Below are 110,936 nucleotides of genomic sequence, written 5' to 3'. Positions count from 1 at the left end.
TCGGTCTGGATGCCGCGGTCGAAGGCCTTGTCGATGATGACCGCCGAGACCACCTGGGCGAAGAGCTTCTCGAAGTCGGCGAGGGTGGAGGTGTCGGTGGCCGAGCCGTTGCCCATGATGAACCGGTAGACGTCGGTGTCCGAGTCGACCGTGTGCACGTAGGCCGCCAGCGTGTTGCGGACCAGCTGGTACTCGTCGAGGTCGTCGCTGATGGCCTCGTAGATGCGCGGCATCAGCGTGGTCTCGATGAACCGCTCCATGGTGGCGCGGGTCAGGTCCTGCTTGTCCGAGAAATAGCGGTAGAGCACGGTTTTCGAGACGCCGATCTCGGCGGCGATCTCATCCATCCCGGCATCGCCGCCGCGTTTGCGGATGGCGGCGAGGGTACCGTCCACCAGTTCCTCGCGCCGGTCGATCTTGTGCTGTTGCCAGCGGCGTTTGCGGCCGTCGACTCGACCACCGCGGGGGCCGGTGGCCGCCTCCACGGCGGCACTCACGCTGCCTTTGGTGGTCACGCTGCGTTGGCTCCTTGTTCGCGTCCTGGGCCTGGGCCTATTCAGCTTAAGCCTCCCATGCTGTGGATCGTCGCCGATCGGGAAGGGCCCGGTGGCGGGGAGTACGTCACACCACGCGCCAGAATGGAAGATATGGAGCAACCTGCCGGCAGTGCCGGGGTACTCGAAACGACCGAGCCGAAGCCGATGAAGACACCACCCAACGGCGGCGGAGCGTTCGCCGATCTCCTGGACGAAGAGGGCAAGAAGCGCGAGCTGTGGCGCATGAAGGCCATTGCCACCGGGTTTCTCGCCGTGGCCACGATCATCTACATCGTCTGCGCCTGGATCAGCTCGCGCGGCGGGGGAGGTGAGTGGGTCGGCTATGTGAAGGCCGCCTCCGAGGCCGGCATGGTCGGCGCGCTGGCCGACTGGTTCGCTGTCACCGCGCTGTTCCGGCATCCGCTGGGACTGCCGATCCCGCACACCGCGATCATCCGCAAGAAGAAGGATCAGGTGGGCGCCGGTCTCGGCGAATTCGTGCGCACCAATTTCCTCTCGCCGGATGCCGTTGCCGTCAAGGTGAATTCCGCGCAGGTCCCGCTCCGGCTGGGCCGCTGGATGGCCGAGCCCGCGCACGCGGAACGCATTTCCGACGAGAGCGCGACCATCCTGCGCGCGGTGATCGGCGTGCTGCGCGACGAGGACGTCGAGCAGATCATCGACAACACCATCGTCAAGCGGATCGCCGAGCCGCTGTGGGGTCCGCCCATCGGCAAGGTGCTCAACGAGCTGATCGCCGACAACCGGCAGGCCCCGCTGCTGGACCTGCTGGCCGAGCGCGCGCACCAGTGGGCGCTGGACTCGCAGGAGACCCTGGACCGCATCGTGAACCGGGACGCGCCGTCCTGGGCGCCGAAATTCGTGAATTCGCTGCTGGCCGAACGCATTTATCGGGAGCTGGTGGAATTCACCTGGAAGGTGCGCACGCAGCCCGATCACGAAGTGCGGCTGGCGGCGAATCGCTTCCTCGAGGATTTCGCCCACGATCTGCAATTCGACGACGCGATGATCGAAAAGGCGGAAAAGATCAAGACCGAGCTCATGGGCCGGCGCGAAGTCACCGGGATGGCCCAGGCCACCTGGCGGGCGGCCAAGCGCATGATCCTGGAGTCGGCCGACGATCCGAATTCCACGCTGCGCCGCAAGGTCGCCGACAATGTGCAGCAGCTCGGCGAGCGGCTCTCGCTCGACGTGGTGATGCGCGACAAGGTGGACGGCTGGCTCGAGCGCGGCGTCCGGTATCTGGTCGCCAACTACGGCGCCGAGTTCGCGTCGCTGGTCAGCGACACCGTGGCCCGCTGGGACGCGGAAGAGGCGAGTCGCAAGATCGAATTGGCGGCGGGCAAGGATCTGCAATTCATTCGCATCAACGGCACGGTGATCGGTTCGCTCGCGGGCCTGGTCATCTACGCCGTGTCGCATTTGCTGTTCAATGGCTGAACATTTGACCAATAAAGCGCTGCGGGCGGAGCGCCGGCTGTTTGCCACGTGCCATTCGGTGAACAGCGCTAGCAGAGCGCTTGCAAGAGTTAGCACCCCGTCCTAGAATTGACCGCACAACCGCCGGAAGGTGAGTGATGAAGCACGATCCCGAGGTTCCCGAACCGATCGAGGGCGACAGCGCGGAGACGTCCGCCGCCGGAGATCGGACGGGTCGCGTAGCCAACGCGGCTCACGACATCGGGGGCTTCATCCGGGCGCAACGCGAGGCCGCCCAGGTCTCGCTGCGTCAGCTCGCACAACTGGCGGGGGTGAGCAATCCGTACTTGAGTCAGATCGAGCGCGGGCTGCGCAACCCGTCCGCCGAGGTACTCGCCCAGATCGCGAAAGGTCTGCGGGTCTCCTCGGAGGTCTTGTACATGCGGGCCGGGTACCTCGAGCAGAGGCCGCACGGCCCCGTCCGGGATGCCCTGTTGGCCGATACCGGCCTGACGGAACGTCAGAAGCAGGTCCTCCTGGACATCTATGAATCGTTTTGCCGGGAAAACCAGGCTAACGAGGACAGAGGGGACGCAACGGAGCTAATGGGGGGCGTTCCCGGGGGAAACAGGGACAACGAGGTTCCGCACCGCACAACCGAAGTTCCGCCACGCCAGGAGAGCGAACCATCATGACCGAATCGAATCTGACCGCGACCGTGACCAAACCGATCTACGCCACGGTCGGCGCGGGCGACGCCATCTACGCCGCCGTGCTCGACGCCGTCTCGCAGATCCGCGAGCGTGCCACCTCCGCTGACGTCCAGGGCCGCATCGATGAGGCCCGCGAGCGCGTCGCCAACCTCCCGGCCGACCTGCAGGAGCAGGCCGAGACGCTGCGCCAGCGGGTGCAGGCGCTGCCGTCCGAGCTGCCCGAGGACCTGGCCGAGCTGCGCGAGAAGGCCACCGCCGAGGAGCTGCGCAAGCTGGTCGACCAGTACTACCACCAGCTGCTGGACCTGTACGCCGACCTGGCCGCCCGCGGCGAGGAGACCGTCGAGAAGCTGCGCAGCAACCCGGCCTTCGAGGAGCGCTTCGAGCAGGTCGAGACCCGCTACAACGACCTGCTGTCGCAGACCCAGGACATCATCGGCAAGGTGACCGACCAGGTCGGCCCCTACATCGGGCGCGCCGGCAAGGATGAGGCCGAGGCCGAGGCCGAGCTCGAGGAAGCCGTCGACGCCGAGGTCGTGGACGTGACCACCGAGACCGCCCCGGTCGAGGACGCGCCGGTCAAGAAGGTCGCCGCCAAGAAGGCTCCCGCGAAGAAGGCCGCCCCCGCCAAGAAGGCCGCCCCCGCCAAGAAGTAACCCTCGCCTCGAGCGAAAAAGCTTGTCGCCCTCGCACACTCACGTGTGCGGGGGCGGCTGCGTTCAGGGGGCCGGCGTCGCCCGGAATTCGTGTCGCGATGAGAAGCCCTGGTGGGCAGGGCTTCACCCGTATGATGGGTGGGGTGATGGGAATTCCCGGACTGATTCTGTGGGTGTTGAAACTGTGTGCCCTCGGCATGACGGTGTTCGCCCTCGTGCACGCGATTCGTCAGCGCCCGGACGCCTTCACGGCCGTGGACAAACTGACCAAGCCGGTGTGGATCGCGATTCTGGTGGCATCCATGGCCGTGCTCCTGCTGCCCGTCAGTCCTGTCGGTCTGCTCGGCATCGCCGCCATCGTGGCCACCGGCGTCTATCTCGCCGACGTCCGCCCGAAGGTGGACGAGATTCAGCGCGGGCCGCGCTGGTAGCCCGTTTCCGAGGCCCTCGGCCGCCACTCCGGATGCTCCGGGGTGGCGGTTATTTTTTTCACACCGGGGCGCCGACCGGGGTGAAGTGTGTTCCGACTCGGGAACTTTTCGGCTGCTTGCACTAGCAAGCGCGGGGTAGCGCGGGTTACTGTATCTATCAGTAACACAAAGGAGTGTCCTATGCGGTCAACGCTGCCTCACTCGGCGGACCTCGGCCGGAAGATCCGTGACCTGGTGCGCAAGCACCGGGCCGACCTGCGCACCCGGACCTACGGCAACGCGGATCTGAATCCGCCGGCCGGACCCTGCGAGGTCGTCCCGGTCACCGCCACGGACGGCGCCCGGCTCCGAGTCCACGCCTATGGCCCGGCCGATGGCGATGTCATCGTGCTGGTGCACGGCTGGACCTGCTGCCTCGAGTACTGGAACCCCCAGATCAACGCCTTCGCGGGTGAATACCGCGTCGTCGCCTACGACGTGCGCGGCCACGGTGAGAGCGACGAGGGCACCGCCCCGCTCACCACCGACCAGCTCGCCGACGATCTCGCCGATGTCCTGGACGCCGCGCTGCGGCCCGGTCAGCGCGCGGTGCTGGTGGGACACAGCCTGGGCGGCATGACGATCCAGGCCTGGGCGGGCCGGTATCCGCAGCGCGTGCGGAAGCAGCTGCTGGCGGTGCTGCTCACCAATACCGCGGCCGGCGATCTGATCGCCGAGACCACCGTGGTCCCGTTCTTCAATCGGGGTATTGCCAAGCTGCCCTTCGTGATCGGCCTGCTCGGGCTGAGCCTCCCGATTCTCTTCCCGCCGATCCGGCTCGTGACCTGGGCGTTCCGCCGGCAGGTCATGAGCCTCGCCGCGGTCGGCGACATCGCCGCCTTCGCCCTGAACATCGTGCGCTCGTGCCCGGCCCGGGTGCGCGGCCGGTTCGGAACCCTGCTGTCCCGCCTGGACGTGGGGCGCGGGGCGGCGAATCTGACCGTGCCGACCACCGTCATCGCCGGGGCGGCCGACGATCTGACCCCGCCCGTGCATTCGGAGCGCATCGTCGAGATGCTGTCCGCGACCGGCAGCCTGGACGGCTATCGGGTGCTGCCGACCGGTCATCTCGGCAATGTGGAGGCCCACCGGGAGTTCAATGCCGAACTCGCCCGGATCGCCAAGTCCGCGTTCGGGATTCCCGCGCGGGCGGTGGGCGCCTGAGGGGTGGGCACTTCCACCCCTGGGGTTCCCTAACAGAGACGGCCGTCACCGCGAACATAGTTGTAGAGCAAGAAGATATATCCCTGCTTGCTATTGCAAGCACTTTGGTTAGCGCGATACCGTGGTCTGGAACACAAAGGAGTGCTCATGCTGGTGAAACTGCCGGAGGGCGTCGATGCGCTGACCGCCCCCCTTCGCCCCGGACTGCGGTCCCGCCGCTATAAGACGGCTTCCCTCAACACGCCGCATCCCGCCGAAGTCATCCCCGTAACCACCCGCGACGGCGCGCGCCTGCGCGTGCACGCCTACGGCCCCTCCGACGGCGAGGTCATCGTGCTGGCGCACGGCTGGTCCTGTGCCCTCGAGTACTGGAACCCGCAGATCAACGCCTTCTCCGGTGAGTACCGGGTGATCGCCTTCGATCAGCGCGGCCACGGTGAAAGCGAAAGCGGCACGCGGACTTTCGGCGCCGATCAGCTGGCCGACGACTTCTCCGACCTGCTGGACGCGGTGCTGCGGCCCGGCCAGCGCGCTGTGCTGGTCGGGCACAGTATGGGCGGCATAACCATTCAGGCCTGGGCACAGAGGTACGCGCACCGGGTGCAGCACCAGGCCTCGGCGGTGCTGCTGGCCACCACGGCCGCGCGCCAGATCCCCAACCGCGCCACCGTGATTCCGCTGCTCAACGATGTCATTCCGGGTCCGGACTGGCTGGCCGTGGCGCTGTTCGGCACCCCGATTCCGCTGCCCGGCGGCGCGGCGATCAACCTCATCGCCAAGAACCGGCTGACCAATCCGCTGGCCACCTCCGAGCAGGTCGCCTTCGGTGTCTCGATCGTCCGTTCGTGCCGGCCCTCGGTCCGGGCCGCGGTGGCGCGTGGCCTGGTGAAGCTCGATGTGCACGGCGCCGCCGCCGATTTGACGGTGCCGACCACGGTCGTCGCGGGCTCCTACGACAAGCTGCTGCCCGAGGTGCATTCGCGCGAGATCGCCGATGCCCTCGCCGCGGCGGGCAATCTGGAGCGCTACTCGATCCTGCCGACCGGCCACCTGGTGAACATCGAGGCCGAGCAGGCCTTCAATGGGGAGCTGCACCGGGTCATCCGGAACGCGCGCCGCCATCCGGAGGCCGCCGCGGGCTGACTCTGCTCGACCGAGAAACGCCCGCCCCTGTGAAAACAGGAGCGGGCGTTCGCTTTTCGGGTCCTATTCGAAGACGACGGTGCGGCGGCCGTGCACGAGCACCCGGCCCTCGAGATGCCAGCGCAGACCCCGGGCCAGCACCACGCGCTCGATATCGCGACCCTGGCGGACCATCTCGCGCACGGTGTCCGAGTGGTCGACGCGGGTGACGTCCTGCTCGATGATCGGGCCCGCGTCCAGCTCGGCGGTGACGTAGTGGCAGGTCGCGCCGATCAGCTTGACGCCGCGGGCGAAGGCCTGGTGATACGGCCGCGCGCCGACGAAGGACGGCAGGAAGCTGTGGTGGATATTGATGGCCTTGCCCGCCCAGTGCTCGCACAGCTCGGAGGGCAGCACCTGCATGAAGCGGGCCAGCACCACGGCGTGCGGGTCGTGCGCGTCGACCAGGTCGCGCACCTGCTCGAAGGCCGGGCCGCGCTCGGCCGGGTCCTTGGGGAAGGGCACGTGATGGAACTTGATGCCGTGCGCCTCGGTCATGCCGGCCAGGTCCGGGTGATTGCCGATGACGGCCTCGATGGTGGCGGGCAGCTCGCCGCTGGTGGCCCGGCCGAGCAGGTCGTGCAGGCAGTGGCCGTCCTTGGAGACGAGCAGGACCGCGCGGCGGCGTTCACCGGAGTCGTGCACCTGCCAGTCGGTCTCCGGGCCGAGGTCGGCGGCGACGGCGGTGAAGCGGGTGCGCAGCTCGTCCAGATCGAACGGGACGGTCGTGGCCTCCAGCGCCTGCCGGGTGAAGAACCACCCGGTCTCCAGGTCGGAGTGATAGCCCGCCTCGACGATCGACCCGCCGAAATCGGCGATGAACGAGGTGATGCGGGCGATGATGCCGGGACGATCCGGGCAGCCCAGGGTGAGCACGAATCGGCGGTCGTCCGGGGTGGAACTCATCCGACAATCTTCCCAGCAACCGTCGGAGCCATCGACCGCAGGGGGTTCGGTCCTTCGACTGCCGACGTGCGGACTGATTTCGTAACCGTTGCTCGTCGGGCAATCCCGAAATTGGTTCGGCACGTGACCGCCGGCACTCATGCACGACGGTCGACGTCACTCGAGCCGTGCGCTGAAGTCCCGGGGAGGCGGGGGAGTATAGAAGGCGTCGGCGTAGCGGAATTCGCCCTTGATCTCGAGTTCGTAGGCGGTGAGCGGGCGGACCTGGAAGTGGGTGGTCCACTCCGGCTGGTCCGGAATGATGCCCATGCGGGTGCCCGGCACGAAACCGAAGCGCGGGTAGTACTCGAGGCTGCCGACCAGGCCGACCAGCGTTTCGTCGAGGGCGTCGGCGGCGCCGAGGGCGGCGTGCATGAGGGCCGAGCCGATGCCCTTGCCCTGCCGGTCGGCGCGGACGCCGATCGGGCCGAGCGCGAGGACCGGGAACGGGCCGATGCCGGCGCGGGTGAGGCAGACGTGCCCGACGATCTGATCGTGGAACTCCGCCACCAGTGAGAGGGTCGGGATCCAGGCGGACCCGTCATCGCGAAGGCTGTGGACCAGACCGACCTCCACAGGGTCGCCGATGGGCGGGGAGGCGGGGAGGTCACCGTCGGCATCCGCGGAGCGATCGAAGGCACTGCGGTGCACCTCGTCGATCGCGGCGGCGTCGCCGGTACGTTCACGACGGATCAGCACGCCTACAAGTCTGCGTGACAGCGGCGGCGGCCCGCAACGAAATTCGCCGGGCATGTGCCAAACTCGGTGCTCATGGCACAGATTTCCCGTCGTGACGTGGCGGCGATGATCGATCACACCCTGCTCTCGCCCGAGGCCACGCCCGCCGAGGTGACCGCGCTCGTGGACGAGGCCCGCGAGCTGGGGGTGTTCGCGATCTGCGTGTCGCCGTCCATGCTGCCGGTGCGCGCGCCGGGCCTGGTGGTGGCCACGGTCGCGGGTTTCCCGTCCGGCAAACATCATTCGCTGGTGAAGGGGGCCGAGGCACGGCTGGCGGTGGACCAGGGGGCGGCCGAGGTGGACATGGTCATCGACGTCGGCGCGGCGCGGGCCGGCGATTACAACGCGGTGCTGGCCGACATCGTCACGGTGCGTGAGGCGATCGGAGATCGGGCGCTGCTCAAGGTGATCATCGAATCCGCCGCTCTCACAGACGAAGCCATTGTCGAGGTGTGCCGTACCGCGGAGCGGGCGGGCGCGGATTTCGTGAAGACCTCCACCGGATTCCATCCCGCGGGCGGTGCGAGCGCGCATGCCGTGGGGCTGATGGCGGAGACCGTCGGCGGACGGCTCGGGGTGAAGGCCAGCGGCGGTATCCGGAGCGCGGCGCAGGCGGCGGAGTTGATCGCCGCCGGCGCCACGCGGCTGGGATTATCGCGGTCTCGTGAAGTGCTGGAAGGCTTTCCGATCTAGCAGTTGATCGGTTGCTGCTGCTGGTTCGGATCCGCCTTCAGCTCGGCGTGCCCGCCCTGCAGTGCGACGTGCAGGCCGTTGCTCGTGACCTCGAGCTTGGTGGGCTGCAATCCCATCGGATAGCTCTGCAGGCTCTGGGTCATGAGATCCACGATGCCCGAGACCAGATCGGTGGGCAGGCCGAAGCCGAGCAGTGAGGCCTGCACGGTCTCGACCTCGATCTTGCCGTCGACAATCTTTGGCTTGACCTGCAATTGGGCCAGGCCGCCCAGTACCGCGAAGCTCAGCGTGCCGGAGCCCGGATCGGCGGTGGTGCCGGAAACCAGGCCGCCCAGCGTCTTCGTCATGCCGTCGGTGCTCCAGGTGACGTCGGCGGTGGAGCTGCCGACGGTGGCCTGCTGGCCGCTGTCGGACATTTCGACGTCCTTGAAGTTGGCGTGCACGACCATGCCCTGCGCCGGGCCGAACTTGGAGTCGTCGCTGTCCACGGTCACCGAGCCGACCTTGTGGTCGAACATGGTGAGCAGCACCGGTTTCCAGCCGAACGACACATCGATCTTGGAGCCCATCTGGGCCTGGAACTGTGAACTGATGCAGTTCTCGACCTTGTTGCGGGCGTAGGCCTCGCCGCCGCCCAGGCCGCCCACCACCAGCAGCGCCGCCACCATGCCCACGATGAGCAGGGTCTTCTTGCGATTCCGCGGCTTGCCGGTCGAGCCGCCGTGTCCGCCACCGACATTCATCGGCGGCGGGGGCGTGCCTGGCGGCGGCGCGCCGCCGGGCTGCGGGATCGGGCCCGAGGTGTCGCCGGGGCGGCCGGGCAGCACCTGGGTCGCGGTCGGTCCGGTGGAGCGGCCCGACGCGGCGTTCGCGCTGGCGGCGTAGGCCGCCTCGCCCGGGTGCAGCACCTGGGTGGCCTGTCCGCCGAGATCGGTGGTGGGCGGGTCGCCGTGCGGGGCGGTGGCGTTGTTCCACCAGACGGCGGGGTCGCCCGAGCCGTCGAACGCCTGGGTCGCGGCGTCGGGCCGCGCGCCCAGGACCTCGGTGGGCGTGCTGTCCGGTTTTCCGAAGTCGACCGGCTGCCCGACGGGATCGCCCCGTCGCGCTGCAGGTTCGCTCTGTTGCGCGGCGGTGGCGTCGCGCTTGGTCGCGTCGTCCGAGCTGGGTTCCGAACTCATGGGGCGATTCTTCACGAGGTTTCTGAGTGGGCTCTGTGCTTCCTGTGAGGTGTCGGCTCACAGGCGTGGATTGTGACATAACGCACAGGGGTCGGCTTATTCTGAATGTCATGGCTGGGAACGCGGCACCGGAGCCCGATCCGGAGTACGGATGGCGCGCGTTGCGGGAGCTGGCCGCGCGGCACGCCGGGTATTTCACCACCCGTCAGGTGCTGCGTACCGGATGCGAGGTCCGGATTCGCGACGGGATGCGGGATGGCAGCATTCTGCGCTCGGGGGTGGGGTTGCTGCGGATGGCCGATTGGCCGGACGGGCCGCTCGACGAGTACGCCATGTGGTCGGCCTGGTTCGACGGGGCCGCGGCGGTCTCGCACCACAGCGCCGCGGAACTGCACGGTCTGGGACGGTTGCGGCCGCGCTTCGTGCACCTGTCGGCGCGGGTCGGGCGGTTTCCGCTGTCGCCGCGGCTGGTGGTGCTGCGGCGCAGTTTCGCCCGCAAGGATGTGGAGTCGGCGGGGGCCTTCCTGGTGACCACGCCGCTGCGGACCGTGCTGGATCTGGCCGAGGCCGGCATCGGGCAGGCCGCGCTGGACGAGGTGGTGGCCGACGCCGTCGCCATCCACCGCTGCGCCCGCGCCGAAATTCGTTCCGCCAGTGCCGCTCTGGATCCGGCCACGGCGGCCCGGCTGCATCGCGCCCTCACTCGCGCCCAGGAGGACCCACGTTAGGGGCCGCGAGGTGCGCGCTTCCGAATTTCGACGTGCGCGCCTCGAGTTTTGCGGACGCCCATTTCGTGGCAGGGTGACTGTCCATGGCGACGGGCGGTGCTGGCGTGTGGGATCTGGTGTTTCCGCCGGGCCCGCCCGAGCGTATCGCGGACATGTTCTCGGCGGCCGTGGTCGCCGACGCGATCCGCCCCTACGATGCCGATCTGGCGCAGTCGGTGGAGACCTGCCGGGACTGGCGGCACGGCTACCACCGGGTCTTCCGGGGCATGACGGCGCTGGCCATCGGTGCGCCGGAGGTCTCGATCGGCATGGCCGGGGCGGGGCTGGCCTCGGCGCGTCACATGCTGCGGTTCACGGCCGGGCGCACGGTGGCGGCACTGGACACCGTCGACGTGGATGCAGCGGCCGAAGGGACGGTCCTGGAGACCGCGGCGACGCCGGGCGAGGCCGCGGCGGTGAACCGGCTCGAGGTGCCGTGGCGCGGGCTGCTGCTGGCCGAGGACGCGCTGCGGCTGCGACTGGCCGAATGGCAGACCCGCGGGATTCTGGAAGCCGACTTCGTGGCGGCGATCGAACGGGTCATCGATCATCCGGAGTGGTTGTCGCTGCCCGGTTTCCGGGTGACCGTCACCGGCGCGGACGCAGAGCTCGGGCCGCTGCGGCCGCTGCTGGGATGGGGCGCGGACGTGCTCGCGGTGGATCGGCCGGGCCGGGCGCGCTGGGACCGGTTGCGCGCGGTCGCGAAGGCCGGGGCCGGGGTCATGACGTTCCCGGTCGCGGACGGCGAACCCGGCGTGGACATCTCCCGCGGCTTTCCGGCGCTGGCCCGCTGGATCACCGCGCACAGTGGTGACGTCCGCCCGGTGCTGGGGCTGTACGCCGGGCTGCCCGGGTCGGCCGGTGTCCGGCTGGCGGCGGCGTCCGATGTGCTCGCCGAAACGCTGCTGCGGCATCGCTCCGAGGCCGCGCTCGCGTTGCTCGGCTCGCCGACCGACACCTACGCGGTGCCCGCCTCCGTGGTGGCCGCGGCCCGGGATCGGCTGGCGCAGCGGGGTTTCCGCGGCAATGCTCAGGATCTGCTGCATCGGGTGGCGCCGCACTCGCTGTACCGGCTCAATTACACGCGCCCGATCTTCGACTCCGAGGGCGGCGCGTGGGGGCTGTTCGACAATCTTCCCGCCCTGGCAGGGCCGGATTACGCCCTGGCCCAACGGTTCCCGCGCTGGCGGGCGGTGCTGGCCGGCTCGGCGGGTCACACCGTATCCTTCACGGTCGCCCCGCCGGCCTGGACTCGCAGCGTGGCCCGAGAATACCCGTGGCGCACCGTGGCCTACCGCGCCGCCTCGCATTTCGGCATCGAGGTCTTCGACCCCGCCACCGCCCGCACGCTGCTGGCGGCCAAGCTGGTGGCGGATCTGTTCGCGGAGGGCGAACCCCGGAATTCCAACCCGGAGGCCCTCTTCACCACCGGCGCGGCCCATGGCGGCCTCTGGCGTCAGCCCTTCGCCCCGCGTTCCCTGCTCGCCCCCGCCGCCGTCTCCGGAACCGTGCGAGAGCTGTTCCACAAGCTCTGATGATCCGCGTGCGACCCGCTCAGGGCAGGGGCGCGACGGCCGACCAGGGGACGGTCAGCACGTTGTCGCGAAGGCGGCGGCGGTAGGGGTGGAGCGGAAAACCTTGCGCGCGCAGGAGGTTCGCGGCGTGCCGCCAGCGGACGCGGGGGCCGTAGGGGGCCAGCGGCGCGGCGACGGCCCAGGCGCGGTCGGCGGCGGTGAGCAGGGTGTGGATGGGTTCACCGGGGATATTGCGGTGGATCAGGGCTTTGGGGAGGCGTTCGGCGATGTCGGAGGGGGTGCCGACGGTGAAGGGGTCCCAGGCGAGGGTCAGACACAGCGGTGCGGTGCGGTCGAGGAGGATCCAGGCACAGCGGCGGCCCAGTTCGTCGCAGGTGCCGTCGAGCAGGAGGCCGTCGGGCGCCAGACCGGACTGGATGGTCGACCAGGCTTCGGGCACAGCGGATTCCGGGTACTGACGCAGCACATTGAAGGCGCGCACCAGCGTGGGGCGCAGGCCCGCGAGCTCGAAACCGCCGCGCGCGAACACCACCCCGTCCCGGCCGGGCACCACGCGTTCCGGATCGATTTCCAGGCCGACCACCCGTAGATCGGGCCGCACGGTCCGCAAACGGGCGGCCATCTCCAGGGTGGTGACGGGGCTGGCACCGTAGCCGAGGTCCACCACGAGCGGATCCGCAGCATTCAGCAATCGTCCGGCAACCAGGGGGTCGTGGGTCATCCATCGGTCCCCGCGGCGCAGCCGGTTGATGCCGGTGGTGCCGCGGGTGATGGTGCCGATCGGCTTCGCTACCCGACGGGGTACTGCTGATCCAGCCAAATTTTCGTCACCTCGGCTTCGGCGCGGAACAGGTCCACCAGGTTGACCAGCATGAGCTGTTCGAGCCTGCGCCCGAGGAACGGAAGGTGGACCTGGGCCCGCGAGGAGGTGCGCAGCGTGCAGCCGGTCTCGGTGGGGAACAAGCGCATGGTGCCGCCGAGAGTGCCTGGGCTGTTGGGGATTTCGGCGGTGTACTCGCCGGTCACCTCGGGTCCGTAGGGGCCGTAGGATTCCCGGCGGGTGATCACCATGTCCCGGTGCACGACCATCTGCGCCATGTCGGGGAGGGCGTCGCGGGGGAGCACGTGCCGCAGTTCGACCGTGATGCCGTGGTCGCCGGCGTCGAGGCTGACGATGTCGTTCGGGGAGTGCTTGCGCAGTTCCTCGATGCGGGCATCCCAGTGTTCGCGGCTCATCATCGCGGCATACACCTCGTTCGTGGTGTGCAGCGGATAACGGGCGGAGTAGTCGAGTCGGCGGGCCACGATCGCTCAGGTTACTGCCGGGCGACCCCGGTCAGCGGAAACTTCGGGCGGGTCGTCGCAACCGGGCCGGGCCGATCAATGCGAACTCAGCCAGGTGTGGGTGAACTCGGCCTCACGCTCCAGCAGTTCGGTGAGGTGCTGCTGGATGGCGGCCTCGATCTTCTTTCCGAACAGCGGGATCTTCACGTCGATGCTCCCGTCCACCACGAAGGTGGAGCCGGAGCCGTTGTCGGTGACGGTCAGGGTGCCGTTGACGGTCGCGGGCGCGCCGTCCACGCGGGCCTCGACGGTGCCGCCGGCGCCGTGCCAGGTCTCGGTGCGAGGAATGGTCAGGCCGTCGGGCTTGATCGCGGTGATCTGCGCGGGCAGGTCCGCGGCCGGAATCGTCTGCACCATCTCGACGCACACCTGCTCACCGCTGATGATCAGGTTCTCGATGCGGGCATTGGGCCCGCCGACGGTCTCGATGCGGTCCTTCCAGTACTGCTCGTCGGCGAACGCCGCGCGCACGGCGGCCATGGTATGTGTGGAGTGCGCAGTGAAGGCCAGAGGTGTCGCCATGGTCCGACAGGCTACCGTCTGTGCCTGTGCGTACTTCTCGGGTGGTGTCGTTCGACGACCTGCGGGACCTGCTGACGGCGACCGGTGCGCGGCTGCGTGCCGAGGTGCCGCTGGCGGAGCTGACGACCCTGCGGGTCGGCGGTCCGGCGACGGTCGCCGACTGCGCGACTACCGACGCCCTGGTCGCGACCGTGCGCGCCCTGGACGCCGCGGGAATCCCGGTGCTCCTCATCGCCGGCGGATCCAACCTGCTCATCGGCGACGAGGGTTTCGACGGGGTCGTGGTGCGGATCGCTACCGAGGGCGTCGAGATCAGCGGTGACACCGCGATCGCCGAGGCGGGCGCGAACTGGGACGCGGTGGTGGCGGCGACGGTGGCGGCCGGGTTCGGCGGTCTCGAATGCCTGTCCGGGATTCCCGGTTCGGCCGGTGCGACGCCGGTGCAGAACGTCGGCGCGTACGGCGTCGAGGTGGCGAGTGTGCTGCGGCGGGTGCGGCTGCTGGACCGCGCGAGCGGCGAGATCCGCTGGGCCGCGCCGGCCGAGCTCGGATTCGGTTATCGCACTTCGATTCTCAAGCACAGCGACGCCGCGGTGGTGCTGGCGGTCGAATTCGCGCTGCGTGCGGACGGTTCCAGTGCGCCGTTGCGCTATCGCGAACTGGCGCAGGCGCTCGACGCGGCCGAGGGCGAGTCCCGTCCGGCGGCCGAGGTGCGCGCGGCGGTGCTGCGGCTGCGGGCCGGCAAGGGCATGGTGCTGGATTCGTCGGATCACGACACCTGGAGTGCGGGATCGTTTTTCACCAATCCCGTCATTCCGGATACGCAGGTGGCGGCGGTGCGCGCGGCGATCGCGTCACATCTGGGGGCGGACGTGGCCGTGCCCACCTATCCCGCCGAGGGCGGGGTAAAGTTCTCGGCGGGCTGGCTCATCGAGCGCGCCGGCTTCGCCAAGGGCTTTCCGGGCGACGGGTCTCCAGCGCGGTTGTCGACCAAACACACGCTGGCGCTGACCAATCGGGGCGCGGCCACCGCGACCGATCTGGTGACCCTCGCCCGCACGGTTCGCGAGGGTGTTGCTGAGCGCTTCGGCATTCGCCTGGATCCCGAACCTGTGACCGTGGGAGTGAGCCTGTAGCGAGTGGCTTGTGCCACCAATTCAGCGTCCGGGATACACGGTTTGCGGGGGTAGGGTCGAGCAAGTGAGAAATCGAGGACTGTCCCGCCGGTCGGCCATGCGGGCCGCACTGGTGGCGTCGACGGCCGTGATCGCGGCGGCGTGTTCGTCGTCGAACAAGGGTGGTGGCGGCCCCGCGCAGCCGGCCGCGCCGGTCGCTTCCGTCAAGCTGGAACCGGGTAATGGCACCGACAATGTCAACCCGACGACCGCGGTGTCGGCGACCGTCACCAATGGCCGCATCGATCAGTTGGCGCTGACCAATTCCAACGGCAAGCAGGTAACCGGCACCTTCGATGCCACTCGCAGCAAATTCACAGTGAACGAGCCGCTCGGCTACGGCGCCACCTACACCTGGTCCGGCACCGCCGTCGGCACCGACAACAAGCCGGTCGCCATCGACGGCAAGTTCACCACCATCAGCCCCAAGACCACGGCGCCCGCCACCATCAATATCGGTGACGGCCAGGAGGTCGGCATCGCCGCGCCGATCATGCTCCAGTTCAAGGGGCACGTCGAGAACAAGGAGGCGGTGGAGAAGGCGCTCGTCGTCACCGCCACCCCGGCCACCGAGGGTTCGTGGGCGTGGCTCCAGGACGAGAACGGCGGCTCCCGGGTGCACTGGCGGCCGCGCGAGTACTGGCAGCCCGGCACCACCGTCCACGTGGGCGCCAAGCTCTACGGCCTGGACATGGGCAGCGGTCTGTTCGGCGACTCCGACCTCACCTCCGACTTCCGCATCGGCCGTTCGCAGATCGTGAAGGCATCGGCCCCCACCCACCGCGTCCAGGTGGTGCGGGACGGGCAGACCGTCTTCGACTTCGCCTGCAGCTACGGCGAAGGCAACCAGGACCGCAATGTCACGCGCTCCGGCATCCACGTGGTGACCGAGAAGTACGAGGACTTCATGATGTCCAACCCGCCGTTCTACACGAACGTGCGGGAACGCTGGGCCGTGCGCATCTCCAACAATGGCGAGTTCATCCACGCCAATCCGGAATCGGTGTCCGCCCAGGGCAATTCGAACGTCACCAACGGGTGCATCAACCTCAACCCGACCGACGCTCAGGCGTACTTCCCGACCGCCCTCTACGGCGATCCGGTCGAGGTCACCGGCACCCGCATCCAGCTCTCCGCCGCCGACGGCGACATCTACGACTGGACCATCGACTGGGAGACCTGGAAGGGCCTCTCGGCGCTCCAGGGCGAGCCGAAGAACCAGATCTCGGCCACCCCGCTCCCGCCCCAGCCCGTCGGCGGTCGCTGAAACCTCGTCCGCGGCAGCCGAATCCCGTCTGCCGCGGGCCGGACCGTCCCCCCGATTGCGGTGGGTTGGCGCTGCCGGTGGTCGCGGATAGTGTCGGGGCATGTCCGGGAACCTGACCTTGGCCAATGTCCTCGACGATGCGGCGCTGCTGTCGTTCGAACACCAGATGCATCTGCAGGAGGTGCTCGGCGAGCATTCCTTCGCGGTGGACCTGGCCGAGCGGCGCTTCGAATTCCGCTGCGCGGACCGCACTCTCACGTGTACCGGGATGCACCTGCTCGGCAGCGCGGCGCCGGGACCGCAGTCCTGGCTGTGGTCGTGGGCGAACCCGGCCGGCTATCCGGCCGAGGTGGTGGCGACCGCGGCGGCGGTGCGGGACTTCGGAACTCACCACGGCATTCCCGAATTGGGTTCCGCGGAGGTGCCGTTCGGCGCCTTCGGCGCGGAGATCGAACCGCACCAGGCGTCCTGGGCCATGATGGAGGCGGCCAAGCCGATCTCCGGCCACTGGACCTCCTATCAGGGCAATGCGGGCGGCGGCACCTTCGTGGCCTTCCTGGTGGAACATCCGGAGCTGCAGCTGCCGCCGCCGGCCGGGCCCCGCGTCCTCCGGGTGCTGTCCCAGGGCCTCGCCGAGCTGGCGCTCACCGATCACCGTCGCGCCGTGCACAGCTATCTGACCCGCCGCGGCCTGGCCGTCGAATTCGCGCCGGACGGGAGCTCGCTGCGCTTCGACTGCCCGACCGTGGACGGCACCGTCGATTTCGATGAGTACGGCCGTGTTTCGGGGATCAACGGCGGGATGTCGGCCGGGGAGTAGGGCTCGCGGTGCGTGCGCTGAATCCCTCAGCGCCGCTGCGCCAGGCGGGCGCGTAGCTCGGCCCGGTCGGGCTTGCTGGTGCGCCCGCCGACCGGGATCTCGGAGACCAGCACGATCTCGTCCGGCAGTGCGGAAACATCGATCAGCGCGGGCAATTCGCGGCGCAGGCGATTTTCGATATCGACGGCGTCCGGGTCGGGCACCACGGCGAGCACGATGCGCTCGTCGCCGATCTCGTCGGGAATGCCGATCATGATGGCCTGCCGCACGCCCGCGATGCCCGCGATGGCCGGTTCGTACAGGCCCGGATAGATATTGGTCTTGCCGCGGATCATCATGTCCTTCTTGCGGCCCATGAGCACCAGGGTGTCGCCCTCGAAGCGGGCGAGATCACCGGTGGCGATCTCCTTCAGCGGCGGTTCCCCGAGGAAGCCGCGGCACAGGTTGGGGCCGGAGAGGATGAGTTCACCGTCGTCGGCGAGACGCGCGTCCACGCCCTCGACCGGCGGGCCGAGCGGATCGCCGGAGCCCTCGAAGGCCAGCTTGTCCGCCGCGGTGGTGATGGCCACCGGCAGGATCTCGGTCATGCCGTAGACGGCCAGGAACTCGGTGTCCGGGAGCGCGGCGCGGGCGCGGCGCAGCAGCGCGGTGGTGACCGGCGCGCCACCGAGCGAGATCTCCTCGAGATGGACCGGCGCGACCACGCGCCGGGTCTCGATGGCGTCCAGCACCACCGCCAGGTCGGCGGGTGTGAAGAAGGCGTGCGTCGCGGTGTCGAGGGTGCGCGCGAAGCCGATCGGATCGATGTGGGTGCCGAAGCGCGGATACCGCGGCAGGGACCAGCGGGCGCCCTCCAGCACCGCGGGCAGGCCCATCATCAACTGTTCGGTGTGCAGGTGGGAGCCGGGCATGAGGGTGGTGCAGCCGGCCATGGCCGCCAGGCCCGCGCCCAGCGAACCGCGGGTGTGCACAACGGCTTTCGGTTCGGCGGTGGTGCCGGAGGTGAAGACGATGAGCGCCTCGGCGTCGGGGTCCTCGGCGGTCGGGTCGAAGGTCGAGGTGGTCGCGGGACCCCGCCAGCCGGGTTCGGAACCCACCAGCTGCCGCAGCGGGAGGGCCCCGCGCGGCGTTCCCGGTAGCAGCGGCCCGCAGCGGATGTGCCGGACGGGCAGCCGCCCGAACTCCGGCAGCGACAGCCCGAGCCGGCGCCCGAATCCGCGCAGCGGCCCGCTCAGCAGGTACAGCAGCGATTCGGTCGCCGCCCAACTGGGTCGCACCAATTCCAGGCGGCGGGCGAACAATTCGGGCCCGACGCCCGGATCCACGAACACGATGGTGCCGCCCGCCGCGACGGTCCCGAACACCATGACCACGGCGTCCACGCAGGGCCGGATGGAGAACAGCATGCGGTCGCCGGGCCGGAAACCCTTGCTGTACAGGCGTTTCACCACCAGCCGGATGCGGGCGTCGAGCTCGGCGAAGCTGAGCGGTCGTTCGCCGATCATGCCCAGCGCGGGCGCGTCGGGGGTGCGCAGCACCTGCTCGCGCAGCAGCGCGGTGAAATCCTCACCTGCCGAGGGATATCCAGCGTTCACCGGATGTCCACCAGCTCCGGTTTGTAGCGGTGGTCGGCGTACCAGGCGAGAGTCTTGCGCACACCCCAGGCTCGCACGCGCCGGTTGGAGCCGTACACCCGCACGTCCCGGCGTAGCCCGTACTCGGTGGTGAGGGTGCGGACGGCGTTCACCAGCGCCCGATCCTCGTGCAGTTCCTCGATGGCGGTGCGCGGGAATCCGCCCGCGGCCTCGTACAGTTCGGCGGTGATGGCCATATTGCAGCCGGGGGTCATGACATACGGGCCCAGATAGCGCGGATCGCGGTTGCCGGGCCGGAACTTCCCGAACAGGGAGGCCGCCTCCAACGCGACCAGGATGACGGCGCGGTCGCGTAGTCGCACGCCCTCGTCGGTGCGGGGGATCAGCTGCCCGCTGATCAGCCGCAGCCCGGAGTCGAAGGCGGCCCGGATGCGCGCGGTCCAGTCCGGGGCGGGCAGGCAGTCGGCGTCGGTGCGGGCCAGCCGGGTCGCCCCGGCCGCGATGGCGTGCCGCATGCCGGTGTCGGCGGCCGCGCCGGTGCCCTTGCGCGGCTCGGTGATCACCTCGATGCGCAGGCCCGGATGGGTGTCCGCGAATTCGCGCACCACCTTGACGGTGGCGTCGGTCGAGTTGTTGTCCACCACCAGCAGGGTGAAGTCGCGGTCCCGCTGCCCGGCCAGGGCGGACAACGTGGCGGTGATGCCGTGTTCCTCGTTGTAGGCGGGCACGATCACCCACAGGTCGTTCATGGCCCCTCCTGGCAGATTCCTTGCCCGGCTTACGGTTTCGGCAGGTGGTAGGCGATGGCGGCTGCCGACGGCCCCGCCCCGGCGGCCACGAACAAGGCTACGTCGGCCCGATCGAGCCGGCCGTCGTCCCTGGCTGCTCGATACGCGACCGGCAGTGCCGAGGTGTGCGCGTCGCCCTCGGTGTCGTCGGCGCTGACCGCCTCCGGCGCGATGCCCAGCCGCTCGGCCAGCAGCGCGGGGAAGCCGGCGATCGGCCGTCCGCAGATGAGCACAGTGCGGTCGCGGGGCGCGTCGGCCACGTCGAGCGCCTCGGTCGCCGCCGAAACCGCGTGGTGCAGTAGCTCTTCGACCTTGCCGGCGCGGTGCACGGTGATCGAGGACCGCCCGCTGGTTCCCATCTCCGACAGGCGCACGAAGCCCTCCGGCACGGGCCGGCCGTCGGTGGCGCTGATGTGCAGCGCCCCGAATCCGGCTGTGCCCGGCCGCCTTTCCAGCAGCATGGCCGCGCCCACCGGCTTGATCGGGAAGCCCGGCTGCGGCTCGGGCGACTTGGACGGATGCGCGTCACCGGAGACCAGCAGCACCCGGTGCACGGTCGGGGCGGCCAGCAGCGCCTGGCTGACCTGGATCGCGTTGAGCATGCCGCAGGCGCCGTTCATCAGGTCGAAGGACAGGCACGGCACATCGCCGCTGCGATATTCCAGCCCGATGCCCGCCTGCTGCTGAATCAGCGCGGACATGGCCGGTTCCACCATGTTCGAGTCGCGGTAGACGCCGGTATTGATCAGCGCGTCGATCTGTTCGGGAGTGGCGCCGGCCTCCGCGATGGCCCGGCGCGCGGCGGACGCCGCCTGCTCGATGGAGCTGCCGCCGCCGATCTCGGTGGTTACGGAAGAAATGACGATTCCCATGCTGCATCACACCCGAAGGTCGCCGAGCGTCACCGACAGGAACCCGGCCACGACGCCGGAAGCCGCAGGCACCATCAGTACTTTCGCTCCGGACGCTATCCGCTGTTGTTTGAGCGCGTCGTGCAAAACCACGAAATGTGAGGTGGATGCGGTGTTGCCGTAGCGGTCCAGAACCATGAGCGCGGGCGGCACCGGAGCGTCGAATTCGCGTTCGGCGATCTTCGATACCAATTCCACGGCGGGCGCGCTGAATTGATGGTGGATCACGTGGTCGTAGCCCTCCGCCGCGAAACTGCTGCCGTGCTCGCGCAGGAAATCCCGCTGCCGGGTGGTCCACAGCAGATAGCGGGCCTCATTGTGCATGGCACGGTTGTCGGTGTACAGCGCGATTCCGGAACTGCGGTCGCTGGGCATGCCCAGGCACAGCTGCGCGAATCCGGCGCTGGTATTGAGTTCGATGTAGTCGACGCCCTCGCCGGCGCTGCCCTCGTCGTCGAGAATGACCGCGGCCGCGCCGTCGCCGACGGTGAGCGAGGCGAACTGCGGATCGTATTTCTCGGACATCTCGCGCACCGCGGTATCGGAGATTGGCGTGATGTACTCCCCGGAAACCACCAGCCCGCGTTTCACCATGCCCGCGCGAATCATGCGATCCAGCACCAGAACTCCGCTCATCATGCCCGCGCAGGCATTCGAGACGTCGAAGTGTATGGCCCCGGTAGCGCCGAGTTCATTGCGGATCATCAGTGCGAAGGACGGTTCCACACAGAATTCGCCGTCGCGAATGCGGGTGATGGAGCATGAGATGACGACATCCAGGTCGGCGGCGTCATAGGACGAATTGTCCAGGGCGGTTCGCGCCGCGGCCAGCGCGAGGCTGAGGGAATCCTCGCCCTCGGCGCAGCGGCGGCGGTGCCGCACGCCGCTGATGCGCTCCAGGTCGATGGGGGAGTCGACGGCCAGCTGGGCCAGTAACTCCGCGGTCGATATCTCGGCGTCGGGCAGATAGGACCCGACCGCCTCGATACGTGATCTCACCATGTGCACTCCCAGCGGGCCTCGGTTGCCGGGGAGGCTAGCAGTGTGTGTTTTTCGGTTCTGAAAAATCTGTAATTCAGATCATGTGAGGTGAACTACATTGCGGCACAACAAAATTTGACCTACTCCCGCGGAGCGGCGGCCGATTTCACGCACGGCGAGCGAAACGCCCCGGCTCGGCCTGATCGCGCGGCTTCACGACGATGGTGTCCAGATTGACGTGCGGCGGCCGCGACGCCACGAACCCCACGATCTCCGCGATGTCCTGCGCGACAAGCGGATCGATGCCCTGGTACACACTCGCCGCGCGCTCGGCGTCGCCACCGAAACGCACCAGTGAGAACTCGGTCTCCACCGCGCCCGGCGCGATCTCGGTCAGTCGCACCGGCTGCCCCAGCAGCTCACCGCGCAGCGTCCGGTGCAGCACCGCCTGCGCGTGCTTCGCCGAGGTGTAACCGGAGCCGTTGTCATAGGTGGACAGTGCGGCCACCGAGGTGATGGTGACGATCAGGCCGTCTCCGGAGGCGATCAGCTTGGGCAGCAACGACTTCGTGAGCCGCAGCGTGCCCAGCACGTTCGTCTCCCACATCCAGCGCCAGTCGTCCAGCTCGGCCTCGATCACCGGGGCCAGGCCCTTCGCGCCGCCGGCATTGTTGACCAGCACATCGCAACGCTCGACCGCATCGGTGAAGGCGCGTACCGACTCCTCGTCGGTCACGTCCAGTGGCAGCGCGGTCCCGCCGATCTCGGCGGCCAGTTTCTCCAGCCGGTCGACCCGCCGGGCGCCGACGTACACGTGGTACCCCTGCTCGGCGAGTTCGCGGGCGGTTGCCTCGCCGATACCCGAACTGGCTCCGGTCACCACAGCGGTACGAGTGCTCATGTCCCTGAGCTTAGGCAGGGCGTGTCGCCGGTGCGTCGCGGGTGGTTAGCCTCACTACCTATGGCGATTCGGGAAGTAGTGAGCGCGGACGGCACGACCATCGTTTACCGGGTGACCGGTCCGGAAGGAGCCCGGCCGCTGGTTCTGCTGCACGGCTGGTCCGGCAACCTACGCTGCTGGGGGCAGTCCGCTGACCTGCTCGCCGAACACTTCCGGGTGATCGCGGTCGACCTGCGCGGGCACGGCTACTCCGATGCCCCCGAGACCGGATACGACGACCCCGAGAACTGGGCTGCCGACGTGGCCGCCGTGCTCGCCGCCGAGGACATCTCCTCCGGCGCGATTCTGCTCGGCTGGTCCTACGGCGGCATCGTGCTGTCCGACTACCTGACCGCGTACGGCACAGCCGCCGTCGCGGGCGTCGTCTACACCGGCTCCCAGGCCAATGTCGGCCGCGGCGTGCGGGGTGCCGAGACCGGCCCGGGCATGGGCAAGGCGATCCCCGACGTCTTCGACGAGAGCGCCGGCAACGCCATGCGGGGCTTCGCCGCCTTCGGCAATGCCAATACCGGCCCCGGCCGCGACAAGGGCGTCGACGCCCAGCGCCTGTTCGGCGGCAGCCTCGCCACGCTGCCCCGGGTCCGCAAGGCCCTCTTCTACCGGACCGTCGACAACACCGAGACCCTGCGCGGCCTGAACGTGCCGGTCCTCGTCCTGCACGGGACCGCCGACCCGGTCGTGCCGATCGAGAACGGCCGCTACATCGCGGACACCGTGCCGGGCGCCCGGACCTCCTTCTGGGAGGGCGCGCAGCATGGGCTTTTCATCGAGGACCCGGCCCGTTTCGTGACGGAGATCACCAATTTCGTTGAGGCGCTGGGGTAGTCGCGCGTCCCCGGATGTCCGGTGGCACGGCCGCCGGACACCGCACGCCAGTTGTGATCGACCTCACTCGGGAAGGTAACCCGTGCATGGGGTGTTACTACCCCCGTGCACACTGGAGTGGTGAGTCAGCGCCCGGACCTACGGCCCAATCGGATTGCCGTGCTATCGGTGCATACCTCACCACTGGCCCAGCCCGGGACCGGCGACGCGGGCGGCATGAACGTCTACGTGCTGCAGACCGCCATCGAACTGGCGCGTCGCGGCACCGAGGTCGAGATCTTCACCCGGGCCACCTCCTCCACTGACGAACCGGTCGTCGAGGCCGCACCGGGCGTACTGGTCCGCACGGTGGCCGCCGGGCCCTTCGAGGGGCTCGACAAGCACGATCTGCCCACGCAGCTGTGCCCCTTCGCCGCCGAGGTGCTGCGCACCGAGGCCCGCAATCTGCCCGGTCACTACGACCTCATCCACTCGCACTACTGGCTCTCCGGCCAGGTCGGCTGGCTGGCCCGCGACCGCTGGCGGGTGCCCATGGTGCACACCGCCCATACGCTGGCCGCGGTCAAGAACGCCTACCTCGCCGACGGCGACTGTCCCGAGCCCGCGGTGCGGGAGATCGGCGAGAAGCAGATCGTCGCCGAGTCGGACCGGCTGGTCGCGAACACCGCCGAGGAGGCCCGGCAGCTGGTCGAGCTGTACGGCGCCGACCCCGAACACATCGATGTCGCCCTCCCCGGCGCCGACCTGACCCGCTACCGGCCCGGCGACAAGCTCGCCGCCCGCCGCGAACTCGGCCTCCCCGCGCATGAGCGGATCGTGGCCTTCATCGGGCGGATCCAGCCGCTCAAGGCGCCCGACGTGCTGGTGCGCGCGGCCGCCCAGGTGCTGGCCGAGGAGGCCGCGCTGCCGACCCCGCCGCAGCGCCCGCTGCGCGTGGTGATCGTGGGCGGCCCGTCCGGCAGCGGACTGAAGAAACCCGAGGCGCTGATCGAACTGGCTGCGGCCCTGGGCATTTCGGACCGGGTCACCTTCCTGCCGCCGCAGCCCGCCGAGCGGCTGGTGCAGGTCTACCGGGCCGCGGACCTGGTCGCCGTGCCCAGCTACAACGAATCCTTCGGCCTGGTCGCCATCGAGGCGCAGGCCAGTGGCACCCCGGTGCTCGCGGCCGATGTGGGCGGGCTGAGCACCGCTGTCCACGACGGCGTCTCCGGCCTGCTGGTCCCCGGACATCGGACCGGCGACTGGGCCGCCGCCCTGCACTCGCTGCTCGACGATCCGGCACGGCTGGAAGACATGGGCCGGGCCGCGGTCGACCATGCCGCCAACTTCTCCTGGGCGCACACCGCCGAAGCGCTGCTGGACAGCTATGCGGCGGCGCTCGCCCAGTCGCCGATCATCCGGCCGCGCAGCGGTAACCTGCATACCGACAGCAATCACGCCAGATCGCTGGCGCTATGGCGGCGTCGGATGGGAGCAGTACGCAGATGAGCGAGGCCGACCGCGCCGCGGAGTGGACGCCCCGCCCGCATGCCAGCACCGGCGGCCTCAACGACGAAACCGCGCGTGCCACCGCGCAACTCATCGACGAGACGCTGCGCGAACGCGAGATCGAATACACCCGCGACGCCCCCGACCTGTTCGTGGTGGTGCTCCCCGGTGAGCGGAAACTCAAGACCGTCATCGGCGTCAGCGTCGGCAAGCACGGCGTCCGCATGGAGTCCTTCGTCTGCCGCAAGCCCGACGAGAACTTCGAGGGCGTCTACAAATTCCTGCTCCGCCGCAACCGCCGCCTCTACGGCGTGGCCTACACCATCGACCGCGTCGGCGACATCTACCTCGTCGGCCGGATGTCCAACGACCGCGTCACCCCCGACGAACTCGACCGCTGGCTCGGCCAGATCCTCGAGGCCGTCGACGCCGACTTCAACACCCTGCTCGAACTCGGCTTCGCCGAATCCATTCGCAGGGAATGGAAATGGCGGGTCTCCCGCGGCGAATCCCTCAAGAACCTCCGCGCCTTCGAACACCTCGTGGACGGCGCAGACAAGTTCCCCCGCCTTCCCGGAACCTCACCGCACGACTGAGAGCCGTCGGCGTCGGGTGCGCGTGCCGGTGATCGAGAGCCGAACCAATTCTGGTCGTCCCCGGCGAGTTACCCCGACCGTTGCGAACCCAGCTGTCACGGTGGCATACGGAGGCCGAAGTCCATGCGCGACAATCGTCGGCCGGGCATCGGGACACGGGAGCACGCAGGAGGCGGTCGGCGATGACGGTAATAGCGCTGGATATCGGCGCGACGAAGTTCGCGGCGGCGACCGTGGAATCGAATGGGGTGGCCGGTAATCCGCTGCGGATCGCGGTACCGGAATCCGGGGTGTGGGACGCGTGCCGGGAATTGCTCACGGCGGTTGCCGGCGGTGCGACGGTCACGGCGGTCGGGATCGGGTCGGCGGGGCCGGTGGATGTGCGGACCGGGTACGCGGGGCCGCTCAACATCGGGGAGTGGGCCGGGGGATTCGCGCTGGTCGATGCCGTGCGGGAGTTGTTCCCGGAGGCCGATATCCGATTCGCCATCGATGGTGTGTGCCTGGCGCTGGCCGAACAGCGGTGGGGCGCGGCGCGGGGTGTGGACGACGCGCTCTGTATGACGGTGTCCTCCGGAATCGGGGGCGGTGTCATCAGTGACGGCCGAGTCGTGATGGGCCGCACCGGAAATGCGGGTCATGTCGGGCACATTGTCGTGCCCGGAAACGAAGAGCCCTGCGCCTGTGGGGGATCCGGCTGTGTCGAGGCTGTGGCCAGCGGGATGTCGTCGGTGCGCTGGGCCCGGCGGCAGGGCTGGGGCGGGCGGACCGGTGTCGAACTGTCGGCGGACGCGGCGGCCGGCGACGGCATCGCCCGCGCCGCGCTGGCCCGGGCGGGCACGGCGCTGGGCCGGGCCATCGCCTCGGCGGCAGCCCTCCTGGACACCGATCTGGTCGTGGTCGGCGGCGGGTTCGCGCAGTCCGGGGAGCCGTTGTGGAAGCCGTTGCGCGAGTCCGCGGCGGCACACGCGAAGTTGATCTTCCTGCGGGAACTGCGGATCGTCCCCTCGGAACTGACCGATCAGGCCACCCTGCAGGGCGCGGCGTTACTCGTGGGAGGATGAGCCCATGACGTACACCCTTGTGTTGCTGCGCCACGGCGAGAGCGAATGGAATGCCCTGAACCTGTTCACCGGCTGGGTCGACGTTCGTCTGACCGACAAGGGTGTCGCGGAAGGCAAGCGGGCCGGTGAATTGCTCGCCGAGCACGGGATTCTGCCCGATATCGTCTACACCTCGCTGCTGCGCCGCGCGATCAGCACCGCCAACAATGCCCTCGACGCCTGTGACCGCCACTGGATTCCGGTGGTCCGCGACTGGCGTCTGAACGAGCGCCATTACGGCGCGCTGCAGGGCAAGAACAAGGCGGAGATCAAGGAGCAGTACGGCAACGAGCAGTTCATGCTGTGGCGTCGCAGCTACGACACCCCGCCGCCGCCGATCGAGCTGGACAGCGAGTACAGCCAGGACGGCGACCCGCGCTACGCCGGCATCGAGGTGCCGGCCACCGAGTGCCTCAAGGATGTCGTCGCCCGCATGGTCCCCTACTGGGAGGACACCATCGCGACCGACGTGCGGGCCGGTAAGACCGTTCTCGTTGCCGCGCACGGTAATTCGCTGCGCGCGCTGGTGAAGCACCTGGAGAACATCTCGGACGAGGAGATCTCCGAGCTGAACATCCCCACCGGCATCCCGCTCAAGTACGAGCTGGACGAGAACCTGCGGCCGATCGGCAAGGGTGAATACCTCGATCCCGAGGCCGCCGCGGCCGGTGCCGCCGCCGTCGCCAACCAGGGCGGCAAGTAACCGCCGGGCGGTAGGTTATTCGTAACGAAACTCGCGCTGCGACCGAATTGACCGGTCACAGCGCGTTTTTCATTTCCGGTGAAGTTTTCGTGTCGAAGCCTCGATCGGAATGCCTTATCCGCTACTGTGATCCGCATCTCACTACGTCACCGTAGGGTATTTCCCTGTCTCGCAAAAGAATTTGCCTAACCGTCTCCAGTTTAAATCGGTTGCTGTAACTGGGGTTTGCAACTTACTTCGCAGTAGATATGCTGCTGGGCGTTCGACCATTTGCGAGAGGTAGATCACGTTCGATGAAGCACGCGCTACGGGCCACGGTATTAGCCAGTGCGGCCACTCTGCTCCTGCCTGTTACCGGCATCACCGCCGATGCCACCACGCCCACCGGACCCGACGGCGGCGCCGCCGGAGCCGAATGGACCAGTACCGAGGACGGGCAACAGCAGTACCCCAATGTCTTCATCGACTGGGACGTCCCGATCACCATGAGTGACGGCACCGTCCTCAAGGCCAACGTCTACCACCCGGCCGACGCCGCGGGCCGGCCCGTCGACGCGCCGACGCCGACCGTCGTCAATATGACGCCCTACACCAAGCTGGTGTCGAACGTCGCCGACAGCGTCTTCTCCATTCCCGGCCTGTCCGACGCGCTCCTCGATGTCTTCCGCAACATCCACCTCGACGGCACCCCGATCACCGGCTTCGGTGAACTGCTGAACGCGGCGGGCAACGGCGAACTCCGCAACTTCTCCGTCGACCGCCAGCTCATCAAGTCCGGGTACACGCAGGTCGTCGTGGACGTGCGCGGCACCGGATTCTCGCAGGGCGAGTGGGACATGCTGCGCGGCCGCGAACAGCAGGACACCGTCGAGGTCATCGACTGGGCGTCCAAGCAGGGCTTCAGCAATGGCCGCATCGGCATGAACGGCCTGTCCTACTCGGCCATCAACCAGGTGCAGGCCGCCGAGAAGCAGCCGCCCGCGCTGAAGGCCATCTTCCCCATCGTGCCCGGCAGCGACCTCATCGACGACGTGCTCGCGCCCGGCGGCGGCTTCGGCTTCAACTTCATCCCGCTGTGGCTGAGCGCCATCAACGGCCTCAAGTGGGTGCCCGACCTGGCCTCTATCGCCAACGGCACCTTCGACTTCAAGTGGCTGCAGGACCGCGCCAACGATCCCTTCGGCTACCTCGACGTGCTCATGTCGGCCTACACCAGCACGAACATGGACAGCCTCGACCCGCGCGTCAAGGACATGCTCAACGGCTTCACCCAGGAACGCCAGGAGTGGCTGGGCGACCCCACCAGGATCCAGGTGCCGACCTTCGTGACCGGCGGCTGGCACGACCTGTTCACCTACTCGGAATCCAAGATCTACAACCAGATTCCGCTGCCGCCCGGCCAGAAGCAGCTGCTCATGGGCAACACCTACCACGTCACCTCGGGTGCGGACGTCAACCGCGTCGGGGCGCCGCCGCGCCTGGACGTGCTGCAGCGCGCGTGGTTCGACAAGTGGCTCAAGGGAATCGACAACGGCATCGACTCCTACGGCCCGGTGACCCTGAAGCAGCAGGGCGGCGGCTGGACCACCCAGGGCGGATTCGGGCCCACCGCACCGGCTTCCGAGGCCGCCGACTACCGGCGCATGTATCTGTCCTCGCAGCGCTCCGGCACCGCGAACAGCCTCTACGACGGCTCGCTCACCGCGGACGCCAACGGCGACACCGACCGGCTCACCGTCGCGCCCGGCCTGTCCACCGTCTGCTCCAATGACGCCGCCCAGGCCACCGCGGGCATCCTGAACCTGGTCGACGCCTGCGCCAAGGACTCCCGCATCGCCGAGACCAACGCGCTCACCTTCACCAGTGCGCCGGTGGCCGAGGCCACCACTATCTCGGGCCCTATCGCGGTGCGCCTCAACACCGTTCAGGACGCCGTCGACGGCTACTGGACCGTCACCGTCAACGACGTCGCCCCCGACGGCCAGTCCACCGTGCTCACCTCCGGCGAGCTCATGGCCTCGCTGCGCCAGGTCGACGACGCCAACAGCACCCGCTCCGCCAACGGCGACTACACCGACCCGCGCGCCTTCACCTCCCTCGACAAGCGCGAGGAGACCGTCCCGGGCGAGGCCACCACCCTCGACATCGCCCTCGGCGGCACCCAGGCCGTCCTGCAGCCGGGCCACCGCCTGCGCGTCGACGTCTTCGCCGGCAACTTCCCCAAGGGCCTGCCCATCCTGCCGATGCTCATCGACACCGGCCTGAAGCCCGAGCACCTCCAGCTCGACCCCGACCGCCCGAGCTTCGTGAACATCCCGGTCCGCGGCAACACCGGTTGGTGAATCCGTCCCTCCGGGATTGAAGCCCCGGGTGTGCACAACGGCGTGCACACCCGGGGTTTTGCCCTTTGCCCCATCGGTATCGCGGCTTCAGGACTTCCGCGTCGCCGACAACGACGACGACATCGTTCGATCCCTTCGGGCGTGTGATCGGTCAATCACTCTCGGGTTGCAGAAGACGCCCTCGTCGGAGTGCGTGTGAGGCTCAGTTGGGGTGGCGGATTCCCGCGGTCAGGGCGGCGGCCCAGGGGTCCTCGCCGGCGTCCAGGCCGAGGATGGTGATCAGGTCGCACAGCTGTCTCACTCCCTGGCGTCCGGCAAACCCTCCTGGTCGTCGAGAACGGCGAAGGCGGACTCCAAGGGCGGGAACATGGCTCGGGCGTCATGGCCCGCGAACCACAGACCGACGACGAAAGCCGAAGTGGCTTCGAGATATCGGGCCTGCCGGAGGCCGCCCGCGTGCACGGGTCGCAACGTCAGATCCGCGGCCAGCCCCGCCACCGTGGCGACCGCGTCCGCGTCGTCGCCGCACAGGGGCACGGTCAGGGTGCGGCCTTCGAATGCGCGGTCCGGGCCCGCCCACACCTCTGCCGCCAGCAGATTGAACGCCTTCACCACGTGCGCTCCGGGTGCGGTCGCCGCGATCCGTTCGGCCACAGCCGGTTCGGAGAGGGTGAAGCCGCCCGCGTCGGGAGCGAAGGCATTGGTGCAATCGATGAGGGTCCGGCCCGTGAACGTCCGGCGGTGCTCCTGCACGACGTCGTCGAGAGCCGCGACCGGCAGGGCGAGCAATGTCGCCTGGCCGAACCGGGCCGTGCCGGCGATGGTCATGGCTCGCGCGCCGTGGCCGATGGCCGCGACCGCTTCCTCGGCGCGGGCCGAGGTCCTTGCCCCGACGGCGATTTCATGTCCGGCCGCAGCCCAGCCGCCGCCGAGGGCGCGGGCCATCTGTCCGGCTCCGATGATTCCGATTCGCATGTGAACTCCTTGGTCTGGCTTGCGCGGTCGACGCTAGGAATTCCGATGCGCACTCCCGGGTGCCCAATGGCGGTGGCAGGCTGGATTCATGACGGCCGAGATCATCGAACCGGTGGCCTTCGCGGAATACGGCGGGCTCGAATCCGATTGCCCCGCGCGGCTGGCCGTGGACGTATTCGGCAATTCCTGGCTGACTGTGATCGTCTACACACTTCGTGACGGTCCGATGCGGCCGGTGGAGTTGCGGCGCGCGATCGGGGGCATCAGCCAGAAGATGCTCACCCAGACCCTGCGCCGCATGCAGCGGATGGGGTTGCTGGAACGTCGCCGCTATGCGGAATCGCCACCGCGCGTTGAGTATTCGCTGACCCCGGCCGGGGTCGATCTGCTGCGGCCCATCTTCGCCCTGGGGGAGTGGGCCGACCGCCACGGCGACACTGTCCGCACCGCCCTCTACGGCGATCCCGACGACTGATCCGCCGGCGCGAAAGTGGTTGCCGCAGGGGCGCTCACCGCTCGCGACACGCTGACCGAACTTTGTGTGAACACGCGGCTAACGAGGATGGAAGTACCTATGACCTGCACGAAACTTCCAGCACCCGGGGTTTGACCCCGCGTCGGCGACCGTACGATTCAAAGCGTGAGCGTTCCACAGGCCGTGCTTTTGGCAGTCCTGGCGGCCGTAGTCGGACTGGCCGTCGGGGGACTGCTCATTCCGTATGTGAACGCTCGTCAAGAGCGCCTGCGCGCGGCCACCGACACCGGGCTGACCATGTCCCAGGTCCTCGACCTGATCGTGCTCGCCTCCGAGTCCGGCATCGCCGTGGTCGACCAGTACCGGGACGTGGTGCTGGTGAACCCGCGCGCCGAGGAGCTGGGCGTCGTCCACGACCGCCTGCTCGACGAGCGCGCCTGGGCTGCGGTCGAACAGGTGCTGGCCGGCGGCCAGGACGTGGAATTCGAACTCACCGCCAAGATCCCCATGCCCGGCCGCGCCCGCCTCGCTGTCCGAGGGGTTGCCCGTCCGCTCTCCCAGGAGAATCCGAACTTCGTGGTCCTTTTCGCGGACGACGACTCCGAGCAGGCCCGCATGGAGGCCACCCGCCGCGACTTCGTCGCCAATGTGAGCCACGAACTCAAGACCCCGGTCGGCGCCATGAGCCTGTTGGCCGAAGCGTTGCTGGAATCCGCGGACGATCCCGACTCGGTCCGGCACTTCGGCGAACGCCTGCACGGCGAGGCCCGCCGCATGGGCAAGATGGTGACCGAGCTCATCGCGCTGTCGCGCCTGCAGGGCGCCGAGCGGCTGCCGGAGCTCGAGGCCGTCGAGGTCGACACCATCGTCACCCAGGCCATCGAACGCTCCCGCACCACGGCCGAGGCCGCCGGCATCACCGTCTCCACCGACGCCACCAGCGGCCTCGAGGTGCTCGGCGACCAGACCCTGCTGGTGACCGCCCTGTCCAACCTGGTCGAGAACGCCATCGCCTACTCGCCGCGCGGCTCGCACGTGTCGGTGAGCCGGGCGCTGCGCGGCGGCTACGTCAATATCGCGGTCACCGATCGCGGTATCGGCATCTCCAAGGAGGACCAGGAGCGCGTCTTCGAACGTTTCTTCCGGGCCGACAAGGCGCGCTCGCGTGCCACCGGCGGTACCGGCCTCGGGCTGGCTATCGTCAAGCATGTGGCCGCCAACCACAACGGCGAGATCACGCTGTGGAGCAAACTGGGCACCGGATCGACGTTCACCCTGCGTATCCCGGCCCACCCTGCCGATTCCAACGGGCAGGTCGACAAGAGACTTGCCACCGGTGTTCCGGTGGCCAAGAAGGAAAACGGCTCGCGCCCCCTCGGGCGGGCCAGAACCAACGGTGTGGAGGCAACCCGATGACGAGTGTGTTGATCGTCGAGGACGAGGAGTCGCTGGCCGATCCGCTCGCGTTCCTGCTGCGCAAGGAGGGGTTCGAGGTCACGGTGGTGGGTGACGGCCCGTCCGCCCTGGCCGAGTTCGACCGGTCCGGCGCGGACATCGTCCTGCTCGATCTCATGCTCCCCGGCATGAGCGGCACCGACGTCTGCAAGCAACTGCGCGCTCGCGGCAGTGTCCCGGTCATCATGGTGACCGCGCGTGACAGCGAGATCGACAAGGTGGTCGGCCTGGAACTGGGCGCCGACGACTACGTCACCAAGCCCTATTCCTCGCGCGAGCTGATCGCCCGCATCCGGGCCGTGCTGCGCCGCGGCGCCGGCGAGGAACCCGACAACGGCAGCGAGACCAGCGTGCTGGAGGCCGGCCCGGTGCGCATGGATGTGGACCGCCACACCGTCCAGGTGAACGGCAAAGCGGTGACCCTGCCGCTCAAGGAATTCGACCTGCTCGAATACCTGCTGCGCAATTCGGGCCGCGTGCTCACCCGTGGGCAGCTCATCGACCGCGTCTGGGGCGCCGACTACGTCGGCGACACCAAGACCCTCGACGTGCACGTCAAGCGCCTGCGCTCCAAGATCGAGGCCGACCCGGCCAAGCCCGAGCACCTGGTCACCGTGCGCGGCCTGGGCTACAAGCTCGAGGCGTAGGGCCCAACCAACCAGGAACAGCGCGCCCGCTTCGATGACGAAGCGGGCGCGCGGCGTCCGGGGCGAATCAAACGCGACAACTGATTTCGGGACGGTCGGGGCAACTCACCGGGTACCGCCCTGAATTGTTTCGGCATGCTGCCGCCGGCACGCGTGTACTGCTGTCGACGGCTCTGTGCCGCTGGAGGCGCGGGGAGGCGCTTAAGCGTTGGGGTCGCTCTTCATGGTGTAGACCCAGGCCGGGCCGAGACCCGGCAGGTCCTGCTGGTCCAGGATGAGCCAGCCCAGGCCCGCGTTGTCCTGCTGCATGCAGCCGTACCACGGCACGTCCGCGCCGTTGCCCTTGCAGGCGATGGTGTGGCTGGTGCCGTACGGGCTGACGATGATCTGCTTGCCGGCGTCTTTGGCGCCCAGCACGGCGGGATCGTTGTACGCGATGAAGTCGGCGGTGCGATCGCTGAACGCGTTGGGGTCGGTGTTGTCGGCGAAAGCCTGCGGCGCGATGGAGATCATGGCACCGGCGGCCAGCGCGGCGACGGCGAGGGTTTTCTTGATCATGGCCAGGATGTCTAACACGCTCCGGTGAATTCGCAATAGCGGAACGATGTCACGCATACTTCCGGCTATTCACATGCCGAGGTCAACGGGTCGGTGGGTATGCGAAATATACTTCCGCGCAGCCTGATTCGTTTGCCGCCCGGCGGCACTGGTTGTTCACCTTTCGTACACCGGCGATCACGTCACATAACGACGCCGGGGCCCCGCCGGGCGCCCGCGCCCGCCGCGATGTGACGGCGAGCACGAACCCGGCGCGAGTTACGTGCCGGCGCTGCCGGTCAGCCCGCCGAGCAGGCCACCCAGCGCCGAACCCGCGCTGCCGGTGTCGCCCGTGCCGCCACCGCCGGAACTGGTCGAGCCCGAGCCGAAGGGCGCGTCCGCGACCTGCACGACGATCGACTGGCTGTTGGGGCCCTGGGATGCGGTGAGGATGTGCCGACCGCTGGTGATCGGCCGCCAGCTGATGGAGACGTGGCCCGGCGGTGACGGGATCTTCGGCGGGCCGATCTGCTTGCCGTTGTCGCTGAAGGTCACCAGGAGGCCGATCGAGGCGCCACTGAGCGTGGCCGAGACGGTGTACGCCTGGTCGACCACGAGGTTGCCCGGATCGATGCTGACGGTGTCGACCGCCGCCACGGATGCGGGGGCCGCGAGCACGATGGCGGCGGCGAGGGCGGCAAAACCGGTGATTCCCACGCCGGCTCGGCGCGCGCTGATCCTCGGTGCAGTGTTGCGCATGTGTTGCTCTCCTGTGCTCCCGCGCTGCGGTGTGCGGGCTTTCGCACCCTAAGGGGCCAGGAGTCTGAAGCGGAGGCTTTTCGCAGAACTCAAGAAGCAAGCGTCTGCTTGGTTGAAACGAGCGTGACGGGACTCGGAAAAGAACCCCGCCACGCCCTTCGGTGCGGAACCGTCCTAACTGCTGCCGAACAGGCCGCGCAGCAGGCCACCGACCAGGGTGCCCGCACTGCCGGTGGCGCTACCACTATCCGTGCCGCCGCTGCCCGGCGTGGTCGTGGTCGGCGGCACCGTGGTCGTCGGGGGGACGGTGGTGGGCGGGACGGTGGTGGTCGTCGTCGGCGGGACGGTGGTCGGCGGGACGGTGGTGGTGGTCGGCGGGACCGTGGTGGTGGTCGGGGGGACCGTTGTCGTGGTGGTGGGCGGTGTGGTGGTCGCGCTGCTGACGTTCACGGTCAGGCTCTTGGACGAGCCGCCCTGTTTCAGGGTGATGGTGTGTGTGCCGGGTGTGGTCGGTTTCCAGCTGGCGCTGGAGTGATTGACCGGCCATGGCACCTGGGCGGCCGGGTCGGTGATGGCGACGCCGTTGTCCGTCCAGTAGCAGAGCAGGCCGAATTCCCAGCCGCTCACGGTGGCGCTGACGGTGTAGGTGCCGCCGACCACGGGATTCGGGTCGGAGATGGTGATCGTGTCGACGGTGGCGTGTGCGGCGGGCGCGTCGTGGATCTGCAGGGTCAGGGCCCCGCCGGTGACGACGGCGAGCCCTGCCAAACCGGCGCCGAGGCGGCGGACGGTGGTCGTGCGCATGTGTACTCCTGTGCGTACCAAGGAAATTCGGTGACCTGTCAGAGGCCGAAGGGCAGGCCGTTGGCGCTACCGGTGCCGCCGTTCGGCGCGGGGGTGGTGGTGGTCGGCGGAGCCGTGGTGGTGGTCGGGGGGACCGTCGTCGGCGGTTCGGTAGTGGTGGTCGGCGGGACTGTTGTGGTGGTCGGGGGCACCGTCGTGGTCGTCGGGGGGACCGTCGTCGTCGGGGGAGCCGTTGTGGTCGTGGGCGGCTCGGTGGTGGTGGTCGGCGGGACCGTCGTGGTCGTCGGGGGAGCCGTCGTGGTGGTGGGCGGTTCGGTGGTGGTCGTCGGCGGGACGGTGGTGGTCGTCGTCGGGGGGACGGTGGTCGGCGGTTCGGTGGTGGTCGTCGGCGGGACCGTGGTGGTGGTCGGCGGTTCGGTGGTGGTGGTCGGCGGGACGGTGGTGGTGGTCGGCGGGACCGTGGTGGTGGTCGGGGGGACCGTTGTCGTGGTGGTGGGCGGTGTGGTGGTCGCGCTGCTGACGTTCACGGTCAGGCTCTTGGACGAGCCGCCCTGTTTCAGGGTGATGGTGTGTGTGCCGGGTGTGGTCGGTTTCCAGCTGGCGCTGGAGTGATAGGCCGGCCATGGCACCTGGGCGGCCGGGTCGGTGATGGCGACGCCGTTGTCCGTCCAGTAGCAGAGCAGGCCGAATTCCCAGCCGCTCACGGTGGCGCTGACGGTGTAGGTGCCGCCGACCACGGGATTCGGGTCGGAGATGGTGATCGTGTCGACGGTGGCGTGTGCGGCGGGCGCCTCGTGCGTGGCGAGGACCGAGACGGCGCCGGTCGCGATGGCCAGAGCGGCCAGTCCAGCGCCGATGTGGCGGCCGCCCAAGGGGATGTTGCTCACTTTGCGTTCTCCTGTGCTGCGACCCACTAGGTAGGGGTCCGACGCACAGTAAGCGAGCGACAATCTGAAATAAGTCGTTTTCAGAAAATTACCGGCAAGTATGCCGCTATTTCTTCGCCGGCCTGGCCTTCTTCGTGGGCTTCGCACCGGTCGTGGCTGCGGACGCGGCCTCGGCGGCCTTCTCCTCGGCGATGGCCGTGGCCGGGTGGACCGCCACGATGCCCAGCCCTTGCCGGCGCTTGCAGTGCTGCGCCAATTCGTCGTAGGCGGGCTTTCCGATCAGCTCGATCAGCTCGGGCGCGTAAGCCTCCCATACGGGGCGGGTACCGACGTGCGCATCCGGCGAACCCGTGCAGTACCAGTTCAGGTCCAGGCCGCCGGGGCCCCAGCCGCGGCGGTCGTATTCGGTGATCGCGGTGCGCAGGATCTCCACCCCGTCCGGCCGGTCCACCCACTCCTGGGTGCGGCGGATGGGCAGCTGCCAGCACACTTCCGGCTTGACGGTGAGCGGTTCCAGGCCCTTGCGCAGCGCCATGGTGTGCAGGGCGCAGCCGATGCCCTCGGCGAAACCGGGCCGGTTGAGGAAGATGCACGCGCCGTCCACCCGCCGGGTGCGCAGCGCGGGCTCGTCGTCGAGGTCGTCCTCTTCCAGATACAACTTCTTGCGGACCCTGCCCCTGTCGTCGACGGCCTGGCCCATGAGCTGCCAGTCCTCGGGTGTGAGCATTTTCACAGCCTGGTGCAGCTTCTTGCCGTCCTCCTCGTCGGAGAGGAACGCGCCGTGCGAGCAGCAGCCGTCGTTCTCCCGGCCGTCGATGATGCCCTGGCAAGCCGGAGTGCCGAAAACGCAGGTCCACCGGGAAAGCAGCCAGGTCAGATCGGCCGCGATCAAATGCTCGTCATTTGCTGGATCGACGAATTCGATCCACTCCCGCGGGAAGTCGAGTTCCACCTCGGGCGCCGGGTCGATCTTCGCCGCTGGTCGAAGCCCGGTCGGCCCGCTCGCCGATGCACCTGCCGTCACAACGCGGAACGCTAACAGCTCAGTCGCCTGGCCAGAAGTCCTGACGCACCCAGTACCGTGTTCTTGTGCGGCTCGGTGTACTCGACGTGGGAAGCAATACCGTCCACCTGCTTGTGGTGGACGCGCATCGTGGTGGACACCCGACGCCCATGAGTTCGACGAAGTCGGCCCTGCGGCTGTCCGAGAGCATGGACGACCAGGGCCGGATCACGCCTACGGGCGCGTCCCGGCTCACCGCCACGGTAGCCGAATTCGCAAGCATCGCAAAGACTTCCGGTTGCGTGGAGCTGATGGCCTTCGCCACCTCCGCGGTCCGCGAGGCCACCAACTCCGACGAGGTGCTGGCCCGGGTGCGGCGCGAGACCGGGGTGAACCTGAAGGTGCTCTCCGGTGTCGATGAGGCTCGACACACCTTCCTCGCGGTGCGCCGCTGGTACGGGTGGAGCGCCGGGCGGATTCTGAACCTGGACATCGGCGGCGGCTCGCTCGAGATGAGCAACGGCGCGGACGAGGTGCCGGACGCGGCGCTGTCGCTGCAATTGGGCGCGGGCCGGCTGACGCGGGACTGGCTGCGCCACGATCCGCCGGGCAAGCGCCGGGTGGCGGTGCTGCGCGACTGGCTCGACGCCGAGCTGGTGCTGCCGAGCAAGCAGCTGCTCGAGGTGGGCCGCCCGGATCTGGCGGTCGGCACCTCCAAGACCTTCCGCTCACTGGCCCGGCTGACCGGAGCCGCCCCCTCTGTTGCGGGACCCCGGGTTCGGCGTACTCTCACGAGTTCCGGCCTGCGGCAGCTGATTGCGTTCATATCGAGAATGACAGCCGCCGACCGGGCAGAATTGGAAGGCGTAAGTTCTGATCGGTCACAGCAACTCGTGGCCGGTGCGCTGGTCGCGGAGGCGAGTATGCGGGCTCTGTCCCTGGACACGCTCGAGATCTGTCCCTGGGCACTGCGAGAGGGATTGATCTTGCGCAAACTGGATACCGACCTGGATAGCGAACCGATAACCGGCGGCCCCGACAGCGGCCTGTCGGGCCCGATCGAAACGGTGTCTCGATGACCGAGGATTCAAGCCAGCTGTCCGTCGCCGAGCTGCTGGCCCGGAACGGGCAGCAGAGCGGGGCCCCCGCCGGTGGCGGCGGGCGCCGACGTCGAAGCGGCCGCGGCATTTCCGTCGCGGAACTGACCGGTGATATTCCGGTCGTGACACCGGGATCGTCCTCGCACGCGGCCCCGGATGTGGATCCGGTCGAGTCGGCGCCGGAGCCGGCTCCGATTGAATCGGACTATTCAAACTATTCGAACTTCTCGAATTATTCTGACTACCCGAACTTTTCGGATTACTCGGACTTCTCCTCCACTGCGGCACCGGCGCAGCCGGACTACTCGTCCTATGCGGCTCCCGAACCGGAACCCGCGTATTCCCCGCTCTCCGGGCCGATCTCGTACTACGACCCGCTGGCCCCCACCCCGCAGCCGCCGTCCCTGCCCGAGCCGTCCGCCCAGAACTGGTCCGCCGGACTGGACTGGCCGCCGACCGAGAACCCGCTACCGGAGCCCCGCCCGAGCGGCGGCCGCCGCCGCAAGCCGGACCCGCTCGACTCCGAGGTGTCGCTCGACCACCTGAACGGCGCCGAGCCGCCCGCCCCGGCCGCCCCGCCGCGCGAGGGCGGTCGCCGCCGCCGCTACGACCCGGAGGACGACGCCACTGATCCGGTGCGGCCCTTCCACGGGGACGACGCCACCCGCGACGCCGCCTCCGACGCCATCCGCGACATCACTGCCCGCGCCGGCCGCGACACCGCGGCGCGCTCCCCGCTGGACCTCCCACACCCGCCGCTCGACGAGCCGGCGCGCACCCAGTTCAACCCCGCGGCCCGGCAGCCCTTCGACGACCGGCCCCCGTTCGACGATCGGCCCCCGTTCGACGATCGGCCCCCGTTCGACGATCGGCCGCCGTTCGAGGACCAGCGCACCGAGTTCCACCCGGTCGCGCCCGCGTGGTCGCCCCCACCGGGACCCGAACCGCTACCGCGGAATCAGCGTCTGGACCGTCCCGGTTTCGAACCACCGCAGGCCGCCGCGCCCGCCACACCGCCGATGTCGCGGTCGGCCCGCCGGCACGCGGAGGCCCAGCAGCAGAACGGCATGCCGCCGTTCCCGGGTGACCGGCGCGGTGGCGTCGACCACGGCGCGGCCGGCGGGCTGCCCTCATGGTCGGCGCGAAGGCGACCGGGCCCCGACGCCGATCCGGCCCTGGACCGCAATGATCAAGCAGCGGTGCCGACCGCCGCGTGGTCGGCACTGGCCGAGTCCGATCAGCAGCTGCTCTCGGGTGAATCGGTTGCCGGCGATTTGATGCGCGAGGCTCACGAGCGCGACGATCAACGCGCGGAACAGGATTCGCGTCACTTCGGCAAACGTCGCGGCGGTGGCCGCGGTCGCACGGCGGTGGCGCCCGAGCCGGAGCCCGACGACCACCTCACCGATTTCTACGAGCCGCTCGACGACGACTACGACGACTATGACGACGACGAGCCCGAGACCTCGCTGGGCGGCCGCCTTTCCGCGTTCACGCAGAAGGCCGGTTCCCTCGCCCGCAAGAGCAGGAGCAAACGCGCCGCCCCGGCCGCGCCCGCCCGCTCGCGGGCCGCGGCCCGCTCAGGCGACGACGAGCACCGCCGCCAGTGGCTGATGATCGCGGGCCAGAGCGTGGGCGCCGCGGTCGCGGGCATGTTGCTGTTCAAGGGTTTCGAACGCATGTGGGAAATGCTCCCGTGGGTCGCCCTGGCCCTGGCCATGATCGTGATCCTCGGACTGGTCGCCCTGGTGCGCGTACTGCGCCGCACCGACGACATTTTCAGCACTGTGATTGCTGTCGTCGTGGGCGTCTTCGTGACGCTCGGACCGCTAGCCTTTCTTCTCAGTACGAACTGAGCAGGGAGCAGCAGTGGGGAACATCGTGCGAGCGCAGGGGGCGGGCACCGAAGGCCGGGCGGGTCGAAAGGAAGTCCGGGTCGGGCTCTCGACCGCGTCGGTGTATCCGGAGAACACCGAGGCCGCCTTCCGCTATGCGGCCGAACTCGGCTACGACGGCGTCGAACTCATGGTGTGGGCCGAGCCCGCCAGCCAATCCATTTCGACCGTGCAGCACCTCGCGCACGAATACGACGTCCCCGTGCTGGCCGTGCATGCGCCGTGCCTGCTGATCTCGCAGCGGGTCTGGGGGGCGGACCCGATCGCGAAACTCACCCGCAGCGTGCACACCGCCGAGGCGCTGGGCGCGGCCACCGTGGTGGTGCACCCGCCCTTCCGCTGGCAGCGCCGCTACGCCAGCGGCTTCGCGAAACAGGTTGCCGAACTGGAGAATTCGAGCCCGGTCGCGGTGGCCGTGGAGAACATGTTCCCGATGCGCGCCGACACGCTGTTCCGCGGCAGCTCGATCGAGCGCCTGCAGCGCCGCGGCGGCCACCCGGGTCCGTCCGTCACCACCTTCAGCCCCTCCTTCGACCCCACCGACGTCGGCTTCCGGCACTACACGCTGGACACCTCGCACACCGCCACCGCGGGCGTGGATCCGCTGGCCCTGGCCGGCCGCATGGGTTCCGGCCTGACCCACCTGCACCTGGCCGACGGCCGCGGCGCCGCCACCGACGAGCACCTGATCCCGGGCGAGGGCACCCAGCCGGTGGCCGAACTCTGCGAGATGCTGGTGCACAACGGTTTCGACGGCCAGGCCGTCATCGAGGTGAACACCCAGACGGCCCGCACCACCATGGATCGCGCCGCCATGCTCGACCGCGCGCTCGCCTTCGCCCGCGCCCACCTCAACCCCTTCGCCCCCGCGCCCACCCCGGAGCCGACGGCCGCCCACCGCGGCTGAATGCGGTCCCCGTGGCTCCGCGGTCTTCCGAGAGCCGGGTGATTCATCCCACCAGTGGCGGGAATGATCGGGCCTCCCGTTTACGCTGTACAAACCACACAGTGGAAGGACAGCGGATGACAACGGAGTTGACCGTCGATCTCGAATCGGCGACCGATGTGGCGAACGCGCCGTTCAGTCGCGTATGCCGATTGACCGAGCTCGAATCGACTCCGGAGATCGGCCGCTACGCGGGCCTGATCGAACCCACCTGGACCATCGGCGACAAACTGCACGGCGGCACCATGGTCGCGGGTAGCGCGGCCGCCGCCACCGAACGGCTGCGCCGCGCCGCGCCCGAGCAGGCCGCCATGTTCCCCATCTCGGCCAGCACCGACTTCCTCGGCGCTCCCGTCCCCGGCGAGGTCGAGTACGAGGTCCGCACCCGCAAGCTGGGTCGCCAGATCGCGCTCATCGACGCGAGTCTGGTCCAGAACGGCCGCACCCTGGTGCACACCGCCTTCACCTTCGGCCACCTCGACGACGCCGTCCCGCAGTACGCCGCCGATCACGTCGGCGACATGCCCGCGGAACCGCCCGCAGACGCCCTCTTCTACGACGAGCGCAACCCCATGGGCAAGCTCGTCCACGTCGCCGAGGGTTCCTCGGTCGCCCTCGACCCGCTCTGGGCGCGCTTCCTGGCCGGCGAGAAATCCGAACCCCGCCTGCGCCTCTGGATCCGGCCCTTCGCCGGCGACGAACAGGACCCCGACGTCTCCGCCTTCTTCGCCATGATGGCCGCCGACATGAGCCCGCCGGTCCCGATGAACCTGGGTCACTTCGGCTGGGCCCCCACGGTTCAGATGACCACCTACCTCCGCCGCCGGCCGGCACCCGGCTGGCTGCGCGTCATCGCGGACAGCCGCGAGGTGGGCAACCGCATGTTCGACGAAGACCAATACGTCATCGACTCGACGGGCGCGATCGTCGCCCAGAGCCGCCAACTGGCCCTCATCCCGCAGCCGCGCTGACCCTGTTCCCCCGGGCGCTCGGAGGCATTCGGTCGTCGTACGCCGAGGCGACAACTGATTTCGTGACGGTCGGGGCGACTCCTCGGGTACGACCACGATGTTTCGGCACCCAACCGCCGGCACGCGTTCTCGACGTCGACGTTCGTCGGCTGTGCGCTGAAAGCCCGGCGAGGCGGGACGCTAGCCTTGATCCCCATGACGAGGATTGCGGTTATCGGTGGGGGTCGGATCGGAGAGGCGCTGATCGCGGGCCTGCTCGAATCCGGGCGTGCGGGCAAGGATCTGGTGGTGGTCGAGCCGGTGCCGGCGCGCGCCGAATTGCTGGCCGACCGGTTCGGGATTCGTGCCACCGACGACATCGCCGATGCCGCCAAGTCCGCGGACCTCATCGTGATCGCGGTGAAGCCGAACGACGTGGACGGCGTGGTCGCCGAGCTGGGCAAGGCCGAACTCGGCGACGACCACGATCAGGTGCTGGTATCGCTGGCCGCCGGCGTGCCGACCGCCCGCATGGAGTCCCGGCTGCCCGCCGGTTTCCCGGTCGTGCGGGTCATGCCGAACACCCCGATGCTGGTGGGTCAGGGCATGAGCGCCATCGCGGCCGGTCGCTACGCCCGCAAGGAGCAGCTGGCCCTGGTCACCGAGATCCTGGAGTCGGTGGGCAAGGTGGTGACGGTCGCCGAGTCGCAGCTGGACGCGGTGACCGCGGTGTCGGGTTCGGGCCCGGCGTACTTCTTCCTGATCGTCGAGGCCATGATCGACGCCTCGGTCGGCCTGGGTCTGACTCGCGATGTGGCCACCCAGTTGGTGACGCAGACGATGCTCGGTTCGGCGGCCCTGCTCGAGGAGTCCGGACAGTCTGCTCCGGAATTGCGCGCGGCCGTCACCTCGCCCGCTGGGACCACCGCGGCGGGTCTGCGGGCCTTGGAGCGTGCCGCGGTGCGTTCGGCTTTCCACGATGCATTGGACGCCGCAAAACGCCGTTCCGCCGAACTCGGCGCGATCGCGGACTAACGTTGATGGTGCGGCGAGTGCGCTCGCCGCATTCCAATACTGCTCGGTTGCTAGTTTGCTGCCGAAGGCCGACTCGCCACAGCAAAGGCTGATTTCTCACACCCGTCGCAGCAATCCCACTGGTCCCGCTAAGCTTCAAGGAGCACGTGCGTGTCTGTTCCGCCGGTGGGGAAGCCGGCGGCGCGGACGTGCCGGAGGTCAGTGGCGCAATGATGTCTGGAAACAGCCAAGCGAGGTCCGGAAACAGCCCAATCAATGCAGGATCCGTCATCGGTGGAGGAACTCAGTTCCTCACTGTCGCCGAGGTCGCGAATCTGATGCGGGTATCCAAAATGACGGTGTACCGGCTGGTGCATTCGGGAGAGCTGCCCGCCGTGCGGGTGGGGCGTTCCTTCCGGGTACACGCCAAGGCGGTGCACGACTATCTGGAGACGTCCTACTTCGACGCGGGGTAGTAACGCCTGGAAAACCGATCGGCCGCACCCGTTTCGTTCGCCGGAGAGTGGCCCGGTAGCATGGACCGGCATCCTGTACGTGCCGGTGGTGCCGCCGGGTCCATTCGGCCCGTATCGGGTAGGGACTGTGCAGGGTCAGACAGTGTGCACCCCGCGTGAGCGGGGATGACCCGAGAGAACGCGAGGAACAACCCTATGGGTTCTGTGATCAAGAAGCGCCGCAAGCGCATGTCGAAGAAGAAGCACCGCAAGCTGCTTCGCCGCACGCGTGTTCAGCGTCGCAAACTCGGCAAGTAAGCCGCTGCGTCGTAGCTGGAAGCCCGTCACCATCGGTGGCGGGCTTTCGTTTTTCCCAGGTGATCGAACTCATCGTTAGATCCTGGTTAATACCCTTCGGATGGTCCCTACCCGCCGGTTACCCTGGGAGCGCGGGAATAACAGGAAATGGGGGCTCAGTGGGATCCGGAGTGGCAGGGACTCGGGACGGGCAGGCGCCCAAGGTAGTGATGGTGACCGGTGCGAGCCGGTTCTTCGGCGGCAATGTGGTGGCCCGGTTGGCGGCCGACCCCGCCGTCGAACGCGTCATCGCCGTGGATGCCAAACAGCCCAGCCGGGAGCTGCTGCGCCGCATGGGCCGCGCCGAATTCGTTCGCGCCGATATTCGCAATCCGTTGATCCGCAAGGTTATCGATGGAAATCAGGTGGACACGGTGGTACATCCCGCCGCGCTGTCCCGCCCGCCTTCGGGCGGGGGCCGGGCCGCCATGAAGGACATGAACGTCCTCGGCGCCATGCAGTTGTTCGCGGTGTGCCGCAAGGCGTCCAGCGTGCGGCGCGTGGTGGTGCGTTCCTCCTCCGCCGTCTACGGGTGCAGCGCCAAGGACCCGGTGAAGTTCACCGAGGAGATGAGCGCGCGCACCCCGCCGCGCGGCTGGTTCGCGCGGGACATGATCGAGGTGGAGGGCTTCGTCCGCGGGCTGGCCCGGCGGCGGCCGGACATCTCGGCGGCCATTCTGCGCTTTCCGCCGATCGTGGGCCCGCAGCTGGCCAAACGCGGCGTGCAGTATTTCCGTTCGCCGATCACGCCGACCATCCTCGGGCGTGATCCGCGCATGCAGCTGCTACACGAGGAGGACGCCATCGCCGCCCTCGTGCACGGGGCCATGACGGCCCCGGGCGGAACGTACAATGTGGCCGGTGACGGTGCGATGGCACTGTCGCAGGCGATCCGGCGCGCCGGGCGGATCGAATTGCCCGTTCCGTACGGGGTTTTCCGTACGGTTGGGCGTACCGTGATGGGCCCCGTCATGCGGGAGTTCACCGCGGAGCAGATCGACTACTTCCATTTCGGATGTGGTCTGGACACCACCCGGATGCGCACCGAGCTCGGCTTCCAGCCGCGCTGGACCACGGTGCAGGCATTCGACGACTTCATAGGGGGCGCAGCGTTGCGGCCCGTGATCGATCCCACGTGGATCGACGCCGCAGAGAACAAACTTCTCGGCCTGCTCGGGGCCGGGACGGGAGCACACCAATGAGTGATGTAGCGAAGGTGATTCGACTTCACGACGTGGACTTCGAGACGCGGCACAGTCGCCCGTCTCGCGTGTGGCCGGTAGGGGAGCCGGCGCTGACCCCTGTGACCTCGCTGACCGATCGGCTCGCCGAAGTCGAAGCGCGCCAGCCCAAGTCACTGGGCGAACTGATCCGGGGGACCGTGGCGGACGGGGTCCGCTACACCGCAGATTTCGCGCGCCGTCGCCTCACCGGCGACTACCAGGTCGACGAATTCGGTTTGGACGAGCACCTTCTCGAATCGGTGATCCTCCCGATGCTGCGGCCGCTGTCGGACCTGTGGTTCCGGGTCGAGGTGGCGGGGATCGAGAACATTCCGGAGGTGGGCGGCGCGCTCGTCGTGGCCAATCACGCGGGCACGGTGCCGCTGGACGGGCTGATGCTGCAGCTGGCCGTGCACGACCGGCATCCCAGGCAGCGCGCGCTGCGCATCCTGGCCGCCGACCTGGTCTTCGAGACGCCGATCATCGGCGAGCTGGCCCGCAAGGCGGGGCACACCCTGGCCTGCCCCGCGGACGCCGAAAGGCTGCTGCGCGCGGGCGAAGTCGCGGGCGTGTTCCCCGAGGGCTACAAGGGCATCGGCAAGCCCTATGCGGACCGGTACAAGCTGCAGCGTTTCGGCCGTGGCGGTTTCGTGTCGGCGGCGGTGCGCACCGGCGTGCCGATCATTCCGTGCTCCATTGTGGGTTCGGAGGAGATCTATCCGAAGCTGGCCAATCTCGAACCGCTGGCGCGGCTGCTCGGTATCCCGTATTTCCCGGTGACGCCGCTGTTTCCGCATCTGGGTCCGCTGGGTGCGATTCCGTTCCCGTCGAAGTGGTACATCGAATTCGGCGAGCCGATTTCGACCGCCGGATACGAACCGGCGGATGCCGATGATCCGATGACGATGTTCGAAGTCACCGATCAGGTCCGCGAAACCATTCAGGGAACGCTGTACAAGAATCTGATCAAGCGCCGTAACCCCATCACCGGCTAGATCTCGCCTCCCCCGCCTCCCCGCGAATTCAGCGGGCGGCTGAGAGCCGTTGGCGTTGGGCACCCGTTCCGCCGGTCGGGTGCCCAACCCATTCCGGGCATACCCGGTGAGTTATCCCGACCTCACGAAATCAGTTGTCGCAGTCGGCGTTTTTCATTCCTCGGTAGCCGCCAACCGAATTCGGGTCAGCTGGCCTTGGCTTCCCGTTTGCGGGAGAGCACGGCCGCCGCCGCGCCGCCCGCCGCGCCGAGTGCGAGGGCGGTGGGCACGCCGACTCTCGCGGCCTTGCGGCCGGTGCGGAAGTCGCGGATCTCCCAGCCGCGGTTCTTGGCGACCTCGCGCAGGTCCGTGTCCGGGTTGATGGCCACCGCGGTGCCGACCAGCGAGAGCATGGGCACGTCGTTGTGGCTGTCGCTGTAGGCGGTGCAGCGCTTGAGGTTCAGGCCCTCGCGAATGGCCAGGGTGCGCACCGCGTGAGCCTTGCCGAGCCCGTGCAGGATGTCGCCGACCAGGCGGCCGGTGAACACGCCGTCCTCGCTCTCGGCGACCGTGCCCAGCGCACCGGTCAGGCCCAGCCGCTTGGCGATGACCTGCGCCAGCTCCACCGGCGTGGCGGTGACCAGCCAGACCTGCTGGCCCGCGTCCAGGTGCATCTGAGCCAGCGCCCGGGTGCCCGGCCAGATCTTGTCGGCGATGATCTCGTCGTAGATCTCCTCACCGAGTGCGGCGAGTTCGGCGGTGGGACGGCCCGCGATGAAGGAGAGCGCTTTCTCCTTGCCGGAGGCCATGTCCGAGTGGCTCTCCTTGCCGGTGACCCGGAATTTGACCTGCTTCCAGGCCATATCGACCAGGTCGGAGGTCTTGAAGTATTTGCGCGCGGCCAGCCCGCGGGCGAAATGCACGATCGACGCGCCCTGCACCATGGTGTTGTCCACGTCGAAGAAGGCGGCCGCGGTGAGGTCGCGGGCGATCGCCGGGATCGGCGTGTCGCCGTCGTCCCGCAGCGCGAGCTCGGCATCGTGCAGGGCGAGGGCGGCGTCGGCGCTGGCCTCGCCGGCCAGGTTGGCACGGACCTCTTCTTCGGTTGGACCGAACGGACTGCGGGTGATGCGGGTGAACTGATCCTGCAGATCCTGCAGGCCCTGACCCCAGCGCGCCGGGAATTCACCGAAGCGTCCCGCGATGAAGCCCGTCCCCTGCTCTTTCGAACTCTCCGGCACCAGTACCTCCGCCTGTTAGCGCGAACAAGTCCACAGTAACGCCCGGGGGTGGCCGCAACGTAGACGGCGAACGACATATCGGAGAGTTGTTAGATGGTGGCTATGAGCGATTCCACACATGCTGTGACTCTGTTGACCCGCAACGGCTGCGGCCTGTGCCACACGGCACTGGAACAATTGCGGCCGATCTGCGCCGAGTTCGGCATCGAGGTCGCCACCGTCGACGTGGACGAGGCCGCCGCCACCGATCCGGGTCTGCGCGCCGAATACGGTGACCGGCTGCCGGTCGTGCTGCTGGACGGGCGTGAGCACAGCTATTTCGACGTGGACGAGCCGCGCCTGCGCGCCGACCTCGCGAAATAAGCCGCAATAGCGGCTTTTCGGGGGTTCGTGACGCGGGCCCCCTTCACCTGTCCCCTCCGGTGTGTTGCGTGGCGGGTTCGTGCTGATGAGGGTTGAATGAGGGCGGGGCAGGAGCCCGCCGCAAAGTGACTGAATTCACCGACTTTGTGCAGGGCTTCACAAGCGGTTACGGTGGTGGCACGCAACCCGCCTTCTCGGGCAGCGGAAGCGACCCCCTGAACCTGACTCGACCTCGCCTGTAAGGACCGCGACGGTCTCCCGGCGTCGGGTCGACAAAAGAACCCGGACACTCACCCCCGGCCGGACGAGGAGCGCAAGCGACGTGACAGAGCAGCACGAGACGCCGCCGACTGGCGTCTCCAAGGCTCTGCAGAAGGACATCCCGCAGGCCACGGTGGCCCGGCTGGCCACCTATCTCCGAGTGCTCGCCGTACTCGCCGACGACGGTGTAGCCATCGTATCGAGTGAGGAACTGGCTGTCGCGGCGGGTGTCGGTTCGGCGAAGTTGCGCAAGGATCTTTCGTTCTTGGGACCCAACGGTGTTCGTGGCGTGGGCTATGACGTGATCAAGCTGCGCGACCGCATCGAGGATGTGCTCGGCCTGTCCGAGGGACACCGGGTGGTGCTGGTCGGAGCCGGTCATCTGGGCCGGGCGCTGGTCGGTTACGGCGGATTCCGCCGCCGCGGGTTCGCCATGGTCGGGCTGTTCGACAACGATCCGGCGGTGATCGACACGACGGTGTGCGGACTGGTCGTCCGCGACGCCGCCGAATTGTCCGACGCCGTGGACGCGCTGCAGCCCACCATCGCCGTCATCACGGTGCCGGACGTGGCCGCGCAGGGCGTCTGCGATCTGCTCGTCGAGGCCGGCCTGCAGTGCATCCTGAGCTTCTCCGCCCTGGCGCTCGAGGCGCCCGCCACCGTCGAGGTGCGGCGCGTCGATCTCGCGGTGGAGATGCAATTGCTGTCGTTCGAGCGGGCCCGCAACGCGGAATCGGCCGCGGAGGAAGCGATGAGCGCGGCCGCCGGGAGCCTGATGCCCCGGGTACCGATGACAACCAGCAAGGGAGCGGTGGTCCAGCCATGAGTGTGCTTCTCGTCGGGATTTCGCATCGCAGCGCACCAGTGGCGGTGCTCGAGAAGATCGCCATCACCGAGGCCGACCGGCCCAAGCTGACCGACAAGATGCTGGCCTCCAGTCACGTCTCCGAGGCGATGATCGTCTCCACCTGCAACCGCATCGAGGTCTACGCGGTCGTCGACGCCTTCCACCCGGCGCTGGGCGAGATCGGCGAATTGCTCACCAAGCATTCGGGTCTGCCGCTGCCGGAGCTCACCAAGCACGCGTATGTGCGCTACGCGGAGGCCGCGGCAGAGCACCTGTTCGCGGTGGCCTCGGGCCTGGACTCCATGGTGGTCGGCGAGCAGCAGGTGCTCAGCCAGATCCGCGCCGCCTACGCCGCCTCCGACGCCCAGCAGGCCGCCGGACGCACCCTGCACGAGCTGGCCCAGCACGCGCTGCGGGTCGGCAAGCGGGTGCACTCCGAGACCGGGATCGATCGCGCGGGCGCGTCGGTGGTGTCGGTGGCGCTGGATCGGGCGCGCGTGGTGCTGGGTCCGCTGGTGGGCCGCACCGTGCTGGTGCTGGGCGCGGGCGCCATGGGCGGGCTCGCGGTGGCGCAGCTGGCGCGCGGCGGGGCCGCCGAGATCCTGGTGGTGAACCGGACGCTGGAAAAGGCGCAGCGCCTGGCCAATACGGCCACCGCCATGCACGGCGTGCCGGCCGCGGCCATCGAGATGGACCGGCTGGCCGAGGCGATGGCCGCTGCCGACGTGGTGGTCACCTGTACCGGTGCGGTCGGCACCGTGGTGACGCTGGCGGACGTGCATCGCGCCCTGGCCGCCAAGGCCGGCACGGACGAACTGGTCATCTGCGATCTGGGCCTGCCCCGCGATGTGGACCACGCGGTGTCCGGGCTGCCGGGCGTGACCGTCATCGACATGGAGACGCTGCAGCGCGATCCGTCGGCCGGCGCGGCCGCCGATGATACCGCCGCCGCGCGCACCATCGTCGCCGACGAGCTCGCGAAGTATCTTGCCGGACAGCGCATGGCCGAGGTCACCCCGACCGTGGCCGCGCTGCGCCAGATGGCCGCCGACGTGGTCGAGGCCGAACTGCTGCGTCTGGATTCCCGACTGCCGGGACTCGAGTCCACCGAACGCGACGAGGTCGCCCGTACCGTGCGACGGGTGGTCGACAAGCTGCTGCACGCGCCGACGGTGCGGGTCAAACAGCTGGCGTCCACGCCCGGCGGCGACAGCTACGCCGAGGCGCTGCGTGAGCTTTTCGAACTGAAACCCGGTGCGGCACAAGCGGTTGCCGCGCCGATGGAGATCTCCACCCTGCAGGGCGAACTGGCGGACGATTTCACCGCCGCTCACCCGGGCGACGAACAGGGGCACACGGCATGACCGGAGCAATGGTGCACGAGAACGAGACGACAACCATCCCCTCCGCTGAGCGGATCGTTGGCCGCGGAACCGTCGAGGCGCCCTGGCGCATCGGCACTCGCGGCAGTCTGCTGGCCCTCACCCAGGCCGGGCATGTGCGCGACGCCCTGATCGCCAACGGCCAGCAGGCCGAGCTGGTCATCGTGAAGACCGCGGGTGACCAGAACGCCACCGATCCGGTGCAGAAGATCGGGGTGGGTGTCTTCACCGCCGCGCTGCGCGAGGAATTGGCCGCGGGCACGGTCGATATCGCGGTGCACTCCTACAAGGATCTGCCGACCGCGCAGGACCCGCTGTTCGATATCGCGGCGATTCCGCCCCGCCAGGATCCGCGCGACGCGCTGGTGGCGCGCGACGGCCTGGTGCTGGGTGAGCTGCCCGCGGGCGCGAAGGTCGGCACCTCGGCGCCGCGCCGGAGCGCGCAGCTGAAGGCGCTCGGCCTCGGCATCGAGATTCTGCCGCTGCGCGGCAATCTCGACACCCGTCTTTCCAAAGTCGCTTCCGGTGAACTGGATGCCGTCGTGGTGGCGCGGGCCGGGCTGGCCCGCATCGACCGCCTGGACGCCGTCACCGAATCGCTCGAACCGGTGCAGATGCTGCCGGCCCCGGCGCAGGGCGCGCTGGCGGTCGAATGCCGCAGCGCCGATACCGAACTCGTGACCATCCTGTCCGCTCTCGACGATCCCGGCACCCGTGCCGCGATCACCGCGGAGCGGGCGTTGCTGGCCGAACTGGAGGCCGGCTGTACCGCACCGATCGGTGCGCTGGCCGAGGTCGTCGAATCGCTCGACGACGACGGCCGGGTGGTGGAGGAGTTGTCGCTGCGCGCCTGCGCGGCGGCGATCGACGGCTCGGATGTGATCCGGGCTTCAGTGGTCGGCCCGGTCGCGGATGCCGCGGACCTGGGCCGCGCACTGGCGCGCGAGCTCTTGGAGCTGGGGGCGCGCGAACTGCTCAGCGTCACAGAGGAATCCGCTGAGCTCACCGACGACAGCAATCCCAGCCCAATGGAGAACCAACCCATGAGCGAGCGCAGCGAGGGAATCATCAGCACAGCGCCTCCGGGCACGGTTGCGCCGAGCGCTAGCGAGGTGCAGCCGTGAGCCGAGTGACGAAGAAGAATCCCGGTCGGATCCTTTTCGTGGGGTCCGGGCCTGGTGACCCGGCGCTGCTCACCGTGCGGGCCCGCGAGGTGCTCGGCCGGGCGACGCTGGCCTTCACCGATCCCGACGTCGACAAGGGCGTGCTCGCCCTGATCGGCACCGCGGTCGAGGAGAACCCCGACGGGACCCGTCCCGTCGACGTGCGTCCCGCGCTCGGTGACGCCACCGAGGTGGCCAAGACCCTGATCGCCGAGGCGCGCAATGGTTCCGACGTGGTGCGCCTGGTCTCCGGCGACCCGATGACCACCGATTCGGTCATCCACGAGATCAACACGGTCACCCGTTCGCACCTGAACTTCGAGGTGCTGCCGGGCCTTTCGGCCGGCACCACCGTTCCGGCCTACGCGGGCATCGAGATCGGCTCCAGCCACACCGAGGTGGATGTGCGCGGCGAGGTGGACTGGGCGGCCGTCGCGGCCGCGCCGGGCCCGCTGGTGCTGCACGCCACCTCCGGGCACCTGGCCGAGACCGCTTCGGCGCTGGTGGAACACGGCATGGCGCCGCAGACCCCGGTCGCGGTGACGGTGCGGGGCACCACGCGGCAGCAGCGCACCATCGATGCCACGCTGGCCACGCTGAACAATGCCGCGTCCGAATTGGTCGGCCCGCTGGTGGTCACCGTCGGCAAGGAAGTGGAGAAGCGCGCCAAGACCTCCTGGTGGGAGTCGCGGGCCCTGTACGGCTGGACCGTGCTGGTGCCGCGCACCAAGGAGCAGGCGGGCGAGATGAGCGAGAAGCTCGTCATGCACGGCGCCATTCCGATGGAGGTCCCGACCATCGCGGTCGAGCCGCCGCGCAGCCCCGCGCAGATGGAGCGCGCGGTCAAGGGCCTGGTCGACGGCCGCTATCAGTGGGTGGTGTTCACCTCCACCAACGCGGTGCGCGCGGTGTGGGAGAAGTTCGGCGAATTCGGCCTGGACGCCCGTGCTTTCAGCGGCGTGAAGATCGCCTGCGTCGGCGAGGCCACCGCCGAGAAGGTGCGCTCCTTCGGCATCAACCCGGAGCTGGTGCCGTCCGGTGAGCAGTCCTCCGAGGGCCTGCTGGCCGACTTCCCGCCCTACGACGACGTTTTCGACCCGGTCAACCGGGTGCTGCTGCCGCGCGCGGACATCGCCACCGAGACCCTCGCCGAGGGCCTGCGCGACCGCGGCTGGGAGATCGACGACGTCACCGCCTACCGGACCGTGCGCGCGTCCCCGCCGCCCGCGGAGACCCGCGAGATGATCAAGACCGGCGGTTTCGACGCGGTGCTGTTCACCTCGTCCTCCACCGTCCGGAACCTGGTCGGCATCGCCGGCAAGCCGCACGCCCGCACCATCGTGGCCTGCATCGGCCCCAAGACCGCCGAGACGGCCATCGAATTCGGCCTGCGCGTGGACGTGCAGCCCGAGATCGCCCAGGTCGGCCCGCTCGTCGAGGCGCTCGCCGAGCACGCCGCCCACCTGCGCGCCGAGGGCCTGCTGCCCCCGCCGCGCAAGAAGAGCCGCCGCAGCCGCTAGCGCTGACAGGTCGAATCGGTTCGACTCGGGCCCCGCATCCAGTGATGCGGGGCCCGAACCTTTCTCGAATCCCCCTGGAAATACTGGCATTTCATCTCGCGATCCGGTGCTTACGATCTGTTGAGTATTCGATCTTGAAAGGTGAACAGCTATGAAGCGCACGGCTTTCGGCCCCATGAAGCGCACGGCCTTCGGCCTGCTCGCGATGACCGGTCTCACGATCGGGGTGGCCCTGTCCCCGGCCGCGGCCCTCGCACAGACCCCCGAACCGGCCCCGGTCGCCACGACCGTCGCCGACTCGCCGGGCGTCAGCTCCTCCGGTATCCCGGCCGCCATCGTGCTGCAGACCCTGCTGAAGTGCCTGACCAGCGGTTCGGGCAATCTCGGCGCGCCCGGCTCGACCCAGACCGGCTGCCTCAACTCCTGAGACCCGCCGCCTCGGCTGCCGGTGCCGCCCGCCCGCGGCGGAGGTTCCCCGACGTCTTCTTGCGCGGACGCCGGAGAACCTCCCTCGTCGGCACCGGGCGCTCGTGGTCAGCGCTGGGCGGCCATCAGGCGGCGGACCATACGGCAGGTGGCATCCGAGGGCCGGTGCACGCCGATGACTTCGGCTGTCTCCCGGATGGTTTCGTTCGTCGCCTGATCCGGGCTGAAGGTGCCCGAGTCGAGTAGCGCGATGGCCAGGCGCATCGCCTTCAACCGGCGATTGTGCGAGATGTACCACGAGCGCGGCCGGCCCGCGGGCAGCGGCTGCTTGGCCAGTGGCCGCCACGCGTGATCGATGACCTCCCCCTGCTTCGGCACCCCGGCCCGGGTCACCTTGTCGGACATACTGGTAACGGCTGCGAGCACGGCCAATCCTCCCGTCGCGGTCCGGACCCGCACCCCGAACAGCGGTGCGAATCCTTCGAACACATCTTCGATTCTACCCGCCGCCACCGACAAAATCGGCCGCTCACAATGACTTTGGCGATCCGGCCCGGCGGCTCCGGCAGTGCCGCCCGACCCGGCCGCGGAGGCGCGCGCACCCGGGTCCGGAGGCGGGCATATCATGCGAACATGACCGGAATGGACCGCCCTCGGCGGTTGCGCCGCACTCCCGCCATGCGTCGGCTCGTCGCCGAGACCAGCCTGGAGCCGCGGCATCTGATTCTGCCCATGTTCGTCGCCGACGGGATCAGCGAACCGCGCGAGATCTCTTCCATGCCAGGCGTTTTCCAGCACTCGATGGACTCGCTGCGGAAGGCCGCCGAGGAGGCGGTCGCCGCGGGCGTCGGCGGTCTCATGCTGTTCGGCGTGCCCAAGCCGGAGGACAAGGACGCGCAGGGGAGCGCGGCCAGTGATCCGGACGGGATTCTGAACCGCGGTCTGCGTGCGCTGGTCCACGAGGTCGGCGGCTCGACCGTCGTCATGGCCGACACCTGCCTCGACGAGTTCACCGACCACGGCCACTGCGGTGTGCTGGACGGCAGCGGCGCGGTCGACAATGACGCCACCCTGACCCGCTACGTGGAAATGGCGTTGGCGCAGGCCGAAACCGGCGCGGATCTGCTCGGCACCAGCGGCATGATGGACGGCCAGGTGGGCGCGATCCGCGCGGGCCTGGACGCCGCCGGCTACGCCGACACCGGCATCCTCGCCTACGCGGCCAAGTACGCCTCGGCGTTCTACGGGCCCTTCCGGGAGGCTGTCGGCTCCTCGCTGCAGGGCGATCGGCGCACCTACCAGCAGGATGCAGCCAACCGCCGCGAGGCCATTCGCGAGCTGGAGCTGGACCTGCTCGAGGGCGCGGACATCGTGATGGTGAAGCCCGCCATGTCCTATCTGGACATCCTGCGCGAGGTCGCGGACCGCTCCACGGTGCCGGTGGCGGCCTATCAGATCTCCGGTGAGTACTCCATGATCACCGCGGCCGCCGAACGCGGCTGGATCGATCGCAAGAGCGCGGTGCTGGAGTCGCTGCTGGGTATCCGGCGCGCGGGTGCGGACATGGTGCTCACCTACTGGGCCACCGAGGCCGCGCACTGGCTGTCGTGAGCGTGACCGAGTAGCTCCGATCGTGAATCCGATGTTCCCGCCGGGTCGTTCGCGCCCGGTTCCGGAAGATGTGCGCACCGCCTGCGAACTCTGGTACGCCACACTCGGCGTCGGGCTGGTGCAGTTGATCGCCTCGCTGGTCGCGCAGTTCGGGCAGCGGGAGGATCTCGCGCAGCAGATGTTCGACCAGGTCAAGGCGGAGCAGCCGGCCGTGACGCTGACCCAGGTGCAGGCCTGGATGGCGATCGTGTTCGTGCTGGTCGGCGTGTTCTGGCTGGTCCTCACCGGCGCCGGGGCGGCCGTGGTCTACCAGCTGGGCCGCGGAAAGGCCTGGGCGCGAGCGCTTCTCACCGGCTTCGGGGTCTTCCTGGCGCTCGGCGCGGCGGGCACGCTGTTCGGCATCGGGGTGAAGGAAGGCGCCGCCTCGATGGTCGCGGGCGGCGCCGGAATCGTGGAGGCGGTGCTGGCCGGCGGCGCCGTATTCCTGTGCTATCGAAGCGAATCCGAGGCGTACTTCCGGCCCGGAACGCAGTAGGTACTCCCGAGTTTGTTACGAGCGTACTAACGGGTATGGTGAGGGCAGTCACAGAAAATTCGGGAACCGGATGCCGGTCGCCATACGTTGTGTTATGGCGCGTCGGGCTCCGGGAAGACGGAGGCAACGATGCGAGTGGTGATCCAGCAGCCGCACAGCCTGCGGCGCGATGTGCTGGTGCTGAGTCTGCTGTTCCTGTTCGGGCTGCTCACCCTCGCCGTGCTGTTGATTCCGGGCCTGGCCCGCTGAACGATTCCACGATCTTTACGCTCGACCTATGAGTGAGGCCATCAACGTCCCCGAGGCCGTCCTGTTCTCCGAGCCCGGTGCGCGCTGGCGAACCATCGCCTATGGCCCCGCGCTGTGCGCGATCATCCTGGTCATCGAGCTGATCCGGGGCGGTGCCATCCACTGGTTCGGACTCATCTTCTGCGCGGTCCTGCTGGCCGGATTCGTCTGGTTGCAGGTGGTGGCGGGCAAGCGGCACATCAGTGTCGAGCTGACCCCGGAGCAGCTGCGCGAGGGCACGGAGGTGGTGCCGCTGCGCGACATCGCCGAGGTGCTGCCCGAGGAAGACGAGGAGTCCTGGGATTATGAGGACTGGCAGTCGGCGCGGGCGCTGGGCGAACTGACCGGAGTGCCGCGGCGGCGCAAGGGAATCGGGCTCAAACTGGCCGACGGGCGCCTGGTGCAGGCGTGGGCGCGGGATCACCTCACGCTGCGCGCCGAGCTGACGGCCGCCCTGGAACAGTCCCGCGGCACCGGCGGCGCGCGCGCCGCCGAGGCCGAGCCGGGGCCGGACGACGAACGGAAGGAAGCGCTTTGACGCGATGGCTGACCGTATTCGCCGAGATCGTGCTGGTGCCGGTACTGGTGGTGCTGGCGGTGTGGTGCTGGCACAACGGAATTCAGACCACCGTCTTCAAACCGCAGGGTGAGATGCCCGCTTTCACGGCGACCCGCTACTTCGGGCCATGGCTGGCGGTGTGCGCGCTGCTGGCGATCGGGTCGGGGCTGGCGCTGATCGACGGGCTGGCGCGGGCGTACCGCCTCGCGCGCTGATGCTTCCGCTCGCGCGCTGATGGTTCTGTTCGCGCGCTGACCTTTTCGCCGGATTTTTCGGCGATGGACCCGGCGAGCCGGTGCGACACACCGGGCGTAGGGGTGCGAAGTCGGGTTTTGCTTGGAGGGGGTCCGGGCGGGCGCGGAGAATCATGGGCATGAAGCGCACAGATCTCGTGAAACGCATCGCCGCCGCGGTGCTGGCCACGGGTGTCGTCGGCGCCGCTGTGGTGGCTCCGGCCGCCGCCGCTCCGGTCGATGCCGTTCCGGATTACCGGTCGCACCCGGTCGCCCTGTCCTGGCAAGACCTACTACCGCCCCAGCTGGACTGCCTGATCTCCACCGGATGGGCAGCGTTCTGCCTGGGGATTCCGCTCTCGTAGCGGGGTTGCGGCGGCGCGACCGCGGACCGCGCCGCCACTTCCGCTGACAAAGCCACCCGTTCGCCGGCGAATGCCGCTGCCCGGGTGCGGAAAAAAGGTCAGGCCCGCTTACATGGGCCGCTCAGAATGCCTCCGCCGGAGCCTCATCCCCAGTTCTGGTAAACATCCAGCACTCGTCCACCGCGGCTGCCCGGCAGATTCACGAAGAGCGAGACGTTGCCGTCCGGATGGTCGGCCGCCTCACTGATCACCTGCCGCAGGGAGGCGTGCACACCGCCCTTGTCGTCCTTGTAGATGGTGGTGTCGGGCTGCAGGCCCGCACCCATTCGGCTCACCGGTACGAACATGCTGATCAATGCAGGTGCGGGACCGTCTGCCAGCGCGGCGGTTTCGTCGTGCGAAAGTATCACCCCCACTCGGCCCTGATCGATCTGCACCACCGGCACCGCGGCTGTCGCGACACCGGCCCCGGCGGTGAGGCCGGCCGTGACCGCCATGATCCCAACCCCGACTCGAACGACCCGCATATATCCCGCCCTCTCTCCGAAGCCGTTTCCTGCGTCCAGACATTACGCATCGGCAATCCTTTAGCGAATAACGTTGTCCGAAACTCACTCCGGCGTGTTGCCAGGCCATCGCGGCGAGCCCAGTTCGGGATCCGCACACTGCGATTCGGAGCCCTGGCCCGCGGGCTCGGATGATCTTGTCGCCGATGCGCTCGGCTCCGGGCGTGCGGGGATGGCTTTCGGATGCGGTGTTCGTTTCAGGGTGCGAGGATGGCGGGTTGGCTGTGGGAAGGGCCACTCGACTACACCCTGTCGTCGACGGGGGCAGGGGCGGCTGAGAGACTGGGTGCCGTGAGTTCTTCTCCGCGTGTGAGCCAGGTGTCGGTCCCGGTCTCAGCTCAACTTTTCGAACGCGCCGCAGCGGTCATTCCGGGTGGTGTGAATTCGCCCGTACGCGCGTTCAACTCCGTGGGCGGCACGCCGCGGTTCATCGCCTCCGCGCGCGGTTGCACGCTGACCGACGCCGACGGCAACGACTACGTGGACCTGGTGTGCTCGTGGGGTCCGATGATTCTCGGGCACGCGCACCCGGCGGTGGTCGAGGCGGTGCAGCGGGCGGCCACGGGCGGGCTGTCCTTCGGCGCGCCGACCGAGGCCGAGATCGAACTCGCCGAGGCCATCGCGGGCCGGGTCGCTCCGGTGGATCGGGTGCGGCTGGTGAACTCCGGCACGGAGGCCACCATGAGCGCGGTCCGGCTGGCGCGGGGTTTCACCGGGCGCAGCAAGATCGTGAAGTTCAGCGGCTGTTACCACGGGCACGTGGACGCGCTGCTGGCCGACGCCGGTTCGGGCGTGGCCACGCTGGGGCTGCCGACCTCGCCGGGCGTCACCGGCGCGCAGGCGGCCGACACGCTCGTGCTGCCCTACAACGATCTCGATGCCGTGGCCGCCGCGTTCGCCGCCCACCCGGGTGAGATCGCGTGCGTCATCACCGAGGCCGCGGCGGGCAATATGGGCGCGGTCGCGCCGGTGGCCGGATTCAACGAGGGCCTGCGCCGGCTCACCACCGAGCACGGCGCGCTGCTCATCATGGACGAGGTCATGACCGGCTTCCGGGTCAGCCATTCGGGCTGGTTCGGCATCGACGCCGTGGCCGGTGATCTCTACACCTTCGGCAAGGTGATGAGCGGTGGCCTGCCGGCCGCCGCGTTCGGCGGACGCGCCGAGATCATGAATCACCTGGCGCCGCTGGGCCCGGTCTATCAGGCGGGCACCCTCTCGGGTAATCCGGTCGCGGTGGCCGCGGGCCTGGCCACGCTGCGCGCCGCCGACGAGCAGGTGTACGCGACGCTGAACAAGAACGCGGAGCGGCTGGGCGCGCTGATGACCGAGGCGCTGACCGCCGAGAGCGTCCCGCACCGGGTGCAATTCGCGGGCAATATGGTGAGCGTGTTCTTCGCCGAGAACCCGGTCACCGATTACGCCGCCGCCAAGGCGAGCGAAACCTGGCGTTTCCCAGCCTTCTTCCACGCGCTGCTGGGTGCCGGGGTGTACGCGCCGCCGAGCGCCTTCGAAGCCTGGTTCGTTTCGGCCGCCCTCGACGAGGACGCATTCGACCGCATCGCCGCCGCCCTCCCCGCCGCCGCGCGCGCCGCGGCGGCCGCCACCCCCGAAGGATCCGCCGCGTGAGCTCCGCCCACCCCGACTCCGGCCTACCCGCACCCGCCCAGCACGAGGTCCCCCTCTCCGCCGCCGAGGCCACCCGCCTGCTGGATTCCATCCGCCAGGCCGAAGAGGAACTGGCCGAGACCGGCGAACGCATCGCCGTCGCCTTGGCCGAACCCGCTGCTGCCCCAATGGAATCCGACAATTCCGGCGCAGCAGCCGATGAGATCGGCACCGGTGCTGTTGCACCGGCCGAATCGGCTACGCCCGATTCGGCCGAGGGCGAGCACGCTGCCGAAAGCGCACCCGAGGACGCGACGCTGGTGGTCGAGGCCGCGGCGTCCGCGGCCGAGGAGTTCGCTACCGCCGCCGGGTCCGAAACCGATCCGGATGACTCCGATGCGGGTGAATCCGCTGCTCCGGTTGCGTCGTTCTCGTCCGAGATCGTGGTCGAGATCGATCCCGACTCGGGCGAATCCGCGGAATCCGCCGCGGCGGAATCCGCTGCGGCGGAGCCGGTCATCGACGGTGCGGACGTGGCCTCCGGCACCACGGGCGGACTGATCCTGCCCGGTGACGTGGCCAGCGATCTCGAGACGATCGTGCACGTCATGCGCCACGGTGAGGTGCACAATCCGAAGGGGATCCTGTACGGACGCCTGCCCGGATTCCAGTTGTCGGTGACGGGGCGGGCGCAGGCGCAGGCCGTGGCGCGATCGCTGGCGGATCACGACATCGCGCTGGTGGTGGCCTCGCCGCTGCAGCGCGCGCAGGAGACCGCGAATCCCATCGCGGCGGGCCACGGTCTGATGATCCGGACCGACGACAATCTGATCGAGGCCGGCAATACCTTCGAGGGGCTGCGGGTGTCGGCGGGCGACGGCGCACTGGGCAAGCCCCGGCACTGGTGGAAGCTGCGCGACCCGTTCACCCCGTCGTGGGGTGAGCCGTACCTGCAGATCGCGCACCGCATGCTGGCCGCGGTGAACAAGACGCGGGTGGAGGCCGCCGGCCGGGAGGCCGTGCTGGTGTCGCATCAGCTGCCGGTGTGGACGCTGCGCCGCTTCCTGCAGGGACAGCGGCTGTGGCACGATCCGCGCAACCGGCAGTGCTCGCTCGCCTCGCTGACTTCGCTTGTCTACCAGGGCGATACGTTGATCGACATCGTCTATTCCGAGCCGGCCGGCGCCTCGGATCCCAAGGTGACCGGGGCATGAGCCGCGCCATCGCGTCCCGGCCCGCCCGCCGCCCGCTGCGCCGGGTCGCGGCGCTGCTGGCCGGTCTCGGTGTGGTGGCCGTGCTCGCCGGATGTTCGACGGCGGGCAAGGACGCGGTGGCCCAGGGCGGCACCTTCGACTTCGTCTCCCCGGGCGGCAAGACCGAGATCTTCTACGATCCGCCGTCCGCGCGCGGCACCATCGGGAAGCTGTCCGGCCCGGATCTGCTGCACGACGGCAAGACCACGTCGGTGGACGATTTCCCCGGCAAGGTCGTGGTCGTGAACATCTGGGGCCAGTGGTGTGGCCCGTGCCGCGCGGAAGCGCCCGCGCTGGAACAGGTTTACCAGGCGAGCAAGGACAAGGGTGTCGCGTTCCTGGGCATCAATGTCCGGGACAACCAGAAGGACAAGGCCCAGGATTTCGTGACCGACAACAAGGTCGGTTACCCCTCCATCTACGACCCGTCCATGCGCAGCCTGCTCGCGCTCGGCGGGAAGTTCCCCACCAGCGTCATTCCGACCACCATCGTGCTGGACAAGCAGCATCGGGTGGCGGCGGTGTTCCTGCGTGCCCTGCTGGCCGAGGACCTGCAGCCGGTGGTGGACAAGCTCGCGCAGGAGCAGGCGTGAACCACGTGACCTACCTGGCGAGCGTGGGGGATTCGTTCCAGCAGACCGCCGCCACCGGACCGCTGCTGCTCGCGCTCGGCGCGTGCATGCTGGCCGGTCTGGTGTCGTTCGCGTCGCCGTGCGTGGTGCCGCTGGTGCCCGGCTACCTGTCGTATCTGGCGGGTGTGGTGGGCGCGGAGGCGCCGCCGGTGACGGTGGAGTCGGCCAAGACGACCACTACCGCCGTGGCGGGCCGCAATTCGGCGCGGCTGCGGGTGGCGGGGGCGGCGGGCCTGTTCGTGGCGGGCTTCACCGTCGTGTTCGTGCTCGCCTCGGCGACCGTGTTCGGCGCGATCCAGGCGCTGAACGTGAATCGTGATCTGCTGCAGCGCATCGGCGGTGTGGTGACCATCGTGATGGGCCTGGCGTTCATCGGCCTCATCCCCGCCCTGCAGCGCGACACCCGCATGGAGCCGCGCCGGCTCAGCGGTCTGATCGGGGCTCCGCTGCTGGGCGCGGTGTTCGCGCTCGGCTGGACACCGTGCCTGGGCCCGACGCTGTCGGGCGTGATGGCGGTGTCGGCGGGCACCGAGGGGACCACCGCGGTCCGCGGGGTGGCTCTCATCGTGGCCTACTGCCTGGGCTTGGGCCTGCCCTTCGTCATCCTGGCCTTCGGTTCGGCGACCGCGCTGCGCGGCGTCGGCTGGTTGCGCCGTAATTCCCGCACCATTCAGGTGATCGGCGGACTGCTGCTGGTGGCCGTCGGCATCGCCCTGGTGACCGGGGCGTGGGACCAGTTCGTCTCCTGGGTCCGCGACGCCTTCGTCTCGAATGTGACCCTGCCGATCTGACATGACTGCCACCATCGAAACCCCCAGCGCCCCCGTCCTTCCGCCGCGTCAGTCGCCGCTGCGCCGCCTGCTCGGCGTCCTGCGCAACACCTGGCGCGGACTTACCAGCATGCGCACCGCGCTGATGCTGCTGTTCCTGCTGGCCCTGGCCGCGATCCCGGGCGCGCTGCTGCCGCAGCGGAGTCTGAACGCGGGCAAGGTCGACGACTACATCCGCAACCGCCCGACCCTGGGCCCGTGGATGGACCGGCTCCAGCTGTTCGACGTGTTCTCCAGCTTCTGGTTCACGGCCGTGTACGTGCTGCTGTTCGTGTCGCTGGTGGGCTGCATCCTGCCGCGCTGCGTGGACCACTATCGCGCGTTGCGCACGCCGCCGGTGAAGGCGCCGCGCAACCTGTCGCGTCTGCCGCATCACTGGTCGGGCACCGCCGGGGAGACTCCGGAGCGGGTGATCGAGCGTGCTCGCGGGCAGATGCGCGGCTGGCGCACGGTCGTGCAGCCGGGCAATCGTGAAGGGGAACTGACCCTTTCGGCCGAGAAGGGCTACACCCGCGAGCTCGGCAACCTGGTCTTCCACCTGGCGCTGGTCGGTCTGCTGGCGGCGATCGCGGTCGGCAAGCTGTTCGGCTACGAGGGCAATGTGGTCGTGCTCGCCAATGATGGGCCGGGTTTCTGCACCACCTCGCCGGCGGTGTTCGACTCGTTCCGCGCGGGCAATGTGAACGACGGCACCGGCCTGACGCCGATGTGCGTGCGGGTCAAGGACTTCAAGGCCGACTATCTGAAGAACGGCCAGGCGTCCATGTTCACCTCGAACATCCAGTACCAGACCGGTAAGGATCTGAACTCCGACACCTGGCGTGACACCACCATCCAGGTGAATCACCCGCTGCGCGTCGCCGGGGACCGGGTGTACCTGCAGGGCCACGGTTTCGCGCCCAAGTTCACGGTGACCTTCCCGAACGGCCAGACCCGTACCGAGGCCATCCAGTGGAAGCCGGACGACGCCACCACCTTCCTGTCCTCGGGTGTGCTGCGCATCGATCCGCCGGGCGGCATGTATCCGAACGAGGAGGAGCGCCGCAAGCATCAGGTCGCGATCCAGGGGTTGTTCGCGCCGACCGCGCTGATGCACGGTCAGCTGCTGACCTCCAGGTATCCGGCCATGCAGGATCCGGCGGTGGCGATCGACATCTACCAGGGCGATACCGGTCTGGACACCGGCCGCGCGCAGTCGCTGTTCGCGCTGGATCCGGAGATGATCAAGCAGGGCCGCCTGGTGAAGGAACAGCGGGTGAACCTGAAGCCGGGGGAGTCCGCGACCCTGTCCGACGGCACCAAGGTCGCCTTCGACGGCGCGGAAGAGTTCGTGAACCTGCAGGTTTCGCATGATCCGGCGCAGCAGTGGGTGCTGGTGTCGGCGCTGACCATGATGGCGGGCCTGCTGGTGTCGCTGCTGGTGAAGCGGCGGCGCATCTGGTTGCGGGTATACCCGGATACCGAAACCGACGGGGTACGACGTACCGTAGTAGAAATGGGCGGATTGGCCCGCACCGACCAGGCCGGGTGGGGCGGCGAATTCGACCGCCTGCGTGAGCGGCTGCTGACGGGAGAGAAGTAATGCCGATCGACGAGAACATCGCCTCCTACAGCGATCTCGCCTTCAAGTCGGCCATCGTGATCTACGCGCTGGTCTGGATCATGCTGGTCTGGCAGTTCGCCCTCACCCGCACGGTGCCGACGGCAGCCGCCCGCCAGTTGGTCACCGCCGGAGGCGGTTCCGACGTCGTCGACGAGCCGCCCGCCAATGTCCCCGGCAAGGTGCAACCGCGCGGCGCGGAGCGCCCCTTCTCGGAGCGCCTGGGCAATATGGCCTTCGCGGTGCTGTTCGTCGGTCTCGGCGTGCACCTGGTCTCGATCGTGCTGCGCGGCTTCGCGACCCACCGCTTTCCGCTGGGCAATATGTTCGAGTTCATCTCGATGGCCACCGGCGCGGCCGTGCTGCTGGGCCTGATCCTGTTGCGCGACCAGCGCTATCGCGGCATGTGGTCGTTCCTGCTGGTGCCGGTGTTGATCCTGCTGTTCCTCGCGGGTACCAAGCTGCACGTGGACGCGGCTCCCGTGGTCCCGGCGTTGAAGTCCTACTGGCTGCCCGTGCACGTCACCGTGGTCTCGATCGGCTCGGGCGTCTTCCTGGTCTCGGGTGTCGCGAGTCTGCTGTTCCTGTACCGCATCTGGCAGCCCGTCGGCGCCGAGTCGGACAATCTCTTCGGCCAGCTGGCCCGTCGTCTCCCCGACGCCCAGCTGCTGGACCGTCTCGCCTACCGCACCACCATCATCGGCTTCCCGATCTTCGGCGCGGGCGTCATCCTGGGCGCGATCTGGGCCGAGGCCGCCTGGGGCCGCTTCTGGGGCTGGGATCCCAAGGAGACCTGCTCCTTCATCGCCTGGGTCCTCTATGCCGCCTACCTGCACGCCCGTGCCACTTCCGGCTGGCGTGACACCAAGGCCGCCTGGATCAACATCGCCGGTTTCGTGGCCATGCTCTTCAACCTCTTCATCATCAACATCGTGGTCAGCGGCCTGCACTCCTACGCGGGTCTGAACTGATCCCGGGACTTCCCGAACTGACCCAACGGGTTTCGAAGGCCCCGGCACGTTGCAGTGCCGGGGCCTTCTTCTTTGCGCGGGAACTTCCGATCGGTGCTCAGGGGCTGTACCGTATTAAGCGACCGTGATTAGAACACGTTCTAGTTTTAGTGAAGGGGCTCGTCATGGCAGTGGCGCCGCAGAGTCGGGTTCGGAAAGTGCGCGAGATCGACGTGGGCGAGGCGCCCACGCGCTACGCACGCGGCTGGCATTGCCTCGGGCTCGCGAAGTCGTTCCGGGACGGCAAACCACATCAGATCTCCGCGTTCGGGACCAAGCTGGTGGTCTTCGCCGACAGCAAGGGCGAGTTGCACGTGCTCGACTCGTACTGCCGGCACCTGGGCGGCGATCTGAGCATGGGTGAGATCAAGGGCGATTCGATCGCCTGCCCGTTCCACGACTGGCGCTGGGGCGGCAACGGCAAGTGCACCGGGATTCCGTATGCGCGGCGCGTACCGCCGCTGGCGCGGACTCGCTCGTGGATCACCTTGGAGCGCAACGGTCAGCTGTTCGTGTGGCACGACCACGAGGGCAACCCGCCGCCGGACGAGGTGACCATCCCGTATATCGAGGGGCCTTACACCGACGCCGAGGGCAACGGCACCGAAAGCCTGGCCGACGGCTGGACCGAGTGGACCTGGGAGTCCATGATCATCGAGGGCTCCAACTGCCGCGAGATCATCGACAACGTCGTGGACATGGCCCACTTCTTCTACATCCACTACGCGTACCCGACGTTCTTCAAGAACGTCTTCGAGGGTCACGTGGCGACCCAGTACCTGGACTCCACGGCGCGTCCGGACAAGGGCATGGCCACCCAGTACGGCGGCAACTCGACGCTGAAGTCGGTGGCCTCGTACTTCGGTCCGTCTTACATGGTCAATCCGCTCATCAACAACTACAGCGGGTTCGAGCTCGAGACCGTCCTGATCAACTGCCACTACCCGATCTCGCAGGACGCGTTCGTGCTGCAGTACGGGATGTCGGTGCGCAAGCCGCAGGGCGTGGACGATGCCCAGGCCGATCGGATCGCCGAGAAGATGACCATCGGCATCGGTGAGGGCTTCCTGCAGGACGTCGAGATCTGGAAGCACAAGTCCAAGATCGAGAATCCGCTGCTGACCGAGGAGGACGGTCCGGTCTACCAGCTGCGTCGCTGGTACGACCAGTTCTACGTGGACGTCGCCGACATCGACCCGAAGTCGGTGCAGCGCTTCGAGTTCGAGGTCGACACCACCAAGGCCAATGAGGCGTGGGAGGCGGAGGTCGCCGAGAACCTCCGGCGCAAGGCGGAAGAGGACGCCGTCAGCCACTGACGGATCCGGTTCCGGGCGATCCGGGCGGGCGCGGTGATCCGTGCCCGCCCGGACGTTTTTCAGTGGGCGGCCGCGGTGACCGCGGCGATCAGGGCCTCGCTGGTGTAGGCGCGGCCGCCGATGCCCCAGGCGCCGTCGAGGGCATTGAGGATATTGACCCAGATGTCCTCGCGTCGATGGCCTTCGGTGGTGAGGCCCGCGACGATGTCGGTGGCCGCGGTGATGAAGGCGGCGCGGGCGGCCGGATCGGGCAGCCCGATATTGGGCAGCTTGAGCTCGACCATGACGATCGGCCGGTTCTCGCCGCCCGCGTAGATGTCCTGCGGCGGCAGCAGATGCACGCTGCCGCCGATGATTCCGGTGAAGAAGTCGTTGCCGGCGCCGCCGCTGACGTCGGCCAGGGCCGCGGTGAGGGCGGGCAGGATCTCGCGTTCGCCCCGGGTGGTGAGGATGCCGCGCGGGGCGGTCACGGTGATGGGCACTGGGCTCTCCGTTCTCGAAGACTAGTACGTACGTACTAGCGAGTCGAGTGTGTACTAGGATGGTCGTACTAGTCAACGGAGGAGGAAGAATGGCTGCGACCACGCGGGATCGGATGATCGACGCGGCCATCGACGCGCTGCAGAAGAAGGGCGTGGCGGGCATGTCCTTCACCGCGGTCCTGGATGCCAGCGGCGCCGCCCGCGGCGCGATCTATCACCACTTCCCCGGTGGCAAGGCCGAATTGGTGGCCACGGCCGCCGCCCGCAACGGCGACCAGGTGCGCGAGCGTCTGGCCGCGCTACCCGCCGCCGATCCGGTGACCCTGGTCGAGTCGTTCCTGGACCTGGTCCGCCCGGTCGTCGCCGCTTCGGCCGACGGCGCGGGCTGCGCCGTCGCCGCCGTCACCGTGGACCCCGAAAGCGGCGACCTGCGCACGGTGGCCGCCACCGCATTCGATTCCTGGACAGCCACACTCGCGGAACGCCTGACCGCCGCCGGCGCGGACCCGGCCGCCGCCGCGGACCTGGCGACCACTCTGCTCACCCTGCTCCAGGGCGCTCATGTCCTCTGCCGCGCCGCGGGCGCCATCGACCCCTTCGACCGAATGGCACGGGCCGCAACCGATCTGGTCCGCCACCGCTTCGCCTGAGACGACACATCCCCCGTGGGGCGCCGGGCGCTCCGCGGGGGACGGTCACATCTGTCTATATGGCTATCTGGTTGGCGAGCTTCGGTGAATCAGGTGGATTCGCCGTCGCGATGCTCCCGAGAGAGCTTGGCGAGGAAATCCGGATCATCTTCGGGACCGATAACGCGGTTGCGCCGAGTGGGTGCTGGGCCGGTGCCGGCCGATCGCTGGGGTCCGAAAGCCTTCCAGCACAGCATCGCGATGGCCACTACCGCGATGAGTGCCAACAGGTACGTCACGTCGCTCACCTCCTGACAACGAGGGTAATCCGAGTGCGTACCCGCGGCACGTGAAGCGGCTGTAATCCACTAGCTGAATCGGTGTTACACGCGGGTGGCCTCGGTGGTGAGGGACCGCAGGAGTTGCAGAACTTCTGATTCGCGGAACCGGCGGTGGCCGCCCGGAGTCCGCAGGGAGCCGAGCCGACCTGCGTGAGCCCAGCGGGTCACGGTCTTCGGATCGACGTGGAACAGGGCAGCGACCTGGCCTGGCGTGAGCAGAGTGTCCTGGCCGTTGACGGAACCCAATGCGCGGCTCGCCGCGGTGAACGCAGTCATTCGCAAACCTTTCCGTTTCGACAGATCCCTCATCAGTAGCGACATCGTTGCACTGCACCCCCTGGGTGTTCGAACGGTCTCGCTTTGGTAAAGGGGAAGTAATAGACAAAACGGATATCCGTTATGTGTTTACGGTCACGTTTGACCCCGATACAGCGAACTGTCAGCGACATACCTGCTGGTCGGATTGATATTTGCGCCGGGCCAGGGCCGCGGCGGCGCCCGAACCGCCGTCACCTACGCTGGACGCGTGAGTGATGCATCCCGGCCCGCAGGTGCGGGCCGCCGCCTGGCGCGCAGTTTGGCCCTCTACACGGTGGCCCGGCTCGGGCTGGTCGCCGCCATCACCGCGATCATCATCGGCGTGGCCGCCGCGGTGAAGGTGTCCATTCCGCTCATCGTGGCCCTGCTGTTCGGGCTGCTCATCGCGATGCCGGTGTCGCTGCTGCTGTTCCGGAACCTGCGCAAGCAGGTCAACAAGGACATCGCGGCCGTGGACGCCAAGCGCCGCCAGGACCGTGACCAGCTGATGTCGAGACTGCAGGGCAAGGACGAGCAGTGAAACGCTGCGATCGCAGCGCACCCAGGGACTGGGTCGACAATGCGGTCCGGCTGATCGACGCCGACACTCAGCGCAGCGCGGACACCCATCTGCTGCGCTACCCCCTGCCGCCGGAGTGGGGCGTCCAGCTCTATCTGAAGGACGAATCCACGCATCCGACCGGCAGTCTCAAACACCGCCTGGCGAGATCGCTGTTCCTCTACGCCATCTGTAACGGCTGGGTCACCGAGGGCACCACGGTGGTCGAGGCCTCCTCGGGGTCGACGGCCATCAGTGAGGCGTATTTCGCCAGCATGCTGGGCCTGGACTTCGTGGCCGTGGTCCCCGCCAAGACCTCGCCGGAGAAGCTGGCGCTCATCGAGGCCCAGGGCGGCCGCTGTCATCTGGTCGAACGCGCGCCCGACATCTATACGGAGGCGGCGCGTCTGGCGGACGAGACCGGCGGCCACTATATGGACCAGTTCACCAATGCCGAGCGGGCCACCGACTGGCGGGGCAACAACAACATCGCCGAGTCCATCTTCCAGCAGATGACGCTGGAGACGCACCCGGTGCCGGAGTGGGTCGTGGTGGGTGCGGGGACCGGCGGTACCAGCGCGACCATCGGCCGCTACCTGCGCTACAAGCGCCACGCGACCCGGCTGGCCGTGGTGGATCCGGAGAATTCCGCCTTCTACGGCGGTTACGAGGTCGACGATCTGGGCTATCAGACCGGAATGCCGTCGCGGATCGAAGGCATCGGGCGGCCGCGGGTGGAACCGTCGTTCGTGCCGAGCGTGGTGGACTGCATGATCGAGGTGCCGGACGCGGCCTCGGTGGCGACGGCCCGTCATGCGGGCGCGGTGCTGGGCCGGCGCGTGGGCGGGTCCACGGGCACCAATCTTTGGGGGGCCTTTGCCCTGATTGCCGACATGATCGCCGCGGACCGTACCGGCAGTGTGGTGACGCTGCTCTGTGATGGCGGAGACCGTTATGCCGGAACCTATTTCAATGACGAATGGGTTGCCGACCAGGGGCTGAGCTTGGCCGAGTCCACCGCGGTGCTGACCGAATTCATCGCCACCGGTACTTGGTCGGGATAGTTTTCGCATGGCACGACGGGTCGGCTGACGTCGGTCGGTCACCCATCGGAACGATTGCTGCTTATTTGCCGTAATGGCTTGGTTGGGCTCGGATCGTTAGCGGGCACAGCGTTTTTCGCGCGTCTCGACGGGGTGTGAGGCCCTCCGGGAGCGTTAATGGGGCTTGACAATTCGGGGGGTTTACGGACGACCGGACGGGTCACCGCGCTGGGTCGATCGACCGTCGTGCCGAGCACCAGAAGCCACGATTGCAGGCTCGAGGGGGTGCGCCACATATTGATCCGCATCTCGGTGATGGCGAGCGTGCGTGGCTCGCGAACCAGCTTGGTGAGATCGTTGCGTTCGGTGGTGACGGTGTCGGAGCGCCACAGCAGTCCGAAATCCGCGTCGGTGAGGCACTTCTCGAGGATCTGGCGGCCGCGCTCGTCATTGTCGCTGCGAGCCAGCTGCATACGAAACCGACCGGCCGCCATGCGAATCTCGGACTCCCAGTTCACCATGACGGTGCGCGAGATCGGATTGAAGATCAGCCATTCCAGGTAGTTCACGCCGGCGACGAGTTCTGGAAAGTACTCCAGGTGGGCGGCATTGACGGCGACGGTGTCCCAGAGCTCGGTGATGTACGCGCCGATGGCGGGGTTGAGCAGATCCAGGTACTCCCGGTCGGTGGCGGTGGGATGGTCGGCCTCGATGCGCGGCAGTGGTCCCTCGGCCAGTACCAGTGCGTACTCGAATTCGGCCGGCGGCAATTTCAGTGCGGTGCAGAGGGATTCGATGACCCGCCGGGACGGCGTGGCGCCGCCCTCGATCTTGGTCAGGTAGGGCACGGAGAGGTTGGCCAGCCAGGCCAGTTGGGGGCGCGTGAGGTTCGCGGTGGTGCGGCGCTGGCGAATGTATTCGCCGAACGTGGGAACTCCATCCATTTACTTAGGCAGACCTTACTTGTATGGCTGTAGGTACTCGCGCGGTTGCCGACGGATATCCGCACGGTCCCGGGGTGTGGGGTGTCCGGTATTCCGTTCTGCTCCAATAGTTTGAAACAACAACAAATCAGGAGTCGAATTGGGGCAGCAACCGCAGCGGGTCATAGGTGTGAATGTCACAGTCGGACCGTGGAAGATCTCATCGCCCTCCGGCCGGGCCGGCGCTCCGGCGCGCGGCGAGGTCGTCAATGCCTGGGAGCCAGCGGCTTTCGGTCTGTACGTCGACCGTGACGGTGACCTCTGGGAGAAGGAGCCGCGCGGCTGGCGGCTGCGGTTGCAGGACGGCGTCGCCGTCGAGCCCGATACCCTCTGGGACTGGACCGAAGGCTGCGTGCGCGACTTCGCGCCGTTCATTCCCTGGGGCTGAACGAGTCCCGCGCGCCGGGATTCCGGTTTCCCGGTCTCCTGACCGTCACGTGATGTTCGCTGGCGGCGAACACCCTTCCGATTGTGTCAATTTTCGTTGACATGCGCCGAGTGTCAACGTAAATTGACACTCATGAGTGAAGCAACGACTCTGGCGGCCGCCGCCGGCAGCCCCGACCCCCAGGTCGGGCTCCGCGCGGTGCTGGCGCTGCGCCGGTTGCTCGAGCGGCTCGAGGCCATCCAGGTCACCAATGCCCGCAAGCAGGGCTGGTCCTGGCAGGCCATCGCGGACGCGCTCGAGGTCAGCAGGCAGGCGGTCCACCAGAAGTACAACCGGAAGGGCGGAATCCGCTGATGTTCGAACGATTCGACAAGCCTGCCAGGACCGCGATCGTGATGGCCCAGGAGGAAGCGCGCGACCTGTGCGCCTCGGCCATCGAGGTCGAGCACATGCTGCTGGGGCTGCTCGCCTGCCCGGACCAGGGACTGCGGGAAATCCTTGCGGCACACGGCCTCACCGCGGAGGGCGTGCGAGAGGCCCTGGCCCGCAAGCGGACCGGTGAACCGCTCGGTGCGGAGGACGCGGCGGCCCTGCGCTCCATCGGCATCGATCTCGACGCCGTGCGCGAGAGCCTGGAGGCCACTTTCGGCGAGAACGCCCTCGACCAGGCGGCCGTGCCCGAGGAGGCATCGCGCTGGCGCAAGTACTGGGGCGCGGAAGGCGGTCCGCGCGGCCACATTCCGTTCACCGGGGACTCGAAGAAGGTCATCGAACTCTCGCTGCGGGAAGCGCTGTCGCGCAAGGACGATCACATCGAGGCCGCGCACCTGATGCTGGCCGTGTTGCGCGCGCCCAATGTCGTCACCGGCCGCCTGCTCGGCGGCGACGACGCGGTGCGCGCCCTCCGCGAGGCGGTGTCCGGCTACCTGGACCGCGCGGCCTGATCGGGCTCGCGCCACGGTCCGCCGCGGCCCGGATGTCCTGCCGCCGCGATCATCTGCCCCTACGATCGGGGCATGACGCTCCTGATACGTCTGCTGATCAACGGGGTGGCCATCTGGCTGGCCGCCGCTTGGGTGAGCGGCATCGAGATCAAGACACCCGAGGACACCACCCAGAGCAAGCTCCTGGTGATCGCGGCCATCACGGTGGTGTTCGCCCTGGTGAACACCCTGGTGAAACCGATCGTGAAGGTGCTCTCGTTCCCCTTCATCGTGGTCACGCTGGGCCTGTTCCTGCTGGTGATCAACGCGCTCATGCTGTGGCTGACCGCGAAGATCACCGGCACCACGGATTACGGCCTGCGCGTGGACGGTTTCTGGGCCGCGGTGCTCGGCGGCGTCATCATCTCGCTGGTGAACTGGGTGCTCGGCGTCCTGGTCCCGGACAACGACTGAGCCGGTGGTCGGTCAGGCGACGGCCAGCCCCACGGCCACCACGACCGACCAGACCAGCATCGCCTGACCGGTACCGGCGAGGGCGGGAATCAGTCCCGGCCCGTTCTTGCCGGTCCGCACCGGCTCGTTGGCGCGGATGGCCAGTGGCAGCGCGACCAGCGCGGCCAGGGTCCAGGGGCTGCGCCACACCAGCAGCGCGAGCGCGAGGAACGGGATCAGGATCAGCACCATGTGCAGGGTGCGGGTGTGCGCGTCGCCCAGCCGCACCGCCAGGGTGAGCTTGCCCGATTCGGTGTCGGTGGGGATGTCGCGCAGATTATTGGTGACCAGCACCGCGCTGGAGAACGCGCCGACCGACACCGCGCACACCAGTCCCGCCCAGTCGACCCGACCGGCCTGCACGAACTCGGTGCCCAGCACCGCCACCAGGCCGAAGAACACGAAGACCGCGATCTCACCGAAACCGCTGTAGCCGTACGGGTTCCGGCCGCCCGTATAGAACCAGGCCCCCGCCAGGCAGGCCGCGCCCACCAGGATCAGCCACCAGGCGCTGGTGATCACCAGCACCAGGCCGATCACCGCGCCGATGGCGAGGCAGGCGATGGCGGCATTGCGGACCGCGGCCGGGGCCGCCAGTTTGGAACCGACCAGCCGCAGCGGGCCGACCCGCTCGTCATCGGTGCCGCGAATGCCGTCGGAGTAGTCGTTGGCGTAGTTGACGCCGATGATCAGGGCCACCGAAAGCAGCAGGCAGAGTATCGCTTTCCACCACACGAACCCGCCGATCGAGGCCGCCGCTCCCGTGCCCGCGAGAACCGGGGCGATGGCGTTCGGGAGGGTGCGCGGCCGAGCGCCCTCGATCCACTGTGCTGCTGTAGCCATGCTTCGCAGCCTAGTGCGCGGGCCCGAGGCCGCGCCCGTCCGAGTGACCGGCCGAACTCGCGCGGGTCGCGGTCAGCTTTCGGCCGCGGCTTTGAGCTGGGCCAGCCCCTTCTCGAAATCCTTGCCCACCAGGCGATCCATCGGGAACAGCTTGCCGATGAGGGCCATCGCGGCGCTCTGCGTGCCGGTCATGCGCCAGGTCACGGCGGTGGTGTCGCCCTGCGGCCGGAATTCGAAGGTAACGTGGTTGGTGGCCTTGAAAGGCTTCTCGAAGTGCAGCCTGATGCCGATGGCGTCGGCGGTGGCGGAGGTGATCTCCATGTCGCCGCGGCCGGCCTTGCGATTGCCGCTCCAGTAGTAGCGGGCGCCGATGCCGCGGTCCGCCCCGCTGTAGACGCGTTCCATGGCGGGGTCGGTGTCCTCCCAGGGCGACCATTTGCGCCACTGGTGGAAGTCGTCGACGAGAGCCTGAACCTGCCCGGGATCGGCCTTGATGACCGTATCCCGGTGAATGTCGAATTCGGCCATGGCATGAGCCTAGGCGGTGCCGACCCCGAACGGCCTTTCCTCGATAAACCGGTTGAGCCGGGACCGGCGTGTCGGGTAAGCCGGGTCCGGTGCGACGGCCGGACACCTGGTCGTGCGCGTCCGGCGACCGCCCGCCCGCTCACCTACGATTGGCAAGGAATGAATGCGCACAACGGCAGTTCGAGCAGCACGGGAAGCGCGCGGGTGGCGAACGTGGGCGACTCGACCCTGGTGGCCCTGCTGGGCGAGATCGCGCTGCGCCGCGACGGCGCGCTGACCGCCGTACCCGGCGCCCGGGCCCGGCTGCTGGTGGCGGCGCTGGCCCTGAATCCCGGTCGCAGCCGCAGCGCCCAGGCGCTCATCGACGACGTCTGGGGTGAGAACCCGCCGCGCGCGCCCATGAACGCCCTGCACACCCAGGTCTCGCGTCTGCGCTCAGCGCTGCCCGAAGGTGCGCTCGAGATCGGCCCCGCCGGATACCGGCTGGTCCTGACCCCCGCGCAGGTCGATCTGACGCTGGCCCAGCAGCTGGAAAAGCAAGCCCGCCAAGCACATACGGTCGGCGATGCCGCCGACTGCCTGGAACTGCTGGCCATCGCGCGCGGACTCTGGCGCGGCGAACCCGCCGCCGACCTGCCGCCCGGCCCGGTCGCCGAGGAGCTGGCCACCCTGGCCGCCACCCGCCGCCGCGCCCTGGACGCTCTGGAACTCTCGGCCCGCGAGGCCGTCGGCGACCTGCCCGCCGCCATCGAACTGGCGCAGCACGCGGTGACCGCGGATCCGTTGGACGAGCCCGCACATGCCACCCTCATGCGGCTGCTCGCCGCGGCGAGCCGCACCAATGAGGCACTCGACGTCTTCGCGACCCTGCGCACGCGGCTCGTCGATCAGCTCGGCGCCGACCCGGGTCCGGCGCTGATCGCCTTGAACACCGCGATTCTGCGCGGGGAACCACTACCCGGGCAACAGAACTCCGGCAGTGCGCGTCCGGGTCCGGTCGGCGCGCCCGCTCAGGCCGCGGCGCAGGGATATCCGGTGGTCGTACCCGCCGTGGTGCCCGATCAGGACATGGCCGGTCCGGTCTCCTCGATCGATCACCATGGTCTGGGAACGCTGGGAGCCGTTCGCGTGCGGCGGGATTCGCCCGCCGACGGGCATGCGCCCGGTCGGGACGGTCTCGGTGTGGTGCGCCCCGCCCGCCGGACGGCCGGGGCCGCGCAGGCAGCCGGGCCACGAGAGCTGATGGGCGAGACCGCCATCGGGCTGCGGGCCGCGCCGAACCCGCTGCTGGGGCGGGAAACCGATCTGGCAGCGCTCGCGGAACTGCTGCGGACTTCCCGGGTCACCACCGTGCTCGGACCGGGCGGAACCGGCAAGACCCGGATCGCCAACGAGCTGGGTGCGCGGATGGCCCACGGGACCGCGGTCACGCTGGTGGAATTGGCTTCCTTGCGTGCGGAATCGGACGGTGTGGCCGAAACCCGCGTCGAGATCGAGGCGGCCATCGCGACCACTCTCGGCGTGGCCGACGTGGTGTGGGAAACCAACGCGCTGTGGCAGGCGCGTGGCCGCGATATTCGGCAGAAGTTGCGGGAGGCGCTCGGGTCGCGGCCGACCCTCTTGATCCTGGACAACTGCGAGCATCTCATCGAACCGGTGGCCGAGGTGGTCGCCGATCTCGTGGGAGTGAGCGATCAGCTGACCGTGCTCGCCACCAGCCGGGCGCCGCTGGAGATCACCGCCGAGGCCGTGTATCCGTTGCCGCCGTTGACCATCGATGCCGCCGGGTCACCGGCCACCGACCTGTTCGAGGCACGGGCCCGCGCGGTGCGCCCGTCGGTGCGATTGGATCCGGAGGTGGTGGCCAGGCTCTGCCGCAACCTCGACGGACTGCCGCTGGCCATCGAGTTGGCGGCCGCGCGGGTGCGCACGATGAGCGTGGAAGAGATCGAATCCCGCCTCGACCACCGATTCGCGCTGCTGCGCAGCGGAGATCGCAGTTCGCCGCAGCGGCATCGCACTCTGCACGCGGTGATCGAATGGAGCTGGAACCTGCTCGACGAGCCGCAGCGGGTGGCCCTGCGCCGGCTGTGCCGATTTCCCGCCGGATTCACGTCGGCCGCCGCCGACTATCTGCTGGATGGTCCCGAGATCGACGATCCCGCCCTGGCTGTCGAAGGTCTGGTGAGCCAGTCGCTGCTGACGGTACTGGAGGATGAGCAGGGCGGCACCCGCTACCGGATGCTGGAGACCGTGCGCGAGTTCGGTGAGGAACAGCTGACCTTCACCGGCGAGTCCGATCTGGTCATGGCACGAATGTCGAAGTGGGCCAGGGACTTCGCGGTGGAGACCGCGCGTCGGTTCCACACCGAGGAACAGGTGCCCGCGGTCCTGAGCCTGGGCGCGGACATGGACAACCTGATCGCGGTGCTGCGTCACGGGCTGGAGCGGCGGGACGCAGAGACCGTGCACACGGTGTTCCCGGTGCTGGCCGGACTGTGGATGCTACGCGGCGCGCACGCCGAACTGATCAGCTGGTCGGGGCGCATCATCGCGCTGCCGCCCACGACCTTCCCGACCGTCGCGGCCCAGACCGACCTGTACGTCCAGGGGCAGTTGCTGCTCGGCATGCACATGATGTTCGGTGGCCCCGAGCTGCGCCGGGTGGGACGGGTGCGGGCCACGATTCGCCGCATTCTGTCGTCGGGAGCACCGATGAGCCCGATCGCACGGTATCTCGGCGAGCTGGCCACCCGCTCCCGCAACTCCACGCAGCTGGCCCGGCGGCTGAGCGCGGGCGTCCGGTCTCCGGACGAGCAGATCCAGGTCGCGGCACTGCTGTTGCGCGCCAACCTGTGCGAGAACGACGGCCGGGTGTACCGCTCGATCCTGGACGCCGAGATCGCCCTGCGCATCAGTGGCGAGCGGGACACCTGGGCCGCCGCCATGACCACGCAACATCTCGGCAGCATGCACGGTCAGTCGGCGCGTTACCCCGAGGCGGTCGGGTACTACCGGCGGGCCGTCGCGCTGCTCGAGAAGCTGCGGGCCTGGGACGAAGCCGTGGAGGTCCGCGGTCTGCTGGCGATCACGCTCGCGGGCACCGGGCAGCCCGCGGCCGCCCGGCTGGCGCTCGAACCGGCCCTCGCGGTGGCGGGTGACCTGCCCATCGACGCCCCGGTGACCAAGCCCAACCACCGGATCGCCGCGGTGGCGGCCGCGCGGGCGGAAATCGAACTCGCCGAGGGGGATATCGACACCGGCCTGCGCCGATTCCGGCAGGTGCCCGCCCTGATGGACTGGCCGCACAATGTCGCGATGCCGGGACCGGCGACCCTGATCTTCGTCTCGGCCGTCATCGATGCCCACGTGCTCCACGGCCGTGCCGACCAGATGCGCCGCACCGCATCGGAACTCACCGACAAGGCGGTCCGCATCGTCGGCGACCAATTCTGGGACCTACCCCAGATAGGTTCGATGAGCTGCGCCATCGGCACCTATCTGCTCGCCACCGGTCGGCACGTGGACCGCGGCCTGGAGCTGATAGTCCTGACCCCCAAGGTCTTCGGCCGCCAGGACTACCCGTCCACCCAATGGCAACGCCACCTCGACCTGCACCGCCCCACCCTGGGCGAGGACCGCATCGCCACCGCCCTGAATTCGGTTGCGGGACTGGGTCGGCGCAGAGCCGCCGAACGAATCATGGGGCACCTGAAGGTGATCGACGGCACCCTCTGACCCGCGGGTCCGGAGCGACAACGCTCACGCGCCCGGCGAACCCAGTGCCCCGCACAGGGTGTCGCGGAGCCAGCGCTGGGTGGGGTCGGCGTCGAGGCGGGCGTGCCAGAGCAGACGGATATCGACCTCGGGGAGGGGCGCGGGGATGGGGAACCAGCGCAGGCCCGGGGGCCGGCCGTACTGCTCGGCGAGGCGCTGCGGGACCAGGTCGATTGGGGGTCTACGAAACCAGCAGGGCGGCAAGGGCGGAAGTGGGGACGACCGCGGCGACATGGCGCTGCAGGGCCGCCGCGGCGAGCGCGTCATCGAGCGGCCCCCCGGGCCCGGCCGCGGCGCGACGCCGAGACATGCGGGTACCGGCACAGCTGTGCCAGGGTCGGGCGGCGGTGCCGGCCCAGCGGGCTGTCGGCGCGCACGATGCCGACAACGCGTTCGCGGTACAGCACGGCGGTCCGGTGTCGGGGGCCGTGGCGGTCTCGGCTTCGGCCTGGACATGTCCGCGTCGAACACCCACACCGGCCGCCTGCTCTCCCGGAACCCGGCCGGGCCGAAGTTGCTGGCGGACATCGGATCCGGCGCCTACACCGCGCCTGAGCGAGTGCCGCCGCGCGCACCGGACGCTGATCTCCGTCGCGCCAACGGGAAACGCCCGTCCACCGGAATCGGTGGACGGGCGTTCCAATCGCGGGGCCGGCGGGCGCGTCAGGCGCGGCGCATGTAGGCCTTCACCGCGAGCGGGGCGAAGATCGCGATCACCAGGATGGAGCCGACGACGGAGTACACCAGATTGGAGCTGTACACATTGCTGTTCATCAGCTCTCGGGCCGCATCCACCATGTAGTAGATGGGGTTGGCCTTGTTGAGGCCCTGGAGCCAGCCCGGCATCGTCGACACCGGGGCGAACGCGCCCGACATGAAGGTCAGCGGGAACATGATCATCATCGAGATGCCCTGCACCGCGGGCGCGCTCTTGCCGGTGATGCCGATCAGCGCCCAGATCCAGCTGATCGCGAAGGAACAGAAGACCACCAGCAGGCCGGCGACGATCACGGCCACGAATCCGCCGTGCGGGCGGTAACCCAGGATGAGCCCCATCACGATCGTCAGCGACCAGGCCAGGCCGTATCGCACCATGTCCGCGAGCAACGCGCCCGCCAGTGCCGAAATGCGGGCGATGGGAAGGGATTTGAAGCGGTCGAAGACGCCCTTGTCCATGTCCTCGCGCAGCTGGGTGCCGGTGACCACCGAGGTCAGCACGACGGTCTGGACGAGGATGCCCGGAATCAGGATGGGCAGGTAGTCGTGCACATTGCCGCCGATCGACCCACCGAAGATGTAGGCGAACAGCGCGGTGAACAGGATCGGCTGAATCGTGACGTCGAACAGCTGCTCCGGGTTGTGCTTGATCTTGAGGATGCCGCGGTAGGCCATGGTCAGCGAATTCGCCACGGTCTGCCGGAGCGGAATATGGTCGGTCACTTCGGGAATGGGCGCGGCCGTTGCCGCGTGCCGCCCGGTGGGGGCTGGAAGAGTCGTGGTCATGCCGCGCTCCGTTCGGTCTCGTCGGTGTCGGTCTCGGCCGCGTGGCCGGTGAGGGCGAAGAACACCTCGTCCAGGCTCGGCTTGGCCACATTGATCTCGTCGACCCGGATGTCGGCCTCGCGCAACCGGATCAGGACGTCGGTGGTGATGCTGGGATCGGGCAGCGGTGCGGTGATGCGCCCCGCCTCGGGGGTGATGGTGGCCTCGACGGTCCGGCCCGCCGCGCGGGACAGCATCTCGCCCACCAGGTTTCGCGCCTCTTCGATTCGATCGCGGTCGGTCAGTGTCAGCTGCAGCGCGGACAGCCCGACCGAGGACTTGAGTTCGTCGGAGGTGCCGTCGGCGATGACCCTGCCGTGGTCGATGACCGCGATCCGGTCGGCCAGCTGGTCGGCCTCGTCCAGGTACTGGGTGGTGAGCAGCACCGTCGAGCCCTCGCTCACCAGCCGGCGGATGGTGTCCCACATCTGGGCGCGGGTGCGCGGGTCCAGACCGGTGGTCGGCTCGTCCAGGAACAGCAGCGGCGGACGTGCGATCAGGCTGGCGGCCAGATCCAGGCGGCGCCGCATGCCGCCGGAGAAGTTCTCCAGGGCCTTGTCGGCGGCCTCGGTCAGGCCGAATTCCTCGAGCAGTTCCGCGGATTTGCGCCGCGACTCCGTCTTGGACAAGCCCAGCAGCCGCGAGAAGATCACCAGATTCTCGGTGGCCGTGAGCTTTTCGTCGACGGACGCGTACTGGCCGGTGACGCCGATCAGCGACCGCACGGCCGTCGGCTCGGCGACCACGTCGCGGCCGAAGATGCGGGCGCTGCCGCCGTCGGGACGGAGCAGGGTCGCGAGCATGCGGATGGTCGTGGTCTTGCCGGCCCCATTGGGTCCCAGCACGCCGTAGACAGCTCCCCGCGGCACCGCGAGACTCACGCCGTCGACGGCCCGCTGCTCCCCGAAGACCTTGACCAAGCCGTCCGCCTCGATGGCGAGAGTCTCAGCAGGTGTGTAAGAAGTCATGACCACACCATGCGGGCCCGGCCTTGCACCCCCCTTGCACGGCGATTGCATGCCCCACGCAAGTGGGGGGCGACACCCGCTAGTTGCGCGTGGCGGAGAGCAGAACCTCGCGGAGTTTCGCCCGGTCGGGCTTGCCGGGGCCGCGGAGGGGGAGTTCGTCCAGGACGGCCAGTTCGCGCGGTGCGGCGATGGCGTCGAGTTCGGCGACCACATGGTCGCGCAGTTCGTCGAGGCTCGGCGCGGTCGTCCCCGGCGCGGGCACGATGGCGGTGGCCACGCGCTGGCCGAGGCGATCGTCGGGCAGGCCCAGGACCACGCACTCGGACACCGCCGGATGGGTGATCAGCACGGCCTCGACGACCTGCGGGATGACCAGCAGGCCACCGGTCATGATGGCCTCGTCGAGGCGACCGGTGATGGTCAGCACGCCATCCTCGAAGTACCCGGCGTCCTCGGTGCGGAACCAGCCGGGCTCGGCGAAGGCGGGATGGTCGGGGATATTGCGGTAGCCCTTGGCGACGGTGTCGCCGCCGAGCAGCACCCGCCCGTCCTCGATGCGTACCCGCGTGCCCGTCAGCGGTACTCCCTCGTACACGCAGCCGCCGCAGGTCTCGCTCATGCCGTAGGTGCGGAACACCGTGATGCCCGCCGCGCGGGCCCGGTCCAGCACCGGTTTCGGGGTGGCCGCCCCGCCGACCAGTACGCCGTCCAGGTCGGCGAGCGCCGCGGTGGCGGCCGGCTCGTCGAGGACCTTGATCAGCTGGGTCGGGACCAGCGAGGTGTAGCGGCGTGGCCCGCGCATGGCCGAGATCGCGCCGACCAGGGCCTCCGGCAGGAAGCCGCCGGAGACGTCCAGCACGGTCGGCTCGGTCCCGGCCAGAATGCTGCGCAGCAGCACCTGGATGCCCGCGATGTGATGGGTCGGCAGAGCCAGCAGCCACTGCCCGGGTCCGCCCAGGCGCTCGTGGGTGGCGTCGCCGCTGGCCCGCAGATTGGCCGCGGTGAGCATGGCGCCCTTGGGGTTTCCGGTGGTGCCGGAGGTGGTGACCACCAGGGCCACGTCGTCGTCGATCTCCTCGCCGGGCCGCAGGCTGCCACTCAGGCGCTGGGTCTCGCGGCGGTCGGCGGTGGGCACCGGGAGCCAGGCGGGACCGTTGCCCTCCAACGCTTCTCGCAGATGCGGCAATACATCGCCCACCGCTGCGCCGGTGGGCATGGGGAGGATTCGGAGGGTATTGCTCACGTTCGCGATCGTGTCATTCCGTGGGGTGGCGGCGCGCGCTGGGGTCGGCGGCCGGGTGTCGATGCTGCAGGGTCTCGTGCGGTCAGTCGGACGTCGGTGTCGCCAGCGGCCATCCACCGGCTGCGAGCCGGGAGGCCACCCGAGCGATATCGTCCTCGCCGGGCTGCTCCTTGGCAACTCGGGCGATGGCGGCCTCGATGTCGGTGCGCTCGACGTCGGAGGTCGCCACCCGTTCGCTGATCAGCTCGGCCACCACCAGCTGCACCTCGTAGTCGGTGAGCCGCCGGTGCAGCACCGCGAGCAGCGCCACATAGTCCGACTGCGGAATGCCCTGCGGGTATCCGGCTTTCAGCCAGTCCAGCACCTTCTGCAGGACGTTCTGGCGCGGCGGCGGGGTGTGGGCGAGTTCGGTGCTCGCCTGGTCGGTGTGTTCGGGGGTGCTCACGAGCGTGCCTTTCGGTGAGGCGGCGTCACGCGCCGAGCAGGTGAATTCCGAGTCGGGAGGCCAGGAAGCCGCGTGCGATGAAGAGCACACCGGTGACCACCGCGATCATGACCACCGCGAAGCAGGCCAGGGACGCGGCCAGGGCGGCGGTGCGGGTGGCGCCGGTGGCGCCGTCGTCGACCTGGGCCCGCAGGCGGATGCCGAGGGCGAAGACGGTCGGCAGCCCGGCCCCGAAGAGCAAGGCGGCCAGCACGACTCGCCACAGGTCGGAGAGGTTGTGCAGGAGCGTGTGCATCGCGGTCCCCTAGCCGATTCCGACGGTGTCGTCATTGCGGCGTCCGGCGCCGTCGCCGTTTCCGTGGGCCGCGGGGTTGTGCTCGGGGCCGGCCGCGCCGTTGCCGATGCGACCGGTCGGGGCAGCCGGCGGCGTCGGGGCGGCCTCGCCGCCCCACTCCTCGGTGACGTTGCGCGAGTTGACCACCGCGCGCTTGGACCGGTACCAGATGAACGCGGCCATGGCGATCAGCAGCGCCAGCACCACCAGCACGCCGGCCGTGCCGCCGATGCCGTGCAGGATCGCCCAGCAGAGCGCGCCGGCCACGCCGGCCAGCGGCAGCGTCAGCACCCAGGCCACCACCATGCGGCCGAGCACGCCCCAGCGCACCTCGGCGCCCGGGCGGCCGATGCCGGAGCCGAGGATGGATCCGGTCACCACCTGGGTGGTGGACAGCGGCAGGCCGAAGTGGGCCGAGGTGAGAATGATCGCCGCACTGGTGGATTCGGCGGCGAAGCCCTGCGGCGGCGCGATGTCGACCAAGCCCTTGCCCAGGGTGCGGATGATGCGCCAGCCGCCGAGGCAGGTGCCGGCGGCCATGGCGATGGCGCAGGACACGATGACCCACAGCGGCAGCGGGTCGCTGGCCTTGGCCGAGCCGTGCGCGATGAGCGCCAGGAAGATGATGCCCATGGTCTTCTGCGCGTCATTGGTGCCGTGCGCCAGTGAGACCAGGGAGGCGGTGCCGATCTGTCCCCAGCGGAAGCCACGGGACACGGTCTGTTCGTTGGTGCCGCGGGTGATCCGGTACACCACCCAGGAGGCGATGGCGGCCACCAGCGCGGCCACGACGGGGGAGAGCACGGCCGGGATGATGATCTTGGCGAGCACGCCTTTGCTGCCCGCGGTCCAGATCACCCCGTGCCAGCCCAGCGCCGCGATGGTGGAGCCGATGATGCCGCCGAACAGCGCGTGCGAGGAACTCGATGGCAAACCCAACAACCAGGTGAACAGATTCCACAGGATCCCGCCGACGAGTCCGGCGAAGACGATGTCCAGCAGGGCGCGGCCGCTGACCTCCGACAGGTCCACGATGCCTTCGGCGACCGTGGCCGCGACGGCGACACTGAGGAACGCGCCGACCAGATTCAGTGCTCCGGACAGGAGTACGGCGGTACGCGGGGGGAGGGCACCGGTGGCGATGGAGGTGGCCATCGCGTTCGCGGTGTCGTGAAATCCGTTTGTGAAGTCGAATGCCAAGGCTGTGCAAACAACGATCAGCAGAACGAGCAGTTCGGCAGACACACCGATCAGTTTGCGTCATGCCATTTACGCTCTGTTAACCGGTGCCCCCGGACGCATTTCACAGTTACCTTCGTGCTAAGGGGCCGTCCGCCGCGTTCAGTCGCCCCGGGTGTCGCGCCGGAGCGGGTGATTCGCCGGCACCTCCACGAGCACCAGCGGCGTCCCGTCGGGATCGCGGATCCACATCTCGATGAGTCCCCACGGTTCGCGCTTGGGCGCGCGTTCGATGGCGACCCCGCGCAGCGCGAGTTCCGCGGCGGCGTCGTCACAGTCGCGCACCTGCAGCCAGATCGCGCCGGCGAACCCGCTCGGGGCGTCGCCGGCGCGCCCGTGCGCGGCGATCTCGAGCAGTGACTGCCCCGCGAAAAAGACCGTCCCGCCCGGATACTCGCGGGCCACGGCCAGCGCCAGCGCGTCGCGATAGAACTCGAGCGTCCGGTCGTAGTCGCGGGGCCGCAGGATTACCCGACTGCTCAGTATCTCCATGAGTGCAGCATGACAGCCGCGGGTTTCGCGGCGACCGGATTCGTGGTCAGAAATACCAGGGGTAGGGCTTCCAGTCCGGTTCGCGCTTCTCGAGGAAGGCGTCGCGGCCCTCGACGGCCTCGTCGGTCATATAGGCCAGGCGGGTGGCCTCACCCGCGAAGAGCTGCTGACCGACCAGTCCGTCGTCGGTGAGATTGAAGGCGTACTTCAGCATTCGAATGGCCTGCGGCGACTTGCCGAGAATGTCGGCGGTCCATTCCAGCGCGACGTCCTCGAGCTGCTCGTGGTCCACGACCGCGTTGACCGCACCCATCTGGTGCATCTCCTCCGCGGTGTAGGGCCGGCCCAGGAAGAAGATCTCGCGAGCGAACTTCTGCCCCACCATCTTCGCGAGGTAGGCGCTGCCGTACCCGGCGTCGAAGCTGCCCACGTCGGCGTCGGTCTGCTTGAACCGCGCGTGCTCGCGCGAGGCCAGGGTGAGGTCGCAGGTGACGTGCAGGCTGTGGCCGCCGCCCGCCGCCCAGCCGTTGACCAGTGCGATGACCACCTTGGGCATGAAGCGGATGAGCCGCTGCACCTCGAGGATGTGCAGCCGCCCGGCGCGCGCCGCGTCCACGGTGTCGGCGGTCTCGCCGGAGGCGTACTGGTAGCCGCTGCGCCCGCGGATGCGCTGATCGCCGCCGGAGCAGAAGGCCCAGCCGCCGTCCTTGGGGCTGGGGCCGTTCCCGGTGAGCAGGACCGCGCCGACATCGGAGCTCATGCGGGCGTGATCGAGGGCGCGGTAGAGCTCGTCGACGGTGTGCGGCCGGAAGGCGTTGCGTACTTCGGGGCGATCGAAGGCGATTCGAACCGTCCCCTGCTCGACGTGCCGGTGGTACGTGATGTCGGTGAGGTTCTCGAATCCCGGGACGGGCCGCCACAGCGTCGCATTGAAGGTCACCCGAGTGAACATACTGTTCCGGCTCCCGGCGTGGTGAAGACCCACCGCAGTTCGGCGCGGTGTTTTGCGTGTCGTGTCCTATTTCGGCAGCGGAATTCAGCCATCCGGCAAGGGCGCTGGTTGTTAGCGGGCGGCGTTGCCTGGACCCTCGGGGGGTCGCTTGTTACCCGTGGGAAATGAATGCGAGTCGAACGGGCGCTGAAAGTGAAACGCTGCCAATCGATTGCGGAGGGCTTACAGTGCTGTTGCTGCTGCGGCAGTAGGCAGCGCATCGGCATCGTGTGCGCGGGGGCGCCGATGCGTATAGTTGCGTGCGCTCGATCATCGAAAAACTATCCGGAGGAACCTGAAAGTGGTTGCAGCACTGTCTGAATCCCTGCTCGATGACGCCAAGCGTCAGGCCTTCATCGCCGATGCGGAGAAGGTTCTGGACGAGGAGGTGTCGGACAAGGGCGGCGCGTCGGGCCTCGTCGTCAAGGGCGGCTATGCCGCGATCAAGAAGGTCAGCCCCTCGATCGTGGGCGACGCGCTGGCGTCCTTCGCCCCCAAGTTCGTCGAGCAGCTGGAGCCGTACTGGGCCGAGTACCAGAACGGTGGCGCGGGTTCGTTTGCCGAGCTGCTGGTCGCCAAGCAGGACGAGGTGGCCGACGCGCTGCTGTCGGTGACCGACGCTCGGGCCGAGGCGTCCTCGCGCCCGGCGCTGACCAAGGTCTACAACTCCATGCGTTCGTCGGCGAAGAAGCATGTCGCCGAGGCCCTTCCGCGCGTGGGTGACCTGGTCCAGAAGCACGCCGGCTAATCAGATCGATCGGTTCGCGGCCCGGCGAGGGGCCGCGAACAGTCGCGGTCGGCCGTATGTGGACAGCGAATGCCCGCCGAGGTGGTTCGGGGGCACTCGCCCGGTTCCGTCCGCGGCGCCGATTCAGCCCTGGGGCTTGCCGACTCGCCAGTACCCGGTGAAAGTGATGTCCGCCTTGGGGATTTCGCGCTCCTGCACCAGATGCCGCCGCACGCCCGCGGCCAGCTGCTGCTCTCCCGCCACGAAGGCGTAGACGCCCGCACCGGGAAGCTCCGCTCCGCGCACGGCCTCCGCCGCCAGCGCGCCGATCTCGCCGTGTGCCTCCGTGCGGACCAGCCAGTTCACCTGCACGCCTTCGGGTTCGCCCAGTTCCTGCTGGTCCTCGGCGGATGGGAGCTCGAGATACGCCGCGCCCTTCGCGTCCCGCGGCAGCGACCGCAGCACGCCCGCGATGGCGGGCAGCGCGCTCTCGTCGCCCACCAGTAGCGTCCAATCGCTGTGGTCGGGAGCCTGATACGTGATGCCCTCGTCCAGCAGGCCGACCTGGCAGCCGGGGGTGGCGCTGTTGGCCCAGGCGGAGGCGGGGCTGTCATCGCCGTGTGAGACGAAGTCGATATCGATCTCGGCCGTGCTGCCGAACTCCCCGAAACCGGCGGCCCGGTAGTCCCGCACCGTGTAGTTGCGCGCCAGCGGCCGGTGCTTCTTGCCCATCATGAGGTACTGCGCGTACCAGCCGAGGTTGCTCGCGGAGGTGGGCAGCTCGAGGTTGCCGTCGCGTCCGGGCATGAACAGCCGGAACCACTGGTCGTAGCCCATGGCGGTGAATCCGGCCAGGCCGGGGCCGCCGAGGGTGACGCGGACGAAATGGGGGCTGATCCGTTTGCCGGCCAGGACCTCCGCGGTGAGGATCTCGCGGTGCTCGGGCTTGACATGTTTGCTGCGCTTCGCCATTGGCTTAGGTTAGCAAACCCTAACTTGTTGACGCGGGTGTGAGCGGGCCGACGCAGCGCGGCGGGCGGCTGTCTGAGAGGCTGGAGGCGTGAATCCTTCGACAGCACAGGCGCACGTCGTCGTCGACGAGCTCGCGCGCGGCGGAGTGCGGGACGTGGTCCTGTGCCCCGGTTCGCGAAATGCGCCGCTGGCCTTCGCCTTACAGGCGGCCGACCAGGCCGGGCGGATACGGCTGCACATGCGCATCGATGAGCGTTCCGCCGGGTTCCTGGCCGTCGGCCTGGCCGCCGCCGGCGGCCGCCCGGTGCCTGTCGTCATGACCTCCGGCACCGCCGTGGCCAATCTGGGCCCGGCCGTCCTCGAGGCCAACTACGCCCGGATCCCGCTGATCGTGCTGAGCGCCAACCGCCCGTACGAGATGCTCGGCACCGGAGCCAACCAGACCGTCGAGCAGTTCGGTCTCTTCGGTAGCCAGGTGCGTGCCGCCATCAGCCTCGGCCTCGCCGAGACCGAGGCGGGCGACGACCTGTTCGCCAAGCAGAACAGCGTGTGGCGCTCGGCCGTGTGCCGCGTGCTGGCCGCCGCCCGCGGCACCCGCTCCGGCAATGCCGGGCCGGTGCACTTCGATATCCCGCTGCGCGAACCGCTGGTGCCGGACCTGGCCGCCGGGGAGGCGCTGCCGCCCGGCCGGGGCGACGACAAGCCTTGGACCGCAACGCAATACGCCACCCTGGATGTTCCGCTGGACATCGACCTGACCCCGGACACCGTGGTCATCTCCGGTCACGGCGCGGGCCATCGGCCCGAACTCGCGGCCTTGCCCACGGTGGCCGAACCGACCGCGCCCATGCACGGCCCGGCGCTGCATCCGCTGGCGCTGCCGCTGCTGCGGCCGAAGCAGGCCATCATCACCGGCCGGCCCACCCTGCACCGCCAGGTGTCGCGGGTGCTGTCGGATCCGGAGATCACGGTGTACGCGCTGACCACCGGCCCGCGCTGGCCCGATGTGTCCGGCAATGTGGTGGGCACCGGCACCCGCGCGGTCACCCACGGCACCCCGCGGCCGGAGTGGCTGGAGCTGTGCCGGGATCTGAACGAGAAGGCAGTCGGCGTCGTCCGCGCCGAGCTGGCCGGGCACCCGAAGCCGACCGGCCTGCATGTCGCGGCGGTGGTGATGGACGCCCTGCACGACGGCGACCAGCTGCTGCTCGGCGCCTCGAACCCGGTCCGCGACGCCGCGCTGGTCTCCCAGCCGCGGCCCGGCGTCCGGGTGCTGTCCAACCGCGGCGTGGCCGGCATCGACGGCACCGTCTCGGCCGCGGTCGGCGCGGCCCTCACCCATACGGGCCGCACCGTCGCGCTGATGGGCGACCTGACCTTCCTGCACGACGCGTCCGGCCTGCTCATCGGCCCGGGCGAGCCGCGGCCGGAGGACCTCACCATCGTGGTGGCCAATGACGACGGCGGCGGCATCTTCGAACTGCTCGAGCAGGGCGATCCGCAGTACGCGGGCGTGTTCGAACGGGTCTTCGGCACCCCGCACGGCATGGATCTGGCCGCGCTGTGCGCCGCCTATCGCATTCCGCACCGGCAGGTCGATCCCGTGCAGCTGGCGGCCGAGCTGACCGGCAGCGCGCACGGCATACGGGTGCTCGAGGTCGCGACCGAGCGGTCGAGCCTGCGGGAACTGCACGCCACGGTGCGGGCGGGCGTGTCGAAGTAGTCCCGTCGCGAACGGCTCAGCCCCGAACGGCGCCGGTCAGGATTCGCTGCCGACGTCCGGCTCGTAGTCGTCGTCCATGGGGACGGGGATCGCCTGCTCGACGAGATCCCCTTCGGAGGCGGTCCAGCCGCTGTCGTCGGCGGGCAGCGAGGGGGTCTCCGAACCTGCGTCGAGCGTCTCGGAGTCTGCCTCGTCCGCCGTGTAGGCGGGGGTCCTCTGCTCTACGTAGTCGGCCTCGGGCACCGCGTCGATGCTTTCGGTCATCGCTGGCTCCTCTCTGCCGGGGTGGGCGGCCGTGCAGTCGGGCACTTCCGAGGATGCCCCTGTTCACCCCGGGCGGCAACCGTCCGGGCTTCACTCGCCGGGCAGCGCCGCGTCGTCGGCGGGGTATTCGACCAGGGCGAGTACCCGGCCCGCCATGAACCGGGCGGTGCGGACCTGCCCTCCGGTGCGCGTCACCTCGCTGACCTCAACGATGCCCCGCGCGATGCGGGTCTCGATGCGGCGGCCCGCTCTGGTCGCCATGATTTCGTAATTCCGAGACCCGTCACCGGTGTCGACGACGATCTCCACGCGATCACCTTTCATCTCTCAATTCTCCTCCCTACCAGCGACTTTCGCCGCTGATCCGGCCTAACGAACCGGTTGCGACACCGCGCCGCAAGCACATTCCGGGGGCGCCGCCGGGCCGTGCGATGAATTCCGCCGTGCCGTTCCGTCCTTATCGGTGACCGGGCCGCACCGGTGGTTCGGCATGTCCGCGGGAGGAACCATGACCACACCGGCATTCGATCTCGAAGCCGCCGCGAGCGCGCTGGAGACCGTCGTCGCCGCCATCGCGGAGGCTGATTTCGACCGCAGCACGCCGTCCGGGATCAGCGTGCGCGACATGCTCGTTCATGCGCTGGGCTTCACCGAGGGTTTCCGGCAGGGCGCCACCAAGGAGATGATCGGCCGCTCCCAGCGGCCGGCGCCCGGAGTCGGCGAACTCCCCGAGGATTGGCGCGACCGCATTCCGATGCAGCTGAAGGCGCTGGTGGCGGCCTGGCGCGAGCCTGCGGCCTGGTCCGGTGACACCGAGGTCGGCGGGGTGCTCGGGCCGGCCCCGCAGATGGCCATGTTCGCCCTGGACGAGCTGGTGATTCACGGCTGGGACCTGGCCCGCGCGACCGGACAGCGCTTCGAACCGCCCGCGGCCGATCTGGCCGTCCTGCTCGGCATGCTGCGCGATACCCCGCGTGCGGGGATTCCCGGGCTCTTCGGGCCGGTCATCGACATTCCCGCCGAAGCCCCGCTGTTCGACCGTGTGCTCGGCCTCACGGGCCGCGATCCGGCCTGGGTGGCGGACTAGTCGATGGATTCCGGTGCGCCGGAGACGAATACGCCCCGCGCGGCGGCCAGCGCGGCGGCCGTTGCGGCGGTGCGCGCTGCCGCCTCGTCCAGTGGATCGCCGCTGACCAGCAACCGGTAGTAGAGCGGGGCCGAGACGGCGGAAAGCACTGCGCGCGCGTCGGTTCCGGGCGGGACCTCGCCGCGCGCGACGGCCGCCTCGACGCAAGGCGACCACTCGGCGAGCCGGGTGTCGTAGAAGGCGCGCAGGGCCGCGGCGGCGGTGTCGTCGCTGGTGGCGGCGGCGATGACGGCCCGGAAGAGGCGGCCCTGCCGGGCATCGGTGAGGGTCTTCCCGACCAGTCGCGCATTGGCGAGCAGGTCGCCGCGCAGGCTGCCGGTATCGCTGTGGGGGAGTGAGGTTTCGGCCATGTCGGCCAGCAGGTCGGCGACCAGTCCCGCGGGGGTGCGCCAGCGCCGGTAGACGGTGGTCTTGCCGACCTCGGCGCGTGCGGCCACCTCGGCCAGGTCGAGGGTGGCGAAGCCGTGGTCGGCCAGCAGGTCGCCGGCGGCGCGCAGCACGGCCTCGCGGACGCGGGCGGTGCGCCCGCCCGGGCGGACGGAGCCGGGGATCGGATCGGCGGTGTCCTCCGCTGTTCGGGTGTCCCAGGTTCCGTGCGTATCCCGGCTCATAACGGTTCTCCAGTTCCATTTGCGACGGGCCGAGTGTAGCGTCCTGGGTGTTAATGAAACTACAGTTCCGTTAGGAGCGGTCATGGAATACCGTCGGCTCGGGGCCTCGGGTCTGCTGGTCCCGGCATTGAGCTTCGGCGCGGGCACCTTCGGCGGCCGCGGCGCACTCTTCTCCGCCTGGGGCGACACCGACGCCCGGCAGGCTCGCCGCCTGGTGGACATCAGCCTGGACGCGGGCGTCACCCTCTTCGACACCGCCGACGTCTACTCCGAGGGCGCCTCGGAAGAGGTGCTGGGCGAGGCGATCCGGGGCCGCCGCGATCAGCTGCTGCTGTCCACGAAGGCGTCGCTGCCCACCGGTACCGGCCCGTTCGACGCGGGATCCGGTCGCGCGCGGTTGATCTCGGCGGTCGAGGGTTCGCTGCGGCGGCTCGGCACCGACCACCTCGACCTGTTCCAGCTGCACGCCTTCGATGCGGGCACGCCGGTCGAGGAGGTGCTCGCGGCGCTCGACGAGCTGGTGCGCTCCGGCAAGATCCGCTATGTCGGCGCCTCCAATTTCTCGGGCTGGCAGCTCATGAAATCCCTTGCCGCCGCAGACCGGTACGGTTTCCCGCGCTATGTGGCGCACCAGGTCTACTACTCCCTGGCCGGCCGTGACTACGAGTGGGAACTGATGCCGCTCGGCCGGGATCAGGGTGTCGGCGCGGTGGTCTGGAGCCCGCTCGGCTGGGGTCGCCTGACCGGGAAGATCCGTCGCGGGCAACCACTTCCGGCGGGCAGCCGCCTGCACGCGACCGCGGAGGCGGGCCCGCCGGTGGACGACGAGCTGCTCTACGACGTGGTGGACGTCCTCGACGAGATCGCCGCCGAAACCGGCCGCACTGTCCCGCAGATCGCCCTGAACTGGCTGCTGCGCCGGCCGACCGTGGCCACGGTCATCGTGGGCGCGCGCAACGAGGAACAGCTGCGCCAGAATCTGGGCGCGGTCGGCTGGACTCTCGACGCCGAGCAGATCGCCCGCCTGGACAAGGCGAGTGCGGCTACCCCGCCCTATCCCTACTACCCGTACTACCGGCTGCCGGACTTCGCCCGGCTCAATCCACCCGCGGTGTAAGGGTTCACGGGTTCGGGAAGAGCCCCTGCGCGAGCACCGGCCAGGAGGTCTTCAGGTCGTCCTGCCAGTAGCCCCAGATGTGGGTGCCGCTGCTGCGGAACTCGAAGGTGGCGGGAATGCCCAGCGATTCCAGACGCTTCTGCAGGATCACCGTGGACAGTTCCACGTTCGCCTCGATGAAGGAGCCCAGCGCCACGGTTTTCGGGGTGTCCGCGGGATTCTCCATCCGGCCGCGTGCGCCCGGCACGTCGAAGGCGCCCGGAATGCCGTTGCCGGTGGAGACGAAAAGGTTGGTGCCGCGCAGCTTCTCGGCATTGAGGGTGGGATCGTTGGCGACCCACAGCGGTCCGCCCTCCGGCCCCCACATGTTCTCGACCTTGCCGCCGCCGTAGAGCTCGGTGACCATCTTGATGGCCTCCCGGGCCATCGGCGTGATGGTCTGGAAGAAGCCGCTGTACACGGCCGCGCTGCGGAACAGCCCGGGATTCATGATGACCGAATTCAGCACGGGCAGACCGGCCATGGAGATGCCGGCGATGGCGTTGTTGCCGCTGCTGGCCAGTGCGGCCGTCATCAGCGGAGGCAGTTCCTTGCCGAGGTAGGTGGACCACTTGTTGACCCCGAGCGCGCGGTCGGGTTGCAGCCAGTCGGTGTACCAGCTGAACCGGCCGCCGATGATCTGCACGACATTGATGTTCTTGTCGCCCAGGAAATCCAGTGCGTCCGTGCGCAATTGCCAGGTGGCGGCGTCCTCGCCGCCGCCGGCGCCATTGAGGAGGTAGAGGGTGGGGCGCGGCTCGGAGGTGTCCGCCGGGCGCAGCACTTCGACCGGGAAGGTCTCGTTCATGGCGGCGGAGTAGACGGTGAAGGTGACGTGGCGGTCGTCGGTGACGCCCACGCTCTTGATGTAGGAGCCGTCCTCGGTCTTCAGGTCCGGGACCGAGACGCCGGGTGCGGCCGGGTCGTCCGCACCGGCGGGCACGCCGCCCGACAGGCCGAGGGTGGCGACGGTCGCGAGTACCGCCACCGCCACTCGTCCGGTGATTCGACTGATCCGACGGTTCAAGGCACCCGCCTCCGCATTCCTGGCAACCGCCCCGGTGACGGCTCGCCCGTCCTCGTGAGACTGGACGGGCGAGTTACAAATACCACAGTTTCACATCTGTGGAGACCGGAATCGGCAGACCGGCGGCGACCGGATCAGTACACGTCGCGCACGTAGCGCTTCTCCGCGACCAGCTGCTTCTTGAACGCCAGCGCGCCGTCCTCGCTCAGCTTGCCGTGAATGCGGGCGATCTTCAGCAGGGTGTCGTCCACGTCCTTGGCCATGCGGGCGGCGTCACCGCACACATAGAAGTGGCCGCCCTCGCGCAACCACGCCCACAGCTCCGCGCCGTGCTCGATCATCCGGTGCTGCACGTAGATCCGCTCGCGCTGATCCCGGGAGAACGCCAGATCCAGCCGGGTCAGGAAGCCCGAACGGAACATGTCCTCCAGCTCGGCGCGGTAATAGAAGTTGTCCTTGGCGTGCTGATCGCCGAAGAACAGCCAGTTGCGGCCCTGGCAGCCGAGCGCCCGGCGCTCCTGGAGGAACCCGCGAAACGGCGCGATGCCGGTACCCGGGCCGACCATGATCATCGGCGCGTTCGGATCCAGCGGCGGCCGGAAATGCGGCGCCCGCTGCAGGAAGATCGGCACGTCCGCGCCGGCGCGATCGGCCAGGAAGGTCGAGCTCACCCCGCCGCGCCGGGCCGCCGATCCGATGGCCGCCGGATCGCCATAGCGCACCACGCCGACCGTCAGCTGCACCTCGCGCGGACTCACCAGCGGACTCGACGAGATCGAATACTGGCGCGGCTGCAGCTTTTTCAGCGTGCCCAGCCACTCCACCAGATCGGCGCGCACCGGGAAATCGCGCAGCACGTCGACCGCCTGCCGATCCCACAGGTATCCGTCCAGCTCATTGCGATTGTCCCGGCGCAGCAGCTTGGCCAACCGTGGGCTGGCATTGTGCTCGGCCACGAACGACAGCAGATCCGGGCTCACCCGCGTGATGTCGTAGTGCGTGCGCAGCGCCTCCGCCAGCGCCACCTCACCCGCCTCGACCTCGACGAGCCGCCGCCCGTCCAGTCCGGTGGCCGCCAGCCACTCCGCCACCAGCGCTTCGCAGTTCGCGGGCCGCACCCCAAGCGAATCCCCGACCTCGTAGGTGGCCTCGAGATCACTCAGATCGAACCCGAACTGCCGCACCTCTTTCCCGGAGCCGTCCCGCGAAAGCAGCTCATTGCGCACCAGTTTCGCGAGCACCGGCGCATTCCGCGTGAAGGGGGCGGCGGCGCGAGCGGAAGCCCGGCCCGGCGCGAGGGCGGTGGCGGGGCCACCCGTCGCACCGCGTCCGGCAGGGTTCGCCCCGCCGCCCGCGTTGAAGCTGCTCCGTCCGGAGAGATCCGGCGACCCGCCGATTCCCGGGTCGCCGCCGGTCCAGGCGGCAAGGGACGCGGCGGAATCTCCGCCCGGGTCAGGGCCTCCCGGGTGGGGGAACCCGTCGCGCGGTGCGGCAGTGTGCGCGCCGCCGACGTGGGTGGCGAGCGCCTCGGACACGGCGTCGAACCAGGCCGCGGAGTGGTCCTCATGGTCGGGTTCGCTGTCGACGCGCGGCAGCAGGCGGGTGGCTCCGCGCTTGGTGAACAGTTCGTCCAGTTTGCGTCCGTGGCCGCAGAAGTCGTCGTAGGAGGAATCGCCCAGCGCGAACACCGCGTACCGCATGCCGGTGAACCGGATCGCGCTGTCGTTCAGGCGTTCCCAGAAGTCCGCGCCGTTGTCCGGCGGGCCGCCGTCGCCGAAGGTGCTGCTGATGATCAGCACATCACCGGTCAGGTCGGACAGTTCGGCGGCATCCATGTCCAGCAGGCGTGGCGTGAATCCCGAAGCGTCCAGATAGGTCGCCAGGGCCGCGGCCAGTTCCTCGGCCGTTCCCGTCTGGGACGCCCACAGGACTGTCACGGTGCGCGTCGCCGCGGCCGAACCCCCGATATCCGAGGGGTCGTGCGACAGGACCTCGCCCGCAGCGGTGCCGGGCGCCGGTGAAGGGGATTGCGCCCCACGCGAATACATCCCGCCCAGCAGTCCGTCGATCCACACCCGGCTGCGCTCGGAGATCGGCGCGGTCTCGGGCAGTACCGGGATGCCGCTGACCGGCAGGCCCTGCAGCGCCGCCAGATATCCACCGAGGTAGATGCGTTCGGTCTCGCTCAGCGTCGGCGCGATACCGGTCTCCAACCCGAGCATGAGCGCGAGGGGGTGCGCTCCGGCGGGCTCCGTGACCCCGGCCCCCACTCCGGCCGTGGACCCGGACCCGGCGGAGGCATCCGAATCCCGGTGCGCGGCACCCGGATCGGCGACCGGTCCGTCGGCATGGGATCCGCTGGGCGCTGCGGTCAGCGCCGCGACCTTCCGCAGCCGGACCGCGCACGCCTTGAACTCGGGCTGCAGCGAGATCGGGTCGACCGCGTCATTGGTGACGGCATTGATGGTCAGGTATTCGCCCTGCTCGTCGTTCCAGTGGAACGGGGCGAAGCAGGTGCCGGGCAGGACGCGGTCGCTGACCTGGGCGGGCAGGACGGCGCGGCCGCGGCGGGAGGTGATCTCGAGCTGGTCGCCCGCGCGCACCTCGAGGCGGGCGGCGTCCGCGCGGTGGATTTCCAGGAAGGGCTTGCCATTGAGCTTGTTCAATTTCGCCACCTTCCCGGTTTTGGTCATGGTGTGCCACTGGTGTTGCAGGCGGCCGGTATTGAGCACGAACGGGTGGTCCTCGTCCGGCATCTCGTCGGGCAGCAGGTGCGGGCGCGCCCAGAACACGGCCTTACGGCTGGGCGTGGCGAACGCCAGTCGGGGGGTGTGTCCGTGCTCGTCGGTATACAGGGTCTGGCTGACTCCGTCGTTGCGGTAGCGAATCGGGTTGCGCCGCTGGGCCGGATCGGGGCACGGCCACTGCGCGGGCCCGGCCCGCAGCACGTCGTAGTCGATGCCGCGCAGGTCGTAACCCGTGGCCGGGTTGGCGAACCGCCGGATCTCGTCGAAGATCTCGGCGCTGGACGCGTACTCGAAGCCCGGGAATCCCAGCGCCGTCGCCATCTGCGCGATGAGCTGCCAGTCCGGCCGGGCGTCGCCGACCGGGTCCACCGACCGCTGCAGCAGGGTCAGATTGCGTTCCGAGTTCACCTGCACCCCGTCGGCCTCGGCCCACAGGGTGGCGGGCAGCAGCAGGTCGGCATAGGCATTGGTGGCGGTGTCGGTGAAGACGTCCTGGGCGATCACCAGGTCGGCGGCTTCCAGCCCGGCGATGACGGTGCGCCGGTTCGCCATGGAGGCAACGGGATTGCTGCACATGATCCAGCAGGCCTTGATCCGCCCGTCGGCCAGTCCGCGGAACATCTCGATGGAGCCGGGCCCGGCCTCGGCCCGAATGGTGCCCGGCGCCAGCCCCCATTCGGCTTCCGCGAAGGCCCGGTCGGCGTCGGCGAGCACACTGCGCTGGCCCGGCAATCCCGGTCCCATGTAACCCATTTCGCGCCCGCCCATGGCATTGGGCTGCCCGGTGAGGGAGAACGGCCCGCTGCCGGTGCGGCAGATGGCGCCGGTGGCCAGGTGCAGGTTGATGATGGCGTTGGAGGCCCAGGTGCCGTGCGTGGACTGGTTGATGCCCATGGTCCACAGCGACATCCACTCGCCCGCCGCACCGATCCAGGCGGCGGCGGTGCGGATGTCGGCCTCCGTGATACCGGTCTCCGCGCAGACGAGCTCCGGGGTGTAGGCGGCCAGGAACTCCGGCATGCCCTCCCAGTTCTCGGTGTGCTCGGCGATGAATTCGGCGTCGATGTCACCGTTCTCGACCAGCAGGTGCAGCAGCCCGTTCAGCAGCGCTAGATCGGTACCCGGCTTGATCTGCAGGAACAGGTCGGCGCGCGCCGCGGTGTCGGTGCGCCGCGGATCCACCACGATCAGCTTGGCGCCCGCCTTGAGCCGGTCGGCCATGCGCAGGAACAGGATCGGGTGGCAGTCGGCCATGTTCGCGCCGATGACGAAGAACAGGTCGGCGTGGTCGAGGTCGTCGTAGGAGCCGGGCGGGCCGTCCGCACCCAGCGACAGCTTGTAACCGCTGGCCGCGGAGGCCATGCACAGCCGGGAGTTGGCCTCCATGTGCACGGTGCGCAGGTGGCCCTTGGCGAGCTTGGTGGCCAGGTACTGGGCCTCGATCGACATCTGCCCGGACACGTAGAGGGCGATGGCATCCGGTCCGTCTGTGTCGAGAATCACGCGAAGCCGCTGCGCCGCTTCGTGAATCGCCTCGTCGACGGGCAGGGGCACCGGGGGCTGGCCGCGTTCGGGCCGGCGGTAGCCGGTCTCCATGCGACCGGGCGCGGCCATCAGCTCGGCGTGCGTATTGCCCTTGGTGCACAGCCGCCCGGCATTGACCGGGTGGTCCTTGTCGCCCTTCACCCTGGCGATCACGGGCAGGCCACGCGGGCTGGGCTTGGTTTCGACGGTGATGCCGCAGCCCACCCCGCAGTACGAGCACGCGGTCCGGGTGCTCATCGGAGGAGTGGGCTGTTCCGGCATGGTTCCGAGTTAAGCCACACCGAGTTGCGGTGGATTTACCGAACGTTATCGCCAGATGACAATCCACCTCACCGCCGTTTTTCGCGGCTGTGAGGCCCAGGTCAAGATGCTGCCGTGAGGAACGCCACAGGTCAGCCCCTGCTCAGCCCAGCTTGTAGGCGCGGTGCAGCGCCACGATCCCGCCGGTGAGATTGCGCCACCGCACCGCGGACCAGCCCGCGTCGGCGATGCGCATGGCCAGCTGCGGCTGGTTCGGCCAGGCCCGGATGGATTCGGCCAGGTAGACGTAGGCATCCGGATTGGAGCTGACCCCGGTGGCCACCCGCGGCAGCGCCTTCATCAGGTACTCCATGTACACCGTCCGGAACGGCGCGAAGGTCGGGGTGGAGAACTCGGCCACCACCAGCCGGCCGCCCGGCTTGGTCACCCGCAGCATCTCGCGCAGGGCCAGATCCGGGTCGGAGACATTGCGCAGCCCATAGGAGATGGTGACCGCGTCGAAGGAATCGTCGGCGAAGGGCAGGGCCATGGCGTCGGCCGCCACCATCGGCACATTCCGCCAGCGGCCCGCCGCGAGCATGCCCTGGGAGAAGTCGGCGGCCAGGCACCACGCACCGGACTTGGCGAGCTCCACCGTCGAGACACCGGTTCCCGCCGCGAGATCGAGCACCCGTTCTCCGGGGCGCAGCGCCAGCGCCTTCCGCGTCACCCGCCGCCAGTAGTAGTCGACGCCTCCGGTCAGCACCGTGTTGGTGATGTCATACCGCTTGGCGACTCCGTCGAACATCGACGCGACGTCGCGCGGCTGCTTGTCCAGCTGGGCCCGAAACGATGCTCTGTTAATTTTGCCCTCCGCTTCGCTCCGGGCGGGTTCGCGGCCCCGGAGGTCTCGATTCTTCCCTCCTCCGCTCCTCCGCTTCGCTCCCCCCCGCTCCGTCAGTCCAGAATCGAGACGGGCCGCGAACCTGTGGGTGGTGGCCGGGTTCTTCTACTGCCGCAGCTTAGTTCGCAGTCGTGCTCGGAGCGCGCTCGGCCACCGGGTCGGGGGCGCCCCGAGGAACCACAGCACGGGGATGGCGACGGCCCACGAGACCACGATCACCGACAGCGCCGGCACGATCGCGACACGCGCATCGCGACCCGCCACCCGCACGAGATCCGGATCGCTGCGCCGGTATTCGACATTGATGCGCTCGCCGACGGTCAGCCTGGTCGGGTACAGCACCCCGGTCTTCGGATTGTGTGTCTCGCCGTCGGGGGTGACGAAGATGACCGCGGACCGCAGTGTGCCCGCCGAGAGGACTTCGGCGCTGGTCACGCCCTTGTCGGAGTTGATCAGGTGGTCGTCGCGCCAGGCCGCCAGCACCAGCAGGCCGGCCAGGAAGCTGAAGGTGGCCGCCGCGATCACGACCCCGATCCGAGCCCGCCGCAACCGAACCGCCCGCCCCTGTTCGGGGCGCGGTGTCGGATGCTCGTTCCGGTTCGCTGGGCGCGGTGTCGGATGCTCGTTCCGGTTCGCTGCGCGCGGTGTCGGATCGTCGCTCCGCTTCGCTGCGCGCGGTGTCGGATCGTCGCTCCGCTTCGCTGCGCTATCAGACTGGCTAGTTTCCGACACTTCAGCAGGCTATTCCATCGCTGGGCTACGGTCTTCGCCATGTCCCGAAAATTCAGCTTCACCGTGCAGTACAGCGTTCCGGTCGAAGAGCTTCACCGGGCACTGACCAATGATGAGATGTGGCAGGCGCGCTTCGCCGAAGCGACCACCGCCACGCTGGAGCTCACCCACCCGGACGGCCCCGGCACCATCCAGATCCACATGACCGAAAGAGCATCCGAAGACCAGATTCCCGGCATCGTCAAGAAGGTCCTCAAGAGCGAGCTCATGCTCGAGCGCACCGACACCTGGGGTCCGCTCGAGAACGGCGTCGCCAAGGGCGGCTTCGACGGCCGCTCCGGCGGTATCACCACCGAGATGGCGGGCACGTTCGAATTGCGGCCCACCGCCGAGGGTTCCGAGATCGAGGCCACCGGCACGATCGACGTGAAGGTCCCGCTGGTCGGCGGGGCCATCGAACCGCTGGTCGAGAACCTGCTCAAGAAGGTCATGAACAGCGAGCGCAAGTCCGTCGAATCCTGGTTCGCCGCGCAGAACGCCTGATCCCGGTAAACCGTGGATGCGGGGGTGGTCCCGCATCCACGGAGCGGGTTACGCCGGGCCGAACTGGGCCGTGCCGGGATCGAATTCGCGCGGCTCGACCAGGACCAGCCAGTTGCCGGAGTTGTCGCGGACGATGGCCTCCACGCCGTAGGGGCGCTCCGAGGGCGGCTGGACGAATTCCACACCCTTCGCGGTGAGCTCCTCGAAAGCCTTCTGGCAGTTGTCGGTTCGCAGGCCCAGCGCGCCGTGCGTGCCATTGGCGAGGGAGCGCCGGATGGCCTCGGCCAGGGTGTCGTCCAGCGGGGGACCGGGGATCATCAGGGTGATCTCGAGCTCCGGGTGGTCGGGGTGCACCACGGTCACCCAGCGGAAGCCGTTGTCGCCCATGGTCACGTCGCTGCCCTCGGCGAAGCCCAGCTTGTCGATGTACCACTCCTTGGCGGCGGTCTGATCGGTCACATACACGGTCACGAGCGAGACATTGGTGATGATCGTCATGGCCTCCAGGCTATGGACGGCCGGGGTTCGCGGGCTTCTCCGAAATTGCGCGATTCACGCTCGGACAGCTCAGTTCACATCCTCACCAAGGGTGGGTACTACCTGTGCCGCGACCACGACGGCATCGACCTGCCCAGGTACGACGAGCACGGCAACCCGTCGGGTGACACCCTCACCCGCGTCGTCACCGGCATGGAGCTCGAGCGCCCCCGGCATGATCGCCTCGGCGCGGCCGGGACCGGAGGGCGAGATCCAGTACATCAGTTCGCCGGCCCTCTCCACCGACAAGGCCGGCCTGCGCGTGCCGCCCTCGAGGTAGCTGCTACACAGGCGGTTTCCGGTCCGAGAGACCGTGCATGAAGATGTAGCAGCCTGGAATATGGGGTGCGCCCTCGGCGGCGAACTTCGCCTGATACTCCGAGGGCGACATCCCTACCAGCTCGGTGAACTTGCTGCTGAACGAACCGAGACTGCTGTAGCCGACCAGCATGCAGGCCTCGGTCACCGTCACATTGGTGGCCCGCAGCAGATCCTGCGCCCGCTCGATCCGGCGCTCGGCGAGATACACCGCCGGGGTCTTGCCGTAGGTCGCGGCGAAGCACCGCAGGAAGTGATACTTCGACACCCCCGCGGCCGCCGCCAGACTGTCCAGATCCAGCGGCTCCGCGTAGTGCCGGTCGGCCAGATCCCGCGCTCGCCGCAGCTGCGGCAGCAGCTCCGCGGGAACCGGCCGGCCGTTCACGAGAACGGCTGGATCTTGTCGAAACGCATCGAGGCCCGGCCCGCGCCCCGCCACAGCCGGGCGGTCAGATCCATGTCCTCGTCGGTGACCAGATTGCCCATCACCCGGACGGCTGTGCGCTGCAACAGCTTCGACCGCATCATCGGCGGCCCGCCCAGCGGCACCGTCCGCGGATGGGTGGCCAGCCCCGCCAGCCGCCGCGCCACCGAATAGGTGCGGCCGTAGCGCTCGCGCAGCAGTTCCGGCCAGATGTGGGTCAGATCCGACTGATCCAGGATCCCGGTGAGCATGTGCCCGCCCTCCAGGCCGTAGTCGATGCCCTCGCCGTTGAGCGGATTCACGCACCCGGCGGCATCACCGACCAGCGCCCAGTTGCGCCCGGCCAGATTCGACACCGCGCCGCCCATCGGCAGCAGCGCCGACGCGACCGCCCGCGCCTCCCCCTCGAATTTCCATTCCGGGCGACGCAGCGAAACATAGTGCTGCAGTAGCGATTTCAACGCGATATGCGACGGCCGCTTTTCGGTGGCGAGCGAACCGACGCCGATATTCACCTCGCCATTTCCGAGCGGGAAAACCCAGCCGTAGCCGGGAATCAATTCCCCGTTCGCGTCCCGCAATTCGAGATGCGAGGTGATCCACTCGTCGTCACTGCGTTCGGATTTGATGTAGGCGCGCGCCGCCGTCCCGTACGCGTACTGGCGATGCCAGGTGCGGCCCAGCAGCTTTCCGACGGGGGAGCGCACCCCGTCGGCCACGATGAGCACGTCGCACGACACCGCCCGCAGGCCGGCGTCGGTCTTGACGGTCACCCCGGTGACCCGGTCGCCCTCGCGGGCCACCTCCACCACCTTGGCCCCGTCCACCATCCGGGCGCCCGACTTGATCGCGGTGTCGCGCAGCTTGTCGTCGAGTTCGGTTCGCGGAACGGCACTTCCGTAGCTCGGGAACGACCCCTCCGGCCAGGGCAGCAGCGCCTCCCGCCCGAACCCGGCCATGCGCAAGCCGCGATTGACCGTGTGCGCCCGCACCCAGTCGCCCAGCCCGAGATGCTCGAGTTCGGCGGTGGCGCGCGGGGTCAGCCCGTCACCGCAGGTTTTGTCGCGCGGGAACACCGCGGAATCGGTCAGCAGCACATCCCGTCCCATGCGCGCGGCCCAGGCCGCCGCCGCGGACCCGGCCGGCCCCGCCCCCACGACCAGGACCTCGGCGTGCGCGGGCAGAACATCCGATGATTTCCCCTGCTCGGGCGCGTGTTCCGGTGAACCCATGCGATCAATACTTGCAGCACATCACAATCGCTGTCGACGCGGTCCACCTCCACCGTGGATCCCCCAGCACGGACTGCCCGAACAAGATCCGCCCAAAGGTTCGCGGCCGTCTCGATTCTGGACTGCGCTCCGCCGCTCCGCGCTCAACGCGGAACCGAGAGCGAAGCTGAGGAGCGGGGGAGGGAAGAATCGAGACCTCGGGGCCGCGAACCCCGCCCGGAGCGAAGCGGAGGGCGAATCCAACACAGCAGTGTTTCGTGCGTCGCACTACGGTGGTGTGCATAGGGGGTGATCGCTCCACACGCTAGGTTCTTTGGCGTGGGGTCGGACGCGGCACTGGGAGATGAAATGAGCGCATCAGCTGTGAGCGAGGAGAGCACCGTGGTCGCGGGGGTGGATCTGGGCGATCCCGAGCTCGCTGCGACCGTGCGCAAGGGCCTGATCGAGGTCGAGGATCTGCTGATCACCGAGCTGTCCGACGGCGAGGAGTTCCTGCAGGAAGCGGCGCTGCACCTGGCCAAGGCCGGCGGCAAGCGGTTCCGGCCCCTGTTCACCATCCTGACCGGTCAGCTGGGCCCCGACCCGGCCAGCCCCGACCTGGTCACCGCCGGCACGGTGGTGGAGCTCGTGCACCTGGCCACCCTCTACCACGACGACGTCATGGACGAGGCCTCCATGCGCCGCGGCGCCCCCAGCGTGAACTCGCGCTGGGGCAACAGCGTCGCCATCCTGGCCGGCGACTACCTGTTCGCGCACGCCTCCCGCCTGGTCTCCACCCTCGGCCCGGACGCGGTCCGCATCATCGCCGAGACCTTCGCCGAGCTGGTCACCGGCCAGATGCGGGAGACCATCGGCGCCCGGCAGTCCCAGGACCCGGTCGAGCACTACCTGCGCGTGGTGTGGGAGAAGACCGGCTCGCTGATCGCCGCCGCCGGCCGCTTCGGCGGCACCTTCTCCGGCGCCGACCGCGACCACGTGGAACGGCTGGCCCGCCTCGGCGACGCCGTCGGCACCGCCTTCCAGATCGCCGACGACATCATCGACATCTCTTCGGTGTCCGAGCAGTCCGGCAAGACCCCGGGCACCGACCTGCGCGAGGGCGTCCACACCCTGCCGGTCCTCTACGCACTGCGCGACGAGGGCGCCGAGGGCGACCGCCTGCGCAAGCTGCTGGCCAGGCCGCTGCAGACCGACACCGAGGTCGACGAGGCCCTCTACCTGCTGTCCCGCTCGCGCGGCCTGGTGCTGGCCAAGGAGAAGCTGCACGGCTACGCCGACATCGCCCACGCCGAACTCTCCGCCCTTCCCGGCGGCCCGGCCAACGAGGCCCTGGAACACCTGGTCCGCTACACCATCGAACGCGTCGGCTGAGGATCCTGGGGAACCCCTCCGTGACATCTATCGTTGATCTGGTGTACCTGCCCTGATGGGCGCCACAACGTGGTTCGCGGCCCGTCTCGTTCTGGACTGAGCGGAGCGGGGGAGCGAAGCGGAGGAGCGGAGGGAGGGAAGAACGAGATCTCCCGGGCCGCGAACCCGCCCGGAGCGAAGCGGAGGGCAAGATGCACAGTCACGGGTATGCGAACGGGCTGAAGACGTTCGGCCTCTTGGTCGGTATGTCGGCGTTGATCGTGTTCGCCGGGGCGCTGTTCCGGAATCCGACGATCCTGATCCTGTCGATCCTGCTGGCCGTGGGCATGAACGCCTACGCCTACTTCAACAGCGACAAGCTGGCCTTGAAGGCCATGCACGCGCAGCCGGTGACCGAGCTGGAAGCTCCGGCCATGTACCGCATCGTGCGCGAGTTGGCCACGGCCGCAAGGCAACCCATGCCGCGGCTCTACATCAGCCCCACCAACGCGCCGAATGCCTTTGCCACCGGCCGCAATCCGCGCAATGCCGCGGTCTGCTGCACCACCGGCATCCTGCAGATCCTCGACGAACGGGAACTTCGCGCGGTCCTGGGCCACGAACTCTCGCACGTCTACAACCGCGACATCCTGATCTCGTCGGTGGCGGGCGCGCTCGCCTCGGTCATCTCGGGTCTGGCGAACCTGGCCTTCTTCGCCGGCGCCTTCGGCGGCAACCGCGACGGCGAGGGCCCGAACATCATTGGCATCCTGCTGGTTTCGCTGCTGGGCCCGATCGCGGCCTCGCTCATCAAGCTGGCCGTCTCCCGTTCCCGGGAGTTTCAGGCCGACCAGGACGGCGCCGAACTCACCGGCGACCCCCTGGCCCTCGCGTCGGCCCTGCGCAAGCTGGAACGCGGCACCCAGGCCGCCCCGCTGCCCCCCGAGCCCCAGCTGACCGCTCAGTCACACCTGATGATCGCCAACCCCTTCCGGGACGGCGATCGCATGGCGCGCTGGTTCTCCACCCACCCCCCGATGGCGGACCGTATCGCCCGCCTCGAGGAGATGGCTGGTGGAAACCGCAACTACTAGCGGTAATTCACGAACTGCAGGGCGATGTCGAAGTCGCCGCCCTTCAGCAGCGAGATGACGGCCTGCAGGTCGTCACGGCTCTTGCTGCTGACCCGCAGTTCCTCGCCCTGAATCTGCGCCTTGACGCTCTTCGGGCCTTCGTCACGGATCTTCTTGGCGATCTTCTTCGCGTTCTCCGTGGTGATGCCCTGCACCAGGGTTCCTGTGATCTTGTACACCTTGCCGGAGGCCTGCGGATCACCCGCGTCGAACGCCTTGAGCGAGATGTCGCGGCGAATCAGCTTCTCCTTGAACACGTCCAGCGCGGCCTTGACGCGATCCTCCGACTCGGCGCTGAGGATGATCTTCTCCTCGCCCGACCATTCGATGCTCGCGCCGGTACCCCGGAAGTCGTAGCGCTGGCTCAGCTCCTTGGCGGCCTGGTTCAGGGCGTTGTCCACCTCCTGGCGATCGATCTTGCTGACGACATCGAACGACGAATCCGCCACACTCTTCTCCTGTCCGAGATCGGATATTCGGGATGTTCCACGCCGACGCTAGCCGCTCCGGCACGGCTGTATCCAGCCGGTTTGCATTCTGGGCGTGGGTTCGTTGTATTCTGCTGGAGCGCTGCAAGGCGTACCCCGGCGGATTGCCCGAGCGGCCAAAGGGAGCTGACTGTAAATCAGCCGCGTAATGCTTCGGAGGTTCAAATCCTTCATCCGCCACCAGAGAGCCCCGTGGACCCAGAGTCCACGGGGCTCTCTCTTTTGGGCCTTCGCTTCGCTCCGGCGGGTTCGCGGCCCTGCTAGCTCGATTCTTCCCTCCTCCGCTCCTCCGCTCCTCCGCTTCGCTCCCCCGCTGCAAGCGCGGAGCGGCGGAGCGCAGTCCGGAATCGAGCCGGGCCGCGAACCTTGTGCGACTCTCAAAAACTAGCGCTGACCAGCCGGTTTGGATAGTCGGCGGGGATGTGTGTAATCTCGTTCAAGTCGTCAGCGCCCCGGCCGAGACCGGAGCAAGACAGACACGCCCCCTTAGCTCAGTCGGCAGAGCGTTTCCATGGTAAGGAAAAGGTCAACGGTTCGATTCCGTTAGGGGGCTCGCCGGATTGCCGGTGGTGAACGGCTCGGCTTCTCCTAGCAGGACCCGGGACCTTCCCGCCGTCAAGTACCGACAACAGATGGCGGTGTAGCTCAGTCGGTAGAGCAAACGACTCATAATCGTTGTGTCGCCGGTTCAAGTCCGGCCATCGCTACATACTGATATCCCAATCAGGCTGACCGGAAAGAAGGCAATCGTGGCCGCGAAGTCCACTGATATCCGGCCAAAGATCACCTTGGCCTGCGAGCAGTGCAAGCACCGCAACTACATCACCAAGAAGAACCGGCGCAATGACCCGGACCGCCTCGAGCTGAAGAAGTTCTGCCCGAACTGCGGTACCCATCGGGCGCACCGCGAGTCTCGCTAACTTAACCCGCGCGATCAACCGCGTGGATGACAGTGCCGGATCGGCCAGTCACTTCGTCTCTTAGAAAGGGACTGTGGCGCCGGTCCGGCATTTGGCGTATATAGCGGTGGTTCAGCGCTCTTGCCCGATCCCGTGCCGGGATCAGATTGGGACTTCCTGCCGTGACGATCAACACCGAGATTGACATTGAGGCCGACATGGTCGAATCCAGCGAGCTTTTCGACCCTGCCGCGCACGCCGCCTCCATGGTCGGCCATCACTACCGCGTCGACGACTACTACGAGGTCGGTCGCGAGAAGGTGCGCGAGTACGCCCGCGCGGTGCAGGACTATCACCCGGTCCACTGGGACGAGGACATCGCCCAGAGCTACGGCCACGACGGTCTGGTCGCCCCCCTCACCTTCATCTCGCTGGTCGGAATCCTGGCCCAGCGCAAGCTCTTCGAGCAGATCATCACCGGCTACGACCTGAGCCAGATCATGCAGACCGATCAGATCCTGGAATTCCACCGGCCCATCAAGGCCGGCGACCAGCTGTCCTGCATCGTCTACCTGCACTCCTTCCGGCAGGCCTTCGGCGGCGACATCATCGTCACCCGCAACGACGTGGTTGCCCAGAACGACGAGCTGGTGCTCACCACCTACACCACCCTGATCGGCCGCAGCGGCGGTGACATCGATCCCAATATCGGTGACGCCGTGCGCAATGTGCTGATGCACGGGATCGGCCCGGAGGAGCCCGAGCACCACCCGCGCAGCATCGACGTGCCGCCGCCCCCGCCGGCGGTCGAGATCGCGCCCGCCGGGAAGATCGTCGCGAGCAAGCACGCCATCCGCTTCGAGGATGTGACCGTCGGCGCCGAACTGCCCGCGCGCGTGGTCAGTCTCACCCGCGGCGACCTGGTGAACTACGCCGGCGTCTCCGGCGACGCCAACCCGATCCATTGGAGCGACGATGTCGTGAAGCTGGTCGGCCTGGAAAACGTTGTGGCGCACGGCATGCTGACCATGGGCCTGGGCGGCGGCTTCGTCACCTCGTGGCTCGGCGACCCGGGCGCGGTCAAGGAGTACAACGTCCGCTTCACCAGCCCCGTCTACGTGCCGATCGACCGTCCCGCGGAGATCGAGTACACCGGCAAGGTGAAGTCCGTGGATCCCGAGTCCCGCACCGCCGTCATCGCCATCGTGGCGAAGTCGGAGGGCCGCAAGATCTTCGGTCGCGCCACCGCAACGGTCCAGCTGGCCTGACCTTCGACCCGACGTACGCTGCGACACCCCGATTGGCGGTCGCCACGCGGGGTAACGTACACTCGGGAATCTGGGGTCACCAGCCGATGCGCGCTGCTCCGAGGAGCGGCGCGCGTGTTGTGTGAAAACCCGTGTACAACTGAATAGAACAGTGGCTGGATTCGAAACCCCCCGTCCAGCCGAAGGGGCGTAGCTCAACTGGCAGAGCAGCGGTCTCCAAAACCGCAGGTTGCAGGTTCAAGTCCTGTCGCCCCTGCCCTGGATGCCGACGTAGAGAGGATCGACGTGAGCGACGAGCGGGACACTCGCCACGAAGATGGCGATGACACCGCCGCGGTGGCTCGGCCGAGCGGCAAGCGGTCCGCCCGGCGCACGCGCGCCGCGTCGTCCAGCGCCGTCGCGACGATCGAACGACCGTCGGAGTCGGCCAAGGCAACCACCAAGCAGTCCGGCAAAGGCAAGAAGGCCGGAAAGAGCGGTACGGGCAATCCGTTCAAGCGCCTGGTGAAGTTCCTCAAGGAAGTCATCGCGGAACTTCGCAAGGTCATCTGGCCCAACCGCAAGCAGATGGTCACCTATACGAGCGTTGTCCTGGTGTTCGTGATTTTCATCATCGCGTACATCAGCGGGTTGGATCTGGCGTTCATCAAGGGTGTCAACTGGCTCTTCGGCTAGGCGGCACGATGACCGCGTCTGACCGTCGCGGCCGGTGATCGGCCCCCGGGCAGAGGCGGGGAGCGGGACCATCCGTCGGGCGTTTTTATCCCGGCGCGCAGAGGATTACGTGACGACCAAGAAAGCGAGTGCCCCAGTGAGCACCCCGGAGAACGGCACAACCGAGGAATTCCCGGTGGATGACGTGGTGATCGACGAGACCACCGCGGACGTCGAGGACGACGCTGAGGGCTTCGCCGACGAGGCCGAGATCACCGCTGACGCGGACACCGACGCCGAAGAGGACGAGCCCGCCCGCCCGGCGGCCGAGCTCTCCGACGAGCCCGCCGACCCGGTCGCCGAGATGACCGCGGCGCTGCGGCGCGCGCCCGGTGACTGGTACGTCGTGCACTCGTACGCCGGTTACGAGAACAAGGTGAAGACCAACCTCGAGACCCGCGTGCAGAACCTCGGTCTCGAGGACTACATCTTCCAGGTCGAGGTGCCGACCGAAGAGGTCACCGAGATCAAGAACGGCCAGAAGAAGAACGTCAACCGCAAGGTGCTGCCGGGCTACATCCTGGTCCGCATGGAGCTGAACGACGAGTCCTGGGGCGCGGTGCGCAACACCCCCGGTGTGACCGGATTCGTCGGCGCCACCTCGCGGCCCTCGCCGCTCACCATTCCCGAAGTGGTGAAGTTCCTGGTCCCGGCCGCGCAGCAGAAGAAGGCCGCCCCCGCGGCCGCCGCTGCTGCCGCCGCCGCGGCCCCCGGCGAGACCCCGATCGTGAAGCCGGTCATCGAGGTCGACTTCGAGGTCGGCGAGTCGGTGACCGTCATGGACGGCCCCTTCGCCACCCTCCCGGCCAGCATCTCCGAGGTCAACGCCGAGCAGCAGAAGCTCAAGGTGCTGGTCTCGATCTTCGGCCGCGAGACCCCGGTCGAGCTGGCCTTCACGCAGGTCGCCAAGATTTAAGTGCGTCAGGGCGGTGGCCCGGTCCGGATCCGGGCCGGTGTCACCGCCTTTTTCGCGTTCGCATAGACTTGACGGGTTGTGCCGCGGGCGTCGCGCCCGGGCGCACGGTCCGGAGAAGGCTTACGGGAATCCGTAAGGAACCTAACCCAAGGAAGAAAGATGCCCCCGAAGAAGAAGAAGGTCGCTGGGCTCATCAAGCTCCAGATCCAGGCCGGCCAGGCCAACCCGGCTCCGCCGGTCGGTCCGGCGCTGGGTCAGCACGGCGTCAACATCATGGAGTTCTGCAAGGCGTACAACGCGGCGACCGAGTCGCAGCGTGGCAACGTCATCCCGGTCGAGATCACGGTCTACGAAGACCGCTCGTTCGACTTCAAGCTGAAGACGCCGCCCGCCGCGCGTCTGCTGCTGAAGGCCGCCGGTGTGCAGAAGGGCTCCGCCGAGCCGCACCGCACCAAGGTCGCGCAGGTCACCATGGATCAGATCCGTGAGATCGCCAAGACCAAGCAGGAAGACCTGAACGCCAACGACATCGACGCCGCGGCGAAGATCATCGCCGGCACCGCCCGCTCGATGGGTATCACCATCGCGGAGTAGGGCTTTCGAGCTCTCGTGGAAGGGACCGCCTGTCCCGCACCACTTCTGACTTAGACAAGGACAGAGAATCATGGCAAAACGAAGCAAGGCTTATCTCGAGGCGGCCGCCAAGGTCGACCGCGCCGCGCTCTACGCTCCGCTGGCCGCCGCGCGCCTGGCGAAGGAGACCGCGACCACCAAGACCGACGCGACCGTCGAGGTCGCCGTCCGTCTGGGCGTCGACCCCCGCAAGGCCGACCAGATGGTCCGTGGCACCGTCAACCTGCCGCACGGCACCGGTAAGACCGCCCGCGTCATCGTGTTCGCGGTCGGCGACAAGGCCGCCGAGGCCGAGGCCGCCGGTGCGGACGCGGTCGGCGCCGAGGATCTGATCGAGCGCATTCAGGGCGGCTGGCTGGACTTCGACGCCGCGATCGCCACCCCGGACCAGATGGCCAAGGTCGGTCGTATCGCTCGTGTGCTGGGCCCGCGTGGCCTGATGCCGAACCCGAAGACCGGCACCGTCACCCCCGATGTCACCAAGGCTGTCAACGACATCAAGGGCGGCAAGATCAACTTCCGCGTCGACAAGCAGGCCAACCTGCACTTCGTGATCGGCAAGGCTTCCTTCGACGAGAAGAAGCTGGCCGAGAACTACGGCGCCGCGCTCGACGAGATCCTGCGTGTCAAGCCCTCCACCGCGAAGGGCCGCTACGTCAAGAAGGTGACGTTCTCGACCAACACCGGACCGGGCATCCCGGTGGATCCGAACCGCACCCGCAACTTCGCCGAGGAAGACTGATTCCCCGACGCGGTAGCGCGTAGCAACGCATGAAGGCCGGAGGGCCGGTACGAATCTCGTACCGGCCCTTCGCTTTTGCGAAGAAGAACGACAGCGGACGGGCGAGGCGAGACCCCGTTTTGGCGTATCGATGCTGGTCCGCTATATTGGACGACGGTCATCAACGAGTTTGATGATCACCCCACATCGTTCTACCGAAGACCGTTGGTTGCTGCCGTCAGGCGGCTGAAGGTCCGGCGATATTGCCGGCGGCCCACGCAGGGAGAGCCGAGGTCGGGAAACCCCGCGAGAGATCGCGACTGTTTCTTGTGCGCCCCGGGACCACCTTGCGTCCGGGGCGTTTGCTTTGTCGCCGGCCCCTGTGGCGGAACTCGGTAGTTCATACGAGAACCGACCATCCAGAGAGGAGGCGAAGTATGGCAAAGCCTGAGAAGGTCACCGCGGTCGCGGAGATCACCGAGCAGTTCAAGTCGTCCACCGCGACTGTCGTCACGGAATACCGTGGCCTGTCCGTCGGCAAGATCACTGAGCTGCGTCGTGCCCTCGGCGCGAACGCTACCTACTCCGTCGCCAAGAACACCCTGGTCAAGCGCGCTGCCGCCGAGGCGGGCGTGGAAGGCCTGGATGACTTGTTCGTCGGTCCGACCGCCATCACCTTCATTACGGGTGAGCCGGTCGACGCCGCGAAGGCGCTGAAGGCGTTCGCCAAGGACAACAAGGCGCTCATCATCAAGGGCGGCTACATGGACGGCGCCGCGCTGTCCGTGTCCGAGGTCGAGCGCATTGCCGACCTGGAGTCGCGCGAGGTGCTGCTGGCCAAGCTGGCCGGCGCCATGAAGGGCAACCTGTCGAAGGCTGCCGGGCTGTTCGCCGCCCCGGCCTCGCAGATCGCCCGCCTGGCCGCGGCCCTCGAGGAGAAGAAGCGCGCCGAGGGTGGCGCCGCCGAAGCTCCGGCCGCAGACGCCGAATAAGTCACTACCCAAACCTCTTCGTCACTGTTCGCACGGTGACGGAACTACCGAAAGGAAATATCAATGGCCAACGTTGATGAGCTGCTCGAGACCTTCGCCGGCATGACCCTGCTGGAGCTGTCCGAGTTCGTGAAGGCGTTCGAGGACAAGTTCGAGGTCACCGCTGCCGCTCCGGTCGCCGTCGCCGTCGCCGGTGGCGCCGCTGCTCCGGCCGAGGCCGCCGAGGAGCAGGACGAGTTCGACGTCATCCTCGAGGGTGCCGGCGACAAGAAGATCCAGGTCATCAAGGTCGTGCGCGAGATCGTCTCCGGCCTGGGCCTGAAGGAAGCCAAGGACCTGGTCGAGGGTGCCCCGAAGCCGATCCTGGAGAAGGTCGCCAAGGACGCCGCCGAGGCCGCCAAGGCGAAGCTGGAAGAGGCCGGCGCCAAGGTCTCCGTCAAGTAAGACGGACCTGTGACGGGGCACAGCCCCGTGACGTGTCGATTGTGAAAAGGGTGGTTCCCATTGGGGGACCACCCTTTTCGCGTATTGTGCCGTCGTGATTGGCGCGTAATCGGTATTTCAATACGAAAGTTGCTACCGACCAGTCAGGTCCCGGTGTCCGAGACGGTGTATATGCGATACAGTGACCGGACCTACTGTGATGCGCCACACCGCGCGAATTCGTGGCCCGTAGTCACACGTAGTGCGCTCGTCGGAGAAAGTGGAGGTTGGCGTGGGCGTCGAGGTCAGGACCGAAGGCATCACGAAGTCGTTCGGTTCGCAGCGTATTTGGCAGGACGTCACGCTGACGCTGCCGCCGGGGGAAGTCAGCGCACTGCTCGGCCCGTCGGGTACCGGTAAGTCGGTCTTCCTGAAGTCGTTGATCGGTCTGCTGCGCCCGGAGAAGGGCTCGATCTACATCGACGGC

At 68.6% G+C, this 110,936-nt stretch carries 120 protein-coding genes, 4 tRNA genes and 2 pseudogenes (1 of these 126 running past the window's edge); 76 read left to right on the top strand and 50 right to left on the bottom strand.

Annotated elements, in window-relative coordinates:
- Nucleotides 1–515, bottom strand: partial view of a TetR/AcrR family transcriptional regulator gene (locus tag ON33_RS28170; RefSeq protein WP_083869358.1) — the 5' portion only. 226 nt of this gene lie to the left of the window's left edge; the window shows 515 of its 741 coding nt (coding positions 1–515); it begins with the start codon at nt 513–515; the stop codon falls past the left edge of the window.
- Between the two features lie 186 nt (nt 516–701).
- On the opposite strand from ON33_RS28170, the gene ON33_RS28165 reads away from it, so the two are divergent.
- From ON33_RS28165 to ON33_RS28140, 6 genes are all read left to right on the top strand, one after another.
- Nucleotides 702–1,997: a DUF445 domain-containing protein gene (locus ON33_RS28165; protein WP_051152921.1), complete on the top strand. Its 1,296-nt coding sequence runs from the start codon at nt 702–704 to the stop codon at nt 1,995–1,997.
- 137 nt (nt 1,998–2,134) lie between these two features.
- Nucleotides 2,135–2,671: a helix-turn-helix domain-containing protein gene (locus tag ON33_RS28160; RefSeq protein WP_051152945.1), complete on the top strand. Its 537-nt coding sequence runs from the start codon at nt 2,135–2,137 to the stop codon at nt 2,669–2,671.
- Nucleotides 2,668–3,345: a hypothetical protein gene (locus ON33_RS28155; protein WP_040862105.1), complete on the top strand. Its 678-nt coding sequence runs from the start codon at nt 2,668–2,670 to the stop codon at nt 3,343–3,345. Before ON33_RS28160 ends, ON33_RS28155 begins: the two co-directional genes overlap by 4 nt.
- Nucleotides 3,346–3,479: 134 nt before the next feature.
- Nucleotides 3,480–3,776, top strand: a complete 297-nt coding sequence (locus tag ON33_RS28150; RefSeq protein WP_040862148.1) for a DUF2516 family protein — start codon at nt 3,480–3,482, stop codon at nt 3,774–3,776.
- A gap of 180 nt (nt 3,777–3,956) precedes the next feature.
- Nucleotides 3,957–4,979 (top strand): alpha/beta fold hydrolase, encoded by a 1,023-nt coding sequence (locus tag ON33_RS28145; RefSeq protein WP_040862104.1) that lies wholly within the window; start codon nt 3,957–3,959, stop codon nt 4,977–4,979.
- Between the two features lie 147 nt (nt 4,980–5,126).
- On the top strand, nt 5,127–6,122 hold the full coding sequence (locus tag ON33_RS28140) for an alpha/beta fold hydrolase (RefSeq protein ID WP_040862147.1): 996 nt from the start codon (nt 5,127–5,129) through the stop codon (nt 6,120–6,122).
- Between the two features lie 63 nt (nt 6,123–6,185).
- Here the strand turns inward: ON33_RS28140 and purU are convergent, their stop codons facing one another.
- Both purU and ON33_RS28130 read right to left on the bottom strand, forming a co-directional pair.
- Nucleotides 6,186–7,067 (bottom strand): formyltetrahydrofolate deformylase, encoded by an 882-nt coding sequence (gene purU, locus ON33_RS28135; RefSeq protein ID WP_040862103.1) that lies wholly within the window; start codon nt 7,065–7,067, stop codon nt 6,186–6,188.
- Nucleotides 7,068–7,223: 156 nt separating this feature from the next.
- Nucleotides 7,224–7,805, bottom strand: a complete 582-nt coding sequence (locus tag ON33_RS28130; RefSeq protein WP_051152920.1) for a GNAT family N-acetyltransferase — start codon at nt 7,803–7,805, stop codon at nt 7,224–7,226.
- A 72-nt stretch (nt 7,806–7,877) separates the two neighbouring features.
- Between ON33_RS28130 and deoC the strand changes: the two genes are divergently transcribed.
- Nucleotides 7,878–8,537, top strand: coding sequence for a deoxyribose-phosphate aldolase (gene deoC / locus ON33_RS28125; protein ID WP_051152919.1), 660 nt, complete (start codon nt 7,878–7,880; stop codon nt 8,535–8,537).
- On the opposite strand, the gene ON33_RS44280 is transcribed toward deoC, so the two are convergent.
- Complete coding sequence (locus ON33_RS44280) at nt 8,534–9,715, bottom strand: LmeA family phospholipid-binding protein (protein WP_306307527.1); 1,182 nt, start codon at nt 9,713–9,715, stop codon at nt 8,534–8,536. The two genes, deoC and ON33_RS44280, sit on opposite strands and share 4 nt — an antisense overlap.
- Before the next feature lie 110 nt (nt 9,716–9,825).
- On the opposite strand from ON33_RS44280, the gene ON33_RS28115 reads away from it, so the two are divergent.
- Both ON33_RS28115 and ON33_RS28110 read left to right on the top strand, forming a co-directional pair.
- Nucleotides 9,826–10,443: a hypothetical protein gene (locus tag ON33_RS28115; protein WP_040862101.1), complete on the top strand. Its 618-nt coding sequence runs from the start codon at nt 9,826–9,828 to the stop codon at nt 10,441–10,443.
- 83 nt (nt 10,444–10,526) lie between these two features.
- Nucleotides 10,527–12,017, top strand: a complete 1,491-nt coding sequence (locus ON33_RS28110; protein ID WP_051152918.1) for a hypothetical protein — start codon at nt 10,527–10,529, stop codon at nt 12,015–12,017.
- A 19-nt stretch (nt 12,018–12,036) separates the two neighbouring features.
- Here the strand turns inward: ON33_RS28110 and ON33_RS28105 are convergent, their stop codons facing one another.
- The 3 genes from ON33_RS28105 to ON33_RS28095 all read right to left on the bottom strand — a co-directional run bounded on the left by ON33_RS28105 (nt 12,037) and on the right by ON33_RS28095 (nt 13,883).
- Nucleotides 12,037–12,738, bottom strand: a complete 702-nt coding sequence (locus ON33_RS28105) for a hypothetical protein (protein WP_040862100.1) — start codon at nt 12,736–12,738, stop codon at nt 12,037–12,039.
- A gap of 68 nt (nt 12,739–12,806) precedes the next feature.
- Nucleotides 12,807–13,322 carry a DUF2505 domain-containing protein gene (locus ON33_RS28100; protein ID WP_040862099.1) on the bottom strand — a complete coding sequence of 172 codons (516 nt, stop codon included), beginning with the start codon at nt 13,320–13,322 and terminating at the stop codon, nt 12,807–12,809.
- Nucleotides 13,323–13,397: 75 nt separating this feature from the next.
- Nucleotides 13,398–13,883, bottom strand: a complete 486-nt coding sequence (locus ON33_RS28095) for a DUF2505 domain-containing protein (RefSeq protein WP_040862098.1) — start codon at nt 13,881–13,883, stop codon at nt 13,398–13,400.
- Nucleotides 13,884–13,924: 41 nt separating this feature from the next.
- Between ON33_RS28095 and ON33_RS28090 the strand changes: the two genes are divergently transcribed.
- The 3 genes from ON33_RS28090 to ON33_RS28080 all read left to right on the top strand — a co-directional run bounded on the left by ON33_RS28090 (nt 13,925) and on the right by ON33_RS28080 (nt 17,145).
- Entirely contained in the window at nt 13,925–15,019 is a 1,095-nt protein-coding gene (locus tag ON33_RS28090; RefSeq protein WP_083869356.1) for a UDP-N-acetylmuramate dehydrogenase, read from the top strand.
- Nucleotides 15,020–15,116: 97 nt separating this feature from the next.
- On the top strand, nt 15,117–16,325 hold the full coding sequence (locus ON33_RS28085; RefSeq protein WP_040862097.1) for a L,D-transpeptidase: 1,209 nt from the start codon (nt 15,117–15,119) through the stop codon (nt 16,323–16,325).
- 100 nt (nt 16,326–16,425) lie between these two features.
- Nucleotides 16,426–17,145 (top strand): DUF6882 domain-containing protein, encoded by a 720-nt coding sequence (locus ON33_RS28080; RefSeq protein WP_040862096.1) that lies wholly within the window; start codon nt 16,426–16,428, stop codon nt 17,143–17,145.
- 26 nt (nt 17,146–17,171) lie between these two features.
- Here the strand turns inward: ON33_RS28080 and ON33_RS28075 are convergent, their stop codons facing one another.
- The 5 genes from ON33_RS28075 to ON33_RS28055 all read right to left on the bottom strand — a co-directional run bounded on the left by ON33_RS28075 (nt 17,172) and on the right by ON33_RS28055 (nt 22,321).
- Complete coding sequence (locus ON33_RS28075; RefSeq protein WP_245550769.1) at nt 17,172–18,740, bottom strand: class I adenylate-forming enzyme family protein; 1,569 nt, start codon at nt 18,738–18,740, stop codon at nt 17,172–17,174.
- Nucleotides 18,737–19,489, bottom strand: a complete 753-nt coding sequence (locus ON33_RS28070; RefSeq protein ID WP_040862095.1) for a glycosyltransferase family 2 protein — start codon at nt 19,487–19,489, stop codon at nt 18,737–18,739. Before ON33_RS28070 ends, ON33_RS28075 begins: the two co-directional genes overlap by 4 nt.
- A gap of 29 nt (nt 19,490–19,518) precedes the next feature.
- The gene (locus tag ON33_RS28065; RefSeq protein WP_051152917.1) at nt 19,519–20,400 is read right to left on the bottom strand and encodes a beta-ketoacyl-[acyl-carrier-protein] synthase family protein; all 882 of its coding nucleotides are present in this window, start codon (nt 20,398–20,400) and stop codon (nt 19,519–19,521) included.
- A gap of 6 nt (nt 20,401–20,406) precedes the next feature.
- On the bottom strand, nt 20,407–21,441 hold the full coding sequence (locus tag ON33_RS28060; protein ID WP_040862094.1) for a 3-oxoacyl-ACP synthase III family protein: 1,035 nt from the start codon (nt 21,439–21,441) through the stop codon (nt 20,407–20,409).
- A 145-nt stretch (nt 21,442–21,586) separates the two neighbouring features.
- Nucleotides 21,587–22,321, bottom strand: coding sequence for an SDR family NAD(P)-dependent oxidoreductase (locus tag ON33_RS28055; protein ID WP_040862093.1), 735 nt, complete (start codon nt 22,319–22,321; stop codon nt 21,587–21,589).
- A gap of 60 nt (nt 22,322–22,381) precedes the next feature.
- Between ON33_RS28055 and ON33_RS28050 the strand changes: the two genes are divergently transcribed.
- The 6 genes from ON33_RS28050 (at nt 22,382) to ON33_RS28025 (ending at nt 29,438) form a co-directional block, all read left to right on the top strand.
- Nucleotides 22,382–23,206: an alpha/beta fold hydrolase gene (locus tag ON33_RS28050; protein ID WP_040862092.1), complete on the top strand. Its 825-nt coding sequence runs from the start codon at nt 22,382–22,384 to the stop codon at nt 23,204–23,206.
- Between the two features lie 105 nt (nt 23,207–23,311).
- Nucleotides 23,312–24,694: a D-inositol-3-phosphate glycosyltransferase gene (mshA, locus tag ON33_RS28045; protein WP_373281068.1), complete on the top strand. Its 1,383-nt coding sequence runs from the start codon at nt 23,312–23,314 to the stop codon at nt 24,692–24,694.
- Entirely contained in the window at nt 24,691–25,290 is a 600-nt protein-coding gene (locus ON33_RS28040; RefSeq protein ID WP_083869355.1) for a type III secretion system chaperone family protein, read from the top strand. Before mshA ends, ON33_RS28040 begins: the two co-directional genes overlap by 4 nt.
- 182 nt (nt 25,291–25,472) lie before the next feature.
- On the top strand, nt 25,473–26,354 hold the full coding sequence (locus ON33_RS28035) for an ROK family protein (RefSeq protein ID WP_040862091.1): 882 nt from the start codon (nt 25,473–25,475) through the stop codon (nt 26,352–26,354).
- 4 nt (nt 26,355–26,358) lie between these two features.
- Nucleotides 26,359–27,096, top strand: coding sequence for a phosphoglyceromutase (locus ON33_RS28030; RefSeq protein WP_040862090.1), 738 nt, complete (start codon nt 26,359–26,361; stop codon nt 27,094–27,096).
- A 293-nt stretch (nt 27,097–27,389) separates the two neighbouring features.
- Complete coding sequence (locus tag ON33_RS28025) at nt 27,390–29,438, top strand: CocE/NonD family hydrolase (protein WP_040862089.1); 2,049 nt, start codon at nt 27,390–27,392, stop codon at nt 29,436–29,438.
- Nucleotides 29,439–29,735: 297 nt separating this feature from the next.
- Here the strand turns inward: ON33_RS28025 and ON33_RS28020 are convergent, their stop codons facing one another.
- Complete coding sequence (locus ON33_RS28020) at nt 29,736–30,413, bottom strand: NADPH-dependent F420 reductase (protein WP_040862088.1); 678 nt, start codon at nt 30,411–30,413, stop codon at nt 29,736–29,738.
- A gap of 88 nt (nt 30,414–30,501) precedes the next feature.
- On the opposite strand from ON33_RS28020, the gene ON33_RS28015 reads away from it, so the two are divergent.
- The 3 genes from ON33_RS28015 to ON33_RS28005 all read left to right on the top strand — a co-directional run bounded on the left by ON33_RS28015 (nt 30,502) and on the right by ON33_RS28005 (nt 32,990).
- On the top strand, nt 30,502–30,888 hold the full coding sequence (locus ON33_RS28015) for a winged helix-turn-helix transcriptional regulator (RefSeq protein ID WP_040862087.1): 387 nt from the start codon (nt 30,502–30,504) through the stop codon (nt 30,886–30,888).
- Between the two features lie 165 nt (nt 30,889–31,053).
- The gene (locus tag ON33_RS28010; protein ID WP_040862086.1) at nt 31,054–32,304 is read left to right on the top strand and encodes a sensor histidine kinase; all 1,251 of its coding nucleotides are present in this window, start codon (nt 31,054–31,056) and stop codon (nt 32,302–32,304) included.
- Nucleotides 32,301–32,990: a response regulator gene (locus ON33_RS28005; protein ID WP_040862085.1), complete on the top strand. Its 690-nt coding sequence runs from the start codon at nt 32,301–32,303 to the stop codon at nt 32,988–32,990. Before ON33_RS28010 ends, ON33_RS28005 begins: the two co-directional genes overlap by 4 nt.
- 201 nt (nt 32,991–33,191) lie before the next feature.
- On the opposite strand, the gene ON33_RS28000 is transcribed toward ON33_RS28005, so the two are convergent.
- The 5 genes from ON33_RS28000 to ON33_RS27980 all read right to left on the bottom strand — a co-directional run bounded on the left by ON33_RS28000 (nt 33,192) and on the right by ON33_RS27980 (nt 37,001).
- Nucleotides 33,192–33,548 (bottom strand): hypothetical protein, encoded by a 357-nt coding sequence (locus ON33_RS28000; RefSeq protein ID WP_040862084.1) that lies wholly within the window; start codon nt 33,546–33,548, stop codon nt 33,192–33,194.
- A 258-nt stretch (nt 33,549–33,806) separates the two neighbouring features.
- On the bottom strand, nt 33,807–34,286 hold the full coding sequence (locus tag ON33_RS27995; protein ID WP_157184766.1) for an Ig-like domain-containing protein: 480 nt from the start codon (nt 34,284–34,286) through the stop codon (nt 33,807–33,809).
- Between the two features lie 174 nt (nt 34,287–34,460).
- Nucleotides 34,461–35,090, bottom strand: coding sequence for a hypothetical protein (locus ON33_RS42575; protein WP_040862083.1), 630 nt, complete (start codon nt 35,088–35,090; stop codon nt 34,461–34,463).
- Between the two features lie 38 nt (nt 35,091–35,128).
- A complete protein-coding gene (locus ON33_RS42630) occupies nt 35,129–35,977 on the bottom strand; it encodes a hypothetical protein (protein WP_051152915.1) in 849 nt (282 codons plus the stop codon).
- Nucleotides 35,978–36,083: 106 nt separating this feature from the next.
- Nucleotides 36,084–37,001, bottom strand: coding sequence for a DUF3109 family protein (locus ON33_RS27980; RefSeq protein WP_373281067.1), 918 nt, complete (start codon nt 36,999–37,001; stop codon nt 36,084–36,086).
- A 65-nt stretch (nt 37,002–37,066) separates the two neighbouring features.
- On the opposite strand from ON33_RS27980, the gene ON33_RS27975 reads away from it, so the two are divergent.
- The 9 genes and pseudogenes from ON33_RS27975 to ON33_RS27940 all read left to right on the top strand — a co-directional run bounded on the left by ON33_RS27975 (nt 37,067) and on the right by ON33_RS27940 (nt 45,915).
- Nucleotides 37,067–38,059, top strand: a complete 993-nt coding sequence (locus tag ON33_RS27975; RefSeq protein WP_063711083.1) for a Ppx/GppA family phosphatase — start codon at nt 37,067–37,069, stop codon at nt 38,057–38,059.
- A gap of 1,643 nt (nt 38,060–39,702) precedes the next feature.
- Nucleotides 39,703–39,936, top strand: a pseudogene (locus ON33_RS44690) (Rv0497 family membrane protein); the annotation flags it as partial.
- A gap of 22 nt (nt 39,937–39,958) precedes the next feature.
- Nucleotides 39,959–40,882, top strand: coding sequence for a sugar phosphate isomerase/epimerase family protein (locus ON33_RS27965; protein WP_174391581.1), 924 nt, complete (start codon nt 39,959–39,961; stop codon nt 40,880–40,882).
- Nucleotides 40,883–40,998: 116 nt separating this feature from the next.
- Nucleotides 40,999–41,892 (top strand): thioesterase family protein, encoded by an 894-nt coding sequence (locus ON33_RS27960; protein WP_083869363.1) that lies wholly within the window; start codon nt 40,999–41,001, stop codon nt 41,890–41,892.
- Nucleotides 41,893–42,087: 195 nt separating this feature from the next.
- Nucleotides 42,088–42,906, top strand: a complete 819-nt coding sequence (gene proC, locus ON33_RS27955; protein ID WP_040862081.1) for a pyrroline-5-carboxylate reductase — start codon at nt 42,088–42,090, stop codon at nt 42,904–42,906.
- Nucleotides 42,907–43,118: 212 nt separating this feature from the next.
- A complete protein-coding gene (locus ON33_RS27950; protein ID WP_045437601.1) occupies nt 43,119–43,361 on the top strand; it encodes a helix-turn-helix domain-containing protein in 243 nt (80 codons plus the stop codon).
- Between the two features lie 195 nt (nt 43,362–43,556).
- Complete coding sequence (locus tag ON33_RS40065) at nt 43,557–43,658, top strand: 30S ribosomal protein bS22 (RefSeq protein WP_003402602.1); 102 nt, start codon at nt 43,557–43,559, stop codon at nt 43,656–43,658.
- A gap of 209 nt (nt 43,659–43,867) precedes the next feature.
- Entirely contained in the window at nt 43,868–44,899 is a 1,032-nt protein-coding gene (locus ON33_RS27945; RefSeq protein ID WP_051152913.1) for an NAD-dependent epimerase/dehydratase family protein, read from the top strand.
- Complete coding sequence (locus ON33_RS27940; protein ID WP_040862079.1) at nt 44,896–45,915, top strand: lysophospholipid acyltransferase family protein; 1,020 nt, start codon at nt 44,896–44,898, stop codon at nt 45,913–45,915. The genes ON33_RS27945 and ON33_RS27940 overlap by 4 nt, the downstream gene beginning before the upstream one ends.
- Before the next feature lie 185 nt (nt 45,916–46,100).
- Here ON33_RS27940 and ON33_RS27935 read toward each other — a convergent pair whose 3' ends face one another.
- Complete coding sequence (locus tag ON33_RS27935) at nt 46,101–47,135, bottom strand: HAD family hydrolase (protein WP_174391579.1); 1,035 nt, start codon at nt 47,133–47,135, stop codon at nt 46,101–46,103.
- Between the two features lie 102 nt (nt 47,136–47,237).
- Between ON33_RS27935 and ON33_RS27930 the strand changes: the two genes are divergently transcribed.
- The 6 genes and pseudogenes from ON33_RS27930 (at nt 47,238) to ON33_RS27905 (ending at nt 53,098) form a co-directional block, all read left to right on the top strand.
- Nucleotides 47,238–47,498 carry a glutaredoxin family protein gene (locus tag ON33_RS27930; RefSeq protein ID WP_040862077.1) on the top strand — a complete coding sequence of 87 codons (261 nt, stop codon included), beginning with the start codon at nt 47,238–47,240 and terminating at the stop codon, nt 47,496–47,498.
- Between the two features lie 322 nt (nt 47,499–47,820).
- Complete coding sequence (locus tag ON33_RS27925; RefSeq protein WP_040862076.1) at nt 47,821–48,585, top strand: redox-sensing transcriptional repressor Rex; 765 nt, start codon at nt 47,821–47,823, stop codon at nt 48,583–48,585.
- The gene (locus tag ON33_RS27920; RefSeq protein WP_040862075.1) at nt 48,582–49,970 is read left to right on the top strand and encodes a glutamyl-tRNA reductase; all 1,389 of its coding nucleotides are present in this window, start codon (nt 48,582–48,584) and stop codon (nt 49,968–49,970) included. Before ON33_RS27925 ends, ON33_RS27920 begins: the two co-directional genes overlap by 4 nt.
- A pseudogene (gene hemC, locus ON33_RS27915) lies at nt 49,967–50,986 on the top strand (hydroxymethylbilane synthase); the annotation flags it as partial. The gene ON33_RS27920 and the pseudogene hemC, both read left to right, overlap by 4 nt.
- 122 nt (nt 50,987–51,108) lie before the next feature.
- Complete coding sequence (locus tag ON33_RS27910; protein WP_040862074.1) at nt 51,109–52,671, top strand: bifunctional uroporphyrinogen-III C-methyltransferase/uroporphyrinogen-III synthase; 1,563 nt, start codon at nt 51,109–51,111, stop codon at nt 52,669–52,671.
- A gap of 151 nt (nt 52,672–52,822) precedes the next feature.
- Entirely contained in the window at nt 52,823–53,098 is a 276-nt protein-coding gene (locus ON33_RS27905; RefSeq protein WP_040862073.1) for a hypothetical protein, read from the top strand.
- 107 nt (nt 53,099–53,205) lie between these two features.
- Here the strand turns inward: ON33_RS27905 and ON33_RS27900 are convergent, their stop codons facing one another.
- Complete coding sequence (locus ON33_RS27900) at nt 53,206–53,586, bottom strand: hypothetical protein (protein WP_245550760.1); 381 nt, start codon at nt 53,584–53,586, stop codon at nt 53,206–53,208.
- Between the two features lie 144 nt (nt 53,587–53,730).
- Here ON33_RS27900 and hemB point away from each other — a divergent pair, with 144 nt between their 5' ends.
- The 5 genes from hemB (at nt 53,731) to ON33_RS27875 (ending at nt 56,688) form a co-directional block, all read left to right on the top strand.
- On the top strand, nt 53,731–54,708 hold the full coding sequence (gene hemB / locus ON33_RS27895; RefSeq protein WP_040862072.1) for a porphobilinogen synthase: 978 nt from the start codon (nt 53,731–53,733) through the stop codon (nt 54,706–54,708).
- A 31-nt stretch (nt 54,709–54,739) separates the two neighbouring features.
- Nucleotides 54,740–55,243, top strand: a complete 504-nt coding sequence (locus tag ON33_RS27890; protein ID WP_157184765.1) for a hypothetical protein — start codon at nt 54,740–54,742, stop codon at nt 55,241–55,243.
- A 277-nt stretch (nt 55,244–55,520) separates the two neighbouring features.
- A complete protein-coding gene (mce1N, locus tag ON33_RS27885; protein WP_051152912.1) occupies nt 55,521–56,069 on the top strand; it encodes a transport-regulating membrane protein Mce1N in 549 nt (182 codons plus the stop codon).
- Entirely contained in the window at nt 56,066–56,305 is a 240-nt protein-coding gene (locus ON33_RS27880; RefSeq protein ID WP_040862070.1) for a hypothetical protein, read from the top strand. The genes mce1N and ON33_RS27880 overlap by 4 nt, the downstream gene beginning before the upstream one ends.
- Before the next feature lie 158 nt (nt 56,306–56,463).
- A complete protein-coding gene (locus tag ON33_RS27875; protein ID WP_157184764.1) occupies nt 56,464–56,688 on the top strand; it encodes a hypothetical protein in 225 nt (74 codons plus the stop codon).
- Nucleotides 56,689–56,831: 143 nt separating this feature from the next.
- Here the strand turns inward: ON33_RS27875 and ON33_RS27870 are convergent, their stop codons facing one another.
- Nucleotides 56,832–57,185, bottom strand: a complete 354-nt coding sequence (locus ON33_RS27870; RefSeq protein WP_040862068.1) for a hypothetical protein — start codon at nt 57,183–57,185, stop codon at nt 56,832–56,834.
- A gap of 360 nt (nt 57,186–57,545) precedes the next feature.
- Here ON33_RS27870 and hemL point away from each other — a divergent pair, with 360 nt between their 5' ends.
- The 7 genes from hemL to ON33_RS27835 all read left to right on the top strand — a co-directional run bounded on the left by hemL (nt 57,546) and on the right by ON33_RS27835 (nt 65,503).
- On the top strand, nt 57,546–58,883 hold the full coding sequence (gene hemL / locus ON33_RS27865) for a glutamate-1-semialdehyde 2,1-aminomutase (RefSeq protein ID WP_051152910.1): 1,338 nt from the start codon (nt 57,546–57,548) through the stop codon (nt 58,881–58,883).
- Between the two features lie 587 nt (nt 58,884–59,470).
- A complete protein-coding gene (locus ON33_RS27860; protein ID WP_051152931.1) occupies nt 59,471–60,076 on the top strand; it encodes a histidine phosphatase family protein in 606 nt (201 codons plus the stop codon).
- The gene (locus ON33_RS27855) at nt 60,073–60,708 is read left to right on the top strand and encodes a TlpA disulfide reductase family protein (protein ID WP_083869351.1); all 636 of its coding nucleotides are present in this window, start codon (nt 60,073–60,075) and stop codon (nt 60,706–60,708) included. The genes ON33_RS27860 and ON33_RS27855 overlap by 4 nt, the downstream gene beginning before the upstream one ends.
- Nucleotides 60,709–60,713: 5 nt before the next feature.
- Nucleotides 60,714–61,538: a cytochrome c biogenesis CcdA family protein gene (locus ON33_RS27850; protein ID WP_051152928.1), complete on the top strand. Its 825-nt coding sequence runs from the start codon at nt 60,714–60,716 to the stop codon at nt 61,536–61,538.
- A gap of 1 nt (nt 61,539) precedes the next feature.
- Entirely contained in the window at nt 61,540–63,159 is a 1,620-nt protein-coding gene (gene resB, locus ON33_RS27845) for a cytochrome c biogenesis protein ResB (protein WP_040862065.1), read from the top strand.
- Nucleotides 63,159–64,148 (top strand): c-type cytochrome biogenesis protein CcsB, encoded by a 990-nt coding sequence (gene ccsB, locus ON33_RS27840; RefSeq protein WP_040862064.1) that lies wholly within the window; start codon nt 63,159–63,161, stop codon nt 64,146–64,148. Before resB ends, ccsB begins: the two co-directional genes overlap by 1 nt.
- 164 nt (nt 64,149–64,312) lie before the next feature.
- Nucleotides 64,313–65,503 (top strand): 3-ketosteroid-9-alpha-monooxygenase, oxygenase component, encoded by a 1,191-nt coding sequence (locus ON33_RS27835; RefSeq protein ID WP_040862128.1) that lies wholly within the window; start codon nt 64,313–64,315, stop codon nt 65,501–65,503.
- Between the two features lie 59 nt (nt 65,504–65,562).
- Here ON33_RS27835 and ON33_RS27830 read toward each other — a convergent pair whose 3' ends face one another.
- Nucleotides 65,563–65,985: a hypothetical protein gene (locus ON33_RS27830; RefSeq protein WP_040862063.1), complete on the bottom strand. Its 423-nt coding sequence runs from the start codon at nt 65,983–65,985 to the stop codon at nt 65,563–65,565.
- An 89-nt stretch (nt 65,986–66,074) separates the two neighbouring features.
- Between ON33_RS27830 and ON33_RS27825 the strand changes: the two genes are divergently transcribed.
- Complete coding sequence (locus ON33_RS27825) at nt 66,075–66,635, top strand: TetR/AcrR family transcriptional regulator (protein WP_040862062.1); 561 nt, start codon at nt 66,075–66,077, stop codon at nt 66,633–66,635.
- An 89-nt stretch (nt 66,636–66,724) separates the two neighbouring features.
- Here ON33_RS27825 and ON33_RS27820 read toward each other — a convergent pair whose 3' ends face one another.
- Entirely contained in the window at nt 66,725–66,913 is a 189-nt protein-coding gene (locus tag ON33_RS27820) for a hypothetical protein (RefSeq protein ID WP_040862127.1), read from the bottom strand.
- Nucleotides 66,914–66,997: 84 nt separating this feature from the next.
- Nucleotides 66,998–67,231, bottom strand: a complete 234-nt coding sequence (locus ON33_RS27815; protein WP_051152909.1) for a BldC family transcriptional regulator — start codon at nt 67,229–67,231, stop codon at nt 66,998–67,000.
- A 250-nt stretch (nt 67,232–67,481) separates the two neighbouring features.
- On the opposite strand from ON33_RS27815, the gene ON33_RS27810 reads away from it, so the two are divergent.
- Both ON33_RS27810 and cds1 read left to right on the top strand, forming a co-directional pair.
- Nucleotides 67,482–67,793, top strand: coding sequence for a DUF4229 domain-containing protein (locus ON33_RS27810; protein WP_040862061.1), 312 nt, complete (start codon nt 67,482–67,484; stop codon nt 67,791–67,793).
- Nucleotides 67,790–68,875 carry an L-cysteine desulfhydrase Cds1 gene (gene cds1, locus ON33_RS27805; RefSeq protein WP_040862060.1) on the top strand — a complete coding sequence of 362 codons (1,086 nt, stop codon included), beginning with the start codon at nt 67,790–67,792 and terminating at the stop codon, nt 68,873–68,875. The genes ON33_RS27810 and cds1 overlap by 4 nt, the downstream gene beginning before the upstream one ends.
- Before the next feature lie 38 nt (nt 68,876–68,913).
- Here the strand turns inward: cds1 and ON33_RS27800 are convergent, their stop codons facing one another.
- The gene (locus tag ON33_RS27800) at nt 68,914–69,798 is read right to left on the bottom strand and encodes a helix-turn-helix domain-containing protein (protein ID WP_040862059.1); all 885 of its coding nucleotides are present in this window, start codon (nt 69,796–69,798) and stop codon (nt 68,914–68,916) included.
- Nucleotides 69,799–69,937: 139 nt separating this feature from the next.
- Here ON33_RS27800 and ON33_RS27795 point away from each other — a divergent pair, with 139 nt between their 5' ends.
- The 4 genes from ON33_RS27795 to ON33_RS27780 all read left to right on the top strand — a co-directional run bounded on the left by ON33_RS27795 (nt 69,938) and on the right by ON33_RS27780 (nt 71,622).
- Nucleotides 69,938–70,225: a hypothetical protein gene (locus tag ON33_RS27795; protein ID WP_157184763.1), complete on the top strand. Its 288-nt coding sequence runs from the start codon at nt 69,938–69,940 to the stop codon at nt 70,223–70,225.
- A gap of 132 nt (nt 70,226–70,357) precedes the next feature.
- A complete protein-coding gene (locus tag ON33_RS27790) occupies nt 70,358–70,579 on the top strand; it encodes a helix-turn-helix domain-containing protein (RefSeq protein ID WP_033089567.1) in 222 nt (73 codons plus the stop codon).
- Nucleotides 70,579–71,169: a Clp protease N-terminal domain-containing protein gene (locus ON33_RS27785; protein ID WP_040862057.1), complete on the top strand. Its 591-nt coding sequence runs from the start codon at nt 70,579–70,581 to the stop codon at nt 71,167–71,169. The genes ON33_RS27790 and ON33_RS27785 overlap by 1 nt, the downstream gene beginning before the upstream one ends.
- Nucleotides 71,170–71,241: 72 nt before the next feature.
- Nucleotides 71,242–71,622 carry a phage holin family protein gene (locus ON33_RS27780; RefSeq protein WP_040862056.1) on the top strand — a complete coding sequence of 127 codons (381 nt, stop codon included), beginning with the start codon at nt 71,242–71,244 and terminating at the stop codon, nt 71,620–71,622.
- Between the two features lie 12 nt (nt 71,623–71,634).
- On the opposite strand, the gene ON33_RS27775 is transcribed toward ON33_RS27780, so the two are convergent.
- Together ON33_RS27775 and ON33_RS27770 are read right to left on the bottom strand one after the other, a co-directional pair.
- Nucleotides 71,635–72,504: a 1,4-dihydroxy-2-naphthoate polyprenyltransferase gene (locus ON33_RS27775; RefSeq protein ID WP_040862055.1), complete on the bottom strand. Its 870-nt coding sequence runs from the start codon at nt 72,502–72,504 to the stop codon at nt 71,635–71,637.
- Nucleotides 72,505–72,576: 72 nt separating this feature from the next.
- On the bottom strand, nt 72,577–73,032 hold the full coding sequence (locus ON33_RS27770) for an SRPBCC family protein (protein ID WP_040862054.1): 456 nt from the start codon (nt 73,030–73,032) through the stop codon (nt 72,577–72,579).
- Nucleotides 73,033–73,191: 159 nt separating this feature from the next.
- On the opposite strand from ON33_RS27770, the gene ON33_RS27765 reads away from it, so the two are divergent.
- Nucleotides 73,192–76,770: an AfsR/SARP family transcriptional regulator gene (locus tag ON33_RS27765; protein WP_051152908.1), complete on the top strand. Its 3,579-nt coding sequence runs from the start codon at nt 73,192–73,194 to the stop codon at nt 76,768–76,770.
- Nucleotides 76,771–76,794: 24 nt separating this feature from the next.
- On the opposite strand, the gene ON33_RS42880 is transcribed toward ON33_RS27765, so the two are convergent.
- From ON33_RS42880 to ON33_RS27720, 10 genes are all read right to left on the bottom strand, one after another.
- Complete coding sequence (locus tag ON33_RS42880; RefSeq protein WP_218001523.1) at nt 76,795–77,013, bottom strand: type 2 periplasmic-binding domain-containing protein; 219 nt, start codon at nt 77,011–77,013, stop codon at nt 76,795–76,797.
- A complete protein-coding gene (locus tag ON33_RS44095) occupies nt 76,991–77,119 on the bottom strand; it encodes a hypothetical protein (RefSeq protein ID WP_281033243.1) in 129 nt (42 codons plus the stop codon). The genes ON33_RS42880 and ON33_RS44095 overlap by 23 nt, the downstream gene beginning before the upstream one ends.
- 353 nt (nt 77,120–77,472) lie before the next feature.
- Nucleotides 77,473–78,312, bottom strand: coding sequence for an ABC transporter permease (locus ON33_RS27755; protein WP_040862052.1), 840 nt, complete (start codon nt 78,310–78,312; stop codon nt 77,473–77,475).
- Nucleotides 78,309–79,319, bottom strand: coding sequence for a daunorubicin resistance protein DrrA family ABC transporter ATP-binding protein (locus ON33_RS27750; protein WP_040862125.1), 1,011 nt, complete (start codon nt 79,317–79,319; stop codon nt 78,309–78,311). The genes ON33_RS27755 and ON33_RS27750 overlap by 4 nt, the downstream gene beginning before the upstream one ends.
- Before the next feature lie 79 nt (nt 79,320–79,398).
- Nucleotides 79,399–80,535 carry an o-succinylbenzoate--CoA ligase gene (gene menE, locus ON33_RS27745; RefSeq protein ID WP_040862051.1) on the bottom strand — a complete coding sequence of 379 codons (1,137 nt, stop codon included), beginning with the start codon at nt 80,533–80,535 and terminating at the stop codon, nt 79,399–79,401.
- 109 nt (nt 80,536–80,644) lie between these two features.
- Nucleotides 80,645–81,007, bottom strand: a complete 363-nt coding sequence (locus ON33_RS27740) for a DUF3349 domain-containing protein (protein WP_083869350.1) — start codon at nt 81,005–81,007, stop codon at nt 80,645–80,647.
- Between the two features lie 25 nt (nt 81,008–81,032).
- Nucleotides 81,033–81,302, bottom strand: a complete 270-nt coding sequence (locus ON33_RS27735; protein WP_040862050.1) for a hypothetical protein — start codon at nt 81,300–81,302, stop codon at nt 81,033–81,035.
- 9 nt (nt 81,303–81,311) lie between these two features.
- Nucleotides 81,312–82,586, bottom strand: a complete 1,275-nt coding sequence (locus ON33_RS27730) for an inorganic phosphate transporter (protein ID WP_083869349.1) — start codon at nt 82,584–82,586, stop codon at nt 81,312–81,314.
- Nucleotides 82,587–82,682: 96 nt separating this feature from the next.
- On the bottom strand, nt 82,683–83,072 hold the full coding sequence (locus ON33_RS27725; protein ID WP_040862049.1) for a VOC family protein: 390 nt from the start codon (nt 83,070–83,072) through the stop codon (nt 82,683–82,685).
- Between the two features lie 46 nt (nt 83,073–83,118).
- Nucleotides 83,119–84,012 (bottom strand): 1,4-dihydroxy-2-naphthoyl-CoA synthase, encoded by an 894-nt coding sequence (locus tag ON33_RS27720; RefSeq protein WP_040862122.1) that lies wholly within the window; start codon nt 84,010–84,012, stop codon nt 83,119–83,121.
- A 352-nt stretch (nt 84,013–84,364) separates the two neighbouring features.
- On the opposite strand from ON33_RS27720, the gene ON33_RS27715 reads away from it, so the two are divergent.
- Nucleotides 84,365–84,811 carry a DUF6918 family protein gene (locus ON33_RS27715; protein WP_040862048.1) on the top strand — a complete coding sequence of 149 codons (447 nt, stop codon included), beginning with the start codon at nt 84,365–84,367 and terminating at the stop codon, nt 84,809–84,811.
- A 123-nt stretch (nt 84,812–84,934) separates the two neighbouring features.
- Here the strand turns inward: ON33_RS27715 and ON33_RS27710 are convergent, their stop codons facing one another.
- Nucleotides 84,935–85,762 (bottom strand): siderophore-interacting protein, encoded by an 828-nt coding sequence (locus tag ON33_RS27710; protein WP_040862047.1) that lies wholly within the window; start codon nt 85,760–85,762, stop codon nt 84,935–84,937.
- An 88-nt stretch (nt 85,763–85,850) separates the two neighbouring features.
- Here ON33_RS27710 and menD point away from each other — a divergent pair, with 88 nt between their 5' ends.
- Nucleotides 85,851–87,485 carry a 2-succinyl-5-enolpyruvyl-6-hydroxy-3-cyclohexene-1-carboxylic-acid synthase gene (menD, locus tag ON33_RS27705; protein WP_040862046.1) on the top strand — a complete coding sequence of 545 codons (1,635 nt, stop codon included), beginning with the start codon at nt 85,851–85,853 and terminating at the stop codon, nt 87,483–87,485.
- A gap of 36 nt (nt 87,486–87,521) precedes the next feature.
- On the opposite strand, the gene ON33_RS27700 is transcribed toward menD, so the two are convergent.
- Both ON33_RS27700 and ON33_RS27695 read right to left on the bottom strand, forming a co-directional pair.
- Nucleotides 87,522–87,749, bottom strand: a complete 228-nt coding sequence (locus ON33_RS27700) for an Rv3202a family protein (RefSeq protein ID WP_040862121.1) — start codon at nt 87,747–87,749, stop codon at nt 87,522–87,524.
- 90 nt (nt 87,750–87,839) lie between these two features.
- Complete coding sequence (locus ON33_RS27695) at nt 87,840–88,073, bottom strand: DUF8836 family protein (RefSeq protein ID WP_040862045.1); 234 nt, start codon at nt 88,071–88,073, stop codon at nt 87,840–87,842.
- A gap of 184 nt (nt 88,074–88,257) precedes the next feature.
- On the opposite strand from ON33_RS27695, the gene ON33_RS27690 reads away from it, so the two are divergent.
- Nucleotides 88,258–88,836 (top strand): TIGR03086 family metal-binding protein, encoded by a 579-nt coding sequence (locus ON33_RS27690; RefSeq protein WP_040862120.1) that lies wholly within the window; start codon nt 88,258–88,260, stop codon nt 88,834–88,836.
- On the opposite strand, the gene ON33_RS27685 is transcribed toward ON33_RS27690, so the two are convergent.
- The gene (locus tag ON33_RS27685; protein ID WP_083869348.1) at nt 88,833–89,507 is read right to left on the bottom strand and encodes a TetR/AcrR family transcriptional regulator; all 675 of its coding nucleotides are present in this window, start codon (nt 89,505–89,507) and stop codon (nt 88,833–88,835) included. The two genes, ON33_RS27690 and ON33_RS27685, sit on opposite strands and share 4 nt — an antisense overlap.
- Before the next feature lie 82 nt (nt 89,508–89,589).
- Here ON33_RS27685 and ON33_RS27680 point away from each other — a divergent pair, with 82 nt between their 5' ends.
- Nucleotides 89,590–90,624 (top strand): aldo/keto reductase, encoded by a 1,035-nt coding sequence (locus ON33_RS27680; RefSeq protein WP_040862044.1) that lies wholly within the window; start codon nt 89,590–89,592, stop codon nt 90,622–90,624.
- Between the two features lie 4 nt (nt 90,625–90,628).
- Here ON33_RS27680 and ON33_RS27675 read toward each other — a convergent pair whose 3' ends face one another.
- The 4 genes from ON33_RS27675 to ON33_RS27660 all read right to left on the bottom strand — a co-directional run bounded on the left by ON33_RS27675 (nt 90,629) and on the right by ON33_RS27660 (nt 97,651).
- Entirely contained in the window at nt 90,629–91,651 is a 1,023-nt protein-coding gene (locus tag ON33_RS27675) for an alpha/beta hydrolase (RefSeq protein ID WP_083869361.1), read from the bottom strand.
- A gap of 173 nt (nt 91,652–91,824) precedes the next feature.
- Complete coding sequence (locus ON33_RS27670; protein ID WP_245550756.1) at nt 91,825–96,219, bottom strand: bifunctional nitrate reductase/sulfite reductase flavoprotein subunit alpha; 4,395 nt, start codon at nt 96,217–96,219, stop codon at nt 91,825–91,827.
- 166 nt (nt 96,220–96,385) lie between these two features.
- The gene (locus ON33_RS27665) at nt 96,386–97,087 is read right to left on the bottom strand and encodes a demethylmenaquinone methyltransferase (RefSeq protein ID WP_281033244.1); all 702 of its coding nucleotides are present in this window, start codon (nt 97,085–97,087) and stop codon (nt 96,386–96,388) included.
- Between the two features lie 144 nt (nt 97,088–97,231).
- On the bottom strand, nt 97,232–97,651 hold the full coding sequence (locus ON33_RS27660; RefSeq protein WP_245550754.1) for a DUF3592 domain-containing protein: 420 nt from the start codon (nt 97,649–97,651) through the stop codon (nt 97,232–97,234).
- A gap of 246 nt (nt 97,652–97,897) precedes the next feature.
- On the opposite strand from ON33_RS27660, the gene ON33_RS27655 reads away from it, so the two are divergent.
- Nucleotides 97,898–98,401, top strand: coding sequence for a DUF2505 domain-containing protein (locus ON33_RS27655; RefSeq protein ID WP_040862040.1), 504 nt, complete (start codon nt 97,898–97,900; stop codon nt 98,399–98,401).
- Between the two features lie 48 nt (nt 98,402–98,449).
- Here the strand turns inward: ON33_RS27655 and ON33_RS27650 are convergent, their stop codons facing one another.
- The 4 genes from ON33_RS27650 to ON33_RS27635 form a co-directional block, all read right to left on the bottom strand.
- Complete coding sequence (locus ON33_RS27650) at nt 98,450–98,893, bottom strand: VOC family protein (RefSeq protein WP_040862117.1); 444 nt, start codon at nt 98,891–98,893, stop codon at nt 98,450–98,452.
- A 75-nt stretch (nt 98,894–98,968) separates the two neighbouring features.
- Complete coding sequence (locus ON33_RS44520) at nt 98,969–99,187, bottom strand: hypothetical protein (protein WP_157184762.1); 219 nt, start codon at nt 99,185–99,187, stop codon at nt 98,969–98,971.
- A gap of 34 nt (nt 99,188–99,221) precedes the next feature.
- Nucleotides 99,222–99,641 (bottom strand): helix-turn-helix transcriptional regulator, encoded by a 420-nt coding sequence (locus ON33_RS27640; RefSeq protein WP_040862038.1) that lies wholly within the window; start codon nt 99,639–99,641, stop codon nt 99,222–99,224.
- Nucleotides 99,638–100,912, bottom strand: a complete 1,275-nt coding sequence (locus tag ON33_RS27635; protein WP_040862037.1) for a geranylgeranyl reductase family protein — start codon at nt 100,910–100,912, stop codon at nt 99,638–99,640. Before ON33_RS27635 ends, ON33_RS27640 begins: the two co-directional genes overlap by 4 nt.
- A gap of 348 nt (nt 100,913–101,260) precedes the next feature.
- Between ON33_RS27635 and ON33_RS27630 the strand changes: the two genes are divergently transcribed.
- Together ON33_RS27630 and htpX are read left to right on the top strand one after the other, a co-directional pair.
- The gene (locus tag ON33_RS27630) at nt 101,261–102,283 is read left to right on the top strand and encodes a polyprenyl synthetase family protein (RefSeq protein ID WP_040862036.1); all 1,023 of its coding nucleotides are present in this window, start codon (nt 101,261–101,263) and stop codon (nt 102,281–102,283) included.
- A 191-nt stretch (nt 102,284–102,474) separates the two neighbouring features.
- Nucleotides 102,475–103,356 carry a zinc metalloprotease HtpX gene (htpX, locus tag ON33_RS27625; protein ID WP_040862035.1) on the top strand — a complete coding sequence of 294 codons (882 nt, stop codon included), beginning with the start codon at nt 102,475–102,477 and terminating at the stop codon, nt 103,354–103,356.
- On the opposite strand, the gene ON33_RS27620 is transcribed toward htpX, so the two are convergent.
- Nucleotides 103,353–103,844, bottom strand: a complete 492-nt coding sequence (locus ON33_RS27620) for a YajQ family cyclic di-GMP-binding protein (protein ID WP_040862034.1) — start codon at nt 103,842–103,844, stop codon at nt 103,353–103,355. The two genes, htpX and ON33_RS27620, sit on opposite strands and share 4 nt — an antisense overlap.
- A gap of 137 nt (nt 103,845–103,981) precedes the next feature.
- Between ON33_RS27620 and ON33_RS27615 the strand changes: the two genes are divergently transcribed.
- The 13 genes from ON33_RS27615 to ON33_RS27555 all read left to right on the top strand — a co-directional run.
- Nucleotides 103,982–104,066: transfer RNA gene (locus tag ON33_RS27615), tRNA-Tyr, on the top strand.
- 297 nt (nt 104,067–104,363) lie between these two features.
- Nucleotides 104,364–104,436: transfer RNA gene (locus tag ON33_RS27610), tRNA-Thr, on the top strand.
- A gap of 81 nt (nt 104,437–104,517) precedes the next feature.
- Nucleotides 104,518–104,590: transfer RNA gene (locus ON33_RS27605), tRNA-Met, on the top strand.
- A 42-nt stretch (nt 104,591–104,632) separates the two neighbouring features.
- Entirely contained in the window at nt 104,633–104,803 is a 171-nt protein-coding gene (gene rpmG / locus ON33_RS27600; RefSeq protein ID WP_029925945.1) for a 50S ribosomal protein L33, read from the top strand.
- A 197-nt stretch (nt 104,804–105,000) separates the two neighbouring features.
- Nucleotides 105,001–106,050, top strand: coding sequence for a fused (3R)-hydroxyacyl-ACP dehydratase subunits HadA/HadB (locus ON33_RS27595; protein ID WP_051152923.1), 1,050 nt, complete (start codon nt 105,001–105,003; stop codon nt 106,048–106,050).
- Nucleotides 106,051–106,233: 183 nt separating this feature from the next.
- Nucleotides 106,234–106,306, top strand: a tRNA-Trp gene (locus ON33_RS27590).
- A gap of 29 nt (nt 106,307–106,335) precedes the next feature.
- Entirely contained in the window at nt 106,336–106,725 is a 390-nt protein-coding gene (secE, locus tag ON33_RS27585) for a preprotein translocase subunit SecE (RefSeq protein ID WP_040862033.1), read from the top strand.
- 136 nt (nt 106,726–106,861) lie between these two features.
- A complete protein-coding gene (gene nusG / locus ON33_RS27580) occupies nt 106,862–107,680 on the top strand; it encodes a transcription termination/antitermination protein NusG (RefSeq protein WP_040862032.1) in 819 nt (272 codons plus the stop codon).
- Between the two features lie 159 nt (nt 107,681–107,839).
- The gene (rplK, locus tag ON33_RS27575; protein WP_040862031.1) at nt 107,840–108,274 is read left to right on the top strand and encodes a 50S ribosomal protein L11; all 435 of its coding nucleotides are present in this window, start codon (nt 107,840–107,842) and stop codon (nt 108,272–108,274) included.
- 70 nt (nt 108,275–108,344) lie between these two features.
- Nucleotides 108,345–109,055 carry a 50S ribosomal protein L1 gene (gene rplA / locus ON33_RS27570; protein ID WP_040862030.1) on the top strand — a complete coding sequence of 237 codons (711 nt, stop codon included), beginning with the start codon at nt 108,345–108,347 and terminating at the stop codon, nt 109,053–109,055.
- 416 nt (nt 109,056–109,471) lie between these two features.
- Nucleotides 109,472–110,026 (top strand): 50S ribosomal protein L10, encoded by a 555-nt coding sequence (rplJ, locus tag ON33_RS27565; RefSeq protein WP_040862029.1) that lies wholly within the window; start codon nt 109,472–109,474, stop codon nt 110,024–110,026.
- Nucleotides 110,027–110,089: 63 nt separating this feature from the next.
- Nucleotides 110,090–110,470 (top strand): 50S ribosomal protein L7/L12, encoded by a 381-nt coding sequence (rplL, locus tag ON33_RS27560; RefSeq protein ID WP_040862028.1) that lies wholly within the window; start codon nt 110,090–110,092, stop codon nt 110,468–110,470.
- Between the two features lie 271 nt (nt 110,471–110,741).
- The coding region (locus tag ON33_RS27555) for an ATP-binding cassette domain-containing protein (RefSeq protein WP_040862027.1) at nt 110,742–110,936 on the top strand (195 nt) is incomplete at its 3' end.

Source organism: Nocardia niigatensis NBRC 100131, from assembly GCF_000308655.1.
Taxonomy (GTDB): Bacteria; Actinomycetota; Actinomycetes; order Mycobacteriales; family Mycobacteriaceae; genus Nocardia; species Nocardia niigatensis.
The sequence above is the reverse complement of the archived record's forward strand: the minus strand, read 5'-3'. Positions and strand labels throughout refer to the sequence as shown.

Bases quoted from the DNA above. Each gene is read 5' to 3' on its own strand.
- ON33_RS28085 (WP_040862097.1), top strand. From the start codon at position 15,117: ATGCGGGCCGCACTGGTGGCGTCGACGGCCGTGATCGCGGCGGCGTGT.
- ON33_RS28160 (WP_051152945.1), top strand. From the start codon at position 2,135: ATGAAGCACGATCCCGAGGTTCCCGAACCGATCGAGGGCGACAGCGCG.
- ON33_RS27750 (WP_040862125.1), bottom strand. From the start codon at position 79,319: ATGACTTCTTACACACCTGCTGAGACTCTCGCCATCGAGGCGGACGGC.
- ON33_RS27835 (WP_040862128.1), top strand. From the start codon at position 64,313: ATGGCAGTGGCGCCGCAGAGTCGGGTTCGGAAAGTGCGCGAGATCGAC.
- deoC (WP_051152919.1), top strand. From the start codon at position 7,878: ATGGCACAGATTTCCCGTCGTGACGTGGCGGCGATGATCGATCACACC.
- ON33_RS27700 (WP_040862121.1), bottom strand. From the start codon at position 87,749: ATGACCGAAAGCATCGACGCGGTGCCCGAGGCCGACTACGTAGAGCAG.
- ON33_RS27890 (WP_157184765.1), top strand. From the start codon at position 54,740: ATGTTCCCGCCGGGTCGTTCGCGCCCGGTTCCGGAAGATGTGCGCACC.
- ON33_RS44280 (WP_306307527.1), bottom strand. From the start codon at position 9,715: ATGAGTTCGGAACCCAGCTCGGACGACGCGACCAAGCGCGACGCCACC.
- ON33_RS27685 (WP_083869348.1), bottom strand. From the start codon at position 89,507: ATGAGCCGGGATACGCACGGAACCTGGGACACCCGAACAGCGGAGGAC.
- ON33_RS27690 (WP_040862120.1), top strand. From the start codon at position 88,258: ATGACCACACCGGCATTCGATCTCGAAGCCGCCGCGAGCGCGCTGGAG.
- ON33_RS28050 (WP_040862092.1), top strand. From the start codon at position 22,382: ATGGCGATTCGGGAAGTAGTGAGCGCGGACGGCACGACCATCGTTTAC.
- ON33_RS27630 (WP_040862036.1), top strand. From the start codon at position 101,261: ATGAGCGCATCAGCTGTGAGCGAGGAGAGCACCGTGGTCGCGGGGGTG.
- ON33_RS27635 (WP_040862037.1), bottom strand. From the start codon at position 100,912: ATGGGTTCACCGGAACACGCGCCCGAGCAGGGGAAATCATCGGATGTT.
- ON33_RS27710 (WP_040862047.1), bottom strand. From the start codon at position 85,762: ATGGCGAAGCGCAGCAAACATGTCAAGCCCGAGCACCGCGAGATCCTC.
- ON33_RS27875 (WP_157184764.1), top strand. From the start codon at position 56,464: ATGAAGCGCACAGATCTCGTGAAACGCATCGCCGCCGCGGTGCTGGCC.
- ON33_RS27815 (WP_051152909.1), bottom strand. From the start codon at position 67,231: ATGACTGCGTTCACCGCGGCGAGCCGCGCATTGGGTTCCGTCAACGGC.
- ON33_RS28005 (WP_040862085.1), top strand. From the start codon at position 32,301: ATGACGAGTGTGTTGATCGTCGAGGACGAGGAGTCGCTGGCCGATCCG.
- ccsB (WP_040862064.1), top strand. From the start codon at position 63,159: ATGCCGATCGACGAGAACATCGCCTCCTACAGCGATCTCGCCTTCAAG.
- ON33_RS28105 (WP_040862100.1), bottom strand. From the start codon at position 12,738: ATGACCCACGACCCCCTGGTTGCCGGACGATTGCTGAATGCTGCGGAT.
- purU (WP_040862103.1), bottom strand. From the start codon at position 7,067: ATGAGTTCCACCCCGGACGACCGCCGATTCGTGCTCACCCTGGGCTGC.
- ON33_RS27735 (WP_040862050.1), bottom strand. From the start codon at position 81,302: ATGCACACGCTCCTGCACAACCTCTCCGACCTGTGGCGAGTCGTGCTG.
- ON33_RS27870 (WP_040862068.1), bottom strand. From the start codon at position 57,185: ATGGCGGTCACGGCCGGCCTCACCGCCGGGGCCGGTGTCGCGACAGCC.
- ON33_RS28030 (WP_040862090.1), top strand. From the start codon at position 26,359: ATGACGTACACCCTTGTGTTGCTGCGCCACGGCGAGAGCGAATGGAAT.
- ON33_RS27945 (WP_051152913.1), top strand. From the start codon at position 43,868: ATGGTGACCGGTGCGAGCCGGTTCTTCGGCGGCAATGTGGTGGCCCGG.
- ON33_RS28095 (WP_040862098.1), bottom strand. From the start codon at position 13,883: ATGGCGACACCTCTGGCCTTCACTGCGCACTCCACACATACCATGGCC.
- ON33_RS28020 (WP_040862088.1), bottom strand. From the start codon at position 30,413: ATGCGAATCGGAATCATCGGAGCCGGACAGATGGCCCGCGCCCTCGGC.
- ON33_RS27780 (WP_040862056.1), top strand. From the start codon at position 71,242: ATGACGCTCCTGATACGTCTGCTGATCAACGGGGTGGCCATCTGGCTG.
- ON33_RS28115 (WP_040862101.1), top strand. From the start codon at position 9,826: ATGGCTGGGAACGCGGCACCGGAGCCCGATCCGGAGTACGGATGGCGC.
- hemB (WP_040862072.1), top strand. From the start codon at position 53,731: ATGACCGGAATGGACCGCCCTCGGCGGTTGCGCCGCACTCCCGCCATG.
- ON33_RS28165 (WP_051152921.1), top strand. From the start codon at position 702: ATGAAGACACCACCCAACGGCGGCGGAGCGTTCGCCGATCTCCTGGAC.
- htpX (WP_040862035.1), top strand. From the start codon at position 102,475: ATGCACAGTCACGGGTATGCGAACGGGCTGAAGACGTTCGGCCTCTTG.
- ON33_RS27825 (WP_040862062.1), top strand. From the start codon at position 66,075: ATGGCTGCGACCACGCGGGATCGGATGATCGACGCGGCCATCGACGCG.
- ON33_RS28070 (WP_040862095.1), bottom strand. From the start codon at position 19,489: ATGAACGACCTGTGGGTGATCGTGCCCGCCTACAACGAGGAACACGGC.
- ON33_RS27860 (WP_051152931.1), top strand. From the start codon at position 59,471: ATGCGCCACGGTGAGGTGCACAATCCGAAGGGGATCCTGTACGGACGC.
- ON33_RS27800 (WP_040862059.1), bottom strand. From the start codon at position 69,798: ATGGATGGAGTTCCCACGTTCGGCGAATACATTCGCCAGCGCCGCACC.
- proC (WP_040862081.1), top strand. From the start codon at position 42,088: ATGACGAGGATTGCGGTTATCGGTGGGGGTCGGATCGGAGAGGCGCTG.
- ON33_RS27595 (WP_051152923.1), top strand. From the start codon at position 105,001: ATGGTCGAATCCAGCGAGCTTTTCGACCCTGCCGCGCACGCCGCCTCC.
- ON33_RS27920 (WP_040862075.1), top strand. From the start codon at position 48,582: ATGAGTGTGCTTCTCGTCGGGATTTCGCATCGCAGCGCACCAGTGGCG.
- ON33_RS28055 (WP_040862093.1), bottom strand. From the start codon at position 22,321: ATGAGCACTCGTACCGCTGTGGTGACCGGAGCCAGTTCGGGTATCGGC.
- ON33_RS27655 (WP_040862040.1), top strand. From the start codon at position 97,898: ATGTCCCGAAAATTCAGCTTCACCGTGCAGTACAGCGTTCCGGTCGAA.
- ON33_RS28035 (WP_040862091.1), top strand. From the start codon at position 25,473: ATGACGGTAATAGCGCTGGATATCGGCGCGACGAAGTTCGCGGCGGCG.
- ON33_RS27950 (WP_045437601.1), top strand. From the start codon at position 43,119: ATGTCTGGAAACAGCCAAGCGAGGTCCGGAAACAGCCCAATCAATGCA.
- rplK (WP_040862031.1), top strand. From the start codon at position 107,840: ATGCCCCCGAAGAAGAAGAAGGTCGCTGGGCTCATCAAGCTCCAGATC.
- ON33_RS28145 (WP_040862104.1), top strand. From the start codon at position 3,957: ATGCGGTCAACGCTGCCTCACTCGGCGGACCTCGGCCGGAAGATCCGT.
- ON33_RS27680 (WP_040862044.1), top strand. From the start codon at position 89,590: ATGGAATACCGTCGGCTCGGGGCCTCGGGTCTGCTGGTCCCGGCATTG.
- ON33_RS27765 (WP_051152908.1), top strand. From the start codon at position 73,192: ATGAATGCGCACAACGGCAGTTCGAGCAGCACGGGAAGCGCGCGGGTG.
- ON33_RS28080 (WP_040862096.1), top strand. From the start codon at position 16,426: ATGTCCGGGAACCTGACCTTGGCCAATGTCCTCGACGATGCGGCGCTG.
- menE (WP_040862051.1), bottom strand. From the start codon at position 80,535: ATGCCCACCGGCGCAGCGGTGGGCGATGTATTGCCGCATCTGCGAGAA.
- ON33_RS28000 (WP_040862084.1), bottom strand. From the start codon at position 33,548: ATGATCAAGAAAACCCTCGCCGTCGCCGCGCTGGCCGCCGGTGCCATG.
- ON33_RS42575 (WP_040862083.1), bottom strand. From the start codon at position 35,090: ATGCGCACGACCACCGTCCGCCGCCTCGGCGCCGGTTTGGCAGGGCTC.
- ON33_RS27670 (WP_245550756.1), bottom strand. From the start codon at position 96,219: ATGAGCACCCGGACCGCGTGCTCGTACTGCGGGGTGGGCTGCGGCATC.
- ON33_RS27695 (WP_040862045.1), bottom strand. From the start codon at position 88,073: ATGAAAGGTGATCGCGTGGAGATCGTCGTCGACACCGGTGACGGGTCT.
- ON33_RS44095 (WP_281033243.1), bottom strand. From the start codon at position 77,119: ATGTCTCGGCGTCGCGCCGCGGCCGGGCCCGGGGGGCCGCTCGATGAC.
- ON33_RS28065 (WP_051152917.1), bottom strand. From the start codon at position 20,400: ATGGGAATCGTCATTTCTTCCGTAACCACCGAGATCGGCGGCGGCAGC.
- ON33_RS27775 (WP_040862055.1), bottom strand. From the start codon at position 72,504: ATGGCTACAGCAGCACAGTGGATCGAGGGCGCTCGGCCGCGCACCCTC.
- rplL (WP_040862028.1), top strand. From the start codon at position 110,090: ATGGCCAACGTTGATGAGCTGCTCGAGACCTTCGCCGGCATGACCCTG.
- ON33_RS27960 (WP_083869363.1), top strand. From the start codon at position 40,999: ATGACAACGGAGTTGACCGTCGATCTCGAATCGGCGACCGATGTGGCG.
- ON33_RS28040 (WP_083869355.1), top strand. From the start codon at position 24,691: ATGAGCGAGGCCGACCGCGCCGCGGAGTGGACGCCCCGCCCGCATGCC.
- ON33_RS27790 (WP_033089567.1), top strand. From the start codon at position 70,358: ATGAGTGAAGCAACGACTCTGGCGGCCGCCGCCGGCAGCCCCGACCCC.
- ON33_RS27755 (WP_040862052.1), bottom strand. From the start codon at position 78,312: ATGACCACGACTCTTCCAGCCCCCACCGGGCGGCACGCGGCAACGGCC.
- ON33_RS28150 (WP_040862148.1), top strand. From the start codon at position 3,480: ATGGGTGGGGTGATGGGAATTCCCGGACTGATTCTGTGGGTGTTGAAA.
- resB (WP_040862065.1), top strand. From the start codon at position 61,540: ATGACTGCCACCATCGAAACCCCCAGCGCCCCCGTCCTTCCGCCGCGT.
- ON33_RS28015 (WP_040862087.1), top strand. From the start codon at position 30,502: ATGACGGCCGAGATCATCGAACCGGTGGCCTTCGCGGAATACGGCGGG.
- rplA (WP_040862030.1), top strand. From the start codon at position 108,345: ATGGCAAAACGAAGCAAGGCTTATCTCGAGGCGGCCGCCAAGGTCGAC.
- ON33_RS27930 (WP_040862077.1), top strand. From the start codon at position 47,238: ATGAGCGATTCCACACATGCTGTGACTCTGTTGACCCGCAACGGCTGC.
- ON33_RS27995 (WP_157184766.1), bottom strand. From the start codon at position 34,286: ATGCGCAACACTGCACCGAGGATCAGCGCGCGCCGAGCCGGCGTGGGA.
- ON33_RS27785 (WP_040862057.1), top strand. From the start codon at position 70,579: ATGTTCGAACGATTCGACAAGCCTGCCAGGACCGCGATCGTGATGGCC.
- ON33_RS27770 (WP_040862054.1), bottom strand. From the start codon at position 73,032: ATGGCCGAATTCGACATTCACCGGGATACGGTCATCAAGGCCGATCCC.
- ON33_RS40065 (WP_003402602.1), top strand. From the start codon at position 43,557: ATGGGTTCTGTGATCAAGAAGCGCCGCAAGCGCATGTCGAAGAAGAAG.
- ON33_RS27905 (WP_040862073.1), top strand. From the start codon at position 52,823: ATGAAGCGCACGGCTTTCGGCCCCATGAAGCGCACGGCCTTCGGCCTG.
- ON33_RS27940 (WP_040862079.1), top strand. From the start codon at position 44,896: ATGAGTGATGTAGCGAAGGTGATTCGACTTCACGACGTGGACTTCGAG.
- ON33_RS28025 (WP_040862089.1), top strand. From the start codon at position 27,390: ATGAAGCACGCGCTACGGGCCACGGTATTAGCCAGTGCGGCCACTCTG.
- ON33_RS28140 (WP_040862147.1), top strand. From the start codon at position 5,127: ATGCTGGTGAAACTGCCGGAGGGCGTCGATGCGCTGACCGCCCCCCTT.
- ON33_RS27855 (WP_083869351.1), top strand. From the start codon at position 60,073: ATGAGCCGCGCCATCGCGTCCCGGCCCGCCCGCCGCCCGCTGCGCCGG.
- ON33_RS28060 (WP_040862094.1), bottom strand. From the start codon at position 21,441: ATGGTGAGATCACGTATCGAGGCGGTCGGGTCCTATCTGCCCGACGCC.
- rplJ (WP_040862029.1), top strand. From the start codon at position 109,472: ATGGCAAAGCCTGAGAAGGTCACCGCGGTCGCGGAGATCACCGAGCAG.
- ON33_RS28155 (WP_040862105.1), top strand. From the start codon at position 2,668: ATGACCGAATCGAATCTGACCGCGACCGTGACCAAACCGATCTACGCC.
- ON33_RS27725 (WP_040862049.1), bottom strand. From the start codon at position 83,072: ATGGAGATACTGAGCAGTCGGGTAATCCTGCGGCCCCGCGACTACGAC.
- mce1N (WP_051152912.1), top strand. From the start codon at position 55,521: ATGAGTGAGGCCATCAACGTCCCCGAGGCCGTCCTGTTCTCCGAGCCC.
- ON33_RS28110 (WP_051152918.1), top strand. From the start codon at position 10,527: ATGGCGACGGGCGGTGCTGGCGTGTGGGATCTGGTGTTTCCGCCGGGC.